Consider the following 115,343-nt stretch of genomic DNA (forward strand, 5'->3'; position numbering starts at 1 on the left):
TGCGGCAGGTGTGTGCCGACCACCGTCAGGCCGGACCGACGCCCGTCGCTGACGTGATCGGCCAGCCACTTCGCAACCGTTCCGGGTTCCAGCGCGCCGCCGCGCACGTCAAAGCCCTCGTCGACCTCGGGTTCCACGGCGACCAGCGTGTCGAACAACCTGTCCCGCAGGACGCGGAACTCGAGGTCGTCGAAGAGTCGGTGGATGTGGTCGCGGTCCCAGGGTTGCAGCCGCAGCGTGTCCGGCGTCTGGGCCAACGGCACGTCCTTGACCAACTCGGTGAGCTCCCGGTTGAGCACGACGCCGGCGACATTGGCCCGCAACGCGTCGCCGACCTTGCCGCGCACCGACTCGACGTTGTCGACCAGGCCTTGCAGCGAGCCGTACTCGACGATCCATTTGGTGGCCGTCTTCTCCCCCACTCCGGGGATGCCGGGCAGGTTGTCGCTGGGGTCGCCACGCAACGCGGCGAAGTCCGGATATTGCTGGGGCGTGAGGCCGTACTTACCGAATACAGCCTCCGGGTTGAAGCGGGTCAGCTCGCTGACACCCTTGATCGGGTAAAGCACGGTGACGTCGTCGCTGACCAGCTGCAGCGAGTCCCGGTCGCCGGTTACCACCAGCACCCGGTACCCCTCGCGCTCAGCCTGGGTGGCCAGCGTCGCGATGATGTCGTCCGCCTCGAACCCCGGCTCGGCCAGCACAGTGATGCCGAGGGCGCCGAGCACCTCTTTGGTGATGTCGATCTGGCCATGGAACTCGTCGGGAGTGGACGACCGGTTGGCCTTGTACTCGGGATAGCGCTCCGAACGGAACGTCTGCCGCGAAACGTCGAACGCCGCCGCGATGTGCGTCGGGCCCTCGTCACGCAGCAGATTGATCAGCATCGCGGTGAAGCCGTAGACCGCGTTGGTGTGCAGACCGCCACGAGTCTTGAAGTTCTCAGCCGGCAGCGCGTAGAACGCCCGGAACGCCAGCGAATTGCCGTCGAGCAGCATCAGTGTGGGCGTGGCTGTCTCACTGGCTTTGGTGGCGGGACTCACGGATCACACTCTAGGCACCGGGTCCGACGTGTCCTGCGGCCTCACCACCTGGCGGCAAAACTGCAACACGTTTCAGTTTTGCGCTCGGGCTGGGTAGGCTGGGCCGGTGCCAGAGGTCACCATTCCAGAACCGGCAATCGACGGGTGGTTCGCCACCGATGAAGCCGGAAACCCCCATCTGATCGGCAGTAAGTGCCTCAAGTGCGGCACCTACGTCTTCCCGCCGCGAGACACCAACTGCCCCAATCCGGCCTGCGACGGCAACTCACTAGAGTCCGTCACTTTGTCGCGCCGCGGAACATTGTGGAGCTATACCGAGAACCGGTACCCGCCGCCTGCGCCCTACCCGGCGCCTGATCCCTTCGAGCCGTTCGCGATCGCCGCGGTGGAACTGGCCGACGAAGGAATCATCGTGCTGGGCAAGGTAGTCGAGGGCACCCTCGCCGCCGACCTGAAGGTCGGTATGGAGATGGAACTGGCCACCATGACCCTGTTCACCGACGCCGAAGGGGCCGAACGCATCGTGCACGCGTGGAAGGTCGCTTCATGAGCACTCCCGAACCGCTCTACATCCTCGGCGCAGGAATGCACCCCTGGGGCAAATGGGGCCGAGACTTCACCGAATACGGCGTCGTCGCCGCACGCTCCGCGCTCAACGAGGCCGGACTGGATTGGCGGCAGATCCAACTGGTCGCCGGTGCCGACACCATTCGCAACGGCTACCCGGGGTTCATCGCCGGGTCGACGTTCGCGCAGAAGCTCGGCTGGAACGGCGTCCCGGTCAGTTCCAGCTACGCCGCGTGCGCCAGCGGTTCGCAGGCGCTGCAGAGCGCGCGCGCCCACATTCTGGCCGGCTTCTGCGACGTCGCGCTGGTCATCGGCGCCGACACCACCCCGAAGGGGGCGTTCGCACCGGTCGGCGGGGAGCGCAAGAACGACCCGGATTGGCAGCGCTTCCACCTCATCGGTGCGATGAACCCGGTGTACTTCGCTCTGCTCGCGCGGCGCCGAATGGACCTTTACGGGGCGACGTCAGAAGACTTCGCGCAGGTGAAGGTCAAGAACTCCCAGCACGGCCTGCAGAACCCGAACGCCCGCTACCGCAAGGAATCCTCCGTCGAGGATGTGTTGGCCAGCCCGGTGGTCAGTGATCCGCTGCGCCAACTCGACATCTGCGCGACCTCCGACGGCGCGGCCGCGCTGATCGTGGCGAGCGCGGATTTCGCCCGCAAACACCTGGGTTCCCTGGACGGCGTGCCGTCGGTCCGCGCGGTGAGCACGGTGACCCCGCGGTACCCGCAGCACCTGCCTGAGTTGCCAGATATCGCAACGGATTCCACTGCGGTAGTGCCGGCACCTGATCGGGTGTTCAAGGACCAGATCCTTGATGCCGCCTACGCCGAGGCCGGCATCGGACCCGAGGACGTGAGCCTGGCCGAGGTGTACGACCTGTCCACCGCGCTGGAGCTCGACTGGTACGAGCACCTGGGGCTGTGTCCCAAAGGCGAGGCCGAAGCGCTGCTGCGCAGCGGGGCCACCACTATCGGCGGCAGGGTGCCGGTCAACGCGTCGGGTGGGCTGGCCTGCTTCGGCGAGGCCATTCCGGCCCAGGCGATCGCGCAGGTCTGCGAATTGACGTGGCAGCTGCGCGGCCAGGCCACCGGCCGTCAGGTCGAGAACGCGCGGGTGGGTGTCACTGCCAACCAGGGCCTGTTCGGCCACGGCTCGTCGGTGATCGTCGCTCGCTAGCGCCCTGGGGCGCGACGGATCGCTTGAGGACGCCCGCAACGGCGCGTCGCCGTACCGACACGCGCTATCGCGGGCAGTGGCTGGCCCGCTAGGCGTCTTTGGGCGTATCGAGAGTTTCGAGCACGACCTCGGCGACCCGTTTCATCGACGTCCGCCGGTCCATGGCGGCGCGCTGAATCCACTTGAACGCTTCCGGCTCGGTCATCCCCTGCTTGGTCTGCAGCAGACCCTTGGCGCGTTCCACCAGCTTGCGGGTCTCCAACCGGTCCGAGAGCGTCGCCACTTCGCGTTCCAGCGCGGTGAGCTCACTGAATCGGCTGACGGCCAACTCGATGGCAGGGACCAAGTCGCTGGCGGTGAAGGGCTTGACCAGGTACGCCATTGCGCCCGCGTCGCGGGCCCGTTCGACCAGATCACGCTGACTGAAGGCGGTCAGAATCACGATCGGAGCGATGCGCTTGGCGGCGATCTCAGACGCGGCATCGATGCCGTCGCGGCGGGGCATCTTCACATCCATGATCACCAGATCTGGGTTATGACGCTCAGCGAGCTCGACGGCCTCCTGGCCATCGCCGGCCTCGCCGACGATGTCGTACCCCTCCTCTCGCAGCATCTCGGCGAGATCCATGCGGATAAGCGCCTCGTCTTCAGCGATCAGGACTCGGCGCTTCGGAGCGGCGGCGGCGTCGGTGGTGGGGCCGGTCATGACGGACATTCTGTCTTGACCGCTGTGACGGACCACTCGGGGGGTTCCTCTAAGGTGTTACTCCGGACCGGAACACAGACAAGCCCTCGTATCCCAACTGGCAGAGGAAACGGATTCAAAACCCGTCCAGTGTGAGTTCGAATCTCACCGAGGGCACCAGAGAAAGTGCAGTTCAGCGCGGGTAGCCGTGCTACGGAATAGCTTTAAGATCGCCGACCGTCCGCTGTCGTGCTTGCGGACGGCGAGAGCATTCAGAACGACGACACGTTTCGACACTGACAGACATGCCGTGGCCGGTGCGGTCGTTGGTGAAGCGAGTGCCGTCGGTGTTCGGCAGAACCGTCCAGCCCGTATGTGGTAGGTCTGGCCGTAGTTCAGCAGCAGGTCGCTCTGAGGCGCACCGCCACCGCCGATATTGCCGCTGTCCACTTGAATGCCCTGCTGGCCCGGACTATCGCCAGGTCCAGCGACGGACCAGGTGCCTGGGGAAACGAAGGCCCGTGCTCGCATGCGACTGACGGTCCACCCCCGTGCCCTTCGTCTTCGGGCAGAACCAAACAACGCACCAATCCGGATTGCGTCCGCACGTATTGCCCGGAATCCGCTTTTTGCGAGCGGCGCGAGCCCGACAGCCGCTGCAAACAACGTCAATCCCACGGCCCCACATGAAATATGGATCATTTGCATTCTTCCAGTCCACACCAGGACAGGTTCGCAATCAAAGATGCGCAAATTCAGTCTTCGACGCGCGGAAATAAATTCGAGCCAACACCCGTTGTTGTACACGTGAGCAAGTCCCGACTGCCCTCGGCACCTCCGGCGACTGTCACTGTGGGCAATGTGCCGCTACAGCTTCTTCTGCAGGCAGCGCGGCCGTCGCCAGCCGCCATCAGCGGTTACGCTCTATTCGTGGGCGCTAAAACATGCGGTGCCTCGTCCGTTGGCAAAGACGGTTCGGCACGACGGCCGGACTGTGTCGCCGCCGCACGTTCGCAGACTCGCGATCTCCGTCAGCATTACGCGGCCACAGCCGTGCGCCGGTCCCGAATTTTGAATATCGCCGCCTGGCTATCCGTAGTCGTGAGCGCCAGTTTCATCGGCATGCAGTTGCTGGTGGGCACCTGGCTCTGGCAGGTCGTATCAATCAATGTGTGCGCCGCACTGATCTTCGCGATCATCCCCACGCTGCACCGCTTCGGCGACTTGGTGGCGCCGCTGACGTTCATCACCGCGGCCTACGTGACGGTCTTCGCCAGTTGCTGGGATGTCGGCACCAGCTCCGGAGCTCAGCTCTTCTTCGTGGTCGGCGCGTGCCTGACCGTCCTGGTACTCGGCATCGAGCACATCGTGTTGGCCACCGTTCTCGCGGCAATTGGTGCGGCCCTGGTCATCGCCACCGAGTTCCTGATCCCGCGCGACACCGGACTGCAGCCCCCCTGGGCGCAGTCCGCGGGTTTCGTCATAACGACTATCTCCGCCGTCGTCGTCGTTGTGGTGACGGTGTGGTTCGCCCTTCGCGAGACTGCGCGCACCGAGGCGATGATGGAAGAACAGTACGAGCGCTCCGAAGCGCTGCTGGTCAACATGCTGCCGGCCAGCATCGCCGAACGGCTCAAGGAGCCCGAACGGCGGGTGATCGCCGACAAGTACGACGAGGCGTCGGTCCTGTTCGCCGATATCGTCGGATTCACCGAGCGGGCCAGCAGCACCGCACCTGCCGACCTGGTCCGGTTCCTAGACCGCCTGTACAGCGCATTCGACGCCTTGGTGGACAAGTACGAGCTGGAGAAGATCAAGGTCAGCGGCGATTCCTACATGGTGGTCAGCGGTGTCCCGCGGCCACGGCCCGACCACGTCCACGCGCTGGCCGACTTCGCCCTGGACATGGCGGCGGTCGCGGCCGCACTCAAGGATCCACACGGCCGTCCGGTGCCCTTGCGGGTGGGCCTGGCCTCAGGCCCCGTTGTCGCCGGCGTCGTAGGCTCGCGCCGCTTCTTCTACGACGTGTGGGGTGACGCGGTGAACGTCGCGTCCCGGATGGAATCCACCGACTCTGTCGGGCAGATTCAGGTCCCCGAAGATGTCTACGAGGCCCTCAAAGACGACTTCGTGCTGCGCGAACGCGGCTACATCGACGTCAAAGGCAAAGGCGTGATGCACACCTGGTATCTGGTCGGCCGCAAGGACTCCGAAGACCCGAGTGACCTGCTCGCCGAGGAGACGCAGACCGCGCCCGTATAGGCCAAAAGGCCCTATCCCGGATCCACCACATGCGTCACACTGGTGACATGGAAAAAGGACCAGCACCAAGCTCAGCAACGAGTCCCGCTCCGCTGCCACCCCCGAGTTTGTTGCCGCATCTCTGGAAGTCGACTCTCGTGTCGGGAGTCCTGTCGCTCGCTCTGGGCATCGCGATGATCGCTTGGCCGCAAGTCTCAGTCCTTGTGGCCGCCATCGCCTTCGGCGCATACCTGCTGCTCACCGGAGCCGCACAGGTCGTCTTCGCGTTCTCGCTGCACGCGTCGGCGGGCAGTCGCATCCTGCTGTTCATCAGCGGAGCGGCATCGCTGATCCTGGCTGTGCTGGCGTTTCGGCACTTCGGCAACGCCGTGTTGTTGCTGGCCATCTGGATCGGGGTCGGGTTCATCTTCCGCGGCGTCGCGACCACGGTTTCGGCCGTCAGCGACCCACACCTCCCGGGGCGCGGATGGCAGATTTTCATCGGCGCCATCAGTCTGCTCGCCGGCATCGTGGTGATGGCTTCTCCGTTCGAGTCCATCCTCACGCTGGCATTTGTGGTCGGAATCTGGCTCGTGATCATCGGCGTGTTCGAGATCGCGTCCGCGTTCGGCATCCGCAAGGCATTGCAAGCACTTCGGTAAACCCAAGAATTGCCGCTGGCTTACCAGTGACATAGCCACCACCCAACTACTACACTGTGTCGTAGTTGATTGATTATCCCCGCGGCCCCGGGAGATGACAGATGAACGTCGTCGACATATCGCGGTGGCAGTTCGGTATCACCACCGTCTACCACTTCATTTTCGTGCCGCTCACGATCGGCCTGGCTCCACTGCTCGCGATTATGCAGACGGCATGGGTGTTCACCGACAACGTCGCGTGGTACCGATTGACGAAGTTCTTCGGCAAGTTGTTCCTGATCAACTTCGCCATCGGCGTCGCGACCGGCATCGTCCAGGAATTCCAGTTCGGGATGAACTGGAGTGAATACTCGAAGTTCGTCGGGGACGTCTTCGGCGCCCCGCTGGCTATGGAAGGCCTGATGGCCTTCTTCTTCGAATCCACCTTCCTTGGGTTGTGGATCTTCGGCTGGAAGCGGCTCCCGAAGCTGGTGCACCTGGCGTGCATCTGGATCGTCGCGATCGCAGTCAATGTGTCGGCGTTCTTCATCATCACGGCGAACTCGTTCATGCAGCACCCGGTGGGCGTGCACTACAACCCGCAAACCCATCGCGCCGAACTGAACGACATCATGGCGTTGCTCACCAACAACACCGGGGTGACGGCCTTCGGCCACACCATCACCGGTGCCCTGCTGGTCGCGGGGACATTCGTGGCCGCCGTCAGCGCGTGGTGGCTGGTCCGCTCGCAGACCAGCACAGTCGACCCGGGTACCCGTGCAATGTATCGCCCCGCAACCGTCCTCGGCTGCTGGGTGGTGTTCCTCGCGACCGCCGGGTTGTTTTTCAGCGGGGACCATCAAGGCAAGCTGATGTTTCAGCAGCAGCCCATGAAGATGGCGTCGGCGGAATCGTTGTGCGACACGCAGACCGACCCGGACTTCTCCATCCTCACCGTCGGCCGGCACAACAACTGCGATGCGGTCACCCGCGTGATCGAAGTGCCGTACGTATTGCCGTTCCTGGCCGAGGGCAAGTTCGACGGCGTCACGCTGCAGGGCGTACGCGACATCCAGCAGAACTACGAACAGCGATTCGGACCGAACGACTACCGGCCGAACCTGTTTGTCACCTACTGGTCGTTCCGGATGATGATCGGCCTGCTTGCGGTACCGGTGCTGTTCGCGTTGGTTGCGCTATGGATGACCCGCGGCGGGCGCATACCCAAGCAGCGCTGGTTCGCCTGGTTCGCACTCCTCACCATCCCGACGCCGTTCCTGGCCAACAGCGCCGGCTGGGTGTTCACCGAAATGGGCCGCCAGCCATGGCTTGTCGTCCCGAATCCGACCGGCGACCAGAACGTTCACCTGACCGTATCGGCCGGTGTCTCCCACCACGCACCAGCCATGGTCATCACCTCGCTGGCCATTTTCACGCTGCTCTACGCAGCACTCGCAGTCGTCTGGTTCTGGCTGCTCAAGCGCTACATCGTGGAAGGGCCGCTGGAACACGACGCCGAACCGGCCGCGACTCCGAAGACTGACGAAGAGGCGGACAACGACGAAGTGAAACTCCTGTCGTTCGCTTACTAGGGTCCCGAAAGGAGCTGACGGATGAAACTGCAAGAACTGTGGTTCGGCATCATCGCGGCGTTGTTCCTCGGCTTCTTCATTCTCGAGGGCTTCGACTTCGGCGTCGGCATGCTGATGGAGCCGTTCGCGCGGGTGAGCAAAGGCGACCGGGAAGCCCACCGACGCGCAGCGCTCAACACCATCGGCCCGGTGTGGGACGGCAACGAGGTATGGCTGATCACCGCCGGCGCGGCCATGTTCGCGGCCTTCCCCGGTTGGTATGCCACGGTATTTTCCACGCTCTACCTGCCGCTGTTGGCGATCCTGTTCGGGATGATCGTGCGGGTAGTCGCGATCGAGTGGCGCGGCAAGGTCAACGACCCGAAGTGGCGGGGCTGGGCCGACCTCGGCATCGCGGCCGGGTCGTGGCTACCCGCGGTGCTGTGGGGCGTAGCGTTCGCTATCCTCGTGCGCGGACTTCCAGTCGATGCCGACGGTCAGGTGAACCTCTCGATCGGCGACGTGCTCAACCCGTACACCTTGCTGGGCGGTCTGGCCACCGCCGGGTTGTTCCTGTTTTACGGCGCGGTGTTCGTGGCGTTGAAGACCGCGGGCGCGGTCCGCGACGATGCCCACCGGTTCGCGCTGTGGTTAGCCCTGCCGGCGACGGGATTGGTTGCGGGATTCGGCGTTTGGACGCAACTGGCCTATGGCAAGGATTGGACGTGGGCGGTGCTGGGGGTAGCTGTCGTCGCGCAGTTGACCGCAGTGCTGCTGGTGTGGCGGCGCATCTCCGATGGATGGGCGTTCTTCTGCACGCTTCTGGTGGTGGCGAGCGTCGTGGTGCTGCTGTTCGGCGCGCTGTTCCCCGACCTGGTGCCCTCAACGCTGAACATTCGGTGGGACCTGACGATCTACAACGCGTCGTCGACTCCTTACACCCTCAAGATCATGACGTGGGTGACGGCGATCATGACGCCGTTGACGGTGATCTATCAGGGGTGGACTTATTGGGTTTTCCGGCAACGGATCTCGGCTGACGGGATACCGCCGTCGATCGGTCTGACGAGGCGCCCGTCCTGACTGGAAAGAGATCCCGCGCACCGCTGGACCCACGGTTGTGGCGCGCTTCGGCCGCGTTGCGCCACTACCTGGTGGCCGCGGTCGCCTGCGGAGTGGTGATCTCCGGGTGTGCGATCGGTTCGGCGATCGTCTTGGCGAGCATCGTGGCGCGGGTGGTGAGCGATCCCTCGGCGCGAGGGCTACGTGGCTGGATCGGACTGCTGTCGATTGTGTTGGCGCTGTGGGCTGTTCGCACGGTGACTCACTGGCTGCAGGCGCGCCTGGGGCAGCGAGGGGCCAGCGTGGTGATCGCCGAGCTGACGGGTCGAGTGCTGACGGCGGTGACGGCCCGGCAGCCCCGCACGCTGGCCGCGCAGCGCGATTCCGCCGCGGTGGTGGTTACCCGCGGACTGGATGGCTTGCGCCCCTATTTCACCGGCTATCTGCCCAACCTGCTACTCGCCGCGATTCTGACCCCGGCCACCGTTGTGGTGATCGCCTACTACGACCTCAGGTCGACGGTGATCGTGGTGATCACACTGCCGCTGATACCGGTCTTCATGGTGCTGATCGGCATGGCCACGGCCGAACGATCGGCCGCCGCCCTGGGCGCCATGACCACTCTGCAAGCGCGATTGCTGGATCTAATCGCCGGCATACCGACGTTGCGTGCGCTCGGCCGGGCTTCCGGTCCGGAGCATCGCATCGCCGAACTTGCTTCGGCACATCGTCGCTCGGCAATGGCAACGCTGCGGGTCGCCTTTCTGTCCGCACTGGTGCTCGAACTGCTGGCCACCCTGGGTGTGGCCCTCGTCGCGGTGAGCATCGGTCTGCGCTTGGTGTTCGGTGAGATGACGCTGACCGCCGGATTGACAGTCCTGCTGCTGGCGCCGGACGTGTACTGGCCGCTGCGCCGCATCGGGGCGGAGTTCCATGCCGCCCAGGACGGCCGGGCGGCGGCCGAACAGGCTTTCGCGCTGATCGGCGAAGCCGAAGTGACGAAGACGCCCGGCAGCGCGACGGTGGTCGCACGCGGCGCAGCGATCCGGCTGGAGAACCTGAGTGTCGTGAGCAGGACAGGCCGCGCACCCGACAACCTGACCGCGGTCATCGAACCGGGCCGGGTCACGGTGCTGACCGGCCGGAACGGGGCAGGCAAGAGCAGCACGCTGCAGGTCATCGCCGGGCTCACGGTGCCGTCGTCCGGTCGCGTCACCGTGGCCGGCGTCGATATCGGCGACCTGAAGCCCGATTCGTGGTGGCATCAGCTGTCCTGGTTGCCGCAACGTCCGGTGCTGATTCCAGGGACCGTCCGGGACAATCTGGCTCTGTTCGGCGCCCTAGACGACGTTGAGAGCGCCTGTGTGGCAGCCGGATTCGACGCCGTGTTGGCCGAGCTTCCGGATGGGTTGGACACCGTGCTCGGTCGCGGCGGCGTCGGATTGTCGCTCGGGCAACGCCAACGGCTGGGTTTGGCCCGCGCGCTCGGGTCGACGGCTCCCGTATTGCTGCTCGACGAACCGACTGCGCACCTGGACGCCCACACCGAGGACCGGGTGTTGCAGGCCATCGTCGCGCGGGCAGTCGCCGGCGCGACCGTGCTGGTGGTCGGGCATCGGGAGCGAGTCGTAGCAATCGGCGACCGGGTCGTCGAAGTGGAAGCCTCCGACAAGGCTCAGCATGCCCCGGTCTGATTCCCTACTTGTGGCGGTTGAGCTGCTGCGGCCCCGCCTCTCCCGCCTGCTGGGCGCGGTGGCACTCGGGGCGCTTTCCCTGGCCAGCGCCCTGGCACTCGCCGGGGTGTCGGCCTGGCTGATCACCCGGGCAGCACAGATGCCGCCGGTACTCGATTTGTCCGTCGCGGTCGTCGCGGTGCGGACCTTCGCGATCTCGCGTGGCGTACTGCGCTATTGCGAACGGCTCGCCACCCACGACACCGCCTTGCGGGCCGCCGGCACGGCGCGAGCGGCGATCTATCACCGGTTGGCTGACGGACCGGCCGCCGGCGCAATCCGGTTGCCCAGCGGCGAACTGGTAGCTCGCATCGGCGCCGATGTCGACACGTTGGCAGACGTGCTGGTTCGGGCGCTCGTGCCGATCGGCGTGGCTGCGGTGCTGGGGCCGGCGGCCGTCGTGGTGGTCGGGCTGATCTCGCTGCCTGCCGCGGTGGTACTCGCGGTCTGCCTTGCGATCGCCGGAGTGCTCGCGCCATGGTTGGCAGGCCGTGCCGCGGCGAAGCGGGAAGCGGTTGCGCGCCAGCATCATTCCGAGCGGGACACCTCAGCGATGCTTGCGCTCGAACACGCGCCGGAATTGCGGGTGGCGGGTGCTCTGCCGGCGGTGATCGCCGAATCGCAACGGCAGCAACGGGCCTGGGGCGACGCGCAGGACGCCGCAGCGCGGCCGGCCGCGTTCGCCGAAGCGCTGCCGACCGCAGCCATCGGCATCAGCGTGCTCGGCGCTGCGGTGGCCGCAATCGGCCTGGCCGGCTCGGTCGCGCCGACGACCCTGGCGGTGCTGATGTTGTTGCCGCTGTCGGCGTTCGAGGCGACCACCGCCCTGCCGGCGGCCGCCGTTCAGTTGACCCGATCGCGTATCGCGGCGAGCCGGCTACTGGATCTGGCTGCGGCCCCGATCCCCTGCCAGCCCAGGCCCGACATCTGCACGCCCTCACTCGGCCAGTTGGCAGCCGACGTGTGCTGCGGTCACCCTGGCGGGCCGGTGAGCGCCGCCGCGATCGACCTGTCCCCCGGTTCCCGGCTAGCCGTCACGGGTGCCAGCGGATCCGGGAAGACCACGTTGTTGATGACGCTGGCAGGCCTGCTACCTCCGGTACGCGGGCAGGTGACATTGGACCACATCGACGTCGCCGACCTTGATGAGCATCAATTGCGCTGCGCGATAACATTTTTCGCAGAAGATGCACATATCTTCGCCACCACCGTCCGGGACAACCTGCTAGTCGTGCGCGGTGATTGTGGCGACGACGAACTCACCGCGGCGTTGGCGGCAGTCGGCTTGGGCGAATGGCTGGCCGGCCTGCCCGACGGCCTGTCGACATTGTTGGTCGATGGCGCGCAGGCGGTCTCTGCCGGCCAGCGCAGACGGTTGTTGCTCGCGCGGTCGGTGCTCTCACCGGCCGGGATCGTGCTCCTGGACGAACCCACCGAGCATCTCGACTCGACCGACGCCGATCAGATTCTGCATGGGCTGCTGGCCGCAGACGGCGAACTGCTGAACACGGCGCGGACACCCCGTCGGACCGTGATCGTGGCTACCCACCACCTGCCGGAATCCCTGTCCTGCAACGAGCTACACATCGCCTAGCGGCGGGCGGGAAAGTACTTCAGCACGCCCTCTTGCACCACGGTGGCAATGACCTGCCCGGAGCGGTCGAAGAAATGCCCGGAGCCCAGGCCCCTGGAGTCGGCGGCCACCGGCGACGACGTCGAATACAGCACCCAGTCATCGAATTTGACTTGACGGTGAAACCACACGGAGTGGTTCGCCGAGGCCGCGAAGATGCGGTCGAAGCCCCAGGACAGTCCGTGGGTGGTGATCACCGAGTCCAGCACGGTGGTGTCCGAGGAGTACAACATGATCGCGGTGTGCAATGCCGGATCTTCGGGTATCGCACCCATCGCCTTGAGCCAGACGCGGTTGTAGGCAAGCGATTCGCCGTTGTCCCGCATGATCCAGGCCGGGTCATTGGTGTAACGCCATTCGACCGGTTGCAGCGCGTTGACGAAGTGCGGCACCGTCTCCTCGTAGCCCCGCAGCAGTTCGCCGATCGCCGGCAACGTTTCCGGATCGGCGACCTGTGGCGGATCTATTGCGTGCTCCAGGCCGGGCCCGCCCGACATGTAGGAGATCATCGCGGTGGACAGCAGCACCCCGTCCTGTACGGCATCGACGCGCCGGTTGGCGAAGCGACGTTCGTCGCGCAGGGCCACCACCTGAAATTCGATGTCTTTGGAAGTGTCGCCGCCGTTGATGAAATGCACCGAGAGCGCGCTCGGTGGCAGGTCGGTACGGGTCAGGGTGCGGGTGCTGGCGACGAACGATTGCGCCATGAGCAGACCGCCGAACGTCCGCATCGGGTTCTTGCTGGGATGGGACCCGACGAACCGGTCGTCGGCGACGCGCTTGAGATCGAGGACGGCCAACAGTTCTTGAAAGTCAGAAGAGCTGTCAGGCAACTAGACGTCGTCCTCGCCGATCCGGTGCACATGGATCAGGTTGGTCGAGCCCACGGTGCCCGGAGGCGCGCCCGCGACGATGACGACCAGGTCACCCCGCTTGTAGCGGCCGAGTTCGAGCAGCGACTTGTCGACCTCACGGATCATGCCGTCGGTGGTCTTCATGTGCGGGACGATGAACGTCTCGGTGCCCCAGGTCATGGCCAGTTGGCTGCGCACCTCGGGCAGATCGGTGAAGGCGAGCAGCGGCAGCGGCGTGTGCAGGCGAGCCAGTCGCCGCACGGTGTCACCGGACTGGGTGAACGCGACCAGGGCCTTGGCGTCGAGTCGCTCGCCGATGTCGCGGGCGGCGTAGGAGATCACGCCCCGCTTGGTGCGCGGCACGTGCGTCAACGGCGGTGCGGCCGTGGAGTTCTGCTCCACCGCACACACGATCCGCGACATGGTCTTGACCGCCTGCAATGGGTACTTGCCCACCGAGGTTTCGCCGGACAGCATCAGCGCGTCGGCGCCGTCCAGAACGGCGTTGGCGACGTCGGACGCCTCGGCCCGGGTCGGCCGCGAGTTCTCGATCATCGAGTCGAGCATCTGGGTCGCCACGATCACCGGCTTGGCGTTCTCCCGGGCCATCTGGATGGCCCGCTTCTGCACGAGCGGCACCTCTTCCAGCGGCAGCTCCACACCCAGGTCACCGCGAGCCACCATGACCGCGTCGAACGCCAACACGATCGCCTCGAGGTTGTCGATCGCTTCGGGCTTCTCCAGCTTGGCGATCACCGGCACCCGGCGTCCGACTCGATCCATCACTTCATGGACGAGTTCGACATCAGACGGGGATCGCACGAACGACAGCGCCACCAGGTCGACGCCCAGCTCCAGCGCGAACGTCAGATCCTCGATGTCCTTTTCCGACAGAGCGGGGGCGGACACGTTCATCCCGGGCAGCGAGATGCCCTTGTTGTTGCTGACCGGACCACCCTCGGTGACCGTGCAGATCACGTCGTCGCCTTCGACGCGTTCGACCTGCAGACCGACCTTGCCGTCATCGACCAGCACCCGGTCACCTGCGGTGGCGTCCTGCGCGAGCCGCTTGTAGGTGGTGGACACCCGGTCGTGGGTGCCTTGGCAGTCCTCGACGGTGATACGGACCGTTTCGCCGTCAGCCCAGTACGTCGAACCCGTGGCGAATCGGCCGAGTCGGATCTTCGGACCTTGTAGGTCACAAAGGATGCCGACGGCGCGCCCGGTGGCATCGGAGGCTGCCCGAACACGCTTGTAGGAAGCCGCGTGGTCTTTGTAGTCGCCGTGACTGAAATTCATTCGGGCGACGTCCATACCGGCTTCTACCAGCGCCCTGAGCAAGTCGTCGTCTTGCGTCGCCGGGCCAAGAGTGCAGACGATCTTTCCGCGTCTAGTCACGACGCCAAAGCATAGTCTTGCCGAGTGTCATCGGGGCATCGCGCATCCGCGACGCGCGCAAATTAGCCCGCAGCTAGCCGCTGAGAACCGTCGGCACCAGCGGGAAACCTTGCAGATTTCGCACGACTGTCCACGCTGTCGCCACGACGGCGAGGGTGACCATGGTTGGTATCGGCAGCCATGATTGGCGACGGCGGCGACGCACCAGGATCCACGCCGCAAGCAACGGGATTCCGACGAGCAGGAAGATGTTGTCGTTGATGCTCGCCGCCAGGTGGCCGTGCAGCAGATCGTTGGTCATCCGCAGACCACCGCAGGCCGGGCAGTTCCAGCCGGTCAGCCACTTGAACGGGCACTGCGGATATACCGAAGTCGGACTATGCGGATCGGCAAGTTCGATGTAGCCCAGGGCCCCGGCCAGCAGCGCGCCGGAACCTATCGCGGCGTAACGGCGAGGACGCCGGCCGCTCTGCTCCCCAACCGCCTGGGTTGACGGACTAGGTTCCATCGCGCAATGGGCGGCCCTGCGGATCGTTGACCTTGTCGGTCAGCATCAGGACCGCGTCGACGATCCCCCAGATCACGGCACCGGCGCCGCAGGTCACCCATCCGATGAGCATCTGCGCGATACCCAGCCCGATGTATCCCGCGTAGATGCGGCCGATGCCGACCAGGCCGAACAACCCCAGTAGCTGCAACAGACCCGCGACTGTCTTCGACTTGTCGGAGTACGGCTGCCCGGTGACGGGGTGACGACCGTACGGCGCCGAGGGGTCATAGCCGGCGGGCGGCCCATATTGCGGGGGCCCCGGGTAGGGCGGCGGTACGGGAGGCGGTGGGTATCCGGGTTGCTGCTGCGGAGGGCCAGGCTCTGCAGACCACGGCAGGTCACTCATCGGTTCAGCATGCCAGATTCGGCGCGTTCCAACTGCGCTCGGTGGACAACATTACGAACGTTGTCGCCGCAGCCGGAATCTCCAACGCTGCCGATCTGCAGCTTCAGACTCCGAGGGTTCGGGTTTGGAGGAAGCCTTCTCCTCGTCGCCGGCCGGGGTCTGCTCGGCGGACGGGTCTGCCGACGGCTCCGGTTCAGTCGCCTCGGCGTCGTCCTCAGCGTCGTCCTCGGTGTCGAGCTGGGATTCGGCGGCCTCTTCAGCGGCAGGCTCGCCCGCTTCGTCGGCGTCCTCGGCAGTCGGAACTTCCGCTTCCTCGGACACTGGGGCGGCACCAACGAGCAGCGGGTGACTAGTTGCGACGGCGGTCGGCGGTTCCGCCTCCGCTTCAGCCTCGGCTTCAGTGGTAGGGGCGTGCAGTTCGATTTGATCAGCGTCAGCCGCGGCGGCAGGCTCGCCCGCTTCGTCAGCGTCCTCGGCAGTCGGAACTTCCGCTTCCTCGGACGCTGCCTCTTCGGCAACACCGCCGAGCAGCGGGTGACTGGTTGCGACGGCGGTCGGCGGTTCCGCTTCGGCTTCGGCTTCGGTGCCAGGATCTTGCAGTTCGGGTTCCTCAGCCTGAACCTCGGCCGAGTCGTCCTCCTCGGCCGCTGCCGGCTCAACAGCATCGGATTCTGATGCAGCTTCCACAGCCGCCTCGTCTTCGGTCTCTGCTTGCTCTTCCACCGGCTCGGCCTCAGCCGCAACTTCAGGCTCTTCTGCTTCGGCTTCCTCGGCCGCGGCGTCGACAGCATCTGCCTCGACGACTTCCGTTTCGTCGTCGTCGTTGGTGATTTCGGCGGCGAGTTCGGGCTCTTCGATCGCGGCTTCCTCAGCGTCCGTCTGGTCAGCCTCCGGCTCGGCGACTTCCGGTTCCTGCTCGGCTTCGGTGATTTCGGACGCCGGTTCTGGCTCGGCTTCGGCAATCTCAGAATCGACGAGCTCGGCCTCCGTGACCGCGGCTGGCAGGGCGTCGGCGTCGGGCTCCTCGGCCTGGGCCTCAACGACCTCCTCGGCCGCCGCAACCTCGGCTACCTCTGGCTCGGCAACCTCCGGCTCGGCAACCTCGGGCTCGGCAACCTCGGGCTTGGCCAGTTTGACCTTCGACTTGCCCGCTTTGCTCTTCTTGCCGGCTTTGGACTTGCCGGATTTGACCTCAGGGATCGCTGCAACGACGGTCTCAGCTTCTGCCGCCGGTTCGTCTGCGGGCTCGGCTTCCACCCCGTCGCCTTCAAGATGACCATCCAGCGCCGACGGCGTCTCGCGGCCCTTCGGCGCCAGCATGATGTAGACCACGGCCCCGATGAACACGAACGTCGAAGTGAACGTGTTGATCCGGATCCCGGCGATATGAGTCGCGGTGTCATCGCGCAACAACTCGACGCCGAATCGCCCGACGCAGTACAACGCGACATAGGCGCCGAAAAGCCGGCCGTGCCCAAACGTGAACCGTCGATCCAAGAAGATCAGCGCCCCGAAAACCAAGAGGTTCCACAGCAATTCGTACAGGAACGTCGGCTGAACCACCGAGTGCACCACGCCCGTCGAAACACCGTCGAGGGAATGCACGTCGATAAAACCCGCCGGATCCCGACGATAGAAGATCTCCAGACCCCACGGCATCGTGGTTTCGCGCCCGTACAACTCTTGATTGAAATAGTTGCCGAGCCGACCGATCGCCTGTGCCAACACAACTGCGGGAGCAACCGCATCGAGGAAGGCGGGCAGCGGAACTCGGTGCTTCTTGCAGCCGATCCAGGCGCCAACCACGCCGAGGGCGACGGCACCCCAAATGCCCAGGCCACCATCCCAGATCCGGATGGCAGCGCCGAAACCGGCGCCACCGGGACCCCAATAGGTCTGCCAGTCGGTAGCCAGGTGATAGAGGCGACCGCCGATCAAACCGAACGGCACCATCCACAGCGCGATGTCATAGATCACGCCCCGCTCGCCGCCGCGGGCCGCCCAGCGCCGGTCGCCGATCATCAGCGCGATGATGATGCCCGTGATGATGAAGAACGCGTAGGCGCGAACAGGCAACGGTCCAAGGTGCCAGACTCCGCGCGGCGGGCTGGGAATGTAGGCAAGCAACATCTGGGAACTGGCCAGGGTCATGCGGACACCTTCTGGCGCACGCCGGCAGCGAGTTCCTCGGTCAGGGTACGCAGGCTGGGTAGGCCCTCGCCCAGCGCCGAGACCAACGCCGACCCGACGATCACGCCGTCGGCGTAGCCGCCGATCTGCGCCGCCTGCGCACCCGACCGCACGCCCAGACCGACTCCGACGGCTATGTCGCACACCGCCTTCACCCTCCCGACCAGTTCAGGTGCGGCGTTCGACACAGCATCACGTGCGCCCGTCACGCCCATCGTGGACGCCGCGTAGACGAATCCACGGGAAGCCTCGACAGTCGTCGCCAACCGCTCCGGCGTCGACGACGGCGCAACCAGAAAGATGCGATCCAACCCGTACTCCTCGGATGCCGTCAGCCACGACTGCGCTTCGTCGGGAATCAGGTCCGGGGTGATCAGACCCAGTCCGCCGGCCGCCGCCAGATCCCGGGCAAACGCGTCAACTCCGTAGCGCAGCACCGGATTCCAGTAGGTCATGACCACTGCGTGTCCACCGGCGTTGCTGATTGCCTCGACCGCGGACAACGTGTCGCGCACCCGGACGCCACCGCTCAGTGCGCGCTCGGTCGCTTGCTGGATGGTGGGACCGTCCATACCGGGGTCGGAATAAGGCACGCCGACTTCGATTATGTCGCAACCAGATTCGACGAGTGCGGTCATTGCTTGCAGTGAGGTCGGCACGTCGGGATAGCCGGTGGGCAGGTAACCGATCAGTGCCGCGCGGTTCTCCGTGCGACACGCATCGAAGACCGGGCCCAGCCGACCTGCTGCGGTGTGCGACGCCGCCATCACTGAACCGATTCGCCCGCGTTGTCGGCTGAACCGTCAGAAGGTTTGTCCATCAGGCCGAACCACTGCGCGGCGGTTTCCACGTCCTTATCGCCGCGACCCGACAGGTTCACCACAATGACTGCGCCCCTTCCCAATTCGGCGCCCAACTTCAGAGCGCCGGCCACCGCGTGCGCGGATTCGATGGCCGGGATGATGCCTTCCAGTCGGGACAGCAACCCGAACGCGTCCATCGCCTCGGTATCGGTGATGGGATCGTATTGAACCCGTCCCGTCTCCTTGAGTCGAGCGTGTTCGGGCCCCACCCCGGGATAATCCAATCCGGCTGAGATTGAGTGCGATTCGATGGTTTGACCGTCCTCGTCCTGCAACAGGTAGGAGTACGATCCCTGGAAGGCCCCCGGCGAACCACCGGTGAATGTCGCTGCATGCCGACCGGTCTCGACGCCGTCGCCGGCGGCCTCGTATCCCACCAACCGAACGCCGGGATCATCGAGGAAGGCGTGGAAGATGCCGATCGCGTTAGATCCGCCACCCACGCACGCCACCACGGCGTCGGGCAGGCGACCGGCCTGCGCCTGGATCTGAACCCGGGTTTCCATGCCGATGATCCGCTGGAAATCGCGCACCATCGTCGGGAACGGGTGCGGGCCGGCGGCGGTGCCGAAGCAGTAGTAGGTGTTGTCGGCGTTGGTGACCCAGTCGCGGAAAGCCTCGTTGATGGCGTCTTTGAGTGTCCGCGATCCGGTCTCCACCGAGACCACCTCGGCGCCGAGCAACCGCATCCGCGCCACGTTGAGCGCTTGGCGTGCGGTGTCGACCGCGCCCATGTAGATGATGCAGTCCAGGCCGAGCAGCGCGCAGGCAGTCGCGGTGGCGACACCGTGCTGTCCCGCGCCCGTCTCGGCGATCACCCTGGTCTTGCCCATGCTGCGAGCCAGCAACGCCTGACCCAGGACGTTGTTGATCTTATGAGAACCGGTGTGGTTCAGGTCTTCTCGCTTCAGGAAGATCCGTGCCGAACCGGCGTGCGCGCCGAGTCGCGTCGTCTCGTACAACGGCGACGGACGGCCGGCATAGTGCGCCTGCAATTTGTCGAGAGTGTCCAGGAAATCCTGGTTGACGCGTTCCTTCTCGTAGGCGGTGGTGACCTCGTCGATCACGGCCATCAGTGCCTCGGGAACGTAGCGTCCGCCGTATACACCGAAATGGCCACCCTGATCGGGGTCGTGGTGGGTGCGTTCGACGACGGCGGCGCTGGTCCGCGGCATGTCAGGGTGGGATAGATCAGCCATCAGCAAGACTCAAAACGCACGCGGCAATCAACGGCTAGCGAGCCGGTTTGGGACAGGACGGGTGGGTGCCCGCGGTAACCAGATCGGCTACCGCCGCACGAGGGTCACCGCTCTTGACCAGACCTTCGCCGACCAGCACGGCGTCGGCGCCCGCGCCGGCATATGCCAGCAGGTCACCGGTGTGCCGAACGCCGGATTCGGCGATCCGGAACACCTTGCTCGGCAGTCCGGGAGCGATTCGGCTGAAGCAGTCCCGGTCGACCTCCAACGTCTTGAGGTCGCGGGCATTGACGCCGATCACGTTCGCTCCGGCCCGCAAAGCGCGGTCGGCCTCTTCCTCGGTGTGCACCTCGACGAGCGCGGTCATCCCGAGTGATTCGGTGCGATCCAGCATCGAGACCAGTGCGGACTGGTCCAGCGCCGCGACGATGAGCAGCAGCATGTCTGCACCGTGGGCGCGTGCCTCGTGGATCTGATAGGGCTGCACCACAAAGTCTTTCCGCAACACCGGAATGGACACTGCGGCACGTACTGCGTCGAGGTCGTCGAGCGAGCCGTGGAAACGACGCTCCTCGGTGAGCACGCTGATGATCCGCGCGCCACCTTCTTCGTAGGCCCGGGCGAGCTTGGCCGGATCGGCGATGGGTGCCAGTGCCCCCTTCGACGGACTGGCCCGCTTGACCTCGGCGATGACACCGATGCCGGGCTCGCGAAGGGCGGCCATCACGTCGCGCGGCTTCGGCGCGGCCGCGGCGGCGGCTTTGATCTCAGAAAGACTCACGCGGGCTTCGCGCGCGGCAACGTCGGCCCGGACTCCCTCAAGAATGGAGTCAAGCACGTTGGCCGGACTCATACCTGCGGTTTCCCTTCCCTCTGTAACCCGCTGCGTCGCAGGGCCACCCCACGCTCGCCAGCAGATTGCGACGATGTGCAAGAAGGGTAGCGACTCTCAGGACGAGGCCCGTCACCGCCCCTCGCTGTCTGACTCGTGCGGCCGATCGGTAGGGTCGCGCCCTTCATCGAGCGCATCCCAAATCATGCGTTCCGACAGCGCGCGATCCTCGTCCTGCGTGCCCGATTCGTGGTTTTGGTCGGCTTCTTCGGCCTCGCGTGCAATAGACCGGCGCGCGCCGGGCGCCAGGTACTTGGTGCTGCCCGACCGCGTCCCGCCGGACACCGATGCCGCGCGCATCAGCAGCGCCGCAGCGATGACGGTGCCCACCGCAGCCGCGACCGAGATCCCGGCTCCCCAGTAGTTGCGCTCACTGCCGACCAGCGTCGCGACCTGGACGTGCGCGAGATCGGCGCCCCGCGCCGCCACGTCCGGAACCGCCCACAGACTCACTCCGAGATAGCCGATGGCAAAACTCGCTGCCGCAAGCAGCGCCGACAGCGCCCGCAACTGCCAGCCGCGCACCGCCAGCGCCGCGACCGCGGCAGCCAGATTGACCAGCGCCAACGGCAGCAACGCGGTCGACCAGGAGGCTCCGGACACCGCTATGTCCTTGGGCGGTCCGAGTCCGTCAAAGGACCGGATGACCACCCAGGTGAGCCGCGACGCCCCCCACAGCGCGCCGGCGGCCACCACCAGCAACACCTGCGCGAGCCCGATCGTCAGCCTGGCCCGGCGCCCCGTTTCAGCCACTGGTGCTCTCGTGCGGTGCGGTCAGAGTCTCGGCTGCGGCGATCGCGTTCAGCACCGCGCGCGCCTTGTTCTTCGACTCGTTGTATTCGTAGGGACCGTTCGAGTCGGCCACCACACCGCCACCCGCCTGGACATATGCGGTGCCGTTGCGCATCAGCGCGGTCCGGATGGCGATCGCAAAATCGGCGTTTCCAGCGAAGTCGAGGTATCCCACCACGCCGCCGTACAAACCGCGGCGAGTCTTTTCGACCTCCTCGATCAGCTCCATCGCCCGCACCTTCGGCGCCCCCGACAGCGTGCCGGCCGGGAAACAGGCGGTCACCGCGTCCAGCGCGGTCTGCCCGTCGGCCAGCAGTCCGGTCACCGTGGACACCAGGTGCATCACGTGGCTATAGCGTTCGATGTGGCTGTAGTCCTCGACGCGCACGGTGCCCGGGGTGCAGACCCGGCCAAGATCGTTGCGGCCGAGATCGACCAGCATCAGGTGCTCTGCGAGTTCCTTGTCGTCGGACAGCAGATCCTTTTCCAGCAGAATGTCTTCTTCGTCGGTTTGTCCACGCCACCGTGTCCCGGCAATCGGATGCGTCGTCGCCCGCTCCTCGTGCACGGTGACCAGCGCTTCAGGGCTGGATCCGACAATCGAAAAGTCAACTACCCCATCGCTATTGGGGATGTGCAGCAAGTACATGTAGGGGCTTGGGTTGGTTACCCGCAGCATGCGATACACGTCGATCGGGTCGACGCTGGTATCCATCTCGAAGCGCTGCGACGGCACCACCTGGAATGCTTCTCCGGCAGCGATCTGCTCCACCAGGTGCTCGACGATCGCGCCGTACTCCTCCTCGGTGCGCTGGGCGCGCAGGCGAGGCTCCGGCTTTGCGAACGTCGAGACCGTCGACGGCAACGGCTGGCCGAGTGCGGCGGTCATCACGTCGAGCCGCGCGACCGCGTCGTCGTAAGCCCAGTCCACCCGCTCGTCGGTACCGTTCCAGTTCACCGCGTTGGCGATCAGCGTGATGGTGCCTTCATGGTGATCAACCGCGGCCACGTCGGTTGCCAGCAGCAGGAGCATGTCCGGCAGTTGCAGATCATCCACCGCGATGACGGGCAGCCGCTCGAGGCGTCGCACCATGTCGTAGGCGAAGAAACCGACCATTCCGCCGGACAGCGGCGGGAGCCCCGGAAGGCTGGCCGTCGCCAACACCTCCAAGGTGGCCCGCAGCGCATCGAGAGGGTCGCCCCCGGTCGGTGCGTCCGCCGGCGCCGTGCCCAGCCACACGGCCTGTCCGTCACGCACCGTCAATGCCGTCGGCGCACCGGCCCCGATGAACGACCAGCGCGACCAGGACCGGCCGTTCTCGGCCGATTCGAGCAGAAAGGTACCCGGACGATTGGCGGCAAGTTTGCGGTACGCCGAGAGCGGAGTCTCACTGTCGGCCAAGACCTTGCGCGTCACCGGGACCACGCGATGCTCTGCCGCCAGCACGCGGAAATCCTCCCGCGTCGTCGTTGCTGCAAGGTTGGCGTGCACCGAACCATCCAATCAGATGGGCCGACGAACACCCGGCGTAGCCTGACGCCATGAAAACTGGCGAAACCGTGGCCGACTTCGAGCTGCCCGACCAGACGGGCACACCGCGCAAACTCAGCGACCTGCTCACCGGTGGGCCTGTGGTGCTTTTCTTCTATCCGGCGGCGATGACGCCCGGCTGCACCAAGGAGGCCTGTCACTTCCGCGACCTGGCCGCCGAGTTCGCCGCCGTCGGCGCGAATCGCGTCGGTATCAGCACCGACGCCGTGCAGAAGCAAGCCAAGTTCGCCGATGCGCAGAACTTCGACTACCCACTACTGTCGGACGCCGACGGCACGGTCGCCACCCAGTTCGGCGTCAAGCGCGGCCTACTCGGCAAGCTGATGCCGGTCAAGCGCACCACCTTCGTGATCGATACGAATCGCAAGGTGCTCAACGTGATCTCCAGCGAGATCAGCATGGACACCCATGCCGACAAGGCGCTGGAGACATTGCGTAACCGCTGACAACCAACGGCTACGGGCTGATCGCCAGGAAGAAGCTGGCGGCCAGCAGCACCAGGTGGACCTCACCTTGCAGGCGAGTGGCCCGGCCGGGGACCACGGTCAGCACGCTGACCACGACAGTTAGCAGCAACAGCACCAGTTGGGTCGGCCCCAGACCCAGCATCAGGGGCCCACGAATCCAAATCGAGGCGAGCGCGATGGTCGGGATGGTGAGCCCGATGCTGGCCATCGCGGAGCCGTAGGCCAGGTTGAGGCTGATCTGCATTCGGCCCTGTCGTGCCGCACGCGCCGCGGCGAGAGTTTCGGGAAGCAGCACCAGCGTGGCGATCACCACGCCGACGAACGAGTGCGGAAACCCGGCGGCCGCGACCATGCGCTCGATGATGGGCGATTCCAATTTGGCCAGTCCCACCACCGCTACCAGCGCTACCAGCAGCAATCCGAGGCTGGCCAGCGTCGCCTTCACACTCGGCGGGTCCGCATGCAACTCGTCAGTGGAATCGGCTGACTCTTCGACGTCCTGGACGACGGGCAGAAAGAAGTCGCGATGCCGAATCGTCTGGGTGAAGACGAACATCAAGTACAGAGCCAATGAACTGACCGCGGCGAAAGCGAGTTGACCCGACGAGAACTGGGGCCCGGGATGACTGGTGGTGAAGGTGGGCAGCACCAGGCCCAACGTCGCCAACGTTGTGAGCGTGGCCAACGCGGCGCCGCTGCCCTCGGCGTTGAATCGCGTCACGCCGAAGCGTCGCGAACCCACCAACAAAGACAACCCGGCGATCCCGTTCGTGGAGATCATGACCGCAGCGAAGACGGTGTCGCGCGCCAATGTGGCTGCCTTGTCCCCGCCGGATGTCATGAGCGTGACGATCAGCGCCACTTCGATGACGGTCACCGCGACGGCCAGCACCAGCGATCCGAACGGCTCGCCGACCCGATGCGCAACGACCTCGGCGTGGTGTACCGCGGCCAGCACCGCGCCGCCGAGCAGGACCGCGGTGACCGCACCCAACGCCGGCCCGATCTGCGCACTCCAGGTGACCACCAGGGAGATCAGCGCGAGCAACGGAGCCACCGTGGTCCAGGACAGCCGCTTCAGCATCGACAGCCCCTCCCTTCGACGTGGCCAGCAAACTGACGACCGTCTGTCGCAATCGCGGAGAAACGTGGGCCGGCACGCCGTACTAAGGCGTGCAAGCCGGCGGGCCGATCCGAGAAGTTCGAATCACGCTCAACCACAACCGAATACACATACCGGGACATCGACTGCGGCGACTGTGATAGCGGATCGCCGCCACACCGGTCTGCATCCGACGGTGAACTCACAGTGTTCTCGACACTACCAGCGCACTTATCGATGCGACCCGAACCTCGATCAGACCACGAAGGACCGGCAGCCGACTGCGGGCCGCTACCTGATGAAACGCGTCCGGTGCCTCAGTAGCATGCTCACATGCCGACAAGCGCTGGCGAAGGCGACCAAACAGGCCTGCAAGACGGTGAACTCTTCGCCGGATACAAGATTTTGCGGCGGCTGGGTGCCGGCGGCATGGGCCAGGTCTATTTGGCGCAGCATCCCCGGCTGCCGCGGCGCGACGCCCTGAAGATCCTGCCCAGCGAACTCACCTCCAATCTCGAGTTCCGTCAGCGGTTCAACCGCGAGGCCGACCTGGCCGGGAGCCTCTACAACGAACACATCGTCGGGATCCACGACCGCGGTGAATTTCACGGACAGCTGTGGCTGTCCATGGATTACGTCGAGGGAACCGATGCCGCCGCGTTGTTGCACTACCAATATCCGACCGGGATGCCGCTGCCCGATGTAGTCGAGATCATCGCCGCGGTGGCCGATGCGCTCGACTACGCGCATTCGCGCGGCCTGCTGCATCGTGACGTCAAACCGGCCAACATCCTGCTGGGCGACCCCAACCCACGACGACGGATCCTGCTGGCCGACTTCGGAATTGCCCGCCAGCAGGACGAGGTCAGCGGGCTGACCGCAACGGGCATGCTGATGGGCACCGCCGCCTACTGCGCTCCGGAACAACTGCAGGGTTCCGACCTCGACGGGCGGGTCGACCAGTACGCCTTGGGATGCACCGCGTATCAATTGCTGACCGGTGGCGCACCGTTCCACAATTCCAACCCGGCGGTGGTGATCAGCCAGCATCTCTCGATGCCACCGCCGCTGCTCAGCGCTCATCGACCGGATCTGGTCCACCTCGACGGGGTCATCGGCAGAGCACTCGCCAAGGACCGGGCGGCGCGCTTTGCGTCCTGCGCGGAGTTCGCGGCCGCCCTGGGCGCCCCGCCGGGCGCATACACATCGGGCCCCACCATGGCCGTCAACATGCCGACGCAGGTGATTGCCCCGCCGGCACACCAACCTCCCGGACGCGGCGGCGGGCACACGACATTGATCGCGTCTCTGGCTGCCGCCGCTCTCGTCGCGGTGGCGTTGGTGCTCGGCGTGGTGGTCATCCGTAACCACTCCGGGGGGCACCCAAACCGAGCGAGCCAGCAGGGCAGCGGCACCACCACGTCCCAGCCCACGGCTCCTGCCAGCACCACCCTGTCGACGCCGGCGCTGCAGTTGACCAGCCCCGTCACCGACGTCACGCAGGTGTTGGGCCCCCTCGAGCATGCCGAGGTCGAGCGTGCCCTCAGGAGGCTCCTCGACCTGCGGGGCACCCATCTGTGGGTGGTGTATGTCGCTGACTTCGGCGGCCTCAAACCGGCGAAGTGGGTCGAAAACACGTTCCACGCCAACAATTTGAGTGACCACGACGCCATGCTCGCCATCGCCACCGGTACCGACCGACCGACCTTCTCGTTCTATGTACCTGCGGCGATCACTAAGGGCAGACCCATCGATGTCGAGCAGATCCGCCGAGATCGCATCAGACCGGATGTCGATCGTCACGAATGGACCCGGGCCGCGATGGCTGCCGCGAACGGCCTGGAGGCTTAGTCGGCGTCCAACAGCACGTCGGCGTCGAAACAGCTGTGGTCGCCGGTGTGACAGGCTCCGCCGACCTGGTCGACCGTCAGCAGCACCGTGTCGCCGTCGCAGTCCAGTCGCACCGAATGCACGCGCTGGGTGTGACCGGATGTCGCCCCCTTGATCCACTGTTCGCCGCGGGAGCGGGAAAAGTAGGTGGCTTCACGGGTTTCCAGGGTGCGGGCCAGTGCGGCGTCGTCCATCCAGGCGACCATCAGCACGTCACCGCTGCCGCGTTCCTGCACGACGGCGGTGAACAGTCCGTCGGCGTTGCGTTTCAGGCGGGCCGCGATATCGGGGTCCAGAGTCATGTGATCCTCACGGTGATGTTGTCCGCGGCCATGGCGGCCTTCACCTGTCCGATCGTCAGCTCCCGGAAGTGAAAGACGCTGGCCGCCAACACTGCATCGGCCCCGGCGTCCACTGCCGGCGCGAAGTGCTCGACCGCGCCGGCACCGCCACTGGCGATCACCGGCACCGTCACCGCGGCCCGGACCGCGCGCAGCATCGGCAGATCAAATCCGGCCTTGGTGCCGTCGAAGTCCATCGAGTTGAGCAGGATCTCCCCCACTCCCAGCTCGGCACCACGCGCCGCCCATTCGACAGCGTCGATGCCGGTACCACGACGGCCGCCGTGGGTGGTGACCTCCCAGCCCGACGGGGTGGGTGCCGATCCGGCAGGCACGGTACGCGCGTCGACGGACAGCACGATGCACTGTGAGCCGAATTGCCTTGCCATCTCTGCCAACAGGTCGGGGCGTGCGATCGCCGCGGTGTTGACCGACACCTTGTCGGCTCCCGCCCGCAGCAGGGTGTCGACATCGGCCACAGTCCGTACGCCGCCACCCACCGTCAGCGGAATGAACACCTGCTCGGCGGTGCGGCGCACCACTTCGAGCATGGTGGTACGCCCCGACGAGGACGCAGTGACATCGAGAAAGGTCAGCTCGTCGGCGCCCTCGGCATCGTAGGCGGCCGCCAGTTCGACGGGATCGCCTGCGTCCCGGAGGTTTTCGAAGTTAACGCCCTTGACGACTCGGCCGTCGTCGACATCCAGGCACGGGATCACCCGTACCGCCAGGTCGTCACCGGCGTGATGCATTTCAGTAGTCCTCCGGTCCACCTGTGTCGCGCAGGATCTCCAAGATTTCGGCGTGCACTCCCGGCGCCGCGGACAGCGCGGATCGCGACGACGGGGTCCACTGTTCTCCAGCCAGGTCGGTGACGATGCCACCCGCGGCTCGCACCAACACCACACCGGCCGCGTGATCCCACACATGACTGCCGAAACTGACTGCACCGCCGAGTATTCCATCGGCGACGTAAGCCAGATCGAGTCCGGTGGATCCATGCATACGCAATCGCGACGACACCCGGCTGAGGTTCTCCAGCAACGCCACCCGGTATCGCCCTGGAAATCGACCGCGCGAGTCGGCGCTGAATGATCCGGCGGCCACCAGCGCATCGCCCAGCTCGGAGTGCGCTAATTTCGGTTGCGGCACACCATTTTTCATCAGTGGACCACCAATAACCGCGGTGTATCGCTGGCCGGTGAAAGGCAGCCAGGTCAGTCCCGCCACCGGTTCGCCATCTCGCAGCAAGCCCAACAGGATCCCGGCCAACGGCGACCCGGCGGCGTAGTTGAAGGTTCCGTCGATCGGGTCCAGCACCCATACCCACGGCGACTCGACGTCGGCACCGCCGAATTCCTCGCCGTGCACCTCGATCCCGGTGGCCGCGACCAGCGCGTCAACCACCTGGCGTTCGATAGCGAGATCGACTTCGGTGGCGAAGTCGTTGCCCTTCTTGGCAACCGCCGACGCGGCGCGGTGGCCGGACAGAAAGGGCTCGATCGCGTCGTTCAGGATGGCCGATGCCTGTCCAACCAAAGCATCAAGATCCATTACGCAGCTACTCTCGCACCGAGGCCAGCGCCTCGGGCAACGTGAATCGGCCGGCGTAAAGCGCCTTGCCAACGATGGCGCCCTCGATGCCGTGGCCGGTCAGTGTCGCGATTGCGCGCAGGTCGTCGAGGCTGGACACGCCGCCGGAGGCGATCACCGGCGCATCGGTCCGCTCCGCGACCTGGGTCAGCAGGTCGAGGTTCGGCCCGCCCAGGGTGCCGTCCTTGGTGACATCGGTGACGACGTAGCGCGAGCAACCTTCGGAATTCAGCCTTTTCAGCACATCCCAGAGATCGCCGCCGTCGGTCTCCCATCCGCGGCCGCGCAGCCGATGCTGACCGTCGACAATTTGGACGTCCAGACCGACCGCGACCTTCTCGCCATGTTCGGCGATCGCGCGGGCGCACCATTGCGGGTTCTCCAGCGCCGCGGTGCCCAGGTTGACCCGGGCGCAGCCGGTGGCCAACGCGGCAGCCAAAGAGTCGTCGTCACGGATGCCCCCGGACAGTTCGACCTGTACATCGAGTTTGCCCACCACCTCGGCGAGCAGTTCGCGGTTGGATCCGCGGCCGAACGCTGCGTCCAGATCGACCAGGTGAATCCAGTCGGTGCCGTCACGCTGCCAGCCCAGCGCCGCGTCCAACGCGGAGCCGTACTCGGTCTCACTACCGGCTTTGCCTTGCACCAAACGCACGGCGCGACCTTCAACCACATCCACCGCGGGTAACAGAATCAGAGACATGTCTACAGACCCTCGACCCAGTTGCTCAGAATGGCCGCACCGGCGTCGCCGCTCTTCTCCGGGTGGAACTGAGTAGCGGATAGCGGCCCGTCCTCGACCGCGGCCAAAAACGGCACCTGATGTGTCGCCCACGTCAACATCGCCTCAGCTGAACCTTCCCACCGCTGCGCGGCGTATGAGTGTACGAAATAGAACCGGGTATCTGCGTTCAAGCCTTTGAACAACGTGCTGCCCGGCGCGGAATTGACCACGTTCCAACCCATGTGGGGAATCACCGGGGCATCCAAGCGGGTCACCGAGCCGGCCCACTGCCCGCAACCCGTTGTCTCGACGCCGAACTCGACACCGCGGGCGAACAGGATCTGCATGCCGACGCAGACACCGAGCACCGGGCGTCCGGCGGCCAACCGGTCGGCGATGATTCGTTCGCCGTCGATCTTCCGCAGTCCGGTCATGCAAGCCTCGTAAGCACCGACGCCGGGCACCACCAGTCCGTCCGCCGCCAGTGCCGCATCAGCATCCGCAGTGACTTCAACTTCCGCACCGACCCGTTGCAAAGCACGCTGGGCCGAGCGCAGATTCCCAGAGCCGTAGTCCAGAACCACAACCGATTTTCCTGTCACAGAACACCTTTGGTGCTCGGCACGCCCGAGACCCGCGGGTCCGGTTCGACAGCCTGGCGCAGCGCACGGGCGACGGCCTTGTACTGCGCCTCGGTGATGTGGTGCGGGTCGCGGCCGTACAGAACCCGGACGTGTAGAGCGATGCGGGCGTTCATGGCCAGCGACTCGAAAACGTGCCGGTTGATCACGGTGTAGTAGGGCACCGAGTTGCCGGCAATCGTGGTGTGTTGCAGATGTTCCGGCTCCCCCGTGTGCACGCAGTACGGCCGCCCCGAAACGTCCACTGCGGCATGCGCCAGGGTCTCGTCCATCGGGATGAAGGAATCGCCGAACCGGCGGATGCCCTTCTTGTCGCCGAGTGCCTGCCCGAGCGCCTGCCCCAACGCGATCGCGGTGTCTTCGACAGTGTGGTGCGCTTCGATCTCGACGTCGCCCTTGGTGCGCACCATCAGATCGAAGCTCGCGTGACTGCCCAGCGCGGTCAACATGTGGTCGTAGAACGGGACGCCGGTGTCGATGTCGACCTGGCCGGTGCCGTCGAGGTCGAGTTCGATGACGATGTCGGATTCGCGGGTGCGACGTTCGACGCGCGCCCGCCGCGGCTTGTTTTCGGTGTCGGTCACCATGCTCCTAGGAAGTGGTCGCAAATTCGTTGGCGGCGATCTGTGCGCTCGCCCGCAGAAAGGCATCGTTCTCCGCGGCCAGTCCGGTGGTAGCGCGCAGATAGCCGGGAATGCCGACGTCTCGAATCAAGACCCCGGCGTCCAGGTAATGCTGCCAGGCGGCCGGTGCGTCGGCGAACTCGCCGAACAATACGAAATTCGCATCACTGGGAATGACCCGAAAACCCATGCCGATCAGAGCCGTTGACACACGTTCGCGTTCGGCGATCAGCGTGGCGACGCTGCCCAGCGTGTCATCGGCGTGCCGCAGCGCCGCACGTGCGGCCGCCTGCGTCACCGAGGACAGGTGATAGGGCAGCCGAACCAGCAGCATGGCGTCTACCAGGGCGGGTGTCGCCACCAGGTAGCCAAGCCGACCGCCGGCGAAGGCGAACGCCTTACTCATCGTGCGCGAGACGATCAATTTGGTCGGGTATTCCTCGACCAGCGTGATCGCACTGGGCTGCGACGAGAACTCGCCATAGGCCTCGTCCACAATCAGGATTCCCGGCACCACCTCGAGCAGCCTGCGCAAGTCCGACAGCGAAATACTCTGACCTGAAGGATTATTCGGGCTGGCGATGAAGACGACGTCGGGCTGGCGTTCGGCGACGGCCGCGACCGCTTTGTCCAGGTCAAGACTGAAGTCTTCGGCGCGTACCGTTTCCAGCCACTCGGTGCGGGTGGCGTCGGAAATGATCGGGTGCATCGAATACGAGGGCACGAAACCGATGGCGCTGCGGCCCGGTCCGCCGAAAGCCTGCAGCAACTGTTGCAGGATCTCATTGGATCCATTTGCCGCCCAGACATTTTCGACGCCCACAGGTGTTCCGACCTGAGTGCTGAGATAGGCGGCCAGATCGGTACGCAGAGCGACCGCGTCCCGGTCGGGGTAGCGGTGCAGATCTGCTGCCGCGTCACCTACCGACCGCACCACGTCGTCGACGAGGGCCTGGGTGGGCGGATGCGGGTTCTCATTGGTGTTCAGCCGCACGGGTACCGCGAGTTGCGGTGCTCCGTATGGGGATTTGCCTCGCAGATCGTCGCGCAGCGGCAGATCATCGAGAGTCGGCCTAGACGCGCTCATCGCTCGAACCTCCGGCGGACCGCCTCGCCGTGGGCCGGCAGATCCTCGGCCTTGGCCAGCGTGATCACATGCCCTGACACATCTTTGAGCGCGGCCTCGGTGTAGTCCACGACGTGGATGCCACGCAGGAAGGTCTGAACGGAGAGTCCGCTGGAGTGGCGGGCACTGCCTGCGGTGGGAAGCACGTGATTGGAGCCAGCGCAGTAGTCGCCGAGACTGACCGGAGCGTACGGTCCGACGAAAATGGCTCCCGCCGAACGGATCCGGCCGGCGACCTCCGTCGCGTCGACGGTCTGTATCTCCAGGTGCTCGGCGGCGTAGGCATTCACGACTGCGATGGCGGCATCAAGGTCGTCAGTCAGGATGATCTTCGATTGCGGGCCGGACAGCGCCGCGGTCACCCGCTCGCGGTGAACGGTGGTCTGCAGTTGAGCGGCCACGTGGGCATCGGTCGCTTCGGCCAACTCGAGGCTGGGAGTGACCAGAACGCTGGCGGCCATCTCGTCGTGTTCGGCCTGGCTGATCAGATCGGCGGCCACATGTGCGGGATCTGCGGTGTGGTCGGCAAGGATGGCTATCTCGGTCGGACCGGCTTCGGCGTCGATACCGACCACGGATCGGCACAACCGTTTGGCGGCGGTGACGTAGATGTTGCCGGGGCCGGTGATCATGTCGACGGGCGCGAGTTCTGCTCCTCCGGTGTCGGTGCCGCCGTAGGCCAGCAGCGCCACCGCCTGCGCCCCGCCGACCGCCCACACCTCGTCCACGCCCAACAGCGCGGCCGCGGCCAGGATGGTCGGGTGCGGCAGACCGCCGAAAGCTGCCTGCGGCGGACTGGCGACCACCAGTGATCCGACGCCGGCGGCCTGTGCAGGCACTACGTTCATCACCACGCTGGACGGGTACACCGCGTTGCCGCCGGGCACGTATAGGCCGACCCGTTCGACGGGAACCCAGCGCTCGGTGACGGTGGCGCCCGTGCCGAGCGTGGTGGTCGTGTCAGCGCGCCGCTGGTCGGCATGCACCGCGCGAGTGCGCTCGATCATCACCTGCAGGGCGTCGCGAACGTCGTCGTCGAGGCCGACGAGCGCCGCTTCGAGCGCGCCATCCGGCACTCGGACCGCCGCAGGCCGGACGCCGTCGAACTCTTCGCCGTAGTTCAGCGCGGCCACGGCTCCCCGCTCGGCGACGGCCTCCACGATGGGCCGCACCTTGGGCAGCACGGTCTCGACATCGACGCCACCGCGCGGCAGCGCGGCGCGGAGCCGCGCCGCCGTCAAGTCCGCACCCCGCAAATCAATCCGGGCAAGCAGTGTGGGCTCTCTCAAGCCGGGGGTCGTCACAGGGACCATTGTCCCAGAGCAGCTCAAGTCATTATCCGACCGGCCGGTACAGTGCCGGTTACGAGCCAGGCCCGAGGTAGGAGGAGCCAGCCATGCCCGCCCGCGACCAGCACCCGAACCACGCACCCGGCATTCCGATGGTCTACCCGGTGTGGTTCGAGAACATCCAAGTCAAATACCTCAACCCGGCCCTGAAGCCGATCGCTCGTTATCTGCCCGGCACCGCGACGATCGAGCATCGGGGCCGCAAGTCCGGCAAGCAGTTCAAGACCATCGTCACCACCTACCGCAAAGGGAATGTGCTGACAATCGCGCTCGGTCACGGCAAGACCGACTGGGTGAAGAATGTGCTCGCCGCGGGTCAGGCGGACGTGCGATACGCCCGCCGAGTCGTGCACGTCACCAATCCCCGGATCCTGGAAGCCGGCGCCGATGGCGAGGGCCTTCCCACTCTGGCGAAGCTGCAGCTGCGCCGGATGGCGATTTTCGTCGCCGACATCGCCTGAGCCGGCCGCGCGGTCTCACTCCCTGACGTAAACGGTCTTGCCGGTCATCGCAGGCCAAACCGCCGGCGCGTCTTCCCAGGGCACCGCCCGATCCACCACTGGTGATAAGTCGCACCCGCTGGCGAGCAGCGCCAGAACCTCGGGAATGGCGGCACGTGCGTTGACCCGACCGGTGACAAAACGGACACCCCGGGTGTACAGCGGCAACAGGGCCATCTCAGTCGGTTGGTAGTAGATCCCGGTATCGGTGCACACGCCATCGGGCCAGGTCGCGCGTAGCGTCGCCGAAAGTAACGCCGGATTGGCAGTGGTGTTGACGGTGACCGGATAGGGCGTCCACTCCTTGGCCGGTTTCGGCCGGTCGTGGACGGTCGCACCGAGTTTCTCGGCAGCCGCCAACCGCTGCACATCGGTGTCGACGTAATCGACGTGAGCGCCGAGGGCGGTTGCGAACGCCGCCGCATACAACCCGATCGAAACCCGGCCGACCACCAACACCCGGCGATCCACCTCATCAAGGCCGGCCAGTTCGGCAGCGAACGGCCCAACCGTGCGCCAGCCGTCGGGGATGTTGTCGGACAGCGAGGCGATGGCGACCGGATCGACCCCGTCCGGTACCGGGACCAGCATCGCGTCGGCATAGGGCACCAACACCAGGTCCGACATGAAACCTCCGCCGTCCAGCCCGGCGATCGGGCCCATCCCGTACATCGCCAACAACGGCAGGGACCCACACGAGCCGGTGACTCCGCGCTGACATTCGCGGCAGGTCCCACAGTTGATCTGGAACGGCACGACCACCCGGTCGCCCACCCGCACGCTGGTCACGTCGTCGCCGACGGCAACGACCTCGGCCACCCCCTCGTGCCCGACCGCGTATCCCGGCGGCAGCGGCAGGCCACCCTCCGAGACCCAGACATCCAGGTCGCAACAGGCCACCGCCAGCGGACGGACCAGGGCCTGACCGGGCGTCGAAATCGTCAGATCGGCGACGTCAGTCCACGCGTAGCGCCCGGTCTCGACGTGGGTTAGTTGCCTCATCGCAACATTGTTGAGCGATCGTTCAAGTAAAGTCAAGACTGTGCCGAGACCCGACCGCAGCCGCGCAGCGCTCATCGACAATGCGGCCACCCTTTTCCGCCGACAGGGATACGCGGCGACCGGCTTGAGCCAGATTCTGGACGAGGCGAACGTCAAGCCGGGCTCGCTGTATCACCACTTCCCGCAGGGCAAACAGCAGCTGGCGGCCGCGGTGGTGGATCAGGCGGGCGCCGGCATCGAGCAACTGCTGCGCCAGTTGTTCGCCAGCACCAGGCCGGCGGCCGACATCGTCGATCGCTGGATCGACGTTCTGGCGGCGGGCCTGGTCGGCGACCATCGCGACGGCTGTCCCATCGAACCGCTCGCCACCGAGGCGGTGCATGCGAACCCGGCCGTCCGCGACGCCGCCGCGCGCGCCTTCCGCGGCTGGTGCGCAGCGGTCGAGGAACGACTGCGCGACGACGGGTGGTCGTCCAGCCAGGCCGAACAAGTCGCGCTCGCGGTGATCTCGCTGATCGAGGGAGCGCTGATCCTGTCGCGAACCACTGGGAGCCCGGCCGCATTGAACGCCGCCAAGGTCGCCGCCCGCGTGCTGCTGACGGTTTAACGTATTTGCGTGACCGACGCGGTTGGTGAACTCCTCCGGGTCATCGACGTGACCGGAGTCTTCGGCAACGCGATCCTCGGCGGAATCGTGGCACGCGAATACCGCCTGGACCCGATCGGATTCGCCGCGCTGGCAACCTTGTCCGGCCTCGGTGGCGGACTGATCCGCGACACTCTCCTGCAGCACGGACCACCGGCGGCCCTGACCGACTATTTCTATACGCTGGCCGTCATCGCCGGGGCCATCGTCGCGTTCCTCGCCCCGATCCATGACCGGTTCTGGGACCTGACCTTCCCGGTGGTCGACGCCCTGGCGCTGGGCTGCTGGGCCGCGGCGGGCACCCAGAAGACGCTGGACGTGGGTCTGGGCTGGCTGCCGGCAATCCTGCTGGGCACCATCACCGCAGTGGGCGGCGGCGCGCTGCGCGACCTTGCGGTCCGGCGGACGCCACTGATCTTCGGCGGTAACACGCTCTATGCCACCTGCGCCATAGTCGCCAGTGTCGCCGCGATGGCCTTCAACTACCTCGGGCATTCAACGACGGGCACCCTGGTTGCGACCTTCGTCGGCGCCACACTTTGCCTGCTCGCCCGCTGGCGAGGCTGGCAACTCTGGGAAAGCTTGGAATGGGACTACATCGGCCACCGCTCGCCGGGTAGACGGTTGCCGCGATTCGCCGTGCGGGTGAACCGAAAACCCCCTCCCGAGCCCGTGCCGCCCGACGAGTAGCTACATGTCCAGGCCGACGTCCAAAACACGTACCGAGTGCGTTAGTGCGCCCACGGCGAGGTAGTCCACACCGGTCGAGGCGTAGGTCGAGGCGGTCTCCAGGCTGAGCCCGCCGGAGGATTCCAGCAGGGTTTCGGGCGCCCGCGCGTCTCGGCGCTGCACCGCCATCTGCGTCTGCCACACCGGGAAGTTGTCCAGCAGGATCAGCTCGGGCATTTCGGCCAACACCTCGTCGAGTTGTTCGAGCGAGTCCACCTCGACCTCACACGACAATTCGGGAGCGGCGGCGCGCACCGCCCGCAACGCCTCGACCACCGATCCCGCCGCCGCGACGTGGTTGTCCTTGATCAACGCCGCATCGCCCAGGCCCAGCCGGTGGTTGCTGCCGCCGCCGACCCGGACCGCGTACTTCTGCAGCGCGCGTAAGCCGGGCAGGGTTTTGCGGGTGTCACGGATCTGGGCCTTGGTCCCGTGCACGGCATCGACCCATGCCGCGGTGACTGTCGCGATGCCGGACAGATGACACACCAGATTCAGCATGGTCCGTTCCGCGGTCAACAGGCCCCGCGTCTCGGCCTGGACGGTCAGCACCGACTCACCGGACTTGACTTGCATGCCGTCCTCGACGCGGTGCAGCACCTGGTAGCCGTCGCCGCCGATCACCTCTTCCAGCACCAGCAACGCAATATCCACACCGGCGATCACTCCGGACTCCCGAGGCACCATCGATGCGGTGGCGACGGCTCCGGCGGACACCGTCGCGAGGGTGGTGACGTCCGGTCCGTAGCGCAGATCCTCCTCGAGACCGCGCCGGATGATCTCGACGGCGTCCTTGCGCTCAGCGTCTTCGAGGATCATCAGCCCACCGCCGCCAGCGCTTCCACCCGCACAACATCGGCGCTGTTGCCGGCCAGTCGGACCAAGCTGCTACGCCCTTGCTCGGATCCGGCAACCGGGTAATCGCCGCGGTGGTGACAGCCCCTGCTTTCGGTTCGGGCCAGCGCGGCCGCCGCCACCGTCCGAGCGGCCAGCGCCAGCGCCACATCCTCGACATCGCGACGGTCGGCCACGATGCGCGTCGGCGCGTCGCCAAGCATCTCGGACAGACCGTGCAGGCCCGCGGCGTCCCGCACTACTGAGGCGTCACGACTCATCGCCTGTTGCAGATCAACTCGCGCTGGCGCGGTGTGGGCGATCGGCTCGGGCATCCGCGCGCGCGAGCGGCCCGCCGCCACGGCGTGCTCGGCAGCACCCTTTCCGGCGCGACCGCCGACGACCAGACCCTCCAGCAAGCTATTGGAGGCCAGCCGATTTGCGCCATGCATGCCGGTACGCGCCACCTCACCCGCCGCATACAGCCCAGGCAACTCTGTCTGGCCGTGGACGTCGGTCACCACGCCACCGCAGCTGTAGTGCGCGCCCGGCACGATCGGGATGGGTTGACGGACCGGATCGATACCGGCAGCCCGGCACGCGGCGGTGACCGTCGGAAACCGCGACTCGAAGCCTGCGAGGCCACGGGCATCGAGGTACGCGCACACGTCGCCGGTCGCCTTCAGGCGCGCGTCTATCGCGGCCGCGACGACGTCACGCGGAGCCAGGTCACCCATTGGGTGAACACCCGCGGTAATCGAATTGCCTTTGCTGTCAACCAATATCGCACCCTCGCCACGGATGGCTTCGGTGATCAGCGGACGCCTTCCGCTAGCATGCCCAGCGGTGAAAAGCATCGTGGGATGGAACTGGATGAACTCGAGGTCGCTGATCGCCAGACCGGCCCACAGAGCCAGCGCGATGCCGTCTCCGGTGGAGCCATCGGGATTTGTGGTCGCGTTGTACAGCTGCCCGAGCCCGCCGGTGGCCAGGATCACCGAGGGGGCGCTGATGATGCCCAAGCCATCCGGGCGGCTCACCAACACCCCGGTCACCGCCGCATCGTCGTGCAGCACTCGCAGCACCACGTGGCTGCTGCGAATGTCCAGCCCGCGGGCGGCCTGGTCGAGCGTACGCTGCACCTCGGCGCCGGTGGCGTCGCCACCTGCGTGCACGACGCGACGCCGCGAGTGTCCGCCTTCGCGTGTCACATCCCAGCGGCCGGGCATCGCTTCGTCGAATCGCGCTCCGTCACCAACCAATTCGGCGACCGCGCGGTAGCCGTCGGCGACAATGGAGTAGACGGCGTCCGCGTCGCACAGACCTGCGCCCGCCGCCATGGTGTCGGCGACGTGGGCGTCGATCGAATCGTCCTGGTCAGGCAACACGACCGCGATGCCGCCCTGGGCGTAGTGCGTCGCGGTGACGCCGCCGGTCTGGGCCGCCTTATTGAGCACCACGACGCGACGGCCGGCGCGGTGAGCCGCCAAGGCTGCCGCCAACCCGGCGACGCCCATGCCGATCACCACGACGTCGGCGTCGTTCCGCCACTGCGGAGCTTTCCTCATTCGCCACCGCCCGGCTGGCCGATCGCGATCATCCGCTGCACGCTGCGCCGGCCCGCCGCCGCCACGTCGAGGTCGACGTGCACTTCGTCGGCGCCTTCCAGCAGGCATCGCAGCAAGGCCGCCGGGGTGATCATCTTCATGTACTTGCACGATGCGCGGTCGTTGACTGCCTGGAAGTCGACTTCCGGTGCCGCCCTGCGCAATTGATGCAGCATCCCGACCTCGGTGGCGACCAGCACCTTGCGGGCGCGTGTCTCGTGCGCGGCGTCGAGCATGCCGCCGGTGGACAGGATCTTGACCCGCTCCGCGGGGAATGCGCCTTCCCCGGCGAGATACAACGCCGAAGTGGCACAACCACATTCGGGGTGCACGAACAGCTCCGCGTCGGGGTTCGCCCGCGCCTGCTCGGTGAGCTCGTCACCGTTGATTCCGGCGTGCACATGGCACTCGCCGGCCCACACATGCAGGTTCTTGCGACCCGTCACCCTGCGCACGTGGGCGCCGAGGAACTGGTCCGGGCAGAACAGCACCTCACGATCGGGGTCGATGGAGGCGACGACGTCGACCGCGTTGGACGACGTGCAGCAGATGTCGGTGAGCGCTTTCACTTCCGCCGTCGTGTTGACGTAGGAGACGACGACCGCCCCGGGGTGCTCGTCCTTCCATTCGCGCAGTTCGTCGGCGGTGATCGAGTCAGCCAGCGAACACCCGGCACGCTGGTCGGGAATCAGGACCGTCTTGGTGGGGCTGAGGATCTTGGCCGTCTCGGCCATGAAGTGCACGCCGCAGAACACGATGGTGTCCTCGGGAGCCTCAGCCGCGATCCTCGACAGCGCCAGCGAATCCCCTACGTGGTCGGCCACGTCCTGGATCGCCGGCAGCTGATAGTTGTGTGCCAGGACGGTGGCGCCACGGAGGCGAGCCAACCGGCGGATTTCGGCCGCCCACTGCGCGTCACCCTCCACTCCGGCATAGCCGGTGGGCGTACTGACGATGCGGTCCGCCAACTCGTTGCCGATGGCGCCGACCCGCGGCGCCCAGCTTTGTTGCGCTTGCGCTCGACGCGTGGCCAGCGTTTCCATGCGATTTAAGACCGTCATGGAGGCTCCTTTCGCACCCAGGAGGTTTTCGACTTATAATCGAAAACATGTCTTATGGTAGCACCGCCCACGAAGTGCTTGCAGTCGTGTTCCAGGTTCGGATGGTTACAGCGGGAAAGCACGCCGGAAAACCACAGTTGAACGTCCTGTTATGGCAGCGCGCACAGGAACCGCAACGGGGCGCGTGGTCACTGCCGGGCGGGGCACTGCGCAACGACGAGGACATGATCAGCTCGGTCCGCCGCCAACTCGCCGAGAAAGTCGATCTGCGCGAACTGTCGCATCTCGAACAGCTTGCGGTGTTCTCCGACCCGCACCGGGTGCCCGGCGCCCGGGTGATCGCGTCCACCTTCTTGGGACTGGTGCCCTCCCCCGCCGTCCCGGAGTTACCACCGGACACCCGATGGCATCCGGTGGACTCACTGCCTCCGATGGCGTTTGACCACGGCCCGATGGTGACCCACGCACGCACCAGACTGGCCGCAAAGATGTCCTACACGAACATCGGGTTCGCTCTGGCACCAAAGGAATTCGCGCTATCCACGCTGCGTGACATTTACGGCGCCGCGCTGGGCTACCAGGTCGACGCGACGAATCTGCAGCGGGTGCTCGTGCGTCGCAAAGTCATCACGCAGACCGGAACCATCGCCCAGCCGGGCCGCAGCGGTGGCCGACCGGCGGCGTTGTATCGCTTTACCGACTCACAGCTACGAGTCACCGACGAGTTTGCCGCGCTGCGACCTCCCGGCTGAACCGCCGCCTCCACTTCAGGCACGAGGGTTCGACCATTCTGGAAATAGTGATCCGAGCCCGCGAATCTCCGGCGATAATGGATAGGGATACAAACACGGCAATTACTACTTGTCGGATCCTGGTGTCGGCCCTTACCAGCTTCCTGACCAGCCTGTGCGCTGGCCTGGGGAGCTAATGACGGCCGCCTCGGGCAGCGGCTTCGTGATAAGCACCACGCGGCGCGCTGGTTTCGAGCAGGCGTATGCGGCCTGTACATTGCTTAAGAGATATTTAAGAAAAGGCTGGCGTGTGACAGACGCCGGCACTGAATTGTGACTGGCTGACGACGCCGCCACCCCGCTTGATGGGATTGTGAGCAGTGCGAGGACGCCGCCGTGGACTCGAAACTTGAAGGGAACGTTGATGGTGGAGCTCGCAAAAGCAGTAGGCGCGTCCGGCGCGGATTGGATCGGCCGTCCCCCGCACGAGGCACTGCAACGCAAGGTCCGCCCGCTGATGCCGAAGGATGACCCGTTTTATCAGCCTCCGGCCGGCTTTCAGCACGCCGCACCGGGCACCGTGCTGCGCTCACGCGACGTCGAACTGGCGTTCTTGGGTGTGATTCGCCAGTCCATCACAGCCACCCAACTGCTGTTCCGGACCACGGACGTGAATGGAAACCCGGAAGCAACGGTGACAACGGTCCTCTTGCCGGCCCAATCCGCGCCGGGTAAGACGATTCCGCTGGTTTCCTACCAGTGCGCAATCGACGCCATCTCGTCGCGGTGCTTCCCCTCCTACGCGCTGCGGCGCCGGGCGAAGGCCATTGGATCCTTGACCCAGCTGGAGCTGCTGCTGATCAGCGCCGCCGTCGCCGAGGGTTGGGCGGTCTCAGTTCCTGACCACGAAGGCCTGCACGGACTCTGGGGTGTGCCCTACGAGCCGGGTTACCGCATCCTGGACGGCATCCGGGCAGCACTCAGCTCAGACCAGCTCGGTTTGTCTCCGTCGACGCCGATCGGACTGTGGGGATACTCCGGTGGCGGGTTGGCCAGCGCCTGGGCTGCCGAATTGTGCGGCGATTACGCACCCGAGTTGAACATCGTCGGCGCGGTGCTCGGATCACCCGTCGGCAACCTCGGAAACACCTTCAAGCGACTCAATGGCGGCCTGTTCGCGGGCTTGCCCGCGCTGGTGGTGGCTGCCCTCACCCACGCCTACCCGGATCTCGACGCGGTGATCAAAGAACACGCCAGCGAAGAGGGCCGCGCGGTGCTCGAGAGCCTCGAGACGATGACGACCGCAGGAGCGGTCATCAAGATGGCGAATAAGGACATGGGTGACTTCCTCGACGAACCCCTCGAGGACATTCTGGCCACGCCTGCGGTGTCGCACGTATTCGACAGCACCACACTGGGCGTCGCGGTGCCCGCGCCGCCGGTGCTGATCATCCAGGCCGTGCACGACTACCTGATCGGCGTCGACGACATCGACGCGCTGGCTGATGCCTACTCCGCGGGCGGCGCCGATGTCACCTACCACCGGGACGCGTTCAACGAGCACATGCTGCTGCACCCGCTGTCGGCTCCGATGGCACTGCGCTGGCTCATCGACCGCTTCGCCGAGCGACCGCTGAGCGACCACCTGATCCGGACCAAATGGCCCACCGTGTTCAACCCGATGACCTACGCGGGGATGGCGCGACTCGGCGTGATCGCGGCCAAAGTGATCACCGGCAGAAAGATCCGCCGACGTCCGCTGTGACGTGACGCCCGCCGTGGCGTTATGACCAGGGTGCCGTCGGGCCCGCCGGTAGCGGCACCGGCGGCAGGTCGAAAGACGAATGTGCGCCCAGATCGTCGCGCAACGTGCCGCTGGTGATCAGGGCGTACACCAACGACGCGATACCCGTCGGCACCAGCAGAGTGGCGGCGATCAGCAGCGGCACGTGCCCGAAAAACACCGGCGGGGCCTGCTGCACGTAGGTCAGGGAGTGCTCGCCTGACGACAGCACCACGGTGTTGAAGTCCAACACGCCGTAGCGCAGCCGAACGAGCAAAGCCCCTACGCCGGCCGCCGCCGCAGCCGCGCCGATCATCCCGACGGCGAGCGCGCCGACCATCTCCGGGCCCCGGTGAGCGCGCCACTGCCACGCAGCTACCGCGGCCACCACCGCCACCACGCCCAGCATGCCCAATAACAGAAATGGCGCGATAAAGAAGTTCTGCGATTCGCTGCCGAGGTAGTCGTGTACCCGCTCACCTTTGCGGGAGATGGCCACCACGGCATGAATGGACGGAGCGATCCATGCCCACAGCGCTCCGACCAGCACTCCGGTCGCCACCAACCGGGCGACCACCCTGAGTAGCGCGCTGGTCCGCGCCGCCCGGAGCGGAACTCGGCCGGATCCGACGTCCAGAGCCCCCTGCGATACCCCGCCCGATGCCAGGGACATCCCGTCTTCCACCCGCACTCACCTCCCGATTACGCACGCCCAGCGAGCATAGCGTCGCAAGAGTGCGGCCTGACCTTCAGCGCTGGACGTCCAGTTCCGCCGAATCCACCAGACCGTGCCTCGAACACTTCGCCCACCAGCCATCCGGCCGTACCTGGACGATCATCCGGCGGCCACACGCGGCGCAGAACCGCGGCGGCTCCAACCCCAGCTGAGCCGCGGTAGGCACCGCGGTGCCCGCCTCGTCGCCGGTATACACGTTGTAGACCCCCGCCCCGACCGGATCCGGCAGATCGCGGGCCATTACAGGCTGGCGTTCAGCGCCTTGATCGGCATCTGCAGATCGTCGAGCAGTTCCAGATCCGCTTCCGCGGGCCGGCCCAGGGTGGTCAGATAGTTGCCGACGATCACTGCGTTGATTCCGCCGAGGATTCCCTGCTTGGCGCCTAGGTCACCCAGAGTGATTTCGCGACCGCCGGCGAACCGCAACATGGTCCGCGGCAACGCGAGCCGGAAGGCGCCGACCGCCTTGAGGGCTTCGCTGGCGGGCAACACCTCTAAGTCACCGAACGGTGTGCCCGGCCGCGGGTTGAGGAAGTTCAACGGCACCTCGTCGGGATCGAGCTCGGCCAAATCGGCGGCGAATTCCGCGCGTTGTTCTAGCGTCTCGCCCATGCCGAGGATGCCGCCGCAGCACACCTCCATGCCGGCTTCGCGCACCATCGACAGCGTCTGCCAGCGCTCCTCCCAGGTATGGGTGGTGACGACATTGGTGAAGAACGACCGCGCGGTTTCGAGGTTGTGGTTGTAGCGATGCACACCCATCGCCGCCAGCCGCTCCACCTGCTCGGCGGTCAACATGCCCAGTGAGCAGGCGATCTGGATCTCGACCTCATTGCGAATCGCCTCGATGCCGGCCGCGACCTGAGACAGCAGGCGCTCGTCCGGCCCACGGACCGCGGCCACGATGCAGAATTCTGTCGCGCCGGACTTCGCGGTCTGCTTGGCTGCCTCAACGAGGCTGGGGATGTCCAGCCACGCACTACGTACCGGCGACTTGAAGAGACCCGACTGGGAACAGAAGTGACAATCTTCCGGGCAACCGCCGGTTTTGAGGCTGATGATGCCTTCGACTTCAACTTCGGGGCCGCACCAGCGCATCCGTACTTCGTGGGCCAGCGCCAGCAATTCCTCGAGCCGGTCGTCGGAGAGCTGCAGGACCTGCAGTATCTGGTCTTTCGTCAGTCCCTCGCCGCGCTCCAGTACCTGCTGGCGGGCCACCGCAAGAATGTCGGTCGGAGTGTCCTCGGCTGCAATCCCTTTGAAGCCATCCTGGCCGGCGTCGGTAGTCGGTCGAACTGGTGCTTGAGTCAACGGGCACTCCCCTGCATCGTGATCATTTCCCTGCATCTCAGTCGAATCCGGTGCTTGGCCGGACCAACCGCTGTGTCTCTTCGGTCTCCTCGAGCCGCCTACTCGATGCGGCCTGACCCGAAACGGTGTTCAGGTTAGGGTAACGGTCGCGACGTGTCCCGATGCCTCGTGGGCAGGCTCGGCCGTCGGTCACTGTCGCTGGGGTCGCAGGTCTATGCCGGGGTAAGGCGGGGTAAACAGCCACTATGCGCGTCGACTACATGGCAGACCACGGAATCTGGCTGGCAATTCCCGCGTTTTGTCCCGCGCTAATTGTCGCTGGAGTGGTGTTGTATATAGCTGTGCGCAATCGTCGAACCTCGGACAAAAAGCAGGATTGACCAGCCCTGCTTTTGGGCATCCGTGTTTCGACTTCGTCGGCGGTGCTTAACGGGAGGCGTTCGCGGTGGAACTGACGGTAATTGCGGAGGCTCCTGCGGCGCGCGGCGCCGAACTGGGCCAGGTGATCGGGCTTTCGGTCGCTGCAGCGGTGATATCCCTGGTGATGCTGGCGATCGGGTCGGCCCATCGCACTCACCGCATCAGTTGGCTGGGATCGTTCTCCGATTGGCTGGCAGGCAAGTTCAAACGGCCGGCATGGGTGGCGCTGCCGGTCTTGGTCTACACCTCGTCAATCATCTGCGCCCTGTTCGGATTCATCTGGGATGTCAGCTGGCATATCGGTGAAGGCCGCGACCCCGGGCCGTTGGCGAACCCGGCGCACTACTTCATTATCTTCGGACTGTTCGGGATATTCCTGGGCGGCATGATCGCGATAGTGTTGCCGTTCGACGAGCCCGGTCCCGCACCGGTGCGCATCACCGACAACTGGCACGCGCCGGTCGGCGGCGTGCTGATGGCCGGTTGCGGAACATACGCGCTGATCGGCTTCCCGCTCGACGACATCTGGCACCGCATCTTCGGTCAGGACGTCACCCTGTGGGGTCCGACGCACCTGATGATGATCGGCGGGGCGGGGCTCTCGCTGTTTGCGGTGCTCATGCTGGAGTACGAAGGCGGTCGCGCGCTGCCGGACGCGCCTCCCGAGAAGCCGTTCGTCAGATTCTTGCGCTACCTGTCCTGCGGCGGACTGTTGATCGGTCTGTCGGTATACCAGATCGAATACGACTTCGGCGTCGAGCAGTTCCGCCTATCGCACCATCCGATGCTTATTGCCGGTGTGGCAGCGCTCGGGTTGGTGGTTGCGCGCATGACTTTGGGGAAGGGCGCGGCGGTCATCGCAGCCCTTTTCGCACTCGCGTTGCGCGGGGGCGTCGCGCTCATCGTGGGGCCGATACTAGGGGCTCCCCTCAACTGGTTCCCGCTGTATCTCGGACCGGCGCTGATAGTCGAGATCGTGGCGCTGACTCCCCTGTTCAAGCGTCCGGTTGTGTTCGGTGCGGTCTCCGGACTGCTGGTCGGAACTGTCGGGCTCTGGCTGGAGTCACTGTGGATCGGGGCGGTCTACCACTACCCGTGGCCGGTCACCATGTGGGGCGAAGGCCTGGCCATGGCGGTGCCGGTGGCAGTAGGGATGGGAACCTGCGGTGCACTGACGGGGATGGTGCTGACCGGGCAACGACTGCCTCGCAAGGCGATCAGCGTCTCGGTCGTCGCCGCGACGGTTTTGGTGATCGGTGGCGCGGTGGCAAACGGTCTGCACATCGTCATCCCGAGCAAGAACACCGCGACCATCAATCTGACCGAGTTGCCCAGCGAGCCCGGTAAGCGCATGGTGTCCGCCGACATACAGATCAACCCACCCACCCTGATCAAGGACAATCCGGACTGGGTGTCGGTCACCTCCTGGCAGGGAAAGATGGTGAACAACCGCGGTCTGCTGATCGATCGGCTCGTCAAGGTCGGCCCGGGGCACTATCGCACCACCGAACCGATTCCGGTCTGGGGCTCCTGGAAGACGCTGCTGCGGGTCCAGGACGGCTACACGATGACCGCCGTGCCGATCTATGAGCCGGCCGATGAAGCGATACCGGCCCCTGAGGTGCCGGCTACTGCGTCGATCACCAGACCGTTTGTGCTGGAAAACACCATCCTGCAGCGTGAACGCGATCCCAACGCGCCGGAGTGGCTGTTCACCGCGGGCTCGATTCTGGTGCTGGTCTTCACGCTGATGGTCATCGCCGGCCTGAGCTGGGGTGCCGGACGGATCAACGCTGAGGTGACCAGACCCAAGAAGGTCGAGGAAGAAAAGCATCCTCTGCCCCGGGCGGCCTGACTCGATGGCAGCTCGGACCCGCACCGCTTTGTCGGCGGTGGCGCTGACCTGCGCGCTGGTTGCCTGTGGCGGCAATTCGCCGAGCAATCCGGCCAGCAACTCGACATCGCCGGGCCTGACGATCGACGTCACGATCGCCAATGGCCAGGTGACGCCCACCAATGCCACGCTGCAGGCGAAGGTGAAGGAGCAGATCACCCTGCGGGTGACCAGCGACGCCGCCGATGAGATGCACGTGCACTCCGTCCCCGATCACAAATTCGAGGTCGCCGCCGCGCCTAACCAGACGTTCCAGTTCAGCGTGGACGTGCCGGGCAGGGTCGACGTCGAACTGCACCATCTCAAGAGGACGGTCGCCACCATCCAAGTCCAGCCGTGACCGACGGCAGTCCCGCGTCGGTACTGGCGCATGGCCTGGGCGGGTCGAACGACCTCCCGGTCCCCTATACCTTCGCGCTGATCGGCGCGGCATGGGCGCTGACATTCACCTTCGCGCTGGTGGCGTTCGCGTGGAAGCGGCCTCGCTTCGACCCGGCCAAACCGGGGCGCCCGTTGCCGGACGCGGTGACCGCTCTGGTCGATGCCCGCGTCACCCGCTGGACTGCCGCCGGCCTGGCGCTGGCCTTTGCGACCTGGGTGCTCACGGCCGGGATATTCGGCCCCCAGACGCAGGCGAACGGCCTCCTCGGCGCGTTCTATGTGTTGCTCTGGGTCGGATTGGTTGCGCTATCACTCCTGATCGGGCCGGTGTGGCGGGTGATCTCGCCGGCCCGCACGGTGTATCTGCTGCTTCGGCTTTGCTGCTCGAGAGTCCTGCCGGAACTGAGCCGGCCACGGTTCAGTTATCCCGAAAGCTGGGGATACCGGCCCGCCGCGCTAGGTCTGTTCGCCTTCGTCTGGATGGAGCTGGCCAGCCCCGATTCAGCCTCGCTGACCGGGGTGAAAACGTGGCTGCTGGTTTATACCGTTGCCATGCTGGCCGGAGCGTGGCTGTGCGGACAGCGCTGGCTGGCGCGGGCCGATCCGTTCGGCGTGTACAGCATGGCGGTATCCCGGCTTTCGGTGTTCCGGCGAAATCCCGAGACCGGCAAGATCGTCGTCGGCAATCCGTTCGACCACCTGCCGTCGCTGCCGGTCCGACCAGGTGTGGTGTTAATGCTGGCGGTGCTGCTCGGGTCCACTGCGTTCGACAGCTTCTCGGCATCGCCGACCTGGCGCAATTTCTCGGACGGGGTCGCCCGGAGCACTGCTGGGATACCTGAGGCGCTGACCTCGTCGGGGCTGCGGACGGCGGGCTTGATTCTCTTCATTTCCGTTGTCGCCCTGAGTTTTTCACTTGCCGCACGGGCGACCGGTGGAGTCGATGCGGAACAACGCCGGGCATTGCCCGGCCAGCTGGCGCACTCGCTGATACCCATCGTGGTCGGCTACATTTTCGCGCACTACCTCACCTATCTTGTGGAGCGCGGACAGCAGGCAGTGATCGCGCTGGCCGATCCCCTGGACCTGGGATGGAATCTGCTAGGTCTCGCGCACCTAGAGGTTGCCTACGTGTTGTCGATGCACCCCGCGGTGCTGTCCACCGTCAAGGTGCTCTGCGTGGTGACCGGGCACATCGTTGCGGTGATCGCGGCTCACGATAAGGCACTGCGACTGCTGCCCGAGGACAACCAGCTCACCGGCCAGCTCACCATGATGCTGGTCATGGTCGGCTACACATTCACCGGGCTGTATCTGCTGTTTGGCGGGTAAGCGACCCTGCCGCGGACCGTTGCGGCCGGGATAGGGTCGAATTGCTGGGCAGTTCCTCGTGTGGAAGGAAGTCATTTGGCCTCGCGGCGTTCGACCGAGCCCGTACCCAAGAACGAAGTTCCGCCGGTCCGCAAGGGTTGGCGACGCCGCCCGCGCGTGCTTTCGTGGTTCAGCCTGCAGTCCAAGGTCATGGCGATGCTGTTGAGCGCCAGCCTGATGTCGTTGGGCGTGATCGGGGTGGTCGGATACGTGGCCGCCCGCAACGCTCTGATGCCCGCGGTTTCCGCGCGGATGACCCAGTTGCGTGCGTTGCAGAAGCGGGATATCGAGAGACTCTTTTCCGACCTCGCGAATTCGCTGGTCGTTTACAGTCGCGGATCAACTGCGCTCGAGGCAGTCCAGGCGTTCACGGCGGGTTTCGACCAACTGGCAAATGCGACTATCGACCCGGGGCAGCAACAGGCTCTGGTGACCTACTACAACGACAAACTGATCAAGCCGATCGACAAAGCAACCGGCACCAAGTTGGACCTGGACGCGTTACTGCCGAGCAACAACTCGCAGCGATACCTGCAGGCGCACTACACGGTAACGCCGAACGCCGCCGCGTCGGATGACGCCGGCGACGGCAGCGCCTGGTCTGCAGCGAATGCCCGGTTCAACGACTACTTCCGCGAAATCGCGACCCGCTTCGAGTACCGCGACGCGCTGCTGCTCGATACCCGCGGCAATGTCGTGTACAGCCTGAAAAAGGGTGCAGCGCTCGGCACCAATGCCCTCACCGGACCGTTCCGCGAGTCCAACCTGCGGGGTGCCTACGACAAGGCGCTGGCCGCGAACTCGATCGATTTCGTGTGGATGACCGACTTTGCGCCCTACGCGCCTCAACTCAACGCGCCCACCGCATGGTTGGTGGCACCCATCGGCCCGCCAGGCAAAGCCGCAGGCGTCCTGGCACTTCCGTTGCCGATTTCCAAGGTCAACCGCATCATGACCGCTGACCAGCAATGGGAAGCCAATGGGATGGGAAAGACCGGAGAGACCTATCTCGCCGGTCCCGACAACTTGATGCGGTCGGATTCGCGGCTATTTCTGGAAGATCCGCAGGAGTACAAGACACTGGCGGTCGCGGCAGGCACACCAGCCGCAACCGTGGCCAAGGCGATCAGTTGGCGCGGAACGACATTGGTCCAGCCCGTCGCCACTGCTGCGGTCCGCGCCGCGCAACGCGGACTCACCGGAACCATGATCGACACTGACTACCTCGGTCGTCGGGAATTGGTGGCATATGCCCCGTTGTCTCTACCGAATTCCGACCTGCATTGGTCGATCTTGGCGACCAGGGAAACCGCCGAAGCCAACGCGCAATTCGTGTCAGTCACCCAAACACTGATATTAGCAACGGCAGCAATGGTTTTCGCCATCTGCGTGGGCGCACTGCTGGTGGCCCAGGTATTCGTGCGGCCGATCCGACGGCTGCAGGCCGGCACCCAGGAAGTCAGCGCCGGCAACTACGACGTCGTTGTCCCGGTGACATCGCGTGACGAAATCGGCGACCTCACCGACGCATTCAACGATATGAGTCGCAATTTGCGAATCAAAGAAGATCTGCTGACCGAACAGCGCAAGGAAAACGACCGCCTGCTCGGCTCATTGATGCCCGAATCGGTGGCGCAGCGTTACCGGGATGGCGAAGAAACCATTTCTCAGGAGCACCAAGATGTCACCGTCGTCTTCGCCGACTTCGTCGGACTCGACGATATTTCCAACAATCTTTCTGGCGAGGAGTTGGTGGGCATCGTCGATGACCTGATCCAGGAACTCGACTCCGCCGCAGAAGCCCTTGGCGTCGAACCGATGCGCACACTGCACAACGGCTACCTCGCCAGCTGTGGGTTGAACTTTCCGCGCCTGGACAGCGTGCACCGCACCGTTGAATTCGCCCTCGAAATGCAGAGCATCATCGAGCGGTTCAACAGCAAGACGGGCCACCACCTGGCGCTGCGCGCCGGCGTCAACACTGGCAACGTCACCAGTGGGCTGGTTGGGCGGTCGAACATGGTGTACGACATGTGGGGCGCAGCGGTTCACCTGGCCCACCAGATGCGCGGCAGCACAAACCATTCGGGGATCTACGTCACCTCACCGGTATACGAGGTGATGCGCGACATTCGGCAATTCACACTGGTGGGCAGCATCACCGTCGACGGCACCGATCAGCAGATCTGGCAGTTGTCGGAGGACCGGTGAACAGCCTCGACGTGCCATCGCTCTGGTGGGCCGCCGCTTTGGTGGTCGGACTGCCGCTGCTGCTGATCGGACTCACCGAGTGGCACCACAGTCTCGCCCGCAAGAAGAGTCCGCTTTCGCGGCCCGTCCTGCTGCTGCGCAGCTATCTGATTCCACTCGGCGCACTGCTGGTACTGCTCGTTCAAGTGGCGAGGATGCCGGCCGAGTTCACCTCGGTGCGGCTGCTCGGTACGGTGTTCGGCTTCGTGCTGCTGGTGTCGTTACTGGCCGGCCTCAACGCGACGGTGTTCGAGGGCGCGCCGCAGGGATCCTGGCGCCAGCGAGTGCCGGCCATCTTCCTCGACGTGACCCGATTCTTGATGATCGGTGTGGGTCTGGCGGCGATCCTGTCGTTCGTCTGGGGTGTGCGCGTCGGCGGGATATTCACCGCGCTGGGCGTGACGTCGGTGGTCATCGGCCTGATGCTGCAGAATTCCGTCGGCCAGATCGTGTCTGGCCTGTTCATGCTGTTCGAGCAACCTTTCCGCATCGGCGACTGGCTGGATACCCCCGCCGCGAGCGGCCGGATCGTGGAGGCGAACTGGCGTGCCGTCCACATCCAAACCGGTCGCGGACTGCAGATAACGCCGAACTCGGTGCTCGCCACAACCTCGTTCACCAATCTCAGTCGTTCGCCCGCCGGGCACGTCCTGGTGATCACCACCACCTTCTCGGCCGACGATCCTCCGAACCAGGTGTGCGCACTGCTGACCCGGATCGCTAACGCCCTGCCACAGCGCAAGATCGACGGAGCGACCACGGCGAGACCGACCGGCAGCGGCGAATATCGGCTCACCGTCACACTGAAATCGCCGGCTGATGACTCCGCGGCGCAAGGCACATTCTTGAGCTGGCTCTGGTACGCCGCCCGCCGTGAAGGTCTTCATCTCGACGGCAAGGACGACGACTTCTCAACGGCTGAGCGTGTCGAGACGGCGCTGCGGACCGTCGCGGCGCCCGCACTGCGGCTGAGCCGGACGGATCAGCAGGTGCTGGAACCGCACGCCCGGATCGTTCGGTACGCGGCGGACGAAATCGTCGAACGCGCAGGGGAAGTGCCGACCCAGATCACGTTCCTGGTCGAGGGCAGCGTGCGATTGACCGCGGTATTTCGAGGCGAGCCGACGGTGGTGGTCGGCACGCTGGACGAAGGCTCATTCCTCGGGGTGACAGCGCTGACCCGCCAACCCAACCTGACCGACGCACACGCCGTCGGAGAAGTGACCGCGCTGCAGATCGAGCGCGCTCACCTGGTCGACCTCGTCATGGGCAAACCGCTGTTGCTGCAGGACTTGGGCCGTACCGTCGACGAGCGGCACGCCCGGGTGGACCAGGCCCTCGAGCAGGTCAAGGGCGCGCCAGCTCACTTCAGCTGAGCGTGTGCTCCACCCGCTGGTCGCCGTCCCAGCGGCGCATTCCGGCGAAGCGACCTTCGAACTGCACCGGAAGTTCGGTGGTGGCCAGCGCCTGCCCCAGATGGTCACCGGCCACCCGGCGGGCCAGCGTGACGTGCGCGGTCCACTGACCGGGCAAGCTGTTGGGCATCGGTTCCGGCACCAGGTGCGAACCGCACAATCGGTGCACCTTGGCGTGCAACTCCAGCAATTCCCGGGACGGCACCACCAGTCGGGTGAGCACCACCTCGCCGGGTTTGCGGCCCCGGCCGAACAACACGGGCGCACCGATCACACAGCGCAGCGGCAGTTGCTGAACCACCGGCGCAAGGAGCTCGTCGACGTCGGCGTCGATCCGTCGAGCCACGGCCACGGTCACGTGCGGACGACCGGGCGGAATCCGCACGGCAGTGCCGTCTTTATTCAGTGCGGCAAGCTCATCCCACATCCGCCGGAGCGTTGCCTCGGTGACGGGGTCGAAGAGCAGCTCAATCGAGTGCACCATCAGCGCACCAACGCCGTGACCCAGTCCCGGTTGAACGCCGCCGCACTGATGGCCCCGAAGTCCGTGTCCGCCGCCGCTCCGGCGGGCAACAGAGCCCGGACCGGAGCCATTCCGTCCAGCGCCGAACGGTTCGAGATCTGCACCGGTCCGGGCTCTGCCGGCCAGCTGCCGATCACCAGTCCGGCGCAGGTGACACCTTTGGCGGCGAGAGCTTCCAACGTCAGTGCGGTGTGGTTGAGGGTGCCCAGGCCGGCGCTCACCACCACCAGCGCCTCGGCCTCGAGGTCGACGGCCAGATCACGCAAGGTGACTCCCCCGGCCGCGAGCTCGACCAACAGCCCGCCGGCGCCTTCGACGAGGGTCAATCGTCCAGCGCGGTCCACCCCCCGGATCAGCTGCAGCACCTGATCCCGGGTCGGCAAGTCCAGCCCGGCGCGCTCGGCCGCCGCCGCCGGTGACATCGGCATCGGGTAGCGCGCCAGCCCGGCGAGCTCGGTTACCCCGGAGAGTCGGCGCACCTCGGCCAGGTCGTCGTCGCCATCCTGAATGCCGGTCTGAGCGGGCTTGCACACCGACACATCGATGCCGGCTTGACGAGCGTGCGACGCCAGCGCGGCGGTCGCGACCGTCTTTCCGACGCCGGTATCCGTGCCGGTGACGATCAGGACGGTCAAGCGCGCGCCTGGGCGGGACCGCCAAGCACTCCGGTGAGCACCCGCCGCGCCAGGTCGAGTTCCTCGGCGCTCAGCGATGCGCGTGCGGTCAGTCTCAGTCGGGACGTTCCGGCGGGCACGGTCGGTGGCCGGAAGCAACCGACCTTGACGCCGGCTTCCAGGCACGCCGTCGCCGCCGCCAGCGCGACCTCCGGGTCACCGAGGATCACCGACACCACCGCGGACTGAGGGACCTGCGGGACGTCGCACACCCGGGCCAGTTCCGCGGCGTGTGCGAGTACCACGTCCGGGCGCCACGTCTCGGTCTTGAGCAGCCGCAATGCCGCGAGCGCGGCACCAACTGCGGCCGGCGCCAGCCCGGTGTCGAAGATGAACGGCCGCGCCGCGTCGATCAGGTGTGCCCGCACCTCGGCCGGTCCGAGCACCACACCTCCCTGGCTGCCGAGCGCCTTGGACAGCGTCGTCGTCATCACCACATCGGGCGCGCCGGCCAGCCCGACTTCGTGCAACAGTCCACGGCCGGCACCACGAACGCCGAGACCGTGTGCCTCGTCGACGATCAGCAACGCACGATGGCGACGGCACACGTCGTGCAGTTCCCGAAGCGGAGCCAACGCCCCGTCGGCACTGAAGACCGAGTCGGTGACGACGACGGCACGTTCTTCCTCGCGTGCCGCCAAGGCCGCCTCGACGGCACCGACATTGCGATTAGGGGTGACCACCACCCGCGCCCGGGACAGGCGGCAGGCGTCCACCAGGGATGCATGCGAATAGGCGTCGGACACCAATAACGATCCCGCGCCGGACAAGCTGACAACCGCTCCGAGGTTGGCGGTGTAGCCCGAAGAAAACACCAGCCCGGCAGCCGCACCCACGTAGTCGGCGAGTTCGGCCTCGAACTGCTCATGCAGTTCGGTGTTCCCGGTGACCAGGCGCGATCCGGTGGCACCCGCACCCCAGACCCGCAGCGCCTGGACGCCGCCGTCGATCACGTCGGGGTGTTGTGACAGACCAAGGTAGTCATTGGAGGCCAGGTCGAGTTCGGTGCTGACCGCGGACCGGGTTCGCAGCGAGCGGCGCAGTCCGGCCTCGCGGCGCTGCAACTCCACCGCTTCCAGCCAGGCCAGCGGCGACGTCTCAGTGGGTATTTGCGCGGGCCCCTTCATAGCTGCTCAGCCTACGAGTCGCGCGACCTGCACCATCGCCGAGGTGATCTGTGCGATCTCGGCGAAGCCACAGACGTAGGGCGGCATCGCGTAAACCAGGTTGCGGAACGGCCGCAACCAGACGCCGCAGTCCAGCGCCGCGGGGGTGGCGATGGCCAGATCTACCGGCCGGTCGCATTCGATGACGCCGATGCCCCCGCACACCCGCACGTCGCTCACGTGCGGCAGTGCGCGGGCAGGTTCCAAACCGGCGATCAACCCGGCGGAGATCTCGGCGATCCGCGCGCGCCAGTCCTGGCCGAGCAGCAGTTCGACGCTGGCCACCGACACCGCGCAGGCCAGCGGATTGGCCATGAATGTCGGCCCGTGCATGAGCGCACCCGCCGTACCGGCGCTGATGGTGTGGGCGATGTGGGTGGTGCACAGAGTCGCGGCCATGCTGAGGTAACCGCCGGTGAGCGCCTTGCCGACGCACATGATGTCCGGACTCACCCCCGCGTGATCCGCGGCGAACAGTTCGCCGGTACGGCCGAATCCGGTCGCGATCTCGTCGAAAATCAGCAGCACCTGGTGGCGACTGCAGATGTCACGCAGATCGGCCAGATAGCGCGGGTCGTGAAAGCGCATCCCGCCGGCGCCCTGCACGACGGGCTCGACGACCACGGCGGCCAGCTCGGCAGCGTGCCCGGCCAGTTGATCCTCGAAGGCCGCGCTGTAGGCGGGGTCGTACTCGCGCGGCACCTGCGGGGCGAACACCTGAGCGGCCAGGATGTCGGTCCACAGCGAGTGCATGCCGCCGTCCGGGTCGCAGACACTCATCGGCGTGAACGTGTCGCCGTGATAGCCGCCGCGCCACGTCATCAACCGGTGTTTGGCGGGCCGGCCCAAGCTGCGCCAGTACTGCAGCGCCATCTTCACCGCGACTTCTACCGAAACCGACCCCGAGTCGCTGAAGAACACCGTCTCCAGGCCTGCCGGGGTGATCTCAACCAGTAACTGGGCCAACCGGGCAGCCGGCTCATGGGTCAGACCACCGAACATGACGTGGTTCATCGTGCTCAACTGGGCAGTCATCGCGGCATCGAGGACCGGATGGCCGTGACCGTGAATCGCGGTCCACCAGGAGCTCATCGCATCGAGCACCTCGACCTGGCCGCCGTCCCGGATCAGGGTCAGCCAGGCACCACGAGCCGCAACCGCCACCACGGGAGGTATCGCTTCGCTGCCGATGGTGCTGTACGGGTGCCAGAGGTGGGCGGCGTCGATTCTGCTGATCTCCGCGGGCGTCAACCCGGGTCCCAATGCTCCGGGGACGGCCATGAAGATCGACAATAATCCAGGGGTGCAGGGGTGCCCGTGTCCACGCTCTCGGTCGCAGAATCTCCGGCAATCGGGGAGCATTAACCGTCATGGCCTCGCCACAGCAGTCCGAGCTACCTGAATCCGACCCGCAGAGCCCCGCCGATCCAACACCGGAGGGTGTCGAGTCCCAGCGGGACGAAGCCGAGGTCGAGGAGTACGTGCCGCGAGTAATCCGGCTGCGGTTGGCGCCCTGGGATGTGGTCAGCACCATCGTGCTGCTGCTTGCGCTGCTCTACCTCGTCACGATGACCGGTTGGACGACGCGACTGTGGGCCTTCACCGACAACTTGTGCACGGGCGAGGAGTGCGCGCCGGTGCCGTTCGGCATCAACTACTACATCTACCCGTTGATGTGGGGCGGCATCGGCGCGGCTTTCACCGCCGCCATCCTCGGCCCCTTCGTCTCGCTGCTCAAAGGCTGGTTCATGTACTTCTGGCCGATCGTCTCGGTCGGGGTCCTCACGCTCGCCTCAGCATTCGGTGCCGCCGCCACGGCGTTCAGTCAGCGGTACTGGATCTGATCTCGCTCTGATATCGCCGGGCCGCCGTTCGGCGCCCCCATCGGCCTGGTGATTCAGGTCACGCGTCGGCAACGTTTGTGAGACCGAAATCACAACTGCCATCACGATTTTGACCCTTCCCATCTCCGTCCGGTCACGTTCCGAAGAAGAATTCTTCGAGCATCTGGCGGTCACTTATCTCTGTTGTCAAAGTGTCTGTAGTGACTGGTGTGAATTGGTTGGTTTAGCCGATCGATTCGCCTACCAAGTGTCATCCAGCGACGCGAGGCCCCGATGCGGCGGCCGGCGCGTTCGGTGGAACGGCAGCGGACGCGCGCGGTCACCGCGCTGATGCACAGAGGGGCCGACAAGGCCCCAGGAGGTGAAGGAACCCATGAAACGCGTCTACGCCTTTGCGATCGGTCTGGGCATGTTGGTGGCGCCAATGGTGACCGCCATTACGACGGCGGAGGTGGCATCCGCAGACCCCTACACCCGGGCATCCGACTACCAGCAGGTCACCGACACGGTGATCGCACGCGGCCTTGCGCAGCGCGGCGTGCCCTTCTCCTGGGCCGGCGGCGGCGTCACCGGCCCCACCCGCGGCACCGGCTCGGGCATCAACATCGTCGGATTCGATGCTTCGGGACTGATGCAGTACGCCTACGCCGGCGCCGGACTCAAGTTGCCGCGTTCCTCCGGCCAGATGTACCGGGTCGGCGAGAAGGTCGCGCCAGCGCAAGCGCGCAAGGGCGACCTGATCTTCTACGGTCCAGAAGGCACCCAGAGCGTCGCGATGTACCTCGGGAACGGACAGATGCTGGAGGTGGGCGACGTCGTCCAGGTCTCACCGGTGCGGAGCAGCAACATGACGCCCTACCTGGTCCGGATCCTCGGCGCCCAGACGGCACCCGCTGCACCGGCCCCCGCGCAGACCGCCCCGGCCCAGACCGCCCCCGGCCAGACGGCCCCGGCCCAAACGGCCCCGGGCCAGACGGCCCCGGGCCAGACGGCGCCCGCACAGCAAGCGCCGTTACAGCAGGTCCCCGGCCAGCAGGCGCCGCTGCAGCAGGTCCCGGGCCAGCAGGCTCCCGTCCAGCAGGCCCCGATGCAGCAGATGCAACTGCCTGGTCAGCAGGTGCCGGCGCAGGTGCCAGGCCAGCAAGCACCGGCGCAGGTGCCAGGCCAGGCAACGTTGCAGGCGCCCGGTCAGCAGCCACCGCTGCAGATTCCCGGCCAGCAGGCACCGCTGCTTCAGGTGCCCGCCCAGCAGGCACCCGCGCAGCTGGCACCCGCACCGCCGCTGCAGCTGGTGCCGGTGCAACCGGCTCCCGTGGGTGGCGCGCCTCGGTAGCCGCCCGAAGTCTCCGACAAGAGAACCCCTCTTGCTCCCTCGCCGAGCGGCAACAGCCGCTCCAACAGGGAGCAAGAGGGGTTTTTGGGTAAATTGACGGTGACATGCAAACCCTGGCACCAAGCACCGACACCGGATCGGGCGGAATGGGGACCCGGACTTCGGGTTTCTACCGCCACGATCTCGACGGGCTGCGCGGGATCGCCATCGCGCTGGTCGCCGTGTTTCATGTCTGGTTCGGCCGGGTCTCCGGCGGCGTCGACGTGTTCCTGGCACTGTCCGGGTTCTTCTTCGGCGGCAAGATGCTTCGTGCCACGCTCGGCGCGAAGCTCTCCCCGTTGACCGAACTGGTCCGACTCGTACGCCGCCTGGTCCCGGCTCTGGTCGTCGTCCTCGCCGCGTGCGCGCTGCTCACCATTTTGATCCAGCCCGAGACCCGCTGGGAGACGTTCGCCGACCAGAGTCTGGCCAGCCTCGGCTATTACCAGAACTGGGAACTGGCCAACTCGGCCGCGGACTACCTGCGCGCGGGCGAGGCGGTCAGCCCGCTGCAACACATCTGGTCCATGTCTGTGCAGGGCCAGTTCTACGTGTCGTTCCTGGTGCTGGTCGCCGGATGCGGCTTCCTGTTCCGGCGCTTGCTGGGCAAGCACCTGCGCACGCTGTTCGTGGTGCTGCTCGGCGCGTTGACGGTGGCGTCGTTCGTCTACGCGATCGGCGCCCATCAGACCTACCAGGCGACCGCGTACTACAACACCTTTGCGCGGGGCTGGGAGCTGTTATTGGGTGCGCTGGTGGGCGCGCTGGTGCCGTACGTACGCTGGCCGCTTTGGCTACGCACGGTCTTGGCAACCGTGGCGCTGGCTGCCGTGTTGTGCTGCGGCGCGCTGATCGACGGTGTCAAGGAATTCCCCGGCCCGTGGGCTCTGGTCCCGGTGGGCGCCGCGATGCTGATGATCCTGGCCGGCGCCAACGTGCAGCGTGACAGCAGCACCGCCGACCGGATGCCGTTGCCCAACCGGATCCTGGCGGTCGGACCACTGGTGACACTCGGCGCGATGGCCTACTCCCTGTACTTGTGGCATTGGCCGCTGCTGATCTTCTGGCTCTCCTACACCGGTCACAAGCACGCCAACTTCATCGAGGGACTGGGTGTTCTACTGGTGTCCGGCGCGCTGGCGTACCTGACCATGCGTCACGTCGAAGATCCACTGCGGTACCGCGCCTCAGCCCAACCTGCCGCACCCATCCCCTGGCGGATGCGGTTGCGGGTCCAATTAAGAAGACCGACGATTGCGCTGGGATCGGTAGTCGCCCTGCTGGGTGTCACGCTGACCGCAACATCGTTCACCTGGCGTGAGCACCTCGTCGCCGAACGCGCCGGCGGGAAGGAGTTGAGTGGGCTCAGCTCAGTCGACTACCCCGGTGCCCGCGCGCTGACCAACCAGGTGCGGGTGCCAAGTCTGCGCATGCGGCCCACCGTGTTGGAGGTCAAAGAGGACCTCCCCGCCTCCACCCGGGATGGCTGTATCAGCGATTTCGTCAACCCGGCAGTGGTGAATTGCACCTACGGCGACGACGACGCTCCCCGGACGATCGCCCTGGCCGGCGGTTCGCATGCCGAGCACTGGCTGCCGGCACTGGACCTGCTGGGCCGACTGCACCACTTCAGGGTGGTCACCTACCTCAAGATGGGCTGCGCGCTGTCCACCGAGCAGGTGCCGCTGATCATGGGCAACAACGCGCCCTACCCGCAGTGCCGCGAATGGGTGGAGACGACGATGGCCAAACTGGTCACCGACCGACCCGACTATGTGTTCACCACCTCGACCCGCCCGTGGAACATCAAGGCCGGCGACGTGATGCCGGCAACCTACATCGGCATCTGGCAGACGTTGTCCGACAACAACATTCCGATCCTGGCCATCCGGGATACGCCGTGGCTGGTCAAGGACGGCCAGCCGTTCAATGCCGCCGACTGCCTGGCCAAGAACGGCACCGCGGAGACCTGCGCCATCAAGCGCTCGGAACTGCTGTCGGACCACAACACCACGCTGGATTTCATCGCACAGTTCCCGCTGCTCAAGCCACTCGACGTCTCCGACGCGATATGCCGTCCGGACATGTGTCGCCCGGTCGAGGGAAATGTGCTGATCTACCGGGATCCACATCATCTGACGCCGACCTTTATGCGAACCCTGGCACCCGAGCTCGGCCGGCAGATCGCGGCGATCACCGGATGGTGGTAGCGGCCGGGTAACACCTACCGCTCGACACTCCGACGACCACCGGGCACCGTTAAGGTCTAGTGATGTCGTCAGCCGAGAGTGCATACGACGGAGCCGACACCTCGCCCTCGCTGGCGCTGGTGTGGCCCGGAACGCCATATCCGCTCGGGGCCACGTACGACGGTGCCGGCACCAATTTTTCGCTGTTCTCCGAAATTGCCGACAAGGTCGAATTGTGTCTGATCGCACGCGACGGTACCGAAGCCAGAATCAATCTCGAGGAAGTCGACGGCTACATCTGGCATTGCTATCTACCCACCATCACTCCCGGCCAGCGCTACGGGTTTCGGGTACACGGACCGTTCAACCCGGAGGCGGGACATCGGTGCGATCCGAGTAAACTATTGCTCGACCCGTACGGTAAGTCCTTCGTCGGCGACTTCGACTTCAGTCAGGCGCTGTTCTCCTACGACCTCGAGGTCGCAGCCGAAAACCCCTCGGAGACCGGCACTCCTCCGATGATCGACTCACTCGGACACACCATGACCAGCGTGGTGATCAACCCGTTCTTCGATTGGGGATCAGACCGCGCACCCCGCACCCCGTACCACGAGACCATCATCTACGAGGCGCACGTCAAGGGCATGACCCAGACCCATCCCGGCATTCCGCAGGAACTGCGCGGCACCTACGGCGGGCTCGCACACCCGGTGATCATCGAGCATCTGAAGTCGTTGAATGTCACCGCGATCGAACTGATGCCGGTCCACCAATTCCTGCATGATCACCGGCTGCTGGATCTGGGACTGCGAAACTACTGGGGCTACAACACGTTTGGATTCCTGGCCCCGCACTACCAGTACGCGGGGACACGCAGGCCCGGCGGTGCCGTCGCCGAATTCAAGTCGATGGTGCGGGCCTTCCACGAAGCCGGTATCGAGGTCATCCTCGACGTGGTTTACAACCACACCGCCGAGGGCAATCAACTCGGTCCGACGATCAACTTCCGCGGCATCGATAACGCCGCCTACTACCGTCTGGTGGACGGAGACCTGCGGCACTATAAGGACTTCACCGGCACCGGCAACAGTCTCAACGTCCGCCACCCGCACACCCTGCAACTGATCATGGATTCGCTGCGCTACTGGGTGCTCGAGATGCACGTCGACGGGTTCCGTTTCGACCTCGCGTCCACCTTGGCCCGCGAGTTCTACGACGTGGACCGGCTTTCGGCGTTTTTCGACCTGGTCCAGCAGGATCCGGTCGTCAGCCAGGTCAAGTTGATCGCCGAACCCTGGGATGTCGGCGAGGGCGGCTATCAGGTCGGCAACTTTCCAGGTTTGTGGACCGAGTGGAACGGGAAATACCGCGACACTGTGCGCGACTACTGGCGGGGGGAACCCGCGACCCTGGGCGAGTTCGCCTCTCGACTGACCGGATCGTCGGACCTCTACGAGGCGACCGGGCGGCGTCCCAGCGCCAGCATCAATTTCGTCATCGCCCATGACGGTTTCACGCTGCACGACCTGGTGTCCTACAACGAGAAGCACAACCAGGCCAACGGCGAAGAGAACCGCGACGGCGAAAGCCACAACCGGTCCTGGAACTGCGGCGTCGAGGGCCCCACCGACGATCCCGACATCACCGCACTGCGCTGCCAACAGATGCGCAACTTCTGGGTGACTCTGATGGTCAGCCAGGGCACTCCGATGATCTCCCACGGCGACGAGGTCGGACGAACTCAGTTGGGCAACAACAACGTTTACTGCCAGGACTCCGAATTGTCCTGGATGGATTGGTCGTTGATCGAGAAGAACCCCGATCAGCTGGCTTTCGCCCGCAAAGTGACCGAGCTGCGCAAGAAACACCCGGTGTTTCGTCGTCGCCGGTTCCTGAAAGGTCAGCCGGTGCGCAGCGGGGCCGAAGTGCACGACATCGCCTGGCTGACACCGTCTGGTCAGCAGATGACGGCGCAGGACTGGGACAACGACTTCGGTAAGAGCATCGCGGTTTTTCTCAACGGTCAGGCCCTGCCCGAGCCGAATCGGCGCGGCGAGCGCATCGTCGACGATTCGTTCCTGCTGTGCTTCAACGCCCACGACCAGGCGGTCACCTTCGTCATGCCCGAAGCCGGATACGCGCGGCAGTGGACGGTGGAGCTGAACACCACCATCCCCAATGGCATTGACCAGCGGGTCATCGACCCGGGTGACGAGGTCTCGCTGCCCGGACGTTCCGTCCTCGTCCTACGCAAGACGTTGTGATACATGGGCTTTCCCATATCAGCCACTTACCGGCTGCAGCTACGTGGCGCGTCGAGCGGATTCGCGTTCACCCTGGCGGATGCCGAGAATCTGCTGGATTACCTTAACGATCTCGGGGTGTCGCATCTCTACCTGTCCCCCATCCTGACGGCGGTCAACGGGTCGTCGCACGGCTACGACGTCACCGACCCGACGAGCGTGTCGCCGGAGCTGGGCGGCGCCGAGGGTCTGGCCCGGCTGTCGAAGGCGGCGCGGGCGCGCGGCATGGGCCTGATCGTCGATGTGGTGCCCAATCACGTCGGGATCGATCAGCCAGAGCAGAACGCCTGGTGGTGGGATGTGCTGCGGAACGGGGCTTCGTCGGAGTACGGGTCTTACTTTGACATCGACTGGTCGCTGGACGACTCGGGGCGAATCGTGCTGCCGCTGTTGGGTTCCGACGACGACGTCGCCGATCTGACTGTCGATGGAGACCTGCTGCGCCTGGGCGACCTGGCGTTGCCGATCGCTCCGGGAACCAGCGACGGAACCGGCCCCGAGGTGCACGAGCGCCAGCACTATCGATTGATCGGCTGGAAACGGGGTTCGGTCGGCTATCGCCGCTTCTTTTCCATCACCTCGCTGGCGGGCCTGCGCCAGGAGGACCCTGCCGTCTTCGAGGCCAGTCACGCCGAAGTGTCCCGCTGGTTCCGCGACGAACTCGTCGACGGGGTGCGGATCGACCATCCGGACGGATTGACCGATCCCGCAGGCTATTTGACGTGGCTGCGCGAACTCGTCGGACCTGACGCCTGGATCGTCATCGAGAAGATCCTGGCTGTCGACGAGGCCCTGGACCTCAGCCTGCCCGTCGCGGGCACCACCGGTTACGACGCCCTGCGGGAAGTCGGGGGAATCTTCGTCGATCCGAGCGGTGAAGCCGCCCTCACCGCCCTCGTCGAATCCGCCGGAGTCGATTACGCCGCGGCTCCGCAGGAGTTGACCGACCTGAAGATCCGCGCCGCGACCGACACGCTGGCCAGTGAGTTGGCCCGGTTGCGACGCAGCATCGCGGCGGACGCCGGGGCTGACGACCCACTGCTGCCCGAGGCAGTGACCTCGTTGCTGACCCACATCGACGTCTACCGATCCGACTACCGTGCACTGTCCGCCATCCTGCCCACCGCATTGGCCAAAACACAGGCACAGCAACCGAATCTGGGTCCGGCACTGCAAATCCTGGCCGCATCGCTGGCCCGCGGCGGTGAGGCCGCGAAGCGCCTGCAGCAGCTGTGCGGCGCGGTGACCGCCAAGGCAGTCGAAGACTGCATGTTCTACCGCGACGCCCGCCTGGTGTCGCTCAACGAAGTCGGTGGCGAGCCGCATCGGTTCGGAGTCGGGGCGGCCGAATTTCATCAGAGCGCGGGCACTCGAGCTCGACTGTGGCCGCGCGCGATGACGGCACTGACGACCCACGACACCAAGCGCGGCGAAGACGTGCGTGCCCGGATCGGCGTGCTGTCGCAAGTGCCGTCGCGGTGGACGGACTTCATCGCACACGCCGAGAATCAAGCGCCCGCACCGGACCCGGCGACCGGACAGTTTCTGTGGCAGAACATCTTCGGCGTCTGGCCGGTGAACGGTGAGGTCACCGCCGACTTACGCAGCCGGCTGCACTCCTACGCCGAGAAGGCCATCCGCGAAGCGGCACTGCATACCTCGTGGAACGACCCGAATGCCGGATTCGAGGACGCCGTGCACGGTTGGCTGGATACCGTGCTGGACGGACCGGTGGCCGGCGAGCTGACCGAACTGGTCGGTCACCTCAATCCGCACGCCGCCAGCGACGCGCTGGGCCAGAAGCTGCTGGCGCTGACGGCGCCCGGGGTCCCCGATGTGTATCAGGGCACCGAACTCTGGGACGACAGCCTCGTCGACCCGGACAATCGCCGGGAAGTCGACTACGCCATCAGACGCGAAGCCTTGAAAGAACTGCAGCATCCCAAGATTCGGGTGGTCACCACGGCGCTGCGGATGCGTCGCTCCCGTCCGGACTGTTTCCTGCACGGCGATTACGTTCCCGTGTTGGCCAGCGGCCAGGCCGCCGATCACGTCGTTGCGTTCCGCCGCGGCGCCGACATTCTGGTGGCGGCCACCCGCTGGACGGTGCGGCTGGCCGAGACCGGCTGGGGGAACACGGTGCTGCCGTTGCCGGACGGCAGCTGGACCGACCGGCTGTCCGGGGCCGTGGCGAGCGGGCCGACCTCGGCCGCAGCATTGTTCGCCGACCTGCCCGTCGTTCTGTTGGAGCGCGATCATGGCTGAGTTTCGGGTGTGGGCGCCCAGACCCGAAGTGGTGCGTCTGGACGTCGACGGTGTCGTGCATGCGATGACCCGATCGGACGACGGTTGGTGGCATACCACCGTGCACGCACCCGCGGATGCCCGGTACGGCTACCTGCTCGACGACGACCCCACGGTGCTGCCGGACCCGCGATCGGCGCGCCAGCCCGACGGGGTGCACGCCCGCTCGCAACTCTGGGACTCGTCAAGCGCCGCATGGACCGACGCCGACTGGCGCGGCAGATCCATCGAAGGCGCCGTGATCTACGAACTGCATATCGGGACCTTCACCCCGATCGGCACCTTCGACGCGGCCATCGAAAAGCTCGACTACCTGGTCGATCTCGGTGTGGACTTCGTCGAATTGATGCCGGTCAATTCCTTTGCCGGAACGCATGGCTGGGGATACGACGGCGTGCTCTGGTACAGCGTGCACGAGCCCTACGGCGGCCCGGATGGATTGGTCAGGTTCGTCGACGCCTGCCACGCGCGGGGTTTGGGCGTGTTGATCGACGCGGTGTTCAACCACCTCGGGCCGTCCGGCAATTACCTGCCTCGCTTCGGTCCGTATCTGTCATCCGGCAGCAATCCGTGGGGCGAGAGCATCAACATCGCCGACGCCGACTCCGATGAGGTGCGCCGCTACATTGTCGGCTGCACGTTGCGCTGGATGCGCGACTTCCACGCCGACGGCTTGAGACTGGACGCCGTGCATGCGCTGGTGGACACCACCGCCGTGCACATCCTCGAAGAGCTCGCCGCCGAAACCGGTTGGCTGTCAAGGAAGTTGCAACGCCCGTTGGGGCTGATCGCGGAGAGCGACCTCAACGACCCGCGGGTGATTACCCCGCGCGATCGCAACGGGTACGGGATTACCGCGCAGTGGGCCGACGACATCCACCACGCCATCCACACCGCGGTATCGGGCGAACGCCACGGCTATTACGCGGACTTCGGCGCCCTGTCCACGGTCGCGCAGACCCTGCGTCTGGGCTTCTTCCACGCCGCCACGTATTCGTCGTTCCGGCGCCGCCGGCACGGGCGGCCGCTGGATACCACGGCAGCAACCGGGCTACCGGCAACAAAGCTGGTGACGTACACGTGTACTCACGATCAAATCGGAAATCGCGCGCTCGGGGATCGGCCATCGCAGAACCTGGGTGCCGGACAGCTTGCGGTCAAAGCGGCTCTGGTTCTCGGATCCCCCTATACTGCAATGCTTTTCATGGGTGAAGAGTGGGGGGCGTCCACGCCGTTTCAGTTCTTCAGCTCACATCCCGAGCCCGAATTGGCTCAGGCCACCCGGGAGGGTCGCAAAGCCGAATTCGCCGGACACGGCTGGGACGCCGACGAGATACCGGACCCTCAGGACCCGCAGACCTTTGAGCGCTCCAAGCTGAACTGGGCCGAGGTGGGCTCCGGCGAGCACGCCCGGCTGCTCGAGGTGTATCGAAAGCTCATCGCCCTGCGACGCACGGAACCCGATCTCGCCGACCCCTGGCTGGAACACCTCGTGGTCGATTTCGACGAACAGCAGCGCTGGATAGTGCTGCGACGCAACCTGCTGGCGATCGCCTGCAACCTCGGCGCCGAGTCGGTGACGGTGCCGGTCAGCGGTGAGCTGTTGCTGGCCTGGGATCCACCGGATATCAGCGAGGAAGACTCGCGGCTTCCCGGGCATTCCTTTGCGATATTTCGCTGTGGATAACTGACTGGCGGCGCAACGCGGGACCACCGACGATTCGCGGCATGAATCACGAAGAACTGCCGCCCATCCCACCCATGGAATCCGCCACAGACCCGGTGCATTCGGTTACCGATCTGCGTCAGCGGTGGCGGGCGCTGATGGGACCCCTCGGTTTCGGACAGCGACTGCTCTGGGTGGGCTTCCTCGGCCCGGACCACTGCCTCATCAAAGCTTTGAGTCAGGTGCCGATCGGCCCGCGACCGCAGCACCGGTCGGTGAAGAATCTGATGTCCTCGCTGCGCAGCGTGCTGGATGAAATGGTCCCCGGTACCACGTTGGCCATGTTGCTGACCGGACCCGGCCGCGGCCCGATCTCCGCGGCCGACCGACTGTGGTCCAAGGCTTTGACCGAAATGGCCGAGCGCTTCCTCATCCCGATTCAGCCGATCTTCCGCGCCAACGACGAGTCATTGGTGCAAGTGAGGTAGCCAGCAACCACGTTGTGGACCCCGGCCCGGGCCTGACACCAGGCCGGTTGGCAGCAGCATTTTGGGTAGGCTAACCTATGAAAAGCATATGAAAGCCCACGTTGGGGACCCGCTGACGGCAGCGTAGGCGTCAGTTTTCCGCGCCGCCGCTTGACCGCAGCAGCGCGATTTGGGCTCGGGGGCCGACATGCTGCAACCGGTTGCACGCGTCGAAGCAGGGGGTTTCAGATGATCGCTAGTGAGCCGGACGCCGAAGCAATAGCCGAGTGGTTCGCTCGCAAAGTCGGTCAGTACCTCAATGTGCCGTCCGAGACCATTGATGTCGACACTCCGCTGGCCGACTACGGCCTCGACTCCGCCTTCAGCATGTCGCTGTGTGCAGATCTGCAGTGCGAGTACGGTTTCGACGTCGAAACCACCATCGTCTGGGACTATCCAACAATCAGTGCGCTCGCGGAGCATCTGGTCGGCGAGCGCACTGGGTCATGACGCCGATTGCCGTTGTCGGCATCGATTGCCGCTTTCCGGGCGCCGTCGGCAAGGACGAGTTCTGGCGGCTATTGATGGACGGCGTCGTCACCGACATCGAAGTCCCCAACCAGCGTTGGGACATCGATCGCTACTATCACGCCGACGGCATCGCCGGCACGATGAATACCCGGCGTGCGCATTTTCTCGATGACGTCGACGCCTTCGATTGCGCCTTCTTCGGCATCACGCCACTCGAGGCCGCCGCCCTGGATCCGCAGCAACGACTGCTGCTGCAGACGTCATGGCGTGCACTCGAAGACGCTGGAATCGATCCGAAATCACTGGCCGGAACGGCAACCGGGGTGTTTGTCGGGGTGATGTCCAGTGAGTGGAGCAACCGGCACATGTATGACTACGAGCGGCTGTCACCCTTTCACGGTTCGGGTAGCGGCTGTTTCATGCTGGCCAATCGCATTTCCTATCACTTGAACCTGATCGGCCCCAGCATGGCCGTCGATACGGCCTGCTCATCTTCACTGGTGGCCCTGCATCAGGCATGCGCCGCGCTTCGCGAGGGTGAAGCCGATACCGTCATTGCCGGCGGCGCGAATTTGATGCTCACGCCGGCACTTTCGGTGTTCTACACCCAGGCGGGGCTGTCGGCGCCGGACGGAAACTGCAAGCCGTTCTGCGCGGGGGCCGATGGCATCGGCCGAGGAGAAGGTGTCGCCGCCGTCGTCCTGCGCCGCCTCGACGACGCCATCGCGGACGGTCAACAGATCTACGCGGTGGTGAGAAGCTCAGCGGTCAACCACGATGGCCGCAGCAACGGGATCACCGCACCGAATCGGTTGTCCCAAGTGGCATTGATGCGTCGCGCCTTGACCAAGGCCGACATCGAGGTCGACGCGTTGAGCTTCGTCGAGGCTCACGGCACCGGGACCACGCTCGGCGACATGATCGAAGCGAACGCGCTCGGCGATATACACCGCACCCGAACCGGCCAGTTGTGCCTGCTGGGCTCGCTGAAAGGAAACATCGGCCACACCGAAGGGGCCGCCGGTATAGCGGCGTTCATCAAGGCATGTCTGGCCCTGCACCATCATGTCCTACCACCGACAGTGGTTGTCGGCCAACCTAATCCGGCGTTGAAGCTGGAATCGAAGGGCCTGAATCTGGCGCAGAGCCCGCAGAAGCTCGCCGACGACGAAGCGCTGGGCGCAGTGAGCTCGTTCGGCCTGGGCGGCAGCAACGCACACGTGGTGCTCGGAACGTCTCCTGCGGTGTCGGCGCCACCGCGCGGCGCGGCAGGTGTGCTGACTCTGTCGGCACCCAATGAAGCGGGCTTGCAACGCAACGCCCGCACTGTCGCCGAAGCCTTGCGTAACCTCGACGAACAGCGGGTCACCGCATGGTGCCGCGCCACGAACGTGGTGAAGCAATCACACCGGCATCGCTTGTCACTCGGGGGCGACCGGAGCCTGCTGATCGAGGGCCTCGAAGGCTATCTCGGCGGCACCCGCAGTGCGCTTGCTTCCTCCGCGCCCGCGCGTAATAGTGCCGCCGAGATCGGCCTGTTGTGCCCTGGGCCGGGCACGCAGTACGTGGGCATGACGCGGCCGCTCTACGACCTCCATCCGATGTATCGCGAGCAACTCGAATCGGTGTGCGCCGTTCTCGACAAACACCTGACCCACCTGCCAAAAGGGCTGTTGCCGACCATTTTCGGCGACTCACCCGGTCTCCATCAAACGCGCTCGGCACTGCCTGCGCTGTTCGCGGTCTCCTACGCGCTGGGAAAGACGTTGTTGCTCAGCGGTATTCGACCGAAATTCGGACTCGGCCATGGCAGCGGTGAGATCGCGGCGGCCTGCCTTGCCGAGGTGCTCTCGGTCGAGGATGCGGCCAGGATGGTGGCGACGCTCGGGGCACTCACCGCGTCGTTGCCGCTCGGCGGCCAGATGATCGCGGTGGATCTACCGGCGCAACAGGCCCAACCGTTAGCCGAGGCAGAGCCGGACTGCGAGATTTCGGCCATCAACGGACGCTGCGCTGTGGTGATCTCCGGCCCCATCGAGTCGCTGGCAGTCATCAGCGCTGCCGTACACGAACTGGGCGGTCACGCGCGGAGTTTGTCGGTCTCCCGCGCTTTTCATTCACCGATGATCCAGCCCATCGCGGCCGAATTCCGCCGCGAGCTATCGGGTTTGCGGGCCAATGACTCGGCATTTCCCATCTTCTCCTCGGGTGTCGGCAAGCGCTTGGCCGGCCACGCCATGAACGCCGACTACTGGACGGCCCAGATCACCTCGCCGGTGCGGTTTTTCCACGCGATCCGCGCTGCCACCCAGGAAGCAGCACCCGGCTACGTTGCGGAAGCGGGACCCCGAGCGACGCTGCTCGCAATGGCCCAGGAATCCGGATTGCTCACCCAAACTCCGTCGCTGCCACTGTGCAATGGGCCGGATTCGGAAGGATCGGAACTATTCGACGTGGCCGCAGTGCTGATGCGTGACGGCTATTCCCTTGACCTGGCGCAGATCTACGGGCGAACTGCCGGCACCCTCGAGCGGACTCCGCCCTACTCGTTCGATCTCGACACCAGGTTCTGGTTCGCCAGCGGTAGCGCCGAGACGCGTACGTGACCTCCAAAAGCGCTGACGAGAGGAAAGTTTCGCCGTGAGCAATTTGATCCACGATATCTTCGCTGCCGCCCGTAACTCCGCGGCTGGACTGAACTCCGGCGTCGGCGGCGACCCGAAACGCGCCAGCTGGGCGGAGGTGCATCAGCGGGCCATCGGGATGTCCAACAGTCTTGCCGCGCGAGGAATCGGCCACCACGACACGGTCGCCGTGCTGGCCGGCGACACCTCGGATGTGGCGCCGCTGGCGCAGGCACTCTGGATTCGTGGTGCCGCATTGACGATGTTGCAGCATCCGACGCCGCGTATCGATCTGGCCGTCTGGATCTCGGACACTGCTCGCGCGGCCAGAATGCTTGGCGCAGCGCTTGTTATCGTCGGAGCCCCGTTCGAGGCGGCAGTACCCGCTCTGGAGGCTGAGGGATTGGCCGTCTGCCACGTGGACGCACTGCACGGCGCCGGCCCCATCGCATTGGTGGAATGCTCGGACAGCGACATCGCGATGAGGCAACTCACCTCGGGGTCGACCGGCGTGCCGAAGGCGGTGGAGATCAGCCACGGCAATCTCGTAGCGAATATCGAGGCGATTCGACTGTCGGTCGGTCTCGTCGACGACAGCGTGGTGGGTAGTTGGCTGCCGTTGTGTCACGACATGGGTATGGTCGGATTCCTCTGCGTCCCAATGACATTAGGCATAGAAACCGTCGCGGTCAGGCCCGAGGAATTCCTTCGCAGACCCATCATCTGGGCCGAGATGATCACCACCTTCGGGGTGACCGTCACCGCAGGTCCCAATTTTGCGTACTCCGTACTCGCCCGCGTGCTGGAGCGCGCCGACCCTCAAACGATCGACCTGTCGTCGTTGGCGGTGGCGATCAACGGCGCTGAGCCCATCAATCATCGCGACATCGAACACTTTTCGGTCGTCGGTGCCCGGCTCGGCATGGGACCGGGCGTAGCGACGCCGTTCTACGGGCTCGCTGAAGCCACCCTCGCGGTGTCCGCGGGTGACTATGGCGCGCCAGCCGTCGTCGACCACGTCTCCGGAGAACTGCTGGCCGAGGCCAACCGGGCTGAGCCGGTCGACGCCGGCGCGCAGGACGCACGGCACGTGGTGTGCGTGGGTCTGCCGATTCCCGGCATGGAAGTGCGCATCGTCTCAGACCAGACAACACAGGACACCCGGGAAGTCGGCGCCATCCAACTGCGCGGTCCGTCGATCGCCGCCAGCTACCTCACCATCGACGGCGTCGTCACCCTGGCAGGCGACGACGGCTGGTTCGACACCGGCGATCTCGGATACACCGACGAGCAGGGAAGACTCTACGTCTGCGGCCGCACGAAGGATCTGATCGTGCTGGCCGGACGAAACCTCTACCCACACGACATCGAGCGGGCCGCAGCCACCGTCGAAGGCGTACGCAAAGGCTGCGTCGTCGCGTTGCGAACTAACACCGATCGTGAGGGTTTCGCCGTGCTCGCCGAGGTGTACGACCGCTACGACGAGCAGGCGCGGACACAAATCCGCCGCGACATCACCGCCAAGGTGAGCGGCCACGTCGGTCACACCCCGCGTGAGGTGCTGTTGCTGGCACCGGGCAGTCTGCCCAAGACCACCTCGGGCAAACTGCGCCGGACCAGCGCGCGGGCGCTGCTGGGCTCATAGAAAGCCGCAAGACGGAGTCGGCCAAGGATTCCCCAAGAATCTCCCAAGCGCGGTGGATGACGCTCTATTCACACACCGTTCAACGCCGCCGGAAGTAGAGCACCCCAATGACGACGATCAGCCCGCAGATGACCTCCCCCGCCGTCGCCCTGCAGTGGCGTAACACCAACGGCCTGGCCATCCTGAGCCTGACGCTCGGCGTCCTGCAGTTCCTGCTCCCGTTCGTCCCGACCGCAATTGTCACCATCCCGGTCGGGGTCAACGCGCTGCGTCAAACGCAGTCGGCCGGCCAGGAGGGTCGCAGCCTGGCGATCGCGGGCTTGACACTGTCGGTGGCCCACTCGGTCCTCTACGTAGTGCTGTTCATCTGGTTGATCGTCGCTCACTGAGCAAACTCCTAGACGAATTCCGGCCCCCTGCGCGTAAAGTAACGCGCGCGGTCGGCAGCCTGAACCTCCCGCAAACATTTCATGAACTGAAAATGAACGGGGGTGGGTGCCGTGCCGCACCGCAACTGGCGACAGCGTCGGTATCAGCTCACCGGAACGCTCTGGCTGTTGCCTGCCCTGTTCACAGCCGGCGCGATCACGCTCGGCTCCGCGATCTCCCATGTCCGGCCTTCGCGGGAGTCGATTCTAGGTCCGCTGTTATTCGTGGGTAGCGCAGACGAGGCACGCCGCCTGCTCCTGACCTGCGCCACCTCGATCGTCGGCGTGCTCGCGCTGATCATCGGTTTGACCATGGTGGCCGTGCAGACAGCGGCCAACCGCTACTCCCCCCGCCTACTCCGCAACTTCGTGCGCGATGGGGCGAACCAGGTGGTACTCGCCACATTCGTCGGCAGCTTCACCTACAACGCTGCGGGTCTGTACACGGTCGGCCTGCAGCCAGGAGACTTTCCCCGACTCTCGGTGACCCTGGGTCTGTGCACGCTCTTCTTGTGTATTGGTGCGTTGATCTACTACATCGACCGCATGGTCCATCTGATTCAGATCGACCGCGTGCTCGCAACGCTGAGAATCACTACCGCGCGCGTCATCAGCGACTTGCCGCCTGGCGTCGGACGCGCCGCCGGCGAGGGCGACGCGACCGTGGCTGCCGGGCCGCCGCCCGGCGCAGTTGCACTGCGCGCCAGCATGTCTGGGTACATTCAATACGTCCACACCCCGTCGATTGTGGCTGCGGCCAGCCGGTGCGGCTGCACCTGCCTGCTTGCCGCCGAGGTGGGAGCGCACGTGGTCGAAAACGCTCCCATTGCCTGGGTGTGGTCCGATGATTCCCATCTCGCCCTTGACGTCGCCGCACTAGCTGCCGCCCTGGACAACGCCGTGCATATCGGGTTCGAGCGGACCCGCCGCCAAGATGTCGAGCTGGGTTTCGCCCAGTTGGTGGACGTCTCGGCGCGGTCCATGCACGACTACGACTTCCGCACCGCAGTGCAGGCTGCGCACGAGATGGCGATCCTGATGTGCAAACTCGCCCCAATGCAACTCGGCGCCGAGATCTACCGAGACGGTGCGGGCGCAAACCGGCTGACCGTGCCCGCGCATGGATTCGATTACTACCTCGACTTGGCGTGCAGTCAGCTCCAGCGCTTGGGCGCAGCAGATCCAGAGACTTTGTCGGCCTTACTGAGCATGCTGCGGAACGCCGGACCCATGGTGTCCAGCGACGAGCGGCGAGCCTCGATTGTCCGCAAGGTCGACGAGGTATTGGCTACCGCGCGGCGCTGCGTTCAGAGCCAGCCCGAGTTGGCGAAACTGGAAGCCGTCGCCGACGACGTGACGCGTCATGTTGTCGGTGCGGACCGCTCGCCCACGCTCACACACTTGGCCGTCCAGCTCCGTGAATAGCCTCCGCGATGGCGTCCGCCAGCGGATCGATATCGTCGTCGGTCAGTTCCGCCACGGTGACGCGCATGCCCGGCGGTGTCTCCATCCGAAACCGCGTTCCTGGTGCCGCGGCCCAGCCCGCGTTAAGCAACCGAGTGATGGCAACGGTCTCATCTGGTACCGGGATCCACACATTGAGCCCGGATCGTCCGTGCGAGGTGACCCCGCGCTCGGCCAGCGCGTCGCGCAATCCGTTCCGGTTGTTCGCGTACTGATCCCCGGCCGCCACCACCATCTCCCTCGCCGTCTCGTCCGACCACAGACGGACCGCCAGGTCTTGCAGCAGCCGGCTCACCCACCCCGGCCCGAGCCGCAACCGGCCGTGCACCCGCTCGACGGTGCGGCGATCGCCGGCCAGCACCGCAAGCCGCAGGTCGGGGCCGTAAGCCTTGGAAGCCGACCGAATAAATGCCCAGCGGCGCGTCGCACCGGCCAACGGGTGCAACGGCGCGCCTGCGATGCCGGCGCAGTGGTCATCCTCGATGACCAATACATCGGTGGTCTTGCCGGCCAGCAGGCTACGCAGGGCGGCGGCACGCTTCTTGGACAGCGCGGCGCCGGTCGGGTTCTGCGCACGGGTGGTCACGATGATCGCCCGCACCCCGCGGCGCAGTGCCCGCGCCATACTGAGCACCACCGGCCCCTCGTCGTCGACACTGACCGGTTCGGGGGAAAGGCCAAGTGCTGCAATCAGATCGAGCAGATTCGCCCAACCCGGATCCTCGACCGCAACCCGGTCGCCCGGGCGCAGATGCGCGGTCAGCGCCCGTTCGATGCCATCCAGCGCACCGCTGGTCACCGCGAGATGCTCGGCCGGCACACCATCGGCACTGAGGTCTGCGATGGCGTAGTCGAACAACTCAGTCGACATCGCCGACTGCCCGTACAGCAGGGGCTTACCGGGGTGCGTCGCCACGAGTTGCATCGTGGCGATCGGCAGCAAAGCCGGATCCGGGTTACCCGTCGACAAATCGCGCGCGCCCTCGGGAACCGCGAGGCCCAACAGCGACCGCGGCGTGGTTGCGGGGCGGTCCCGTACGCGGGTACCGCGCCGTCCGGCGGTTTCGACCGCACCCCGATCGCGCAGCAGTCGGTACGCGGCGGCCACGGTGTTGGCGTTAACCCCGAGTTGCCCCGCGATCTCGCGAATCGGCGGTAGCGGGTCCCCCGGCGCCAACGCACCGTGCGAGATCCCTTCTTCGACGCTCGCCGCTATCGACTCGGCACCGGTTCCGGATATGCTGTATTGTACTGGCACGCTTTTCATTATGAACTAGTACAAAGCAAATATGCAACACATTCCGCGGAGGCAATCTCATGGAAACCGGATACCTGCCCTCCCCTCGCACGACGCCGACCCGCTACCGGGAACGCGCGCGCTACGACCGCGAGACCGTCCATCGCATCCTCGACGAGTCGCTGATCTGCCACGTCGGCTACGTCAATGACGGCCGACCGGTAGTGCTGCCGACCACCCACGCCCGCTTGGGCGAGACCCTCTACATGCACGGTTCCACCGGCAGCGGTCCGATGTTGAGCGCGAGACAGTCCGGCCTGCCCGTCTGTGTGACGGTCACGCTCGTCGACGGCCTGGTACTGGCCCGGTCGGCCATGCACCATTCACTCAATTACCGCTCGGTGGTGCTGCTGGGCACCGCGCGACTGGTTGACGACCCGGAAGAGAAGAAACGGGCCTTCGACGCGCTGCTGGACCATGTCCGTCCGGGGCGAGCGGCCGATTGCCGGCCTGCTAACGCCCGTGAACTCGCCGCCACTGCGGTGCTCGCCGTGGAACTCGTCGAGGTTTCGGCCAAGGTGCGCAGCGGCGGCGTGGCCGACGACCCGGAGGATGAGACGCTGCCGTACTGGGCCGGAGTCGTCCCGATGACGTTGATGGCCGGAACACCCGAGCCCGCAAGCGATCTCGACCCGGCCACGCCGCTGCCGTCATACCTGCGTCAGTAGGCGCGAGAGGCGCTCAGAGCAACAGGTACCGGTAGGCCGGCGAACCGGGTTGCAGCGTTTCGACGTGAATCTCCGACGCCCGCATGCGGGCCAGCAGTCCGTCGAGATCAGCGGCCGATCCGAGCTGGATGCCCACCAGCGCCTCGCCTGTCTCACGGTTGTTCCGCTTGACGTATTCGAACAGCGTGACGTCGTCGTTGCGACCCAGCACCTCGTCGAGAAAGCGACGCAGGGAACCGGGTTCCTGCGGAAAATCGACCAGGAAGTAGTGCTTGAGGCCCAGATGGACCAGCGAACGCTCCAGCACCTCCCCGTAGCGCGAGACGTCGTTGTTGCCGCCTGAGATCAGACAGACGACCGTGGAGCCGGGCTCGACTTCGGCTTCCAACAGACCGGCGACCGACAGAGCTCCCGCCGGTTCGGCGATGATGCCCTCGTTCTGATAGAGATCGAGCATCGCGGTGCACACGGCGCCCTCGTCGACGGTGGTGATCGACACCATGTCTCCGGCGGCCGCCAACGCCTGGTACGGCAGCGTCCCGGCCCGAGCGACCGCGGCGCCATCGACGAACTGGTCCACATGATCCAGGGTCACCGGTCCACCGGCCGCCAGCGCGGCCATCATCGCGGCGGCGCCGGCCGGTTCGATGCCCAGCACCGAGGTGTTGGTGGTCCGTACGGCCAGATAGGTCGTGATGCCGGCGATACAGCCGCCACCACCCACCGGCACCACCACCAGGTCAGGCTCTGCAACGGTTCCGATCAGCGCATCGAGGATCTCGACTGCGACGGTGCCCTGACCGGCCATGGTGCGCAGGTCGTCGTAGGGCGGCACCAGGGTCGCGCCGGTGCGCTCGACGTCCGCGCGCGCTGCCGCGGCGGCCAGATCGTAGGTCGAACCACCCACGATCAGCTCGATGAACTCCCCGCCGTGATACCGGATGCGGTCGCGCTTCTGCTTGGGTGTCTTCGCCGGTACGTAGACACGGCCGTGCACACCGAGCGACCGGCACGCATACGCGAAGCCTTGCGCGTGGTTACCGGCTGAAGAACACACCACCCCGGCGGCCAGTTCCACGTCGGACAGCTGAACCAGCAGGTTGTAAGCGCCGCGCAGTTTGTACGACCGCACCACCTGCAGGTCTTCGCGCTTGAGGTACACGTTTGCGCCGGTGATGGCCGACAAACGGTCGCTGTACTGCAAGGGGGTGGGCAAGACCACCGGAGCAATTCGCTTCGCGGCTCCGTCAATGTCAGCCGCGGACAGCGGCTGGGTGATCGAAGGACGCGGGCTCCTGCTTAGTTCGGCGGACACCGGTCAATGGTGCCATGCCTGCGCAGAAGCGGTTCAGCTCACCGGGGTCAGTACGAAGACCGGAATCTGGCGATCGGTCTTGGTCTGGTAATCCGCGTAGTCCGGGTATGCCTCGACCGCGCGGTCCCACCAGGTGGCCTTCTCGTCGTCGAAAACCTCACGCGCTTGATAGTCACCGGTGGAGGTACCGTCCTGGAGCTCCACCCGGGGGTTCTTCACCACGTTGTGGTACCAAACGGGATTCCTCGGGGCCCCGCCCAGCGATGCGACGATCGCGTACTCGCCGTCGTGTTCGACCCGCATCAACGGGGTCTTGCGGAGCTTGCCGGTCTTGGCACCGACGGTAGTCAGCAGGATGACCTTCATCCCTTTGAGCTCCGTGCCTTCGGTTCCCCCCGAGTCGGCGATTTTGTCGGCTTGCTCGCGGGACCAATCCCATGGGCTGGGTGCGTACTCACCTTCTAGCGGCATGGCGACCACTCTATGCCTCGCGCAACCGCGCAGCTGTGAGCACTACCACAACCAAGGTTTCGCCTACCCGAAACCAGAAGTGATGGCTATGCTCAAACGCATGACTCAGCCCGTCATGCGTCCCCCCGACGTGCTCGTTGCGGGCGTTCCGTGGCCCCGGCACAAGCTGTTCGCAGTGGTCACGGGCCTCGTTGCACTGGCACTGATCGGTGTGGTCACCAGGAACGCCGCGGCCGCGGTGCTAGGAAGTGCCGCGCTGGCCGTAGCTGTCGGCCTGGTGCTCAAGGCCGTCACATACCAGCGCGACTGACCCTCGTTCTAGCCCATTCCGCAATCACGTTGACCCTGCGGGTCGCCGTCGCGATCTCGTCTGCGAACTGCTGACGGCGCTTGGCGAGGTCGGCCTGATCGGTGCCGTCAGCCAGCTCCTTATGCCGGGCCAGCCGCAGCGCCGTCTTGAACAGCTCCATCGACCTCGACTCGGCGCTGGCGATCCGGCGCTGCAATTCCCACTGCTTGCCGACCTCGAGGCACTCGGTCAGGAAGGTGTCCTCGTCCAGCGCTTCGTCCTGCAGGGCAGCCAGTCGGTCGGCCACAATGTGATAGGCGTCCAGGAACGGACGCAACACCAGGTGGGCCAACAGCAGATCGGCCGATTCCAGCAATTCCCGCACGTCGACCGCCCTGGCCTCCTTGGAGGTGTCGACGAACGGTCCGATAAGGCGAACCTCGTCGGCGAGTTCCATCTCGAACTGCGCACGCGCCGAGAACAGAAATTCGAACTTCAGCAGTTCGCGCAGTTGCAGCGCTTCCTCCAGCACCGCCGCCGGGGAAACCGCGCCGTCGGCAGCGCCTTCCGACGCCGCCAACAACGCCAATTCCGCGATTGCACGATCAACCAGGATGTGGATGGCGGTATTGCGGTAGAAGGCCGCCACCAGATGCTGGTCGGCGCCGATCCCCCAGACCGCTTCGGTGCCGGACTCGTAGACACTCACCACGCCGGAGTCGACCATCTGGTGCAGCGTCCACCGGATCGTCGACTTGTTAGTCAGGTCCGCCGCACCGGCCACCGCCCAATTGCGGGCTGCGATGTAGCTCGCCAACGGTCGCACCGTGGCCAGCACTTCGGTGATGGACAGCGAACGGTTTGCGCCCAGCAGTGCAAGACTCACCACCGCGGTCGGTGTGACCGGCGTGGCCCGGTTGATCCGGTGCTCCACGTCCAGCGCGATGCGCTCGACCACTGTCCCGGTGCCCGACGAGTCCGCGCGCAACTCCTCCAGTCGCTTGCGCAGCGGGAGGGGTTCACCGAAGTCGAGATAGGCGCGCCCCAGTCGCTCACCCTGCTGCCGGGAAAGCCGCACCAGAAACCGGAAGTCCTCGGGCCGCTTCGTCGCGCCGTAGGCTTCGGTGGTCATCGCTTCCACCTCGTGCAACTGGTCGTACACGATGGAAGTCGGCACCAAATACACTTCGGGGCCGTCGATTTCGTCGACCGCGTCGGTGAGGTAGCGCAGGATGCCGAACACCGGGGGCCGCAGCTTGCCGGTTCGGGTGCGCCCGCCTTCGATCGACCAGGTGAGGTTGGTGTGGTTCTGCACCAACTGCGCGGTGTAGGCGCGCAGCACGAACCGGTACACCGGGATGTCTTTGGTCTGCCTGCGAATGAAGATCGTCCCGGTGCGCTTGGCAAAGCCGCCCATCGGGAAGAAGTTCAGATTTGCCCCACCGAAGGTCAGCGCGGACGACAGCCGGTTGGCCGCGATCTCCTCGGGCAGCAACATGCCGTCCAGGTAGGACCGGTGCGAAAACGCGAATGCCAACGTCGCCTTGCGGTCCAAGGTGCGCAGTTGAGCGATCTGGTCCTCATCGACCAGCACGTCGTAGGCCCGCATCAGCCATCTGCTGAAGCCCCGCCACGCCTGCACCGCACGCTCGTCGTGTGACGCCGCCACTTCACGCAGATAGCCCGCCGCCTCCACGCGCACGCTTTCCCGGTCACGGCCGAGCTCGTTGGCCATCGCGTCGAGCCGGTCACCGAACCACTCGGCGCCCAGCAACTCGGTAACCGCGTCCGTGTCGGTCGCCAGCGCGGTGGTGGATTCCTCGACAATTCCGGTGCGCTGCAAGAGCTTTCGCACCCCGCTGCGACCAACTTCGCGTGCCGTCACCACTACTCCCCTCTGATAGGCCGTGCTATGCCGGTTGTGTTGCCGATGCGGCAGCCGGCTCGTGTACGTCTGCTCCGAGCCGGCTCGCATACAGCTCTTCGATAGCCGCGGAATATTTGGCGTGGATCGGTTTGCGTTTGAGCTTCATGGTCAGCGTTATCTCGTCGCCACCGGGCTCCCACAACGCGGGCAGTATGCGGAATCGCTTGATCTGCTCTACCCGCGACAATTTGTTGTTGCCGACAGCCACGCCGGCGGCGATCTGCGCGATCACCTCCGGGTGCGACGCCAGAGCGTCCGGAGAGGGATCCAGGCCGAGCCGGGCCGCGTACGGACCCACCGAGTCGGCGTCGAACACCAGCAGAGCGGTGTTGTACGGCCGCCCGTCGCCAATGGCAATCATCACCCCGACCATTGGGCAGGCCGCCACGATGGTGTTCTCGATGTTGGCCGGCGACATGTTCTTTCCCGCCGCATTGATGATCAGTTCCTTCTTGCGGTCCACCACCCGCAGATAGCCGTCCGGGTCCATCTCGATGATGTCGCCGGTGTGCAGCCATCCGTCGGCGTCGATCGCTTCGGCGGTCTTGGCCGGTTCTTTGCGGTAGCCCTTCATCACCAGCGGACCGCGCACCAGGAACTCGCCGTCATCGGCGATTCTGCCCTCCAACCCGGGCATCAGTTTGCCGACGGTGCCCAGGCGCGCATCGCGCGGATGGCTCACGGTGGCGGCACAACTGAGTTCGGACATTCCCCACAGCTCGGCGATCGGAAGACCGATGCTGGCGAAGAACGCCAACGTTTCCTTGGGGATCGGAGCCGCACCCGAAACCGCCCAGCGAAGCTCGCCGAAGCCGAGCTTCTCACGCAGCTTCGACAGCACCAACTCGTCGGCCTTATCCCATTCGGCCGCAACGTCGTCCGTCATCTGCTCGCCGGCCAGCAGCGCCTGAGCGCGCTTGCCGGCGACCGACATCGCCCACTGCAGCGCCGCCTTCTTCATCTCGTCGGCTTCGTTGCTGACGATGAATTCGATTCCGGCTTTCAGCTTCTCCCACACCCGCGGCACCGCGCCCCAGACGGTGGGCCGCACATCCGACACTGCGGACACGATGGCCCGCGCGTCGGAAACCGTGGTGACCTGGGTACCGAACATCTCCTGGAGGTAGAGCCCGCACATCCGGTCGGCGATGTGGGCAGTGGGCAGGAACGAGGTGCCCCGGTCGCCGAATTCGACGCCGAGAACGTCGGCGAGGCCGTAACCCTCGAACAGCAGGTTGGTGTGGGTCATCTCCACGCCCTTGGGATTGCCGGTCGTGCCCGAGGTGTAGATGAGAGTGACGATGTCATCGGGTTGTACCGCACGCCAGGTCGACTCGAAGTCGAAGTCATCGGGTGCGGCCGCATATAGGTCGTCCACCGAGAGGGTGCCCGCGGGCTTTCCGTCTATGCAGACGATGTGCTCGATGGGTGCACCGCTGGCCCGGACCCGGTCGACGTATTGCTCCTCGCAGACCACCACCCGGGTGCCCGCGTTGTCGAACACGTAGGTCAACTGCTCGGCGGGCAGCGTGTTGTACACCGAAAACGACGTGGCCCCAACATGTTGCGCGCCCACCTCAAGCGGGTAGAACTCGACTCGGTTGGCCATCATCAGCGAAACGGTGTCACCCCGGCGGACCCCCAAACCGGTCAGCCCGGCAGCTACCTTCTTCACCTGTTCCGCGTAGTCTCGCCAGGTCAGCGTCTGAGTGGCACCGGGCGTGCGCAGGGCCACCGCGTCCGGATCGATCGCCGCGGTGCTCTGAAAGGCCTCGCACATGGTGGCAGGACGCTCGGTAGGAGTCATTTCCGCCCTCCTTCGCCGGTGATCGGATTACCAGGGTGAGCCTACGTTGTGGAGCCGATTGTGAATTTCTCGACGTGACACGCCGATTGACCGTCGTGTGGTTCACCGTGGCGGTCGGGGGCGGCGCTCACGCAGGCACCGCTCGATGAATTCCGCAGGAGCAGGTATCAATTGACGGACACGTACAGCGCATCCCCCATTCGATGACGTCCCGCGCACGCGCCAACGACGCCATCTGGTCATCGATCTCAGCGAGCTTCGTCTCGGCCAGTGCGCGACTCGCAGGCCGTCCCGGTGCGTCGTCGGCGAACAGCAGCTGGATCTCATCGAGTGAGAATCCAGCGGACTTGCAGAGTCGGATCACCTCGAGGCGCGCCAGCACCGAACTGTCGTAACGACGCTGGCCGCCCAAGCGAGCGGGCGCCGGCACCAGGCCGATCTGTTCGTAGTAGCGCAAGGTCGTCGCCGCGATCCCGGCTTCGTGGGCCACCTCACCGATGCTCAGGCTCATCGCAAACCTCCCTTGACTTAGAGTCAACTCTAAGTCGTTGAATGTGCAACATGCACACACTCCACGAGCTGAGCGCCACCAGATACGCGATGCTGCGATCGTTTCGCCGCGACGGCACGCCCGCCGATACCCCTATCTGGTTCGCCCTCGACGACGACGCACTGCTGTTTCGCACCAAGAGCGGCCCCAAGACCAAGCGATTGACCTCGCGGCCCGATGTCGAACTCATTGCTTGCGACTACCGCGGGCAAGTGCGCCCCGGCGCTACGGCGGTCGCGGGCCGCGCGACCATCCTGTCCGGCACGGACGCCGAACGCGGCAACCGACTACTGCACCGACGGTATGGCTGGCAGTGGAACATCGTGCCGCTGTTGAAGATTCCGGGTGTCACGAACGTGCACCGCGATCTCCCGCTGCGAGAGAAATTCCGTCGCGCGCGCGACCGCGGCGTGTGGCCCGACAGCGTGATCGTTCGGGTGCAACCCGCTTAGACGCCCAGGCAGCCCGGGCCGAGTAGCGCCTTCAGGTCGCCCATCAGCGCGGGCGACGGCGTCACCCGCAGCGACTGATCCAGTTCCAAAGTAGTGATCCGTTCGCCGCTGATCAGCCGCAAGTGCACCTGTGAGGTGCCGGGATGCCGCGCCAGCACCTGCTTGAGGGCGGTGACCTTGTCGATGGTGCACTGCCGGGTGGGCAGACTGACGGCCAATGGCCGATTCGGCTGAGCGTTGGTGAAATCCGGCACCACGAGTTCGTTGGCGATCAAGCTGATCCGGTCGTCACGGATGGCCACCTTGGCGTTGACCAGCACCACGGCATCATCGGCGATCTCACCACCGAAGTTGGAGTACGTCTGCGGGAAGAACATCACCTCGATGCCACCGGTGAGATCTTCCAATTGCGCTGATGCCCAGGGCAATCCGTTCTTGTTCACCCGGCGATTGACCGAAGCCAGGATGCCGCCTACCCGCACCTGGGTGTCATTGCCGACGTCGCCGTCGAGGATAGCCGGGATCGCGGTGTCCACCTGCGCAGCCAGCAGATGCGCAACCCCGTTGAGGGGATGGCCGGATACGTAGAGGCCGAGCATCTCGCGCTCCAACGCGAGTTTGTGCTTGTCTTCCCATTCGTCCTCAGGCACCTTGATGGTGAAGACGGACTCGACGCCGGCATCGCTACCGCCGAACAGGTCGAACTGCCCGATGGCCTCAGCCTTCTTGGTGCCGAGGACCGAGTCGACCGCATCGGTGTGCACCAGGAACAGACCTTTGCGCGGGTGACCGAGCGAGTCGAAGCCACCCGCTTTGATCAGCGACTCGGTGACTCTCTTGTTGCAGGCCGAGATGTCGATCTTGTTCAGGTAGTCCGAGAAGTCGGTGTACTTGCCCTTTTCGTTGCGGGTCTTGATCAGCGACCCCACCACATTGGCACCCACATTGCGCACCGCGCCCAGCCCGAAACGAATGTCTTTGCCGACGGAGGCAAAGTTCACCAACGACTCGTTGACGTCCGGCGGCAACACCGTGATACCCAGCTTGCGGCAGTCGGCCAAGTAGACCGCGGCCTTGTCCTTATCGTCGCCGACCGAGGTGAGCAGGCCCGCCATGTATTCGCCGGGATAGTTCGCCTTCAGATAGGCGGTCCAGTAGGAGACCAGGCCGTACCCGGCCGCGTGCGACTTGTTGAAGGCGTAGCCGGCGAACGGAAGAATGGTGTCCCACAACGCTTTCACGGCCTTTTCGGAGAAGCCGTTGGCGGTCATGCCTTCTTTGAAGCCCTTGTACTCGGCTTCGAGCACCTCGAGCTTCTTCTTGCCCATCGCCTTCCGTAGCGCGTCGGCCTTACCCATCGTGTAGGAGGCGACCTTCTGGGCGATGAACATGATCTGCTCTTGGTAGACGATCAGGCCGTGGGTCTCGGCGAGGATCTCGCGCAGCGGTTCCTCTAGCTCCGGGTGAATCGGCTTGACCGCCTGACGGCCGTTCTTGCGGTCGGCGTAGTCGTTGTGGGCGTTCATGCCCATCGGCCCCGGCCGGTACAGCGCCAACACCGCAACGATGTCGTTGAACTCGGTGGGCTGCATGCGGCGCAGCAGGTCACGCATCGGCCCGCCGTCGAGCTGGAAGACACCCAGGGTCTCGCCGCGCCCCAGCAACTCGTAGGTGGGTTTGTCGTCTAGCGGCACCGACTCCAGATCGAGGTCGATTCCTCGGTTGACTTTGATGTTCTCGATCGCGTCGCCGATGATCGTCAGGTTGCGCAGGCCCAGGAAGTCCATCTTCAGCAGGCCGATGGCCTCGCACGACGGATAGTCCCAGCCGGTGATGATGGCCCCGTCCTGGGGTCGCTTCCACAGCGGAATGGCCTCGGTCAGCGGCTCGCTGCTCATGATCACCGCGCACGCGTGCACACCGGCGTTGCGGATCAGGCCTTCCAAGCCGCGTGCGGTCTGGTAGATGGTGCGCACATCCGGGTCGGTCTCGATCAGACTGCGGACCTCGGCCGCTTCCTTGAAGCGTTCGTGCGCGGGATCGGTGATGCCCGACAACGGAATGTCTTTGGCCATGATCGGCGGCGGCAGCACCTTGGTGATCCGGTCGGCGATCGCGAAACCCGGCTGCCCATAGTGGATTCGCGCCGAATCCTTCAGTGCTGCTTTGGTTTTAATGGTGCCGAATGTGATGACCTGGGCAACGCGGTCGCTGCCCCACTTCTCGGCGGCGTAGCGCACCATCTCGCCGCGGCGACGGTCGTCGAAGTCGATGTCGATATCGGGTGCCGACGGCCGCTCCGGGTTCAGGAACCGCTCGAAAAGCAGCCCATGCGGAATTGGGTCGATGTTGGTGATGCCCATCGAGTAGGCCACCAGCGAACCCGCCGCCGAACCACGTCCCGGCCCGACCCGGATGTCGATCGATTTCGCGTGGTTGATCAGGTCGGCGACGATCAGGAAGTAGGCCGGAAAGCCCTTGTCGCAGATGACCTTGATCTCATATTCAGCCCGGTCGAGGTAGTTCTGGCCAACACCGGACGGAAAACGCCGCTGCAGTCCGGCCATCACCTCGTGCCGAAGCCAGGTCGACTGGTCATGGCCCTCGGGCACCGGGAAGATCGGCATGCGGTCACGGGGCGTCCAGACGTCGGCGTAGGACTGCACCCGCTCGGCGATCAGCAGCGTGGAGTCACACGCGCCGGGAACGTCGTCGTCCCACAGCTTGCGCATGTCGGCCGCCGACTTGAGGTAGTAGCCGTCACCGTCGAATTTGAACCGGTTCGGGTCCGACAGCGTCTTACCAGTCTGCACGCACAGCAGCGCCTCGTGGTTGTGTGAAGCGTCACGGGTGACGTAGTGGCAGTCGTTGGTGGCCAGCGGCGGAATGTTGAGCTTGCGGCCGATCTCGAGCAGACCCTCACGGACTCGCTGTTCGATGGACAGGCCGTGATCCATCAACTCGAGGAAGTAGTTGTCGGCACCGAATATCTCGCGCCACTTGGCCGCGGACTCGACCGCCTCGTCGACCTGCCCCAGACGCAGCCGCGTCTGCACTTCGCCGGATGGACAGCCGGTGGTGGCGATGATGCCTTCGGCGTGTTCGGCGATGAGTTCGGCGTCCATCCGCGACCACTTGCCGAGCTGGCCTTCGAACGATGCCAGCGACGACAACCTGAACAGGTTGCGCAGGCCGGTCGCGTTCTCGGCGACCATCGTCAGGTGGGTGTAGGAACCGCTGCCGGACACGTCGTCGGACTTCTGGCTCGGATCGCCCCAGAGCACGCGGCGGGTGTCGAAACGCGAGGCCGGCGCGATGTAGGCCTCGACGCCGATGATCGGCTTGACCCCGGCCTTTGTGGCGGTGTTGTAGAACTCGCTGGCGCCGAACATGTTTCCGTGGTCGGTCATGCCGATCGCGGGCATCTCCAGCCGCTCCACCTCGGCCATCATCGGCGAGATCTTCGCGGCACCGTCGAGCATCGAATACTCGGTGTGGTTGTGCAGGTGCACGAACGAGGACTGACTCATAGGGACGCCAGTCTATGACCGCCCACCGACACCCGATCGGCGTGTCGCGGAACGTGTCTTGACGACTTTTATCCGTACAGCTCGAGGAACTTGTCGAGCGACTTCTGCACGTCCCCTTTGGCCGCCCGAGCCGCGGCTGAACCGATCGGGCCGAACAACGCACGCCCGCCCAGCTCAACGGACAGTCCGAGGGTGGACCCGTCCTTGTTGGGCTTCACGGACAAGGTGACCTTGTACTTCGCGCCGCCTTTTCCGTCGCCCGACATCGCCACCTCGTGCGGCGGCTCCCACTTGGTGATCGTCCACGTCACCCGGTTGCGCAGCCCTTTGGAGCGCGCAACACCGATGATCTGAGTGCCTTCGGTGATCTCGCCGACGGGGGGTACGTCGCTGCGCCAGCCCTCGTGCATGACGAGCCAATCCCCCAGCGTCGACAGATCCGACACGTGCTCCCACATCTCCTGCGGGGTCATCGGGGCGTCAAGGGTCAGGTCCACGGAAGCCATGCGCTGAGAGTAACGCCGACAGTCTGGGAAGATGGATTGCCACAGTCGGTGATAACCGGTACGGGCGATAAGGGGTGGGAGTGGTCGACGACCGGACGGGTTCGCAGTTTGGGCCATATCGGCTGATCAAGTTGCTGGGCAGTGGCGGGTTCGGTGAGGTGTACGAAGCCGAAGACACCACAATGAACCGCTCGGTGGCGCTGAAGCTGCTCAACAGCACCTTTTCCCAGAATCAGGTATTCCGCGAAAGGCTGTTCCGGGAGGCCCGCACCGCCGGCCGGCTGCGTGAACCCCATGTGCTGCCCATCCACAACACCGGCGAAATCGACGGCCAGGTCTACATCGACATGCGGTTGGTGCGTGGCGTCGATCTCGAGACGGTGTTGCAGCGCGAAGGCACCCTCGACCCGGTACGTGCGGTCAACCTGATCCGTCAGACCGCGGCGGCACTGGATGCCGCGCACGCCGAGCAGGTGACGCACCGCGACGTCAAACCCGCCAATATCCTGCTCTCCGGCGACGACTTCGCCAGCCTGGTCGACTTCGGCCTGGCCACTGCCGCGGGCGATGCCCGGCTGACCAAACCCGGCAAGGCCGTCGGCACCTTTGACTATGTCGCACCGGAAAGACTTTCGAACGCCACGGTGGATCACCGCTGCGACGTATACGCGCTCGCGTGCGTCCTGTACGAACTGCTGACCGGCCAGACGCCGTACGCCGAGCACCGCGATATAGCCGCCTTGATGAACGCGCAGTTGAGCGCACCCGTTCCGCGGCCCAGCCAACAGCGTGCCGGGATTCCGGCCGCGTTCGACGAGGTCGTCGCGCGTGGCATGGCAAAGAACCCCGACGAGCGATATTCCAGCGCCGGGGAGCTGGCCGCAGCCGCCCAGCGGGCCCTTGGACCTGCTCCGACGACCCGCGAATGGACTTTTGAAACGCCTCCGGCAGCACCGCCGATCCCGGAGACGCCGACATCTCCTCAACGCCTACTGCCCCAGACCCCACCGACCTGGGCACAGCCCGCTCGAAAGCCACGCCGCCGCATAATGATCGCCATTGCCTCGGCCGTCTTGATCGCCGTTGCCTGCACGGTCGGCGTCGTCGCCATCGTCGGTCGATCCGGCAAGTCCCAGCCAACTGCCACCAGCACACCGCGACCCTCGTCGACAGTTCCGACCATCCTGAAGTTTCCGGATCTGGTGCAAGCCCGCGGCGTGGCCGCTGATGATGCCGGAAACGTCTATGCCACCGAGTTGACCGCACACTCTCCAAACGGGCGGGTACTCAAACTGCCGCCTGGGCAGACCGCCACTGCTATCGAACTGCCATTCGGGGAGGTCTACGCAGAGGGGGTTGCAGTCGATTCGGCTGGCAATGTCTATCTAGCCGACGTGCAAGGCCCGGGCATTTGGAAGCTAGTGCCTGGTGCTCCCGGCCCCACACTGCTGCCCTTCAACCATGTCGGTAGACCCATCTCAGTGGCCGTGGGTAAAGACGGCAGCGTCTACGCGGTGGACGCCGGCTTGAACCAGGTGCTCAAGCTGCCGGCCGGCGCGAGCAGTTCCATCCAGCTGATGCCAACTACGCAGTTGGGAGCGCCGATAGGCATCGCTGTGGACAAGCAGGACAACGTCTACGTCATCGACAGCGGCGAACGACGGGTGCTGAAACTGGGGCCGGGCGCCGTTACCCCTACCGAACTTCCGTTTCCAGGGCTCGACTCTCCTTACGGTGTGGCGGTGGACAAGAACGACACTCTATTGGTCTCCGACATCAATAATCATCGGGTGTATAAGCTGGTCTCCGGTGCAACTACTTCGACCGAACTACCCATTCAGGGCCTGAATTACCCCTTCGGTGTCGCAGTTGACAAGGACGGCGACTTATTGGTCGTCGATTGCCATCGCAGCGACCAATGCGCAGCCGGCAAGGTGCTTGAACTAGGTGTCGGATAGTGAGTTCACCGAATTCCCGGGTAGGTTCGCGATTCGGGCCGTATCTACTCATACGGTTGCTGGGAAGCGGCGGGTTCGGCGAAGTGTACGAGGCCCAAGACACCAGCATGCAACGCGTAGTGGCCCTGAAGCTGCTGTCGAGCAGCTACTCGCACAACCCAGCATTTCGCGAACGACTGTTCCGCGAGGCACGTACCGCCGGCCGCCTGCACGACCCGCATGTGGTGCCCATTCACCGCTGCGGCGAGATTGACGGCCAGCTCTACATCGACATGAGACTTATTGACGGCACCGACCTGCAAAGCACCCTCCAAAATAGTGGCGCGATGCCACCGGCGCGGGCAGTGGCGATTGTGCGCCAGATCGCCGCCGCACTGGACGCGGCGCACGCCGAAACAGTGATCCACCGAGACGTCAAACCCGCCAACATCCTGCTCGGCCGAGATGACTTCGCCTGTCTCGTCGACTTCGGCTTGGCCAATGCCGCCAAAGACACCAAGCTCACTAGCGAAGGGACCACCATCGGTTCGTTCGCTTATCTCGCTCCCGAGCGCCTAGCGTCCGGCCAGGTCACACCCGGCGCCGACATATACGCGCTTGCCTGCGTCCTCTACGAATGCCTCACAGGAGCCGCGCCCTACCAGGACCGAGAAGAAATACCGGCCATTGTTGCCGCACACCTAACCGCACCCGTGCCTCGACCCACCCAGCACCGTCCTGGCATGCCGGCCGGATTCGACGAGGTCATCGCGAAAGGCATGGCCAAAGACGCTCGGGAGCGCTACCCCACCGCCGGCGAATTGGGCGTGGCCGCACAGCAAGCACTCAGCTCGCCAATCGAAAGCCGTTACTGGGCAGCACAACATGCGTCCACCCAGACCGCCTGGCGACCTCCTCAACCGTTAGCCGAGTCGCCGACGCGGTTAAGACCACCGTCGGCTCGTAAACTCCCTAGCCGCCGCGTGGTTGGTGTAGCCGCCCTGGCCATCGTCGCCGCGCTGTTGACCACCATCGCGATCGTTGCCACGACCCATTCGTCCAGCCCGGGCCAGCGGGCCACCCCAGCTACCAGCACTACGCCCTCGGCGTCGACCGTCACGACCAGCACGGTCCCGCCGCTCAACGCGGCGCGCTTGCCAATCATCGGAGTCGGCGTGCTTGCTGGTGTATCGATCAGTCCAGCCGGGGACGTCTATGTCGTCGAAAGCAGCGATCCGCGGTTGTACAAACTTGCTCCCAATTCCACAGCGCCTGCTGAGGTGCCGTTTCGCGGTCTCAATAGTCCCAGATCGGTGAGTGTGGATACGGCCGGCAACATTTACGTCGCTGATTGGTCCCGCCAAAACTGGGGCAAGGTATTCAAACTGGCACCAGGAGCCCTCGCCCCAGTCGAATTGCCGTTTGGCGAGATCCTTCCGTCCGGTGTCGCCACTGATACCGCGGGCAACCTCTATGTGGCCGCCCGTGACCATATTCTCGAGCTTGCGGTAGGTGCCGATGCTCCCACAGTGCTTCCGTTTGGATCGGGACTGTTCGACGGCGTTGCAGTGGACAGTGGCGGTGCCGTCTACGCCACTCAGTCGGGCCGAGTTCTCAAGCTCGCGCGCGGCGCGGCCGCACCGTCGCAGCTACCATTCGGCCAACTGGGTAGGGCGCAGAGCATCGCAATCGATTCCAAGGATGCCGTGTACGTCGTCGACAATGCCGATGGCATGGGCCGGTTGGTGAAACTCGCGCCTGGCGCCTCATCATCAACGGTGGTCGCCGCACCCGAAAATCAGTCGTTTGGTGGCGTGGCGGTTGACGGGGAAGGCACTATTTATCTGACGGAAAATAACCGACTGCTCAAAGTTGCGCCTAGCTGATGCCGATAGAGTCTTTTGGGTGAGTCCTGGTCAGAATTGCGACCTCCGGTCCGTCCTGGCACGGAGCGGGCCACTGGCCCCGGCTTGGGCGGTCGATGTGGTACGCCAAATCGCTGCTGCACTCGACAATGCCCACGCCAGCCGGAGCAGCCATACCCCCGTAACGTCAGCCACTATCCTTCTTGCCGGCGACGGCACGGCATATCTGTCTGATGCTGCCGCAGAGACACCGTCCACTGACCGCACTCGGGTACTAGTCACTGACCCTGAAGCTAAATACCGCAACGACATCTATGCGCTCACGGCCGTGCTTCACGAGTGCCTCACCGGCCAACCCATCTCCTCTGATTCCGAAGCTGGTGCAGGCGCTCAGGATCGGAAGGTAGTCCCGGCTGGATTCGGCGATGTGATCGCCCGTGGAACGGCCAACGACCCCGATGCCCGCTTCCGTACCGCCGCGGAACTAGTAGCGGCCGCCCAACGCGCCCTGTCGATGATTCTGCCCTCCGCCCGAAGCAGCCAACCGACTAGCGCGGACTCGTCGCTGCCGGAGCCACGGCGGGACGTCACGCAGATAATTCAACCGCCCCCGATTGGGCAACCTCCGGGCCTTCCTATCGGAGCGCCTGCCCTCAACGCGGCGCAACCTGGCGGCGATCCCAACCAGAACCGGTCCCTCACAAACTTCTACCCGCGCTCCCAGTCGAATCCCCTGCCAGTCCCGCCGTCGCGGCGACTGCGGTGGCGTTTCCTCGCTCCCGCCGTCGCCGGTGTCGTCATCGTTGGCGCAGTCATTAGCGGTGCTATAGCCATTCCCCGGATGGTCCGGCATAGTCCCCCCGCCAGTCCAACCTCAACGACCCCCGGTGCCACGGTGCCTCACACGTATAAGTCGGCGCCGATCAGATTGCCGTTTCCCGACCTGGACCGGTTGAACAGCGTTGCGGTCGACGGCGCTGGCAACATCTACGTTCTCGCAGCGCTCGCTGCCCCATCAGATGCAGGCCATTTCGACCCGGTGCAGTCGCGTGTGTTCAAACTGGTTCCCGGTGCCCCCTCCGCAACGATCTTGGATATACCCAGCGTGAATTTCCGTACGCCGACAGACATGGCCGTCGACGCTGCCGGCACGGTCTATATCAGCGACCACAAGGCGGTGTGGCAACTACCGGTAGGCGCATCCAGTCCAATCCGACTGCCTTTTCGCGGATTCATTTCGATCGAAGCCATCGCGATTGACTCCGCACGCAACGTGTATGCGGCAGGACCACTTTCAGACTATTCCGACCAGATCAAATACGGGCTGAAGAGGCTGGTGCCCGGCGAGACCAGGCCGACGAATGTGCTGTTTCCCGACCTCTATCAACCCCACGGGCTGTCGGTCGACAAGGCCGGCAACATCTACGTGTGCTCGTCCATCAGGGGGGGGAGCCGACCGCACGTCTATAAACTCCCTGCCGGCACTACAGCGCCCGTTCTGCTAAATATCCCCGAATCCATGGCCCCCTCCCGTTTAACCGTGGACGCGGCAGGCAATCTTTTTGTCGCTGACTACACCAATAAAGGACTCTTTCAGCTGCCCGCCGGATCGAACACGTCGATCAGAGTGCCGATGTCGGTGAAGACCACGGCTGTCGCAGTCGACTCCGCCGACACCCTCTATGTAACGGCGTTGGCTGTAGTGGACAAGCAAGACCGCATCATCAAACCCGGTGAGGTCCTTAAGGTGGCGCCCGACCGCTAGTTGGACGGCCCCACCGCATCCTGAGTGCGCCCTGCTGCGCACGGCTACGCCGCGCTTGCGATCGCCCCACCTCCCCGGGGGCGACCCGCCGCGCCCTGTTAGCGACCCGGCCCGCCGCGCAGCTTGTTTCCGATTCGGATCCCCGGCAGCAGGAGACTGCGCGGAAGGATCCGGCCGCCGGTGCTGACCACCTTGGGCACGATCCCCGGCACCACGGTTCGCGTCCCGTCAACCATTCCTTGCACGGCTTGCTTGGCAACCTCTTGAGGCGACACCTGCGCCAACGGAATGTCGAACCGTTCGGCACCGGCGATCTGCGCCCATTCGGTGGGCACCGGTCCCGGGCATAGTGCGGTCACCGACACCCCGGTGCCGTGCAACTCCTCGTTCACCGCCTCGGAGAAGGTCAGAACGTACGCCTTGGTGGCCGAGTAGACCGCCATGTACGGGATCGGTTGGAACCCCGCGATCGAGGCAATGTTGAGCACCGCCCCGGCGCCGCGCTCGACCATGCCGGGCAGCGCAGCGTGGGTGAGTTCGGTAAGGGCCAGCACGTTGAGGTTGACTTCCGCACTTTCCCGTTCAACCGGCAACTTGTAGAAATCACCACTGGTGCCGAAACCCGCGCTGTTGCAAAGGCCCGCGATCGGGTCGGTACGCAGCCGTTCGATCAGCTGCCCGCGGGTTTTCGGGTCGGATAGATCAAGCGGCAATACCTCGACCTCGACCTTGTGTTCGGCGGTCAGCTCAGCGGCAAGCTCGTCCAGACGTTCGCGGCGCCGGGCGACCAGCACCAGCGGGAAGCCGCGACTGGCGAGGCCCTTGGCCAGTTCAGTACCGATGCCCGAAGAGGCGCCGGTGATGACGACGGAGGTCTGCTTATTCGGTTTGGGAAGACTCATGATGTCACCAATGTATCCCTCGGGTGGCCTGCAAGAAGGTCTCACTCCTCTTGTCGAGATCTGTTGTCTCAGTGCTGGTTTCGCTGCCGGCCTCGCCGCCCTTGGCAGCCGTTGAATCCTCGAACATGCCGAATGCGCGGTTACGTACCCGGTCCATCACGGCCGGGTTGACGGCGTCGGCCAATGCGGCGAACTGACCGAACGGTGAGCTGGCCCGGCGCGGCCGGTGGATCAAAGCATCGGTGATGACACCGGCCGCCTGGTCGGGCGTCAGGGCCGGGAACTTGTCGTACATTTTGGTCGGGCTGATCATCGGCGTGCGCACCAGCGCCATGTGCACGGTGGTGAAGTGGACGTTGTCGCTTACGGTTTCGGCCTGCAACGCGTCGCACAGACTGTCCAGGGCCGCCTTGCTGGCGATGTAGGCGCCGAACCGCGGTGCACGGGTCTGAACCCCGACCGAGGAGACGTTGATGACGTGCCCGAAGCCACGCTCCCGCATACCGGGGATGAACTTGAGGATGAGCTGGACCGCGCCGAGGTAGTTCAGCTGAATTGTCCGCTGGTAGTCGTGAATCCGGTCATAGGACAATGCCAGCGACCGCCGAATCGAGCGCCCGGCGTTGTTGATCAGAATGTCGACGCCACCGAGATCTTCGAGCACCTTGTCGGCCATCGCGGCGATGGCGTCCATGTCGGACAGGTCGCACGAGTAGACGTGGGCCTTGCCGCCGTTGCCGCGAATGTCGTCGGCGACCTTTTCCAGGTTCTCCAGGGTGCGCGCGACCAGCACCACGGTGCCGCCCGACTCGGCGATCTTGTGCGCGGCCGCCTCCCCGATGCCCGACGACCCGCCGGTGATGAGGACGACCCTGCCGTCTACCGAGTCGCTTAGTTTGCGCCCCTGCACGGCATCGCGCACATTCCGCCAGTAGAAGGGGCGGTACCGCCCCGCCGAATTGGGAGTGTTGATCATGTTGGACACAGCCGCGAACGGCTTTTCGACAAAGTTCGTGAGGTCACCAAGATTCATCGGTCGCCACTCCTGATCGTGTCGGGGGAAGATGTGACGCAGGTCATGGAGTCAACCTAGGACATGCACCGAAGATTCGATGCACAGGGCCACGCGAGGAGAAAATCCGCACCGCGAAAGTGCGAGCGCCGCCGAAAGATTCTGGCAGTTTGGCCACCGGCGGGCGTGTCGCGCAGGTCCTCGCGGACCCAACCGGTAGTCAGCAGGTATGAGACTGCTTGCCGCCATCCTGACCGTGCTGGTTGTCAGTGCCTGCGGCGGTGGATCGACTCCTCACACGTCTTTTACCGCGACCCCCGCCTCGACCTCCTCGTCACTGGCCACCGCGCCACCGGCGTCCTCGACCCCGGCCGCACCGGCGACCACATTCGATTGCACCAAGCCTGCGAACAGCGCACAGCAATTGGTATGCGGCGACGCGCAATTGAGCGATCTCGACCGGCGGGTGCAGTCGGCGTACCAACAGGCGCTGGCCCGCCCGGGCGCCGACCAGGCCACGCTGACGACGGCGCAGAGCGCTTTCGCGACGATCCGCGACGGCTGCGCCGATTTCATCGACATCCGGGCTTGCCTGCTGGAGGCATACCAGACCCGGTCGGTCGAATTGGCCATCGCCGACCCCGCCACCGTCGCCCCACCGGTGATCAACTACAACTGCCCTGCCGAAGCGGGCACCTTGAGCGCCCAGTTCTACAACCAACTCGATCCGAAGACGGCGGTGCTGGACTGGAAGGGAACTCGCGTCGTCCTGTTCCTGCAGCCTTCCGGCAGCGGATCTCGGTACGGGCGCCAGGGCTCGGAATACTGGGAGCACCAGGGCGAGGTCACCCTCGACCTCAACGGCACCAAGTTCGTCTGCCACACACAATGATTCACGTCTGATCGAGGCCCAGCGCGGCGAGTCTGCGGTTCAGATAGGTGATAACGCCCGCGTCTGAGGTGAGGTCGATGGCCCGTCGGTAGGCCTGCGCGGCGGCTTCGGGCCGGTCAGCCAATTCCAGCAAGTGGGCGCGCGCTGTCCAGCCGGGCTGAAATTGGTCGACGGCCGCTATCGCGTCGAGCGCGGCGAGCCCCGCCAGCGGCCCATCGACTTCGGCGTCGACCACGGCCAGGGCAACCGAAGCCCCCAACGACGGTGCGACGCGCATCAGTGCGCGATGCAGTTTGCGCAGCGCCACCTTGTCGACCGAACCGCCCTGCGCGCGGCCACAATGCGTCGACTGGATCGCCGCCTCGTACTGGTAGCGACCTGGTCTGCCGATGCGGTGTGCGCGATGTAGCAGTTTTTCGCCGCGGGAAATCAACGTCGCGTCCCACAGTCGGGTGTCCTGCTCGTCCAATGGCACGAACTCACCGTCACCGCAGCGCCGCGCTGCCCGACGCGCCTCCGACAGACACATCAGGGCCGCCAGGCCGAGCACCTCCGGCTCCTCGGGCAGCAGTTCGGCCAGCACGAGTGCCAGATGCATCGCCTCGGCGGACAACGAGTCGATCGGATCTCCTTGCGGCTCCACCTGCCAGTCGATCGCGAAAGCGCCGTAGGCCGCCTCCAGCACTGCGGGCAACCGGTCGTCGAGGTCTGCGCACCCTGGGATGACGAACGGGATACGGGCGTCGCGGATGCGGCGCTTCGCCCGTACCAGCCGCTGCGCCATCGTCGCAGCAGGTACCGAGAACGCACGCGCGATGGCGGCGGCGTCGATGCCCAGAACGGTCTGCAGCATCAGCGGCGTGTGGCAGTTGGCCGCGATCGCGGGATGCGCGCACACCAGCATCAGCTGCAGTCGCCGATCCGGAATTGGACCGAGCTCTTCTTCTCCGTTCAATTCTGTTGCGGTGAAGTCTTTTTCGGGCAAAGGGTTCGTCATCCGGTAGGCGTGTGACTTCCATTGATCGCGCAACCGGTTGCGGGCCACCGTGAGGACCCAGGCGGCTGGGTTGTCCGGCACTCCCGTCTCTGGCCATCGGGTCAAAGCCCGCTCCAGAGCATCGGCGATCGCATCCTCGGCGGCGGGAATATCGCCGGTCGGTGCGGCCAGCAGGGCCAACAGCCGGCCATAGGACTCACGAACCAACTCGGCCACCCGGGCCGGCACCTCACTCAGGTTGGTACCAGCCCTTGCCGGTGGCGTAAGTGACAGCGACGGGCCGGATTTCGACCGTTCCCCAGTTGGCCGCCGGGCACCGCTTCGCCCAGGACAGCGCGACGTCCAGATCGGGCACGTCGATGATGAACACCCCGCCGAGACGTTCCTTAGTGTCGGCGAACGGGCCGTCTTGGATCTGCGGTGTGCCGTCGCGGGCGGTGAACGTGGTGGACACGGCGGCTGTCTGCAGCACCTGCGTGCTGACCAGAACGCCAGCCGCATCCAGGTCGTCGGCGTACTTGGCGAAAGCAGCCCGTGCGGGCGCCATGTCTTCGTCGGTCAGCCCTATCTCGCCGCCCTCCTGGTAGTGCATGAGCAGGCAATACTGCATGATGATGTCCCCTTTCGAGTCGATGGTTGCACCGTTATGACGATTGAAGCGACACCCGATCGACAACTGGGTCGTCCCTTTTTGGCGAGAAGGTGACGAGAATGCCCGGTATGAGCCGCACTTTCGAAGATTTGGTAGCCGAGGCGGAGACGGCGTCCGTGGACGGCTGGGATTTCTCCTGGTTCGACGGCCGCGCGACCGAAGCGCGACCATCCTGGGGCTATCAGCGGCTGATGAGCCGCCGGTTGGCCGGCGTTTCCGCGGCATTGGATATTCAGACCGGCGGCGGTGAGGTGTTGGGTGGAGCGCAGGTGTTTCCGCCGACGATGGCAGCCGTCGAATCCTGGCCGCCCAATGCCGCGCTCGCGACAAAGCGTTTGCATCCGCGCGGCGTGGTGGTCGTGGCCACCCCCGCCGAGACACCGTTGCCGTTCGCCGACGAGGCGTTCGACCTGGTCACCAGCCGGCACCCGAACACCGTCTGGTGGGCAGAGATCGCGCGGGTGTTGCGCCCCGGCGGCACCTACCTCGCTCAGCACATCGGCCCGGCCACCGTCTCCGAGATGGTGGAGTACTTCATCGGCCCCCAACCCCAAGCGTGGGCCCGGCGCCACCCGGACAACGAACGCGCACAGGCCGAAGCCGCCGGATTGCGTGTGGTGGAGATGCGCCTCGAGCGGCTTCGTCAGGAATTCTTCGACATCGGCGCCGTCGTCCACTTCCTGCGCAAGGTGATCTGGACGGTGCCCGATTTCACCGTGGACCGCTATCGCGACCGACTGCACGAACTGCACGAACGCATCGAAGCCGAGGGACCTTTCGTCGCACACGCCGCCCGCGTTCTGGTCGAAGCCCAGAAAGTCGGTTAGTCACCCTCGACGCGCAGCACGTCCAGCGCGTGCGCCAGATCGGCCGGGTACGGGCTGGAGATCTCGATGCGCCGGCCGTCGGCCGGATGGGCAAAGGCCAGCGACCGCGCGTGCAGCCATTGCCGTTCCAGGCCAAGCCTTTTGCCGAGCTTGGGGTCGGCTCCATAGACGAGGTCCCCGCAGCACGGGTGATGCAGTGCCGAGAAGTGCACGCGGATCTGGTGGGTACGGCCGGTTTCCAGGTGCACGTCCAGTAGGCTCGCGTTAACGAAGGCTTCCACCGTGTCGTAGTGGGTGATGCTGTGCCGGCCATCGGATCTGACCGCGAATTTCCATTCCGGGCCCGGGTGCCTGCCGATCGGTGCGTCGATCGTCCCACTGGACGGATCGGGATGTCCTTGCACCAGCGCGTGATAGCGCTTCTCGACGGTGCGTTGTTTGAATGCCCGCTTGAGCGCGGTGTAAGCCCGCTCGGAGATAGCCACCACCATCACCCCGGAAGTTCCGACGTCCAGACGGTGCACGATTCCCTGCCGCTCGTGCACGCCCGACGTGGTAATCCGATAGCCCAGCGCAGCCAGACCGCCGAGCACCGTCGGCCCGGTCCAGCCGACCGATGCGTGTGCCGCCACGGCTGCGGGTTTGTCGACGGCGACAATGTCGTCGTCGGAGTACAGAATCGTCATGCCCTCGATGTCGACGGGTGTGTTCTCCGGTGGCTTCGGCGGCTCCGGCAGTCGTACCTGCAACCAGGCTCCGGCGTTGAGGCGATCAGACTTTCCGGCCGGCACGCCGTCGAGTTCGACGCCGCCGTCCTCGGCGATGGTGGCCGCTGCGTTGCGCGAGAGTCCCAGCAGACGGGCCAACCCGGCGTCGACGCGCATGCCCGCCAATCCCTCCGGGACTGGCATCGAGCGGTCAGTCACCCGCGTCGTCGGATTGAGGCCTTCGCCGACCGACCGCGTCGAAATCGAAGCCGAAGATGGACAGCACCACGAGCAGGATGGCACCTCCGACCACCGATGGGTCCGCGACGTTGAACACCGGCCACCAGCCCACCGAGAGAAAGTCCACGACGTGCCCCCGGAGTGGCCCGGGCGCCCGGAAGAAACGATCGACCAGGTTGCCCATCGCGCCGCCCAAGATCATCCCCAGACCCACGGCCCACCACGGTGAGACGAGCCGCCGACCCATCCAGAAGATGCCGACCACGACTCCGGTGGCAATCAATGTCAAGACCCACGTGTAGCCGGTGGCCATGGAGAATGCCGCACCGGAATTGCGCACCAATGTCCAGGTGACCGTGTCCCCGATGATCGACACCGGCTGGCCTGGGGGCAGCAGCTTGACCGCCAGCACCTTCGTCACGATGTCGAGCAGCAACACCACCCCCGCAACCGACATGAGCAGACGCAACCGCTTCGCCGAAGGCTGTGGAGTGGGAGCCTCAAGTTCGTGAGCCTGCTTGGCCTCACCTGCTGCAATCAGCGGATCGGCGGATCCTGTTGGTTCGTCAGGCACCACACCATCATCCACTACTCGTTTCGCGGTCCAGCGAGTGCGGGATGATCCCCTCATGAGCCGCGTCACCGTCATCACCACCGGAGGGACCATCTCGACCAGCGCCGGCGCCGATGGCGTGCTCCGGCCCGCCCACACGGGCAAGGAGCTGACGCAAGGTCTCGACGTCGAGGTTGAGATAGACGTCGTGGACCTGATGGCGGTGGACAGCTCGGAACTGACGCCACCCGATTGGGATCGGATTCGCGATGCGGTGCACGCGGCGATCGCAGAGCGCCCCGATCTGGACGGGATCGTCGTCGCTCACGGCACCGACACCATGGAAGAGAGCGCGCTGTGGCTGGAGTTGGCCTACTCCGGCGACGTCCCGGTCGTACTGACCGGCGCGATGCGCAGCGCGGACGCACCCGACACCGACGGTCCGGCCAACCTGCGTAACGCACTCGCGGTGGCGGCCGCCCCCGCGGCCCGCGGCCTCGGCGTGCTGGTGTGCTTCGCCGGCCGGGTTTTGCAACCACTGGGCCTACGCAAGGTCGCGACGCAGGATCTGAGCGGGTTCGCCGGGAACCTGGTGGGAACAGTGCACGGCGCGGTAGCGCTGAGCGGGGCGAAGGTGCGGCCGTCGGTGGGCGACGTGCGCGCTGCCGACGCACCGCGAGTCGACATCGCCACGGCCTATCTCGGCAGCGACGCGGTAGCCCTGGACGCATTTGCGGCAGCCGGCGCGCGGGCCGTGGTGCTGGAGGCGTTGGGCTCCGGAAACGCCGGAGCCGCAGTCGTCGACGGCGTTCGGCGGCTGAGCCGCGACGGCGTGGTGGTCGCGGTGTCCACCCGGGTGCCCAGCGGCCGGGTGAGTGCAGGTTACGGTCCCGGCGCCGATCTGGTGGAAGCGGGCGCGCTGATGGTGCCCCGGCTGGGCCCGCCGCAGGCCCGGGTGTTGCTGATGGCCGCCTTGGCGGTCGGATTACCCGTGGCCGACGTCGTCGACCGCTGGGGCTGAGGCGTTTTCCCGTTCGCCGAAATCGCCGAGATAGTCGGGCCAGTCCAGGCTGTCCACCGGATTCGCGGGACCGACAGGGCCCTCATCGTCACTCCCGATCGGGAATGTCCGAGCATGGCCGGGGCCCGAACTGCGGGTCTCGAACCGGACGGTGACCACGCCGTGGCCGGCACCCTGCACCCAGCCATGTCCGAATTCGGCGTGGGTTACGTCGTCGCCGATCCGCCATGGCGCACTGTTCCCGGCGCTGAATTGCTCGGCACGCATCGTCTGGAAATCGTGGTGGTCATTGCCAGTTTCCGAGCCGCTTTCCGGGCCGGTTTCCGGTGACAGCTCCAAATCCGGGAACAGCGACTCTTGGCGCACGTCGGTGAGGCCGGAAAACCCGACGCCCAGCAGGCGAATCGGCCCGATCTGCAGTGGATCCAGCAGCAGTCTTCGGGCCAATGCGACCAACGCAGCCGGTTCGGTCGTCGCATAGGGCAGGGTCGCTGACCGGGTGAGCGTGCTCATGTCGGATTTCTTCAGCTTCACCGTGACCGTACGGGCGCCACGACCGTCTTTCAGCAGGCGACGATGGGCATGTTCGGCGATCGGCTCGATGGCCTCACGCAACTGGTCCAAAGTGGTCAGATCGGCTGCGAAAGTGGACTCGGCGCTGATCTGTTTGGCCTCGGCACGCTCGGCGACCGGGCGGTCGTCAATGCCGCGGGCCAATCGGTGCAGCGCCGGGCCGACGGTGGCGCCCAGGATGTCGGCCACTTCGGCGTCAGTCAGCGCCGCCAACTGCCCGACGGTTTCGATGCCCAGCCGATGCAGCTTCTCCTCGGCCACCGGACCTATCCCCCACAGCCGCCGGACCGGTAACCCGCGCAGCAGCGACTGTTCTTCGGCGCGACTGACCACCTTGATGCCGTCGGGTTTGGCCAGCCCCGAGGCGATCTTGGCGATCTGTTTTCCCGATCCCGCACCCACCGAGGCAACTAGGCCTGTCTCGTCGCGCACCCGTTGTCGCAGGTCCTCGCAGAATGTCCCGACGTCTGCTGCCGACGCCCCGGCGAGCTGAACGGGCTCCCCGAACGCTTCGTCGAAGGACAATTGCTCGACCACGGGCATCACGCTTCGCACGGTGTCGAACACTCGCCGGCTGGCCACGCCGTACACGACGCCGCGTGGCGGCAGCACCACCGCCGCTACGCCGACCATTCGTCGGGCCTGGTGCATCGGCATTGCCGACCGGGCACCGAACACCCGCGCTTCGTAGCTGGCCCCGGCAACAACTCCACGACCGCCCAAACCGCCGACCAGCACCGGTCGACCTCGCAGGGTCGGCCGGGTCAGTTGTTCGACGGAAGCGAAGAACGCGTCCATGTCCAGGTGCAGCACCCAACGGGACTCCACGATTGTCGATGCTATTGGTACCGCTGAGCCGTCCGGATTGATCGATGCCCTAGACGCCGGCCCGGGAGATCGCTACCCGAACGCCGTCGCCGATTTCCGCCGCATCGGCCGGGTCACCGAATTCGAAACTGGTGGCAAGGATTTCACCGGCAATGAGCTCACGATGCGTCCGCGCCCATTCGTCGCGCCCCGCGGGCACCGCGATCACGACACTGATCCGGTCGGAAACGTCCAGCCCGCTCGTCTTACGCAGCTCCTGCAGCTCGCGGATGCGGTCCTTGGCCCAGCCCTCGGCCTCGAGCTCGGGCGTGACGGTGCCGTCCAATACGACCAGACCCGCGCCACCGGACAGTGCCGCGGTGTATTCGGGGTCGGCGGCCACCAGCCGCGAGCTGTACTCCTCGGGCTGCAACACCGCCGGACCCGCGGTCAGGGTGCCGTCCGGGTTGACGACGCCCTCGCCCGCCTTGACGGCTTTGATGGCCGCCTGCACGTCCTTGCCGAGACGCGGCCCGGCAACCCGAGCATTGACTGTCAGCTCGAACCGGCCGTAGGTGTCGATCGCGTCGGTCAGGTCGACCTGCTTGACGTTGAGCTCGTCACCGATCAGGTCGGTGAACGGCTGCAGCCGATCGGGATCCTCCACTGCCACAGTCAGTTTCAGCAGCGGCAACCGCACCCGCAACTTCTTGGCCTTGCGCAGCGAGGAGGCCGCCGAACACACCTCACGCACCTGGTCCATCGCAGCGACCAGGTCGGCATCGACGGGTAACTCCGAGGCTTGCGGCCAGTCCGTGAGATGCACTGAACGTCCGCCGGTCAGACCGCGCCAGATCAGCTCGGTGACCAGCGGCAGCAGCGGCGCCGCCAGCCGCGCCGTGACTTCCAGCACGGTGTGCAGCGTGTCGATGGCATCGGCGTCTTCCACCCAGAACCGTGAACGTGACCGTCGCACATACCAATTGGTCAAGGCCTCGGTGAATTGGCGGAGCTGCTCGCAGGCGCCGGAGATATCGCAGACATCGAGCGCGGCGGTCAGATCGTCGCGTAGCACCGCCAGCTTGGCCAGGATGTACCGGTCCAGCACATGGGACGAATCAGTGCGCCAGACACCGATTTTCGGGGCGTACAGAGCCAGGAAGGTGTAGGCGTTCCAAAATGGCAGTAGCACCTGCCGCACGCCGTCGCGGATGCCTTGTTCGGTGACGATCAGGTTGCCCCCGCGCAGAATCGGCGAAGCCATCAGGAACCAGCGCATGGCATCGGAACCGTCGCGGTCGAACACCTCGCTCACGTCCGGGTAGTTGCGCAGCGACTTGCTCATCTTCTGGCCATCAGAGCCCAACACGATCCCGTGCGCGACACAGGTTTTGAACGACGGCCGGTCGAACAACGCGGTCGCCAGCACGTGCAGGGTGTAGAACCAGCCGCGGGTCTGCCCGATGTACTCGACGATGAAGTCGCCTGGGTAGTGCCCTTCGAACCAGTCCTGGTTCTCAAACGGATAGTGGACCTGCGCATAGGGCATCGAGCCCGAGTCGAACCACACGTCGAGCACATCGGTGATCCGGCGCATGGTGCTGTTACCGGTGGGATCGTCGGGATTGGGCCGGGTGAGCTCGTCGATGAACGGCCGGTGCAGATTGTCGGGCCGCACCCCGAAGTCGCGTTCCAGCTCGTCGAGGCTGCCGTACACGTCGATCCGCGGGTAACCGGGATCATCGGATTTCCATACCGGAATCGGGGTGCCCCAGTACCGGTTTCGCGAGATCGACCAGTCGCGGGCACCCTGCAACCACTTGCCGAACTGGCCGTCCTTGACGTGTTCGGGGTACCAGGTGATCTGCTGGTTCAGCTCCACCATGCGATCCCGGAACTGCGTCACCTGGACGAACCACGACGATACCGCTCGATAGATCAACGGGTTTCGGCATCGCCAGCAGTGCGGGTAGGGGTGCTCGTAGGTTTCGTGGCGCACCAACACCGCGCCGTTGACGGCAGCCGGGCCCTCGCCGACTTGGGAGCCATTCTTCAGGTCGCGGATGATCTGCGCGTTGGCGTCAAAGACGTGCTGCCCCTGGTAATCCGGCACGGTCGCGTCGAAGCGGCCCTTGGAGTCGACCGGGGTGACCGGCACGATGTCGACCGGGTCGGTGGTCGCCATGTCGTCCTCGCCGTAGGCCGGTGCCATGTGCACCAACCCGGTGCCGTCCTCGGTGGTGACGAAGTCGGCGGGCAGCACCTGAAATGCGTTGGGCGAGTCCAGAAAATACGCAAACGGCGGCAGATACCGGGTGCCCAGGAGTTCGGAACCGCGATACGTCCCGAGCACCTCGGGTTCTTCGCCGAGTTCGCGCGCGTAGGCGGCCAGTCGCGCCTCGGCCAGCACGAACCGCTGCTCGCCGACCTGGACCTGCGCGTAGTTCACCTCGGGATTCACCGCGACAGCGAGGTTCGACGGCAGGGTCCACGGTGTCGTCGTCCAGACTAAAAGGAAGGCACCAGCAAGTCCCTTTTGTAAATCGCCGCCCACCACTTTGAACCCGACGGTGAGTGCGGGGTCCTGGCGGCTTTGATAGACGTCGTCGTCCATCCGCAGTTCGTGATTGGACAGCGGTGTCTCATCACGCCAGCAGTAGGGCAGCACCCGGTAGCCCTCGTAGGCAAGACCCTTGTCCCACAACTGTTTGAACGCCCAGATGACCGACTCCATGTAACTGGGATCGAGCGTCTTGTAGTCGTTGTCGAAGTCGACCCAGCGCGCCTGGCGGGTGACGTACTGCTGCCATTCGTCGGTATAGCGCAACACCGATGCGCGGCAGGCGTCGTTGAACGCCGCGATTCCCATCGAGTCGATCTGCGACTTGTCGGTGATGCCCAGCTGACGCTCGACTTCGAGTTCGGCCGGCAAACCGTGTGTATCCCAACCGAATCGGCGTTCCACCTTGTCGCCGCGCATGGTGCGATACCGCGGGACGATGTCTTTGACGTAGCCGGTCAGCAGGTGCCCGTAGTGCGGCAGGCCGTTGGCGAACGGGGGCCCGTCGTAGAACACGTACTCGGCTGCGCCGTCGCGGTTGGCGATGCTGGCGCGGAAGGTGTCATCGCGGAACCAGTAGTCGAGTACCTCGAGTTCGAGTGCCGGAAAGTCGGGCGCCCCGGTAGCCAGCTTCGGATAGCCGCTGCGGTCGGCGTCGAGTCCAGCTCCGAGTTCAGCTTTGTCGGTCACTTCGTCAGTCTCCGGTGCCCTAGGTGTTCAGGCACGGGGACGACGAGTGCGCTGGTGCGCGAACGCCGCGGTACCACCCCGCTTGCCACGCTGACGCGTGACCGCTCGACAGGCTGTGACGGGCCCTACCCGTTCGGTTCTACTGGGCCGGACCGGCTGTTCTTCCGAAGGCTCCCCGGTGATAGCCGGATCGACGCCAGAAGTGATTCTATATGGCCTGCGCACTATCCATGGCTGCTAGGCCTGGACCTCGAGCACACCGATACGCCACAGCGCGGCGTAAACGTGGCGCAGCGGAACGCTGAGCAGGCGGGCGGCGCCGTCGACCAGCGGGTCGTTGGCGGCGGCGAAAGCCTGGCCGACGCGGTGCGCCTTCTTGGCGGCCGGGGCGGCGGGAACATCGCGCACTACGTGCAGCGTGGGTGCGGCGGTTGCGGTAACTACTTCGTCGTACAGTGCAGCGGTCATGATCGCCTCCTCGACGGAAATCAAACGGGGACAAAAGGATTGAAAGGAACTTGAGGAAGTCCCGCCCCGTAACGGCTCCGTCGGAGGGTGTGTGACGACTCAGCCGAGATCGTCGCGATGGAGACCGATGAGGGACGAAACGCCCGGATTTCGACCCGGACTGTCACTGGAACTCATGTCCCTCACCTCCTCTCGGTCGCGACCCACGCGGGTATCCGCGCGATCTGTACGCACACAAAGGAGAACAGAATGCCGGCAACCAGCCGGAAATCCGCACCCCTCTCGTCAGAGCTTTGGCACTACCCGACGTGTCCGGTAAACCGGAAGCCACCTGGGCTCAACCCTTAAGCCGGGAAGAGCTGTCCTGACCCGGGGCGTCTTTCGACGTTCGGGGTCAGTGGCCTATGTTCGTGTAGCCGCCTCACCTAACGAGGTGCTTGCCTGACCGATCATGCCCTTTTTGCCCGGCTCGGTCAACGCGCCTGTCCCAGGTTGCCGAATCTTTACGAGTTCGCCGCAGACGCGCCACTCATTTGTCGATCAGGCCGTCGAGGCGCCCTATCGTGTCGATGAACTCCTCCACCATGTCCAAGACCACGGCACGGGTCGGCCGCACCCGATCCAGTGAGCCGACCACCTGCCCGACGAAATAGGTGGCCAGCTCTCGAGCCTTGGCCCCCTGGTGGGCGGCGGCCTGGTTGATGCGCACCTGCGAGTCGGTGACCAGCGCGGTCTGCAGCGGCATGCCGAGGGGGTTGGGAGTATCGGGCCGCTCCCATTCGTCGGTCCACGCCGTGCGCAGCATCCGCGCTGGCTTCCCGGTCAGCGACCGGGACCGCACCGTGTCCGACGACGTAGCGGCCAGGAACTTATCCCTGACCACCGGTACAGTCTCGGCTTCCTCGGTGGTCAACCACACCGATCCACACCACACTCCCTCGGCACCCAGCGCCAGCGCCGCAGCGACCTGTCGGCCACGGGCAATCCCGCCGGCAGCCAGCACCGGCGTCGGCGCCACCGCATCGACCACCTCCGGAACCAGCACCATCGTGGACACCTCGCCGGTGTGCCCGCCCGCCTCGGTGCCCTGCGCGACGATCAGGTCCACCCCGGCGGCCGCATGGCGACGCGCGTGCTCGGTGGTACCAGCCAGCGCTGCCACCACCACGTCGTGGCTGTGCGCCCGTTCGACGAGATCGTGCGGTGGTGGGCCCAGCGCGCTGGCGATCAACTTGATGTTGTGCGCGAAGGCCACCTCGAGCAGCGGTTCGTAACCCTTGGGCGAAATGTTGAGCCCGCCCCGTACCGGTTCTTCATCGGCGATCTGGGCGACGCCATAGCGGTTGAGCAACTCATCGACGAACGCGCGATGTTCGGCGGGCAGCAGGTCCTGCGCCTGGTGGGAGTTGATGCCCCCGGTTTCGGCACCGACATACTTGGGCGGCAACAGCAGATCCACACCGTACGGCTTGCCGCCGGTCTGCTCCGCTATCCAGGTCAGCTCGCTGTCCAGCCGTTTGGGACTGTGCGCAACTGCACCCAAAACGCCCAGCCCGCCCGCATTGGTCACGGCGGCCACGACGTCACGGCAATGGCTGAAAGCGCAGATCGGAAACTCGACACCGAGCATCTCGGCAACCCTGGTTCGCATGCCGCCGACGCTACTCGCTGCTACCCGCTACTGGACGGAGGGAGACAGCCCATCCGGCGGCCAGCCGGCCACGCCGTCTTCCAAAGGCACCTCGAGGCTCTGCAAGATCGAGGAGACCATCCGCCATGCGCTTATTGCTGCCACGAGCTCGATGAGAACCGTTCTGTCAGCATTCAATTCACGCTCACACGCCGCCCAGCTCGCTGCACTCACCGCGCCGTCGCGGACGATGTCGTCGGTAGCCGCCAGCACGGCGCGCTCGGCAGATCCGAACCCGTTGTGTCCCTGCCAATCTCGCACGCCGAGAAGATCCTCGGCCGAAACCCCCAGCCCCGTGGCGACCCGCCAGTGCTGGGTCCATTCATAGTCGCATTCGGTGAGCCAGCCGATGCGCATGATCACCAATTCGCGCAGTCTCTTATCGAGGGCGCCATGCCAGAGCATGGTCGCCAGTAGGTCGTTGAAGACACCAGCCAGTCGAGGATGGTTCAGCAACACCTGAAAGATGCTGAGCTCGGCCATGTAATCGGGTACACCGGCTTCGTCGGCGGCAGCCTTGGCTTCGTCGGCCGGCAGTAGGGGCACCCGGGGTGGCTTCATGAGCGGTCGCGGCTAGGCGTCCAACCGGGCGAACTGGCGCTCGCGATACATCTCGACACTTTGCGCTCGCCTGATCTTGCCGCTCGTGGTGATCGGAATCGAGCCGGGCGCAACCAGAACGAGGTCCGCACTCAGTCCGTGTGACTCGAAGATCGCCGCGGTGACGTCGCGCTTGATGTCGCGTAGCCGTTGGGCCACTTCTTCGTCGGTGTCGCCGCGCTTCTTGAGTTCGATGATGGTGACCAGCTTTTCGGAAGTCCCGTCCGGAACCGCGATCGCCGCGCACCGGCCGCCGGTGATCTCCTGGATCGTCGCCTCGATGTCGTCCGGAGAATGGTTGCGGCCGTAGATGATCAACAAATCCTTGATGCGGGCGATGATGAAAAGTTCGCCATCGGAGTAGAAGCCGGAATCCCCGGTTCGCAGCCACGGACCTTCGGGTGTGCCCTCCGAAGGATTGACGATCGTTGCACCGAACGTCAGCTCCGTCTCCTCGGGCTTATGCCAGTAGCCGGAGGCGACGTGATCGCCCTGCACCCAGATCTCACCGACCGTGCCTGGTGCGGTTTCGATCTTCGTTTCGGGATCGACGATGCGCACCAGTTGCGATATGGGATTGCCGTAGCTCACCAGCGGCGTGCCGCTTCCACTTTCGCACCGCTCGGCCTGGCCGGCGGTCAACTTTTCAGCGTCGAAATTGACGACGTGAGGCGCTTCACGTTCCCGACGGACCGCGATGTACACCGTTGCTTCGGCCATCCCGTAAGCGGGCCGCAAAGCCTTGGGCGGAAAGTTGAACTTGGCGAACCGGTCGGTGAATCGCTTGACGGTCGCGGGCTGCACCCGCTCGCTGCCGTTGAGGACGGTGTGCACCTTCCCGAGATCCACCCCGGCCATGTCGTCGTCCGATACCTTGCGCGTCGCCACCTCGTACGCGAAGTTCGGTCCCGCCGAAACCGCGATGCCGTTGCGCGCCATGAGGTGTAGCCATCGGGCCGGCCGCTGCAGAAAGCCCACCGGAGAAGTCAGCACAGTCGGAACGCCCGCCAGGATCGGCATCATGATTGCCAGCAGCAGGCCCATGTCGTGATAGAGCGGCAGCCACGACACCACCGAGGTGCCCGCGGCCGGGGCGCCACCTTCCTCGACGAAGTAGTCACTCATGATCTGAGCAAAGTTTGCGAAGACATTGTCGCTCGAGACCGTGACACCGGCCGGTGTCCGGGTGGATCCCGAAGTGTATTGCAAATAGGCGGTTTTCGACCCATCGGCGCCGGTTGAGCGAGGCCCCTGGGCGCGCGAGGGCGGCCGGGCATCCAGATCGAGCCGATCAATTTCGATAATCGGCGGCGCGCCCTGACCCGTCTGCGATACGGCGTACGGGGCCACATTGTCGACGGCAGCGGAGGTGGTCATGATGACCGCCGGCGATGTGTCGGCCAGCACCGAAATCGTGCGCTCGTCGTGGGCACCGCCGTAAGGAACCGAAAGCGGCACGGCGATGAGTCCAGCGTGCATTGCCCCTAGGAATCCGACGATGTAGTCCAGGCCTTGCGGCGCCAGTATCACCGCCCGATCACCCGGCGACCCCGCAAGTTTCAGCTGTTCGCCGACATTGAGCATGCGCCGGTACAGCTGTGACCACGACAGGGTTTCCGGGACGCCCTCCCAATCCTGCTCGTAGTCAACGTAAGTGATTGCTGGACCGCCAGGATCCAAACTGGTGCGCTCGCGCAGAACAGCGGGAATTGAAGAGCCGACCACGGCCATCACCCTACCGGTAACACCAGGTCCACGTTCACGAAACCTGCTGACCATCGCTGTCCGGAAAGAGTCGGCGCGTTGATCCATGGTCGAACGGTGCTGAGCAGGGAGGATGGCCACAGGCTGCGCGTTCGACGTATTTTGCGGAAAGGAATCGAGGCCAGACGGTGGATCCGACACAGGTCACCCCGATTGGCGTCATCGGCATGGCATGCCGACTTCCGCAAGGCATCGACTCCCCCGACAAGTTGTGGGAGGCACTACTTCGGGGCGATGACTTGATCACCGAGATTCCCGCCGACCGCTTCGACGTGGACGAATATTACGACCCCGAGCAGGGAGCACCGGGCCGGACGGTGTCGCGGTGGGGCGGGTTCCTGCAGGATGTCGCCGGGTTTGACCCCGAATTCTTCGGCATCAGCGAGCGTGAAGCCACCGCGATCGATCCTCAGCACCGCCTGCTGCTGCAGACCTCGTGGGAGGCGGTGGAGCACGCCGGGGTAGCTCCGCAATCGTTGAACGGTTCGCAGACCGGTGTGTTCGTGGGGATGTGCCGCGACGATTATGCGTTCGTCACCGACGAGGCGGGCGCCTTGGACGACGCGTACGCATTCACCGGAACCGCGTTCAGCATGGGTTCCGGGCGGGTGTCGTACGCGATGGGACTGCGCGGTCCGGCGATCACCGTGGATACGGCGTGTTCGTCGAGTCTGCTCGCGGTGCATCTGGCCTGCCGCAGTCTGCACGAGCGCGAGAGCGACCTGGCGTTGGCGGGCGGGTGCGTGGTGATGCTGCAACCGCACGTCTTCACCTCAGCCTCCGCCCAAGGAATGCTGTCGCCGACCGGTCGTTGCCGCACCTTCGACGCCGCCGCCGACGGGTTCGTCCGTTCCGAGGGCTGCGTGATGGTGATGCTCAAGCGACTCCCCGACGCGCTGCGCGACGGCGACCGGGTCCTGGCGGTGCTGCGCGGCACCGCAACCAATCAGGACGGACGCACCGACACCATCTCGAGTCCGTCACCGGACGCCCAGGTCGCTGCTTATCGGGCGGCGCTGGCGGCGGCCGGGGTCGACGCCGACACCGTCGGCCTGGTCGAGGCACACGGCACCGGAACCCCGGTCGGCGACCCGATCGAATTCGCTGGCCTGGCGCAGGTTTATGGCGCCAACGGGACGTCCTGCGCGCTCGGGTCAGCCAAGAGCAATCTGGGACACACCGAGGCCGCGGCCGGAGCCGTGGGAATCATCAAAGCGATCCTGTCGCTACAGCACGCAATGGTGCCGCCGATGGTCCACCACACCCGGCTACCCGACGAGCTCGCCCAGATCGACACTGGACTCTTTGTGCCGCAAGAGATTACGCCGTGGCCCAGCCAGCATGACGGCAAGCCCAGGCGGGCGGCGGTCTCGTCCTATGGCATGTCCGGCACCAATGTGCACGCAATCCTCGAGCAGGCCCCCGAAACCGCGGGGTCGGTCCCGCGCGGGCCGGATGCCCCGCGGTTGTTTGCCCTGTCCGCTACCTCGGCTGAGGCGCTTCGTCAGACATCGCGCGGGCTGGCCGACTGGGCTGAGCGCACGCAATCCTTGGCGCCATCAGATCTGGCCTACACGCTGGCACGTCGCCGCGCACACCGACCGGTGCGCACCGGCGTGATCGCCAGCGGCCGCCGCGAGCTGATCGAGCGTCTGCGTGAGGTCGCCGACGGTGACACCCCCTGGAGGGCCGCGGTCGGCCAGGACGACCTCCCGCCAGTCTGGATCTTCTCCGGGCAGGGCTCGCAATGGACGGCCATGGGGGCAGACCTGCTGGCCACCGAGCCGGTCTTCGCCGCGACCGTGACCGCCGTCGAGCCGTTGATCGCGGCCGAATCCGGTTTCTCGATCACCGAGGCGATGACTGCGCCCACGACCGTCACCGGCATCGACCGAGTCCAACCGACCCTGTTCGCCATGCAGGTCGCGCTCGCCGCGACGATGAAGTCCCACGGTGTCGTGCCGGGCGCAGTCATCGGCCATTCGCTCGGTGAGGTCGCCGCGGCCGTGGTTGCAGGCGCGCTGTCGTTGGACGACGGGGCGCGGGTGATCTGTCGCCGCTCGCGGCTGTGCACCCGCATCGCGGGCGCCGGCGCGATGGCGGCGGTCGAATTGTCACCCCAGCAGGTGCGCGCGGAGCTGGCACGTCGCGGCGTCAAAGACGTCGCGATCGCCGTCGTCGCCTCCCCGCAGTCCACGGTGATCGGCGGAACGGCAGAGACGGTCCGCGACCTCGTCGCGGCGTGGGAGAGTCGCGACGTGATGGCCCGCGAGGTCGCTGTCGACGTCGCGTCGCACACCCCACAGGTCGATCCGATCCTCGACGAGCTGTTTCACGTGCTGGCCGGGACCACCCCGATGACGCCTAATGTCCCCTTCTACTCGACGACGCTGTTCGACCCCCGCGAACGGCCGGTATGTGATGCCCGTTATTGGGTGGACAACCTGCGGCACGCGGTGCGCTTCTTCGCGGCGGTGCGCGCGGCGCTCGAGGACGGCTATCGGGTGTTCGGCGAGCTGTCGCCGCACCCGCTACTGACCCGCGCCGTCGAGCAGACAGCCGCCGGCCTGGACATCCCGGTGGCAGCGGTGGCAGGAATGCGACGCGACCAACCATTGCCGCACGGCCTGTTGGGGCTGGTGGCTGAGCTGCACAGCGCGGGCGCCGCGGTGGACTTCTCGCTGCTCTGCCCCGGTGGCCGCCTGGTGGACGCGCCGCTGCCGACCTGGGCCAATCGCCGACTGCTGCTCGCCGCTGACGGCGCGGGCCGTCGGGCCGGACGCGTCGCCAATTCTGTACTGGCACATCCACTACTGGGCTCGCACGTGCAACTGATGGAGGAGCCGGAACGGCACGCCTGGACGGCCGAAGTCGGCACCGCCGGGCAGCAGTGGTTGGCTGACCATCAGATTCATCACGTGACGGCGCTTCCGGGGGCCGTCTACTGCGAGATGGCGCTCGCCGCGGCCCGCACCGTCTTCGGCGAAGAGTCCGAAGTGCGCGACATCCGTTTCGAACAGATGCTGTTCCTCGACGAGCAGACCCCTGTCGGAGCCGTCGCCACCGTGGAATCCGGCGCGGTCTCGACCTTCGATGTTGAGACGCTCCAACAGGGCGAGAAGGTACGACGGGCCAGCGCGGTCCTGGCCATGGCGGACGCCGACGACCGGCCGCCCGCGCAGAATCTGGATGCTCTGCTGTCCGCCCATCCATGCCGGCTGGACGGCGACCAGCTGAGGCGGTGGTTCGACGCGCGCGGCGTTCAGTTCGGTCCCGCGTTCACCGGTCTGATCGCTGCCTACACATCGGCAGGGACAATCGACGCGGTGCTGGCCGAGGTGAGCCTGCCGAGCACGATCCGCAACCAGCAAACCGGCTACCACGTGCACCCGGCACTGCTGGACGCTTGCTTCCAGTCGGTAGCCGCCCACCCCGCCCTCGACGAGGCAGGCAATGGCGGCCTGTTGCTGCCGCTGGGTGTTCGCCGGCTACGCACCTACGGACCCACCCGTAACGCGCGCTATTGCCGGACCACGGTGACCGCATGCGGCGCAGACGTCGAGGCCGACATCGACGTCATGGACGAGCACGGGAAAGTCGTGCTGATTGTGCGCGGCCTGCTGATGGGCACGGGCTTCTCCGCGAGCGCCGACTGCGAGCGTCTGCTGGGTGAACGGCTGCTGGCTATCGACTGGCAACGGCGCGAGCTGCCCGAGCCGGACGCCACGTCAACCGGTACTTGGCTGCTGATCAACGTCACCGATACCCCCGACCCGTTACCGGAGCAGTTGGCGGCAGCGTTGCACCTGCACGGCGCCCAAAGCACGGCGATTCGCTGGCCCGCCCCCGCCGGCCAGCAAGGTTTCCGCAGCTGGGACGGCGTGGTCGTCCTGACGGGACCGAACCAGGGCAATTTGTTGAGCAGTGATCACGTGCGGCAGCTGGTGCGCATCGCCCGCGGGCTGGCGGACATCCCGGGCGACGCGACGCGGCTGTATGTCGTCACCACCGAGGCGGCCACCGTTCTGCCCGACGACTGCGCCAACCTCGAACAGGCCGGGTTGCGCGGCCTGCTGCGGGTCATCGGTGCCGAGCACCCACACCTGCACACCACCCACATCGACTTCGATGCGCGGACAGGACCCGATCTGTTGGCGCGGCAACTACTCAGCGGATCGGAAGAAGACGAGACCGCCTGGCGCAACGGCGATTGGTACGTCGCCCGGTTGCGACCAGCTCCGCTGGACCCAGAAGAACGCCACACCGCCGTCGTTGCGCATGAACGTGACGGGATGCGCATGCAGATCCGGACCCGGGGTGATCTGCAAACAATGGAACTCGTTGCCTTCGAACGGGTTTCGCCGGACGCCGGGGAGATCGAAGTTGCGGTCAGCTCGTCCAGTATCAACTTCGCGGACGTGTTGGGTGCGTTCGGCAGATATCGCACCCTGGGACCGCTGCCGGGCGTGGGCACCGACTTTGCCGGCGTGGTGACCGCCGTCGGGCCCGGCGTCACAGAACTCGAGGTCGGTGATCGCGTCGGCGGCCTCTCCCCCAACGGGTGCTGGGCCACCTTCGTCGTCTGTGCAGCAAGTACGGCAGTAAAGATTCCGGCCGGGCTGAGCGACGCTGAGGCCGCCGCGGTGACCACCGCATCGGCCACCGCCTGGTGCGGCCTACAGGAACTGGCTCGCATCAGAGCCGGCGACAAGGTGTTGATCCACTCGGCGACCGGCGGGGTGGGCCGAGCAGCGATCGCCATCGCACGGGCGGCCGGAGCCCAGATATTCGCCACTGCCGGCAGCCCTGAGCGGCGAGAGATGCTGTACGACATGGGCATTGAGCATGTGTACGACTCGCGAAGCACCGACTTCGCCGAGCAGATCCGTCGCGACACGCACGGCGCCGGCGTGGACATCGTGCTCAACTCGTTGACCGGTGCGGCGCAGCGCGCGGGAGTGGACCTACTCACCTTCGGTGGCCGATTCATCGAGATCGGCAAGCGTGACATCTACGACGACACCCGACTCGGCCTGCTCCCGTTTCGGCGTAACCTCTCCTTCTTCGCCCTTGACCTGTCGTTGATGTCGATCACCCATCCGAATGAATTCCGTGACCTGCTGAGCAAGGTGTACCGGCTGACCGCCGACGGCTCGCTGCCCGTGCCGGAGCGCACCCACTACCAGCTTGCCGAGGCGGCTACCGCCGTCCGGGTGATGAGCGCGGCCGAACATACCGGCAAACTCATCCTCGACATTCCGCGCGCCGGGGCCAGCACCGTGGTGCAACCACCCGAGCAACTTCCCGTCGGTAGGCCGGACGGCGCCTACGTCATCACCGGCGGTCTCGGTGGCCTCGGATTGTTCCTGGCCGAAAAGCTGGCTGCGGCCGGCGCCGGCCGCATCGTGCTCAACTCGCGGTCAGCGCCCAGTCAAAAAGTGCTGGAGACAATCGAACTCATCCGGGCGACCGGGTCCGACATTGCGGTGCAATGTGGCGACATCGCACTCGCGGACACCGCCGAGCGGTTGGTCGCATCCGCGACCGCCACCGGGCTTGCCTTACGGGGCGTGCTGCACGGGGCCGCCGTCGTCGAGGACGCCACGCTGGCCAACATCACCGATGAGTTGATCGCGCGCGATTGGACACCGAAGGTGCACGGGGCCTGGAATCTGCACCAGGCCACCGCATCTGCCCCGTTGGACTGGTTCTGCTTGTTCTCCTCGGCGGCCGCGCTGCTGGGATCGCCGGGCCAGGGTGCCTACGCCGCGGCCAACAGCTGGCTGGACGCCTTCGCCCATTGGCGGCGGGCCCAGGGCCTACCTGCCACCGCGATCGCCTGGGGTCCGTGGGCGGAGATCGGTCGCGGCGCGGGCCTGGCCGACAGCGGCGAAACCACCATGATCACTCCCGACGAGGGTGCCTTCGCGTTCGAAGCGTTGTTGCGCCACACCCGTACCTACAGCGGCTATGCCCCGCTCGTCGGATCCCCCTGGCTGACGGCGCTCGCTCAACGCAGCCGCTTCGCGGAGGCATTCCGATCGATCGGGCCAAACCGGTCCGAGCACAGCAGGTTCCGTGCCGGGCTCGCCGACCTTCCGCTGCACGAATGGCCGACCGCCCTGCGGCGGATGCTCTCCGAGCAGGTCAGCTTGATATTGCGCCGCTCCGTCGACCCGGATCGTGCGCTTTCCCAGTACGGCTTGGACTCGCTGGGCAATCTGGAACTGCGAACCCGCATCGAGACCGAAACCGGGGTGCGCGTCTACTCGACCGACATCACCACGGTTCGGGGTCTGGCGGATCACCTGTGCGAAGCGCTGGGAACACCTCGGAAAGTCAGCACTGAATCCTAAGGAGCGAGCATGGTTGTCTTGGGCCATATGGGTCTGGAAACCGTCGGCAACTGGGCCCCAGCTCCTGGTTCGGCCTGGCTGTGGGAGGCCTCTTCGGCGACGCTCGAGAAAGTGCGGCAGGCACCGATAAGTGCTGTGCCACCGAGCTATATCCAGTCCCGGCACCTGCGCGGCTATCGCGATCAGGCAGCCCGCGGCATCGACATGTCCCGGCTAGTGGTCGCCGCGTTGGACATTCGAGGCCAGTGCGACATCCGCACGATGACGTACGTGATCAATGCACACCTTCGGCGACATGACACCTACCGCAGCTGGTTCGAATTCACCGAGAGCGACCACATCGCCCGCCGCACCATGTCCGATCCGGCTGACATCGAGTTGATTCCGGTCGAGCGCGGTTGCCTGACGACGAAGCAATGGCAGGACCACATCCTGGCCACACCCGGCCCTTTGGAGTGGGATTGCTTCCGGTTCGCCATAATTCAGCGCGACGACCACTTCACCTTCTGCGTCAGTGTCGATCATCTCCACGTCGACGCCATGTTCCTCGGCGCTGTGTTCTGGGAGATCCGCGAGATGTACGACGCCCTGATGGACGGCGCCGGCCCGATACCGCTACCGAGCGTCGGTAGTTATCACGACTACTGCCGGCGCGAGCGCGCGTACACCTCAGCGTTGACTTTGCAATCTCCCGAGATCCGGCGGTGGATCGAATTCTTCGAAGGCAACGACGGATCCCTTCCCTCATTCCCGCTGCCACTGGGCGACACATCGCTGGCCGCGACGGGTGAGTTGCTCTCATTGCAATTGATGGACGCCCGCCAGACCGCCCGATTCGAGGCTGCCTGCACCAACGCGGGCGCCCGGTTCAGCGGCGGCGTATTCGCGTGCGCCGCGCTGGCCGAGTACGAACTCACCGGCTCCGAAACCTA

94 protein-coding genes, 1 tRNA gene, 1 pseudogene and 1 riboswitch (2 of these 97 cut by a window edge) are annotated in these 115,343 nt (G+C 65.5%); of the genes and pseudogenes, 44 read left to right on the forward strand and 52 right to left on the reverse strand.

What is annotated here, in order from left to right; translation table 11 throughout:
- Nucleotides 1-998 carry the beginning of a DNA polymerase I gene (gene polA / locus ACZY1I_RS28485; protein ID WP_463760758.1) on the reverse strand. It extends 1,678 nt beyond the left edge of the window, so 998 of the gene's 2,676 nt are visible here — the first part of the coding sequence; the start codon lies at nucleotides 996-998; its stop codon lies beyond the left edge, outside the window.
- 151 nt (nucleotides 999-1,149) lie between these two features.
- Here polA and ACZY1I_RS28490 point away from each other — a divergent pair, with 151 nt between their 5' ends.
- Nucleotides 1,150-1,593 carry a Zn-ribbon domain-containing OB-fold protein gene (locus ACZY1I_RS28490; protein WP_463760501.1) on the forward strand — a complete coding sequence of 148 codons (444 nt, stop codon included), beginning with the start codon at nucleotides 1,150-1,152 and terminating at the stop codon, nucleotides 1,591-1,593.
- Nucleotides 1,590-2,792 (forward strand): lipid-transfer protein, encoded by a 1,203-nt coding sequence (locus ACZY1I_RS28495; RefSeq protein WP_463760504.1) that lies wholly within the window; start codon nucleotides 1,590-1,592, stop codon nucleotides 2,790-2,792. The genes ACZY1I_RS28490 and ACZY1I_RS28495 overlap by 4 nt, the downstream gene beginning before the upstream one ends.
- Before the next feature lie 88 nt (nucleotides 2,793-2,880).
- Here the strand turns inward: ACZY1I_RS28495 and ACZY1I_RS28500 are convergent, their stop codons facing one another.
- Nucleotides 2,881-3,498, reverse strand: a complete 618-nt coding sequence (locus ACZY1I_RS28500; protein ID WP_463760507.1) for an ANTAR domain-containing response regulator — start codon at nucleotides 3,496-3,498, stop codon at nucleotides 2,881-2,883.
- Between the two features lie 82 nt (nucleotides 3,499-3,580).
- Between ACZY1I_RS28500 and ACZY1I_RS28505 the strand changes: the two genes are divergently transcribed.
- The 7 genes from ACZY1I_RS28505 to cydC all read left to right on the forward strand — a co-directional run bounded on the left by ACZY1I_RS28505 (nucleotide 3,581) and on the right by cydC (nucleotide 12,319).
- Nucleotides 3,581-3,657: transfer RNA gene (locus tag ACZY1I_RS28505), tRNA-Leu, on the forward strand.
- 750 nt (nucleotides 3,658-4,407) lie between these two features.
- Nucleotides 4,408-5,739 (forward strand): adenylate/guanylate cyclase domain-containing protein, encoded by a 1,332-nt coding sequence (locus ACZY1I_RS28510; protein WP_463760510.1) that lies wholly within the window; start codon nucleotides 4,408-4,410, stop codon nucleotides 5,737-5,739.
- A 29-nt stretch (nucleotides 5,740-5,768) separates the two neighbouring features.
- Complete coding sequence (locus ACZY1I_RS28515) at nucleotides 5,769-6,380, forward strand: HdeD family acid-resistance protein (protein WP_463760512.1); 612 nt, start codon at nucleotides 5,769-5,771, stop codon at nucleotides 6,378-6,380.
- A gap of 101 nt (nucleotides 6,381-6,481) precedes the next feature.
- Nucleotides 6,482-7,951, forward strand: a complete 1,470-nt coding sequence (locus ACZY1I_RS28520; protein ID WP_463760514.1) for a cytochrome ubiquinol oxidase subunit I — start codon at nucleotides 6,482-6,484, stop codon at nucleotides 7,949-7,951.
- 21 nt (nucleotides 7,952-7,972) lie between these two features.
- Nucleotides 7,973-9,013 (forward strand): cytochrome d ubiquinol oxidase subunit II, encoded by a 1,041-nt coding sequence (cydB, locus tag ACZY1I_RS28525; RefSeq protein ID WP_463760518.1) that lies wholly within the window; start codon nucleotides 7,973-7,975, stop codon nucleotides 9,011-9,013.
- Nucleotides 9,014-9,069: 56 nt separating this feature from the next.
- On the forward strand, nucleotides 9,070-10,686 hold the full coding sequence (cydD, locus tag ACZY1I_RS28530) for a thiol reductant ABC exporter subunit CydD (RefSeq protein WP_463760760.1): 1,617 nt from the start codon (nucleotides 9,070-9,072) through the stop codon (nucleotides 10,684-10,686).
- Complete coding sequence (gene cydC, locus ACZY1I_RS28535; RefSeq protein ID WP_463760521.1) at nucleotides 10,673-12,319, forward strand: thiol reductant ABC exporter subunit CydC; 1,647 nt, start codon at nucleotides 10,673-10,675, stop codon at nucleotides 12,317-12,319. The genes cydD and cydC overlap by 14 nt, the downstream gene beginning before the upstream one ends.
- On the opposite strand, the gene ACZY1I_RS28540 is transcribed toward cydC, so the two are convergent.
- The 10 genes from ACZY1I_RS28540 to ACZY1I_RS28585 form a co-directional block, all read right to left on the reverse strand.
- Entirely contained in the window at nucleotides 12,316-13,191 is an 876-nt protein-coding gene (locus ACZY1I_RS28540; protein ID WP_463760523.1) for an acyl-CoA thioesterase domain-containing protein, read from the reverse strand. The genes cydC and ACZY1I_RS28540 overlap by 4 nt on opposite strands.
- On the reverse strand, nucleotides 13,192-14,610 hold the full coding sequence (pyk, locus tag ACZY1I_RS28545) for a pyruvate kinase (protein ID WP_463760526.1): 1,419 nt from the start codon (nucleotides 14,608-14,610) through the stop codon (nucleotides 13,192-13,194).
- Nucleotides 14,611-14,683: 73 nt separating this feature from the next.
- A complete protein-coding gene (locus ACZY1I_RS28550) occupies nucleotides 14,684-15,118 on the reverse strand; it encodes a DUF2752 domain-containing protein (RefSeq protein ID WP_463760531.1) in 435 nt (144 codons plus the stop codon).
- Nucleotides 15,108-15,506: an NINE protein gene (locus ACZY1I_RS28555; protein WP_463760533.1), complete on the reverse strand. Its 399-nt coding sequence runs from the start codon at nucleotides 15,504-15,506 to the stop codon at nucleotides 15,108-15,110. Before ACZY1I_RS28555 ends, ACZY1I_RS28550 begins: the two co-directional genes overlap by 11 nt.
- A 51-nt stretch (nucleotides 15,507-15,557) precedes the next feature.
- Nucleotides 15,558-17,657, reverse strand: coding sequence for a prolipoprotein diacylglyceryl transferase (locus tag ACZY1I_RS28560; protein ID WP_463760536.1), 2,100 nt, complete (start codon nucleotides 17,655-17,657; stop codon nucleotides 15,558-15,560).
- Nucleotides 17,654-18,463 carry a tryptophan synthase subunit alpha gene (gene trpA, locus ACZY1I_RS28565; protein ID WP_463760540.1) on the reverse strand — a complete coding sequence of 270 codons (810 nt, stop codon included), beginning with the start codon at nucleotides 18,461-18,463 and terminating at the stop codon, nucleotides 17,654-17,656. The genes ACZY1I_RS28560 and trpA overlap by 4 nt, the downstream gene beginning before the upstream one ends.
- A complete protein-coding gene (gene trpB, locus ACZY1I_RS28570; RefSeq protein WP_463760543.1) occupies nucleotides 18,463-19,758 on the reverse strand; it encodes a tryptophan synthase subunit beta in 1,296 nt (431 codons plus the stop codon). Before trpB ends, trpA begins: the two co-directional genes overlap by 1 nt.
- A 34-nt stretch (nucleotides 19,759-19,792) precedes the next feature.
- Nucleotides 19,793-20,611 (reverse strand): indole-3-glycerol phosphate synthase TrpC, encoded by an 819-nt coding sequence (trpC, locus tag ACZY1I_RS28575; RefSeq protein WP_463760547.1) that lies wholly within the window; start codon nucleotides 20,609-20,611, stop codon nucleotides 19,793-19,795.
- Between the two features lie 111 nt (nucleotides 20,612-20,722).
- Nucleotides 20,723-21,403, reverse strand: a complete 681-nt coding sequence (locus tag ACZY1I_RS28580; protein WP_463760549.1) for a TIGR02234 family membrane protein — start codon at nucleotides 21,401-21,403, stop codon at nucleotides 20,723-20,725.
- Nucleotides 21,396-22,934, reverse strand: a complete 1,539-nt coding sequence (locus ACZY1I_RS28585; RefSeq protein ID WP_463760550.1) for an anthranilate synthase component I — start codon at nucleotides 22,932-22,934, stop codon at nucleotides 21,396-21,398. The genes ACZY1I_RS28580 and ACZY1I_RS28585 overlap by 8 nt, the downstream gene beginning before the upstream one ends.
- Before the next feature lie 50 nt (nucleotides 22,935-22,984).
- Between ACZY1I_RS28585 and ACZY1I_RS28590 the strand changes: the two genes are divergently transcribed.
- Complete coding sequence (locus tag ACZY1I_RS28590; RefSeq protein ID WP_463760552.1) at nucleotides 22,985-23,440, forward strand: peroxiredoxin; 456 nt, start codon at nucleotides 22,985-22,987, stop codon at nucleotides 23,438-23,440.
- 10 nt (nucleotides 23,441-23,450) lie between these two features.
- Here ACZY1I_RS28590 and ACZY1I_RS28595 read toward each other — a convergent pair whose 3' ends face one another.
- Nucleotides 23,451-24,545: a calcium:cation antiporter gene (locus tag ACZY1I_RS28595; protein ID WP_463760555.1), complete on the reverse strand. Its 1,095-nt coding sequence runs from the start codon at nucleotides 24,543-24,545 to the stop codon at nucleotides 23,451-23,453.
- 351 nt (nucleotides 24,546-24,896) lie between these two features.
- Here ACZY1I_RS28595 and ACZY1I_RS28600 point away from each other — a divergent pair, with 351 nt between their 5' ends.
- A complete protein-coding gene (locus ACZY1I_RS28600; RefSeq protein ID WP_463760557.1) occupies nucleotides 24,897-26,414 on the forward strand; it encodes a protein kinase domain-containing protein in 1,518 nt (505 codons plus the stop codon).
- On the opposite strand, the gene hisI is transcribed toward ACZY1I_RS28600, so the two are convergent.
- Genes hisI through hisD form a run of 8 tightly spaced genes read right to left on the reverse strand, consistent with a single transcriptional unit; the run spans nucleotide 26,411 to nucleotide 32,775 of the window.
- Complete coding sequence (hisI, locus tag ACZY1I_RS28605; RefSeq protein ID WP_463760559.1) at nucleotides 26,411-26,755, reverse strand: phosphoribosyl-AMP cyclohydrolase; 345 nt, start codon at nucleotides 26,753-26,755, stop codon at nucleotides 26,411-26,413. The genes ACZY1I_RS28600 and hisI overlap by 4 nt on opposite strands.
- Nucleotides 26,752-27,546, reverse strand: coding sequence for an imidazole glycerol phosphate synthase subunit HisF (hisF, locus tag ACZY1I_RS28610; protein ID WP_463760562.1), 795 nt, complete (start codon nucleotides 27,544-27,546; stop codon nucleotides 26,752-26,754). The genes hisI and hisF overlap by 4 nt, the downstream gene beginning before the upstream one ends.
- A 1-nt stretch (nucleotide 27,547) precedes the next feature.
- On the reverse strand, nucleotides 27,548-28,348 hold the full coding sequence (locus tag ACZY1I_RS28615; protein WP_463760566.1) for an inositol monophosphatase family protein: 801 nt from the start codon (nucleotides 28,346-28,348) through the stop codon (nucleotides 27,548-27,550).
- A 7-nt stretch (nucleotides 28,349-28,355) separates the two neighbouring features.
- Nucleotides 28,356-29,090: a bifunctional 1-(5-phosphoribosyl)-5-((5-phosphoribosylamino)methylideneamino)imidazole-4-carboxamide isomerase/phosphoribosylanthranilate isomerase PriA gene (gene priA / locus ACZY1I_RS28620; RefSeq protein ID WP_463760568.1), complete on the reverse strand. Its 735-nt coding sequence runs from the start codon at nucleotides 29,088-29,090 to the stop codon at nucleotides 28,356-28,358.
- A gap of 2 nt (nucleotides 29,091-29,092) precedes the next feature.
- Nucleotides 29,093-29,713, reverse strand: coding sequence for an imidazole glycerol phosphate synthase subunit HisH (gene hisH, locus ACZY1I_RS28625; protein ID WP_463760570.1), 621 nt, complete (start codon nucleotides 29,711-29,713; stop codon nucleotides 29,093-29,095).
- On the reverse strand, nucleotides 29,710-30,336 hold the full coding sequence (hisB, locus tag ACZY1I_RS28630) for an imidazoleglycerol-phosphate dehydratase HisB (RefSeq protein WP_463760572.1): 627 nt from the start codon (nucleotides 30,334-30,336) through the stop codon (nucleotides 29,710-29,712). Before hisB ends, hisH begins: the two co-directional genes overlap by 4 nt.
- Before the next feature lie 7 nt (nucleotides 30,337-30,343).
- The gene (locus ACZY1I_RS28635) at nucleotides 30,344-31,462 is read right to left on the reverse strand and encodes a histidinol-phosphate transaminase (protein ID WP_463760574.1); all 1,119 of its coding nucleotides are present in this window, start codon (nucleotides 31,460-31,462) and stop codon (nucleotides 30,344-30,346) included.
- On the reverse strand, nucleotides 31,459-32,775 hold the full coding sequence (gene hisD, locus ACZY1I_RS28640; protein ID WP_463760763.1) for a histidinol dehydrogenase: 1,317 nt from the start codon (nucleotides 32,773-32,775) through the stop codon (nucleotides 31,459-31,461). Before hisD ends, ACZY1I_RS28635 begins: the two co-directional genes overlap by 4 nt.
- 122 nt (nucleotides 32,776-32,897) lie before the next feature.
- On the opposite strand from hisD, the gene ACZY1I_RS28645 reads away from it, so the two are divergent.
- Nucleotides 32,898-33,311 carry a nitroreductase family deazaflavin-dependent oxidoreductase gene (locus tag ACZY1I_RS28645; protein WP_463760576.1) on the forward strand — a complete coding sequence of 138 codons (414 nt, stop codon included), beginning with the start codon at nucleotides 32,898-32,900 and terminating at the stop codon, nucleotides 33,309-33,311.
- 15 nt (nucleotides 33,312-33,326) lie between these two features.
- On the opposite strand, the gene ACZY1I_RS28650 is transcribed toward ACZY1I_RS28645, so the two are convergent.
- The gene (locus ACZY1I_RS28650) at nucleotides 33,327-34,352 is read right to left on the reverse strand and encodes a zinc-dependent alcohol dehydrogenase (protein WP_463760578.1); all 1,026 of its coding nucleotides are present in this window, start codon (nucleotides 34,350-34,352) and stop codon (nucleotides 33,327-33,329) included.
- A 40-nt stretch (nucleotides 34,353-34,392) separates the two neighbouring features.
- On the opposite strand from ACZY1I_RS28650, the gene ACZY1I_RS28655 reads away from it, so the two are divergent.
- Nucleotides 34,393-34,959 carry a TetR/AcrR family transcriptional regulator gene (locus ACZY1I_RS28655; RefSeq protein ID WP_463760581.1) on the forward strand — a complete coding sequence of 189 codons (567 nt, stop codon included), beginning with the start codon at nucleotides 34,393-34,395 and terminating at the stop codon, nucleotides 34,957-34,959.
- 9 nt (nucleotides 34,960-34,968) lie between these two features.
- On the forward strand, nucleotides 34,969-35,688 hold the full coding sequence (locus tag ACZY1I_RS28660) for a trimeric intracellular cation channel family protein (RefSeq protein WP_463760583.1): 720 nt from the start codon (nucleotides 34,969-34,971) through the stop codon (nucleotides 35,686-35,688).
- On the opposite strand, the gene nadC is transcribed toward ACZY1I_RS28660, so the two are convergent.
- The 3 genes from nadC to nadA are packed head-to-tail and all read right to left on the reverse strand — an operon-like array spanning nucleotide 35,689 to nucleotide 39,229.
- Entirely contained in the window at nucleotides 35,689-36,546 is an 858-nt protein-coding gene (nadC, locus tag ACZY1I_RS28665) for a carboxylating nicotinate-nucleotide diphosphorylase (RefSeq protein ID WP_463760585.1), read from the reverse strand.
- The gene (locus ACZY1I_RS28670) at nucleotides 36,546-38,129 is read right to left on the reverse strand and encodes an L-aspartate oxidase (protein WP_463760587.1); all 1,584 of its coding nucleotides are present in this window, start codon (nucleotides 38,127-38,129) and stop codon (nucleotides 36,546-36,548) included. Before ACZY1I_RS28670 ends, nadC begins: the two co-directional genes overlap by 1 nt.
- Nucleotides 38,126-39,229 carry a quinolinate synthase NadA gene (gene nadA, locus ACZY1I_RS28675; protein ID WP_463760589.1) on the reverse strand — a complete coding sequence of 368 codons (1,104 nt, stop codon included), beginning with the start codon at nucleotides 39,227-39,229 and terminating at the stop codon, nucleotides 38,126-38,128. Before nadA ends, ACZY1I_RS28670 begins: the two co-directional genes overlap by 4 nt.
- Nucleotides 39,230-39,276: 47 nt before the next feature.
- On the opposite strand from nadA, the gene ACZY1I_RS28680 reads away from it, so the two are divergent.
- The gene (locus ACZY1I_RS28680; protein WP_463760591.1) at nucleotides 39,277-39,981 is read left to right on the forward strand and encodes an NUDIX hydrolase; all 705 of its coding nucleotides are present in this window, start codon (nucleotides 39,277-39,279) and stop codon (nucleotides 39,979-39,981) included.
- 403 nt (nucleotides 39,982-40,384) lie between these two features.
- Nucleotides 40,385-41,725 carry a lipase family protein gene (locus ACZY1I_RS28685; protein ID WP_463760595.1) on the forward strand — a complete coding sequence of 447 codons (1,341 nt, stop codon included), beginning with the start codon at nucleotides 40,385-40,387 and terminating at the stop codon, nucleotides 41,723-41,725.
- 19 nt (nucleotides 41,726-41,744) lie between these two features.
- Here ACZY1I_RS28685 and ACZY1I_RS28690 read toward each other — a convergent pair whose 3' ends face one another.
- The 3 genes from ACZY1I_RS28690 to bioB form a co-directional block, all read right to left on the reverse strand.
- Entirely contained in the window at nucleotides 41,745-42,428 is a 684-nt protein-coding gene (locus tag ACZY1I_RS28690) for a DUF2567 domain-containing protein (protein ID WP_463760599.1), read from the reverse strand.
- A gap of 64 nt (nucleotides 42,429-42,492) precedes the next feature.
- Nucleotides 42,493-42,720: a biotin synthase auxiliary protein BsaP gene (bsaP, locus tag ACZY1I_RS28695; protein WP_463760601.1), complete on the reverse strand. Its 228-nt coding sequence runs from the start codon at nucleotides 42,718-42,720 to the stop codon at nucleotides 42,493-42,495.
- Nucleotides 42,720-43,790, reverse strand: coding sequence for a biotin synthase BioB (gene bioB, locus ACZY1I_RS28700; RefSeq protein ID WP_463760604.1), 1,071 nt, complete (start codon nucleotides 43,788-43,790; stop codon nucleotides 42,720-42,722). Before bioB ends, bsaP begins: the two co-directional genes overlap by 1 nt.
- A 493-nt stretch (nucleotides 43,791-44,283) precedes the next feature.
- Between bioB and ACZY1I_RS28705 the strand changes: the two genes are divergently transcribed.
- The 5 genes from ACZY1I_RS28705 (at nucleotide 44,284) to ACZY1I_RS28725 (ending at nucleotide 51,482) form a co-directional block, all read left to right on the forward strand.
- A complete protein-coding gene (locus tag ACZY1I_RS28705) occupies nucleotides 44,284-46,065 on the forward strand; it encodes a hypothetical protein (protein ID WP_463760765.1) in 1,782 nt (593 codons plus the stop codon).
- A gap of 4 nt (nucleotides 46,066-46,069) precedes the next feature.
- Nucleotides 46,070-46,444: a hypothetical protein gene (locus tag ACZY1I_RS28710; RefSeq protein WP_463760607.1), complete on the forward strand. Its 375-nt coding sequence runs from the start codon at nucleotides 46,070-46,072 to the stop codon at nucleotides 46,442-46,444.
- Nucleotides 46,441-47,817: a hypothetical protein gene (locus tag ACZY1I_RS28715; RefSeq protein WP_463760611.1), complete on the forward strand. Its 1,377-nt coding sequence runs from the start codon at nucleotides 46,441-46,443 to the stop codon at nucleotides 47,815-47,817. Before ACZY1I_RS28710 ends, ACZY1I_RS28715 begins: the two co-directional genes overlap by 4 nt.
- A 75-nt stretch (nucleotides 47,818-47,892) precedes the next feature.
- Nucleotides 47,893-50,067 carry an adenylate/guanylate cyclase domain-containing protein gene (locus ACZY1I_RS28720; RefSeq protein ID WP_463760613.1) on the forward strand — a complete coding sequence of 725 codons (2,175 nt, stop codon included), beginning with the start codon at nucleotides 47,893-47,895 and terminating at the stop codon, nucleotides 50,065-50,067.
- The gene (locus ACZY1I_RS28725) at nucleotides 50,064-51,482 is read left to right on the forward strand and encodes a mechanosensitive ion channel family protein (protein WP_463760617.1); all 1,419 of its coding nucleotides are present in this window, start codon (nucleotides 50,064-50,066) and stop codon (nucleotides 51,480-51,482) included. The genes ACZY1I_RS28720 and ACZY1I_RS28725 overlap by 4 nt, the downstream gene beginning before the upstream one ends.
- Here the strand turns inward: ACZY1I_RS28725 and ACZY1I_RS28730 are convergent.
- From ACZY1I_RS28730 to ACZY1I_RS28745, 4 genes are read right to left on the reverse strand one after another with little or no spacing between them, the layout of a single operon-like run.
- Nucleotides 51,475-52,005: a 2'-5' RNA ligase family protein gene (locus ACZY1I_RS28730; RefSeq protein WP_463760620.1), complete on the reverse strand. Its 531-nt coding sequence runs from the start codon at nucleotides 52,003-52,005 to the stop codon at nucleotides 51,475-51,477. The two genes, ACZY1I_RS28725 and ACZY1I_RS28730, sit on opposite strands and share 8 nt — an antisense overlap.
- Nucleotides 52,005-52,679, reverse strand: a complete 675-nt coding sequence (gene bioD, locus ACZY1I_RS28735; RefSeq protein ID WP_463760623.1) for a dethiobiotin synthase — start codon at nucleotides 52,677-52,679, stop codon at nucleotides 52,005-52,007. Before bioD ends, ACZY1I_RS28730 begins: the two co-directional genes overlap by 1 nt.
- On the reverse strand, nucleotides 52,676-53,845 hold the full coding sequence (locus ACZY1I_RS28740) for an 8-amino-7-oxononanoate synthase (RefSeq protein ID WP_463760626.1): 1,170 nt from the start codon (nucleotides 53,843-53,845) through the stop codon (nucleotides 52,676-52,678). Before ACZY1I_RS28740 ends, bioD begins: the two co-directional genes overlap by 4 nt.
- Before the next feature lie 6 nt (nucleotides 53,846-53,851).
- Entirely contained in the window at nucleotides 53,852-55,165 is a 1,314-nt protein-coding gene (locus ACZY1I_RS28745) for an adenosylmethionine--8-amino-7-oxononanoate transaminase (RefSeq protein ID WP_463760630.1), read from the reverse strand.
- 89 nt (nucleotides 55,166-55,254) lie between these two features.
- Between ACZY1I_RS28745 and ACZY1I_RS28750 the strand changes: the two genes are divergently transcribed.
- The 12 genes and pseudogenes from ACZY1I_RS28750 to ACZY1I_RS28805 all read left to right on the forward strand — a co-directional run bounded on the left by ACZY1I_RS28750 (nucleotide 55,255) and on the right by ACZY1I_RS28805 (nucleotide 72,682).
- Nucleotides 55,255-55,728, forward strand: coding sequence for a hypothetical protein (locus ACZY1I_RS28750; RefSeq protein ID WP_463760634.1), 474 nt, complete (start codon nucleotides 55,255-55,257; stop codon nucleotides 55,726-55,728).
- A gap of 373 nt (nucleotides 55,729-56,101) precedes the next feature.
- A pseudogene (ripD, locus tag ACZY1I_RS28755) lies at nucleotides 56,102-56,785 on the forward strand (NlpC/P60 family peptidoglycan-binding protein RipD); the annotation flags it as partial.
- A 380-nt stretch (nucleotides 56,786-57,165) separates the two neighbouring features.
- Complete coding sequence (locus ACZY1I_RS28760) at nucleotides 57,166-59,310, forward strand: acyltransferase family protein (protein ID WP_463760636.1); 2,145 nt, start codon at nucleotides 57,166-57,168, stop codon at nucleotides 59,308-59,310.
- A gap of 62 nt (nucleotides 59,311-59,372) precedes the next feature.
- A complete protein-coding gene (gene glgX / locus ACZY1I_RS28765; protein ID WP_463760640.1) occupies nucleotides 59,373-61,553 on the forward strand; it encodes a glycogen debranching protein GlgX in 2,181 nt (726 codons plus the stop codon).
- A 3-nt stretch (nucleotides 61,554-61,556) separates the two neighbouring features.
- Nucleotides 61,557-63,857, forward strand: coding sequence for a malto-oligosyltrehalose synthase (gene treY / locus ACZY1I_RS28770; RefSeq protein ID WP_463760642.1), 2,301 nt, complete (start codon nucleotides 61,557-61,559; stop codon nucleotides 63,855-63,857).
- Entirely contained in the window at nucleotides 63,850-65,583 is a 1,734-nt protein-coding gene (gene treZ, locus ACZY1I_RS28775; RefSeq protein ID WP_463760645.1) for a malto-oligosyltrehalose trehalohydrolase, read from the forward strand. Before treY ends, treZ begins: the two co-directional genes overlap by 8 nt.
- 41 nt (nucleotides 65,584-65,624) lie before the next feature.
- Nucleotides 65,625-66,050, forward strand: coding sequence for a hypothetical protein (locus ACZY1I_RS28780; RefSeq protein ID WP_463760649.1), 426 nt, complete (start codon nucleotides 65,625-65,627; stop codon nucleotides 66,048-66,050).
- A gap of 228 nt (nucleotides 66,051-66,278) precedes the next feature.
- Nucleotides 66,279-66,539, forward strand: coding sequence for an acyl carrier protein (locus ACZY1I_RS28785; RefSeq protein WP_463760652.1), 261 nt, complete (start codon nucleotides 66,279-66,281; stop codon nucleotides 66,537-66,539).
- Nucleotides 66,536-69,166, forward strand: a complete 2,631-nt coding sequence (locus ACZY1I_RS28790) for a type I polyketide synthase (RefSeq protein WP_463760654.1) — start codon at nucleotides 66,536-66,538, stop codon at nucleotides 69,164-69,166. Before ACZY1I_RS28785 ends, ACZY1I_RS28790 begins: the two co-directional genes overlap by 4 nt.
- A gap of 34 nt (nucleotides 69,167-69,200) precedes the next feature.
- The gene (locus ACZY1I_RS28795; protein ID WP_463760656.1) at nucleotides 69,201-70,829 is read left to right on the forward strand and encodes a fatty acyl-AMP ligase; all 1,629 of its coding nucleotides are present in this window, start codon (nucleotides 69,201-69,203) and stop codon (nucleotides 70,827-70,829) included.
- 107 nt (nucleotides 70,830-70,936) lie between these two features.
- A complete protein-coding gene (locus tag ACZY1I_RS28800) occupies nucleotides 70,937-71,218 on the forward strand; it encodes a DUF4190 domain-containing protein (RefSeq protein WP_463760658.1) in 282 nt (93 codons plus the stop codon).
- Nucleotides 71,219-71,320: 102 nt separating this feature from the next.
- The gene (locus ACZY1I_RS28805) at nucleotides 71,321-72,682 is read left to right on the forward strand and encodes a DUF2254 domain-containing protein (protein WP_463760660.1); all 1,362 of its coding nucleotides are present in this window, start codon (nucleotides 71,321-71,323) and stop codon (nucleotides 72,680-72,682) included.
- On the opposite strand, the gene ACZY1I_RS28810 is transcribed toward ACZY1I_RS28805, so the two are convergent.
- Nucleotides 72,651-73,979 carry an aminotransferase class I/II-fold pyridoxal phosphate-dependent enzyme gene (locus tag ACZY1I_RS28810; RefSeq protein WP_463760662.1) on the reverse strand — a complete coding sequence of 443 codons (1,329 nt, stop codon included), beginning with the start codon at nucleotides 73,977-73,979 and terminating at the stop codon, nucleotides 72,651-72,653. The genes ACZY1I_RS28805 and ACZY1I_RS28810 overlap by 32 nt on opposite strands.
- 59 nt (nucleotides 73,980-74,038) lie before the next feature.
- Between ACZY1I_RS28810 and ACZY1I_RS28815 the strand changes: the two genes are divergently transcribed.
- Nucleotides 74,039-74,686, forward strand: a complete 648-nt coding sequence (locus tag ACZY1I_RS28815; protein ID WP_463760666.1) for a pyridoxamine 5'-phosphate oxidase family protein — start codon at nucleotides 74,039-74,041, stop codon at nucleotides 74,684-74,686.
- Nucleotides 74,687-74,699: 13 nt separating this feature from the next.
- Here the strand turns inward: ACZY1I_RS28815 and ilvA are convergent, their stop codons facing one another.
- Entirely contained in the window at nucleotides 74,700-76,001 is a 1,302-nt protein-coding gene (gene ilvA / locus ACZY1I_RS28820) for a threonine ammonia-lyase (RefSeq protein ID WP_463760669.1), read from the reverse strand.
- 33 nt (nucleotides 76,002-76,034) lie between these two features.
- On the reverse strand, nucleotides 76,035-76,472 hold the full coding sequence (locus ACZY1I_RS28825) for a nitroreductase family deazaflavin-dependent oxidoreductase (protein WP_463760673.1): 438 nt from the start codon (nucleotides 76,470-76,472) through the stop codon (nucleotides 76,035-76,037).
- Nucleotides 76,473-76,572: 100 nt separating this feature from the next.
- On the opposite strand from ACZY1I_RS28825, the gene ACZY1I_RS28830 reads away from it, so the two are divergent.
- Entirely contained in the window at nucleotides 76,573-76,782 is a 210-nt protein-coding gene (locus tag ACZY1I_RS28830; protein ID WP_463760675.1) for a hypothetical protein, read from the forward strand.
- On the opposite strand, the gene ACZY1I_RS28835 is transcribed toward ACZY1I_RS28830, so the two are convergent.
- The 3 genes from ACZY1I_RS28835 to ACZY1I_RS28845 form a co-directional block, all read right to left on the reverse strand.
- On the reverse strand, nucleotides 76,763-78,646 hold the full coding sequence (locus tag ACZY1I_RS28835) for a lysophospholipid acyltransferase (RefSeq protein ID WP_463760678.1): 1,884 nt from the start codon (nucleotides 78,644-78,646) through the stop codon (nucleotides 76,763-76,765). The two genes, ACZY1I_RS28830 and ACZY1I_RS28835, sit on opposite strands and share 20 nt — an antisense overlap.
- A 25-nt stretch (nucleotides 78,647-78,671) precedes the next feature.
- Complete coding sequence (gene fadD11 / locus ACZY1I_RS28840; protein WP_463760680.1) at nucleotides 78,672-80,495, reverse strand: fatty acid--CoA ligase FadD11; 1,824 nt, start codon at nucleotides 80,493-80,495, stop codon at nucleotides 78,672-78,674.
- A gap of 127 nt (nucleotides 80,496-80,622) precedes the next feature.
- Complete coding sequence (locus ACZY1I_RS28845) at nucleotides 80,623-81,006, reverse strand: MerR family transcriptional regulator (protein ID WP_463760682.1); 384 nt, start codon at nucleotides 81,004-81,006, stop codon at nucleotides 80,623-80,625.
- A gap of 50 nt (nucleotides 81,007-81,056) precedes the next feature.
- On the opposite strand from ACZY1I_RS28845, the gene ACZY1I_RS28850 reads away from it, so the two are divergent.
- Nucleotides 81,057-81,497: a PPOX class F420-dependent oxidoreductase gene (locus tag ACZY1I_RS28850; RefSeq protein ID WP_463760685.1), complete on the forward strand. Its 441-nt coding sequence runs from the start codon at nucleotides 81,057-81,059 to the stop codon at nucleotides 81,495-81,497.
- On the opposite strand, the gene dnaE is transcribed toward ACZY1I_RS28850, so the two are convergent.
- Complete coding sequence (gene dnaE, locus ACZY1I_RS28855) at nucleotides 81,494-85,027, reverse strand: DNA polymerase III subunit alpha (protein ID WP_463760687.1); 3,534 nt, start codon at nucleotides 85,025-85,027, stop codon at nucleotides 81,494-81,496. The genes ACZY1I_RS28850 and dnaE overlap by 4 nt on opposite strands.
- A 68-nt stretch (nucleotides 85,028-85,095) precedes the next feature.
- On the reverse strand, nucleotides 85,096-85,533 hold the full coding sequence (locus ACZY1I_RS28860) for a type II toxin-antitoxin system Rv0910 family toxin (protein ID WP_463760690.1): 438 nt from the start codon (nucleotides 85,531-85,533) through the stop codon (nucleotides 85,096-85,098).
- Nucleotides 85,534-85,613: 80 nt separating this feature from the next.
- Here ACZY1I_RS28860 and ACZY1I_RS28865 point away from each other — a divergent pair, with 80 nt between their 5' ends.
- From ACZY1I_RS28865 to ACZY1I_RS28875, 3 genes are all read left to right on the forward strand, one after another.
- On the forward strand, nucleotides 85,614-87,491 hold the full coding sequence (locus ACZY1I_RS28865; RefSeq protein ID WP_463760693.1) for a serine/threonine-protein kinase: 1,878 nt from the start codon (nucleotides 85,614-85,616) through the stop codon (nucleotides 87,489-87,491).
- Nucleotides 87,491-89,356: a serine/threonine-protein kinase gene (locus ACZY1I_RS28870; protein ID WP_463760696.1), complete on the forward strand. Its 1,866-nt coding sequence runs from the start codon at nucleotides 87,491-87,493 to the stop codon at nucleotides 89,354-89,356. The genes ACZY1I_RS28865 and ACZY1I_RS28870 overlap by 1 nt, the downstream gene beginning before the upstream one ends.
- 907 nt (nucleotides 89,357-90,263) lie before the next feature.
- Nucleotides 90,264-91,100, forward strand: coding sequence for an NHL repeat-containing protein (locus tag ACZY1I_RS28875; RefSeq protein ID WP_463760699.1), 837 nt, complete (start codon nucleotides 90,264-90,266; stop codon nucleotides 91,098-91,100).
- A 98-nt stretch (nucleotides 91,101-91,198) separates the two neighbouring features.
- Here the strand turns inward: ACZY1I_RS28875 and ACZY1I_RS28880 are convergent, their stop codons facing one another.
- Together ACZY1I_RS28880 and ACZY1I_RS28885 are read right to left on the reverse strand one after the other, a co-directional pair.
- Nucleotides 91,199-92,002, reverse strand: coding sequence for an SDR family NAD(P)-dependent oxidoreductase (locus ACZY1I_RS28880; RefSeq protein ID WP_463760703.1), 804 nt, complete (start codon nucleotides 92,000-92,002; stop codon nucleotides 91,199-91,201).
- A 4-nt stretch (nucleotides 92,003-92,006) separates the two neighbouring features.
- Nucleotides 92,007-93,035: an SDR family NAD(P)-dependent oxidoreductase gene (locus ACZY1I_RS28885; RefSeq protein WP_463760706.1), complete on the reverse strand. Its 1,029-nt coding sequence runs from the start codon at nucleotides 93,033-93,035 to the stop codon at nucleotides 92,007-92,009.
- A 208-nt stretch (nucleotides 93,036-93,243) separates the two neighbouring features.
- Between ACZY1I_RS28885 and ACZY1I_RS28890 the strand changes: the two genes are divergently transcribed.
- A complete protein-coding gene (locus tag ACZY1I_RS28890) occupies nucleotides 93,244-93,906 on the forward strand; it encodes an MliC family protein (RefSeq protein ID WP_463760708.1) in 663 nt (220 codons plus the stop codon).
- A gap of 1 nt (nucleotide 93,907) precedes the next feature.
- Here the strand turns inward: ACZY1I_RS28890 and ACZY1I_RS28895 are convergent, their stop codons facing one another.
- Nucleotides 93,908-95,119 carry an RNA polymerase sigma factor gene (locus tag ACZY1I_RS28895; protein WP_463760710.1) on the reverse strand — a complete coding sequence of 404 codons (1,212 nt, stop codon included), beginning with the start codon at nucleotides 95,117-95,119 and terminating at the stop codon, nucleotides 93,908-93,910.
- A gap of 13 nt (nucleotides 95,120-95,132) precedes the next feature.
- Entirely contained in the window at nucleotides 95,133-95,513 is a 381-nt protein-coding gene (locus ACZY1I_RS28900) for a YciI family protein (protein ID WP_463760713.1), read from the reverse strand.
- Between the two features lie 110 nt (nucleotides 95,514-95,623).
- Here ACZY1I_RS28900 and ACZY1I_RS28905 point away from each other — a divergent pair, with 110 nt between their 5' ends.
- The gene (locus ACZY1I_RS28905; protein WP_463760715.1) at nucleotides 95,624-96,382 is read left to right on the forward strand and encodes a class I SAM-dependent methyltransferase; all 759 of its coding nucleotides are present in this window, start codon (nucleotides 95,624-95,626) and stop codon (nucleotides 96,380-96,382) included.
- On the opposite strand, the gene ACZY1I_RS28910 is transcribed toward ACZY1I_RS28905, so the two are convergent.
- Nucleotides 96,379-97,308: an RluA family pseudouridine synthase gene (locus tag ACZY1I_RS28910; RefSeq protein ID WP_463760718.1), complete on the reverse strand. Its 930-nt coding sequence runs from the start codon at nucleotides 97,306-97,308 to the stop codon at nucleotides 96,379-96,381. The genes ACZY1I_RS28905 and ACZY1I_RS28910 overlap by 4 nt on opposite strands.
- Nucleotides 97,301-97,903, reverse strand: coding sequence for a signal peptidase II (lspA, locus tag ACZY1I_RS28915; protein WP_463760720.1), 603 nt, complete (start codon nucleotides 97,901-97,903; stop codon nucleotides 97,301-97,303). Before lspA ends, ACZY1I_RS28910 begins: the two co-directional genes overlap by 8 nt.
- A gap of 55 nt (nucleotides 97,904-97,958) precedes the next feature.
- Here lspA and ACZY1I_RS28920 point away from each other — a divergent pair, with 55 nt between their 5' ends.
- The gene (locus tag ACZY1I_RS28920; RefSeq protein ID WP_463760722.1) at nucleotides 97,959-98,903 is read left to right on the forward strand and encodes an asparaginase; all 945 of its coding nucleotides are present in this window, start codon (nucleotides 97,959-97,961) and stop codon (nucleotides 98,901-98,903) included.
- Here ACZY1I_RS28920 and ACZY1I_RS28925 read toward each other — a convergent pair.
- The 6 genes from ACZY1I_RS28925 to ACZY1I_RS28950 form a co-directional block, all read right to left on the reverse strand.
- Nucleotides 98,868-100,304, reverse strand: coding sequence for a DNA polymerase IV (locus ACZY1I_RS28925; protein WP_463760725.1), 1,437 nt, complete (start codon nucleotides 100,302-100,304; stop codon nucleotides 98,868-98,870). The genes ACZY1I_RS28920 and ACZY1I_RS28925 overlap by 36 nt on opposite strands.
- Nucleotides 100,305-100,353: 49 nt before the next feature.
- Nucleotides 100,354-103,533 carry an isoleucine--tRNA ligase gene (gene ileS, locus ACZY1I_RS28930; RefSeq protein ID WP_463760728.1) on the reverse strand — a complete coding sequence of 1,060 codons (3,180 nt, stop codon included), beginning with the start codon at nucleotides 103,531-103,533 and terminating at the stop codon, nucleotides 100,354-100,356.
- 237 nt (nucleotides 103,534-103,770) lie between these two features.
- Nucleotides 103,771-104,001 carry an Rv1535 family protein gene (locus tag ACZY1I_RS28935; protein ID WP_463760732.1) on the reverse strand — a complete coding sequence of 77 codons (231 nt, stop codon included), beginning with the start codon at nucleotides 103,999-104,001 and terminating at the stop codon, nucleotides 103,771-103,773.
- Nucleotides 104,002-104,271: 270 nt separating this feature from the next.
- Nucleotides 104,272-104,441, reverse strand: a riboswitch (M-box (ykoK) riboswitch).
- A gap of 89 nt (nucleotides 104,442-104,530) precedes the next feature.
- Complete coding sequence (locus tag ACZY1I_RS28940; RefSeq protein WP_463760735.1) at nucleotides 104,531-105,652, reverse strand: NAD(P)H-dependent flavin oxidoreductase; 1,122 nt, start codon at nucleotides 105,650-105,652, stop codon at nucleotides 104,531-104,533.
- 27 nt (nucleotides 105,653-105,679) lie between these two features.
- On the reverse strand, nucleotides 105,680-106,252 hold the full coding sequence (locus ACZY1I_RS28945; RefSeq protein ID WP_463760739.1) for a carboxymuconolactone decarboxylase family protein: 573 nt from the start codon (nucleotides 106,250-106,252) through the stop codon (nucleotides 105,680-105,682).
- 12 nt (nucleotides 106,253-106,264) lie between these two features.
- The gene (locus ACZY1I_RS28950; RefSeq protein ID WP_463760767.1) at nucleotides 106,265-108,022 is read right to left on the reverse strand and encodes an AMP-binding protein; all 1,758 of its coding nucleotides are present in this window, start codon (nucleotides 108,020-108,022) and stop codon (nucleotides 106,265-106,267) included.
- A 200-nt stretch (nucleotides 108,023-108,222) separates the two neighbouring features.
- Between ACZY1I_RS28950 and pks2 the strand changes: the two genes are divergently transcribed.
- The gene (gene pks2 / locus ACZY1I_RS28955; protein WP_463760769.1) at nucleotides 108,223-114,411 is read left to right on the forward strand and encodes a sulfolipid-1 biosynthesis phthioceranic/hydroxyphthioceranic acid synthase; all 6,189 of its coding nucleotides are present in this window, start codon (nucleotides 108,223-108,225) and stop codon (nucleotides 114,409-114,411) included.
- Between the two features lie 9 nt (nucleotides 114,412-114,420).
- Nucleotides 114,421-115,343, forward strand: partial view of a condensation domain-containing protein gene (locus ACZY1I_RS28960; RefSeq protein ID WP_463760743.1) — the 5' portion only. The gene runs 607 nt beyond the window's last position; 923 of the gene's 1,530 nt are visible here — the first part of the coding sequence; its start codon is at nucleotides 114,421-114,423; its stop codon lies beyond the right edge, outside the window.

It is taken from the genome of Mycobacterium sp. IDUB_37, assembly GCF_055419245.1.

Bases quoted from the DNA above. Each gene is read 5' to 3' on its own strand.
- ACZY1I_RS28495 (WP_463760504.1), top strand. From the start codon at position 1,590: ATGAGCACTCCCGAACCGCTCTACATCCTCGGCGCAGGAATGCACCCC.
- ACZY1I_RS28500 (WP_463760507.1), bottom strand. From the start codon at position 3,498: ATGACCGGCCCCACCACCGACGCCGCCGCCGCTCCGAAGCGCCGAGTC.
- ACZY1I_RS28515 (WP_463760512.1), top strand. From the start codon at position 5,769: ATGCGTCACACTGGTGACATGGAAAAAGGACCAGCACCAAGCTCAGCA.
- ACZY1I_RS28520 (WP_463760514.1), top strand. From the start codon at position 6,482: ATGAACGTCGTCGACATATCGCGGTGGCAGTTCGGTATCACCACCGTC.
- cydB (WP_463760518.1), top strand. From the start codon at position 7,973: ATGAAACTGCAAGAACTGTGGTTCGGCATCATCGCGGCGTTGTTCCTC.
- cydC (WP_463760521.1), top strand. From the start codon at position 10,673: ATGCCCCGGTCTGATTCCCTACTTGTGGCGGTTGAGCTGCTGCGGCCC.
- ACZY1I_RS28550 (WP_463760531.1), bottom strand. From the start codon at position 15,118: ATGGAACCTAGTCCGTCAACCCAGGCGGTTGGGGAGCAGAGCGGCCGG.
- ACZY1I_RS28555 (WP_463760533.1), bottom strand. From the start codon at position 15,506: ATGAGTGACCTGCCGTGGTCTGCAGAGCCTGGCCCTCCGCAGCAGCAA.
- ACZY1I_RS28560 (WP_463760536.1), bottom strand. From the start codon at position 17,657: ATGACCCTGGCCAGTTCCCAGATGTTGCTTGCCTACATTCCCAGCCCG.
- trpA (WP_463760540.1), bottom strand. From the start codon at position 18,463: ATGGCGGCGTCGCACACCGCAGCAGGTCGGCTGGGCCCGGTCTTCGAT.
- trpB (WP_463760543.1), bottom strand. From the start codon at position 19,758: ATGGCTGATCTATCCCACCCTGACATGCCGCGGACCAGCGCCGCCGTC.
- trpC (WP_463760547.1), bottom strand. From the start codon at position 20,611: ATGAGTCCGGCCAACGTGCTTGACTCCATTCTTGAGGGAGTCCGGGCC.
- ACZY1I_RS28590 (WP_463760552.1), top strand. From the start codon at position 22,985: ATGAAAACTGGCGAAACCGTGGCCGACTTCGAGCTGCCCGACCAGACG.
- ACZY1I_RS28595 (WP_463760555.1), bottom strand. From the start codon at position 24,545: ATGCTGAAGCGGCTGTCCTGGACCACGGTGGCTCCGTTGCTCGCGCTG.
- ACZY1I_RS28600 (WP_463760557.1), top strand. From the start codon at position 24,897: ATGCCGACAAGCGCTGGCGAAGGCGACCAAACAGGCCTGCAAGACGGT.
- hisI (WP_463760559.1), bottom strand. From the start codon at position 26,755: ATGACTCTGGACCCCGATATCGCGGCCCGCCTGAAACGCAACGCCGAC.
- hisF (WP_463760562.1), bottom strand. From the start codon at position 27,546: ATGCATCACGCCGGTGACGACCTGGCGGTACGGGTGATCCCGTGCCTG.
- ACZY1I_RS28615 (WP_463760566.1), bottom strand. From the start codon at position 28,348: ATGGATCTTGATGCTTTGGTTGGACAGGCATCGGCCATCCTGAACGAC.
- priA (WP_463760568.1), bottom strand. From the start codon at position 29,090: ATGTCTCTGATTCTGTTACCCGCGGTGGATGTGGTTGAAGGTCGCGCC.
- ACZY1I_RS28635 (WP_463760574.1), bottom strand. From the start codon at position 31,462: ATGAGCGCGTCTAGGCCGACTCTCGATGATCTGCCGCTGCGCGACGAT.
- ACZY1I_RS28645 (WP_463760576.1), top strand. From the start codon at position 32,898: ATGCCCGCCCGCGACCAGCACCCGAACCACGCACCCGGCATTCCGATG.
- ACZY1I_RS28650 (WP_463760578.1), bottom strand. From the start codon at position 34,352: ATGAGGCAACTAACCCACGTCGAGACCGGGCGCTACGCGTGGACTGAC.
- nadC (WP_463760585.1), bottom strand. From the start codon at position 36,546: ATGATCCTCGAAGACGCTGAGCGCAAGGACGCCGTCGAGATCATCCGG.
- ACZY1I_RS28670 (WP_463760587.1), bottom strand. From the start codon at position 38,129: ATGAGGAAAGCTCCGCAGTGGCGGAACGACGCCGACGTCGTGGTGATC.
- nadA (WP_463760589.1), bottom strand. From the start codon at position 39,229: ATGACGGTCTTAAATCGCATGGAAACGCTGGCCACGCGTCGAGCGCAA.
- ACZY1I_RS28680 (WP_463760591.1), top strand. From the start codon at position 39,277: ATGTCTTATGGTAGCACCGCCCACGAAGTGCTTGCAGTCGTGTTCCAG.
- ACZY1I_RS28685 (WP_463760595.1), top strand. From the start codon at position 40,385: ATGGTGGAGCTCGCAAAAGCAGTAGGCGCGTCCGGCGCGGATTGGATC.
- bsaP (WP_463760601.1), bottom strand. From the start codon at position 42,720: ATGGCCCGCGATCTGCCGGATCCGGTCGGGGCGGGGGTCTACAACGTG.
- ACZY1I_RS28710 (WP_463760607.1), top strand. From the start codon at position 46,070: ATGGCAGCTCGGACCCGCACCGCTTTGTCGGCGGTGGCGCTGACCTGC.
- ACZY1I_RS28730 (WP_463760620.1), bottom strand. From the start codon at position 52,005: ATGGTGCACTCGATTGAGCTGCTCTTCGACCCCGTCACCGAGGCAACG.
- ACZY1I_RS28740 (WP_463760626.1), bottom strand. From the start codon at position 53,845: ATGAAGGGGCCCGCGCAAATACCCACTGAGACGTCGCCGCTGGCCTGG.
- ACZY1I_RS28745 (WP_463760630.1), bottom strand. From the start codon at position 55,165: ATGGCCGTCCCCGGAGCATTGGGACCCGGGTTGACGCCCGCGGAGATC.
- ACZY1I_RS28750 (WP_463760634.1), top strand. From the start codon at position 55,255: ATGGCCTCGCCACAGCAGTCCGAGCTACCTGAATCCGACCCGCAGAGC.
- ACZY1I_RS28760 (WP_463760636.1), top strand. From the start codon at position 57,166: ATGCAAACCCTGGCACCAAGCACCGACACCGGATCGGGCGGAATGGGG.
- glgX (WP_463760640.1), top strand. From the start codon at position 59,373: ATGTCGTCAGCCGAGAGTGCATACGACGGAGCCGACACCTCGCCCTCG.
- treY (WP_463760642.1), top strand. From the start codon at position 61,557: ATGGGCTTTCCCATATCAGCCACTTACCGGCTGCAGCTACGTGGCGCG.
- treZ (WP_463760645.1), top strand. From the start codon at position 63,850: ATGGCTGAGTTTCGGGTGTGGGCGCCCAGACCCGAAGTGGTGCGTCTG.
- ACZY1I_RS28780 (WP_463760649.1), top strand. From the start codon at position 65,625: ATGAATCACGAAGAACTGCCGCCCATCCCACCCATGGAATCCGCCACA.
- ACZY1I_RS28785 (WP_463760652.1), top strand. From the start codon at position 66,279: ATGATCGCTAGTGAGCCGGACGCCGAAGCAATAGCCGAGTGGTTCGCT.
- ACZY1I_RS28790 (WP_463760654.1), top strand. From the start codon at position 66,536: ATGACGCCGATTGCCGTTGTCGGCATCGATTGCCGCTTTCCGGGCGCC.
- ACZY1I_RS28800 (WP_463760658.1), top strand. From the start codon at position 70,937: ATGACGACGATCAGCCCGCAGATGACCTCCCCCGCCGTCGCCCTGCAG.
- ACZY1I_RS28815 (WP_463760666.1), top strand. From the start codon at position 74,039: ATGGAAACCGGATACCTGCCCTCCCCTCGCACGACGCCGACCCGCTAC.
- ACZY1I_RS28825 (WP_463760673.1), bottom strand. From the start codon at position 76,472: ATGCCGCTAGAAGGTGAGTACGCACCCAGCCCATGGGATTGGTCCCGC.
- ACZY1I_RS28830 (WP_463760675.1), top strand. From the start codon at position 76,573: ATGACTCAGCCCGTCATGCGTCCCCCCGACGTGCTCGTTGCGGGCGTT.
- fadD11 (WP_463760680.1), bottom strand. From the start codon at position 80,495: ATGACTCCTACCGAGCGTCCTGCCACCATGTGCGAGGCCTTTCAGAGC.
- ACZY1I_RS28845 (WP_463760682.1), bottom strand. From the start codon at position 81,006: ATGAGCCTGAGCATCGGTGAGGTGGCCCACGAAGCCGGGATCGCGGCG.
- ACZY1I_RS28850 (WP_463760685.1), top strand. From the start codon at position 81,057: ATGCACACACTCCACGAGCTGAGCGCCACCAGATACGCGATGCTGCGA.
- dnaE (WP_463760687.1), bottom strand. From the start codon at position 85,027: ATGAGTCAGTCCTCGTTCGTGCACCTGCACAACCACACCGAGTATTCG.
- ACZY1I_RS28860 (WP_463760690.1), bottom strand. From the start codon at position 85,533: ATGGCTTCCGTGGACCTGACCCTTGACGCCCCGATGACCCCGCAGGAG.
- ACZY1I_RS28880 (WP_463760703.1), bottom strand. From the start codon at position 92,002: ATGAGTCTTCCCAAACCGAATAAGCAGACCTCCGTCGTCATCACCGGC.
- ACZY1I_RS28885 (WP_463760706.1), bottom strand. From the start codon at position 93,035: ATGAATCTTGGTGACCTCACGAACTTTGTCGAAAAGCCGTTCGCGGCT.
- ACZY1I_RS28890 (WP_463760708.1), top strand. From the start codon at position 93,244: ATGAGACTGCTTGCCGCCATCCTGACCGTGCTGGTTGTCAGTGCCTGC.
- ACZY1I_RS28900 (WP_463760713.1), bottom strand. From the start codon at position 95,513: ATGCAGTATTGCCTGCTCATGCACTACCAGGAGGGCGGCGAGATAGGG.
- ACZY1I_RS28905 (WP_463760715.1), top strand. From the start codon at position 95,624: ATGAGCCGCACTTTCGAAGATTTGGTAGCCGAGGCGGAGACGGCGTCC.
- ACZY1I_RS28920 (WP_463760722.1), top strand. From the start codon at position 97,959: ATGAGCCGCGTCACCGTCATCACCACCGGAGGGACCATCTCGACCAGC.
- ACZY1I_RS28935 (WP_463760732.1), bottom strand. From the start codon at position 104,001: ATGACCGCTGCACTGTACGACGAAGTAGTTACCGCAACCGCCGCACCC.
- ACZY1I_RS28940 (WP_463760735.1), bottom strand. From the start codon at position 105,652: ATGCGAACCAGGGTTGCCGAGATGCTCGGTGTCGAGTTTCCGATCTGC.
- ACZY1I_RS28945 (WP_463760739.1), bottom strand. From the start codon at position 106,252: ATGAAGCCACCCCGGGTGCCCCTACTGCCGGCCGACGAAGCCAAGGCT.
- ACZY1I_RS28950 (WP_463760767.1), bottom strand. From the start codon at position 108,022: ATGGCCGTGGTCGGCTCTTCAATTCCCGCTGTTCTGCGCGAGCGCACC.
- pks2 (WP_463760769.1), top strand. From the start codon at position 108,223: ATGGCATGCCGACTTCCGCAAGGCATCGACTCCCCCGACAAGTTGTGG.